Consider the following 99,063-nt stretch of genomic DNA (forward strand, 5'->3'; position numbering starts at 1 on the left):
TGCGCCTCGGCGGCCAGAACGGCGCTCTGCAATGGAACCGGGCGTCCGACGACGCCACGCTGCCGGAACAGAGCCCGGCCGGGGTGGCGCTGTCCGCGCCCCTGCCGACCGGGACCTGGAACTGCGTGGAGTTCAAGGTCGACCAGGGCGACGGGACGATGCAGACCTGGCTCAACGGCACCTCGGTGCCCGGGCTGCTGCAGGACGGCGTGCCGACGCACGACATCGACGGCCAATGGCTGAACCGGACCTGGCGCCCGGCCCTGACGGACCTGCGCCTGGGCTGGGAGAGCTACGGCGAGGGCGCCGACACCCTCTGGTACGACGACGTCGCCGTGGGAACCACCCGCGTCGGCTGCTGAGCCGAGTCACGCGAACCCGGCGGCGGTGCGACAGGCGCGCCGCCGTCGGGACCTCGCCCGTCGTTCCGGCGCGCTGACTTCCCCCCGGTGGGCTCGGCTTCCGTGGTGAGTTCGGCGGGGGGTCGATGGGCCGTGTCACTCTTGGTCGGGAGAGGGGGCCGCTATGTCCTTCGAATACGCGGGCGCCACGGTTGAGATTGTCGACGCCGCCACCATTCTCGCCGCCGCCCGGGTCAATCCCGTTGAGCTGCTGCGCCGCGCCGAGTTCCCGGCTCCGGTGCGCCGCGCCGGGCTGACCGTGACCAGCGGGGACGCCGCGTCGGGGCCGGTGCACGTGTTCGTCGCGGAGATCCGGACCATCGAGGATGACGCGCCCCAGCGGGAACGCATCCGTGCCGTCGTGCTGGGCAACGACCCGGTCGGCACCATGCTCGCCAAGCGGATCGCCGCGGGGGACCCGGTGGCTACCAAGATCGTGGACGGGGTCGGGGCGGCGGCCGTCGCGGCGTACAAGAAGCTTGGTCTTGATCGCCCGGCCGGGCCGGCGGCGGACCGCGAGCCGGGCGCCGCGGTGCTGGCCGACGCGGCCGTGGGGTTGCAGGCGGCGGTGACCTACGACCCGGACGGCAGCGTCGTGCGATTGCGCGCCGAGGTCGCCCGCGACGACGTCCGGCCCGCCCACCTGGAGGCGATGGTCAAGCTGACCCTGCAGGCCGTGGTCGAGCTGCTCGGCCCGGAGGCGGGCGCGCAGCCGCTGGCCGGCCGGCGCTACGTGATCAGCCGCGAGGTCGTCCCGCGGGTCGCTACCACCACCCAGACGGTCACGCTCGACCAGGTCGGCGGCCTGGCCGACCTGGTCGCGGAGATGCGCCAGATCGCGGTGTCGTTCCGGCACCCGGAGGCGATGGCCCGCTGGGGCGCGCGCCGGCCGCAGGGCATTCTCATGTACGGCCCGCCGGGCACCGGCAAGACCATGCTGTCCCGGGCCCTGGCCAACGAGATCGGCGCCGACTTCCGCGAGATCCGCACCCCGGAGATCCTGGACAAGTGGCTGGGCGGGTCCGAGCGCAACATCAAGCAGATCTTCCGCGACGCCCGCCGCTACCGGGTGCCCACGCTGATCCTGTTCGACGAGTTCGACTCGATCATCAGCTACGCGGGCTCGGGCGGCGACGCGGCCAGCCAGGCGATCAACGCGGTGGCCGGCATCTTCAAGCAGGAGATGAACGACCTGATCGAGGCGAACCCGAACGTCATCGTGGTGGCGACGACGAACTTCCCGCACCGGGTCGACGACTCGCTGATCCGCTCGGGCCGCTTCGACGTCAAGATCTCCGTGCCCAAGCCCGACGAGGTGGGCCGCGCCGAGATCTTCCGCAAGATGATCGCCCAGCTGGCGGCGGTGCACGAGGAGCCGGGCTTCACGATGTTCGCCGACGGGATCGACCTGGCCGAGCTGGGCCGGCTCAGCCACGGCCTGACCGGCGCGGACATCAAGGAGATCCTGCGCCGCGTGCAGCTGACCAAGGCGATGCAGGACGCCCGCACCGGCGGCCTGGTCGACCCGATCAGCCAGCAGGATCTGACCGCCAGCATCGCCGACCTGCTGGGGCCGCGCTGACGCGGTCGCATGACGGATCTCGGGCCCCCTATGGGGTGTCACCCCTTTCGGGAACTGTTCGCGAGGGCGGCCACCGCTACGGTTCTCTCCCGGCGCATGCCAGCGCCCACCGTCATGAAGGGGGACCCGCATGAGTGCCGGCACCGAGGCACCTCCGAGCGCTCCGGAGTCGACCACCCAACACCTCGTGCGCCGCACCGGCGTGGTGGCGGACGTGCTCGGCGTGGCCGGCGGAGTCGCCGCTTTCATCAAGGGCGACTTCGATCTGTTCGCGCTGAGCATCGTCGCCGTCATGCTGATCTCCGCCTCCTGGTTCTGGCGGCGCCGGACCAGCACCGCGGTGGGCCTGCTCGTGACCGGCTGCGTGCTGGTCGGCTGCGTCGCCACGCTGGCCGTCAACCGTTGGCTGCACCCGCAGCCGGCCGGCGCGACCGCGGCCGGAGCGCCCCAGCGCGGCCCGGTCACCGCGGGCACGGCCCAGCCGCCGGCCGGGATCGCGACGCAGGCCGCGACCGGCAGCTCCGGGTCAGGCAGCACTGTGGCCGACGGCGACGCGCCGCAGCCGGTCGTGGTGGTGGACCAGACGGTGACGCTGGAACGCGGCGCCGCCGCCGACGTGGACGCGCCGGATAAGCCGCCCGCCCAGAACCGTGCGGACGGCGCCACCGGGGAGTACGACCTGTACCACGATTGGGGTGCGGTCAAGTCGGACACGGTCCAGCCGATCAACGGCCCCAACGCGTACACGTATCCGGGTGGCAACCCGGGCAACGCCTACTCCACCTGCAAAGAGGTGTTGGCGACGGCAACGCCCTACATGTCCACCACGGGGGCTTTCTGCTTCCGCACCTCCGCCGGGCGGATCGGATATGCCGTGACCACCCGCGAACGCAGCGACCACGCTTTCGTGCTCCACGTCGTGGTCTGGAACGATCCGGCATAGCGGGTCTCCGGCGGACACGAGGCTAGGTGGTGGCTGCGACGACCCGAGGCGTGAAGTCTGGATCGGCGACCGGCCTGCCGAAGTGGTATCCCTGGGCCAGCTGGTAGCCGAGCCGGTGCAGCTCGGCGGCCTGTTCCGCGGTCTCCACGCCCTCGGCGACGGCGGTCAGGCCGAGGCCCTCGCTGACCCGGATCAGGGCGGTGGCGATGACGGCGTGCCGGCCGGCCATGGTGATGTTGTCGACGAAGGACTTGTCGACCTTGAGGACGTCCACCGGGACGGTCTGCAGCAGGCCGAGCGACGAGTGCCCGGTGCCGAAGTCGTCGAGGGCGATCCGGACCCCGAGGGCGTGCAGCTCGTTGAGGGTCAGCACGGCCTGGCCGCCGCCGAACACCGCGGTCTCGGTGACCTCCACGGTGAGCCGGCCGACCGGCAGTCCCGTCTCCCGCAGGGTCCGCGCGACCACGGCCGCGAAGCCGGGCCGGGCGAGCTGCCGGGCCGAGACGTTCACGCTGATCCGCTCCGGGGCGTGTGCTCCCCAGTCGGCCAGCCACTCGACGGCCTGGGCGCAGGAGGTGCGCAGGATCCACTCGCCCAGCTCGATGATGAGCCCGTTGTGCTCCGCCGCCGGGATGAACCGGTCGGGGGTGATCACGCCGCGTTCCGGGTGGTCCCAGCGGACCAGCGCCTCCACCGCCCGCAGCCGGCCGTGCGGCAGTTCCACGATCGGCTGGTACACCATCCGGAACTGGCCGGTGTCCAGCGCGGTGCGCAGCTCGGCGCCCAGGCGGGCCTGCTCGTCGGCGGTGTCGTCGAGGTCGGCGGTGTGGCGGCGGTGGGTGTCACCGGAGTTCTTGGCGGCGTACATGGCCACGTCGGCGCGGCGGAGCACCTCGACGGGGTTGTCGGTGCCCGTACCGTCGGCCACCCCGATGCTGACGCCGACCAGCAGGTCGTGCCCGCCGGCGTGCACGGGCTCGCGCAGCGAGCCGGCCAGCCGGAGCACGGTCGCGTCGGCGGCCGCGGCCGTCGCCCCGGTGAGCAGCACCGCGAACTCGTCACCGCCCATCCGGGCCACGAGCGCGTCCGGGCCGGCGGCGCGGAGCAGGCGCTCGGCGACGGCGACGAGCAGCCGGTCGCCGACGGCGTGCCCGAGGGCGTCGTTGACCTGCTTGAAGTCGTCCAGGTCCAGCAGCGCCACCTGCATCGTCCCGGCGGCGAGTCCCTCGGTCAGTCCCTGCTCCAGGCGCCGCCGGTTGGCCAGCCCGGTCAGGTCGTCGGCCATCGCGAGATCCTTGAGCTGATCGGCCTGGTGCTGGACCTGGGACACGAAGCCCGACATGCGCAGCACGACCAGGACGAACAGCACCACGGCCCCGGCGGCGATGGCCAGCCGGTCCAGGGCGTTGTCGCCGATGCCGGGCACGAACAGCAGGGCGGGGGCGAGCAGGGAGCAGAACGCGAGCAGGATCAGCCGGGACCGGCCCACCCGGCCGCTGGGCCGCAGCGCCGTCGTGCCCGTCCAGCGCATGGAGGGATGCAGGGCGGCCGCGGCCCACCCCACGTAGGAGAGTAGCCAGCCGGCGTCCAGCAGGCTGCCGTCGTCGTCGGAATGAAGCGAGACCAGGGAATAGGAGACGTCCGCGACGAGCAGCATCAGGGCGGCGAAACCCAGCAGGCGGCCGCTCACGGTGCGCTGGCCCGCGCTGGTGAAGAACCGGGCCAGCATCGCCAGCAGCAGCGCGTCGCCGGCGGGATAGGCGACCCCGATGAACCGTTCCAGCGTCGAGGCCGTCGAGTCGGCCGCGATCGGGTGCATGACGAACACCCAGAACACCAGCCCGAGACCGGTCGCCACGATGGCGGGGTCGATCAGACCGGCCACGTCACTGCCGCGCCGGCCGCGGGTGAGCATCATCAGGCCGACAACCAGCATCGGGTACGCGCTCAGATAGAAATAGTCCGCTCCCGACGGGTACGGCTCCTCGTGCAGGATGTACTTGTAGTACTCCCAGGCGAGGTCACCCAGGACCCAGGTGGTCTGCCCGGCGGCGAACCAGTACCACATGGCCGGCCGGGACGCCCGGTGCAGGCGTACGGCGAGCGGGATCACCAGGCAGGACAGCAGCCCGATGACGTTGTAGACCACGTTCGACCACAGGCCGTCCTTCGGCAACAGGGCGTGGGCACCGGTGGCGAGCACGCCGAAGACGAGCCACCACCACCAGAGCTGTTTGTGCCGCATGGTCTGCCATCGGTCGTCGGCGTATTCATCTGAGGATTTCCCCGTCCGACCACCCCGCCACCGCCCTGGAACGGACTGACGACTCCCCGGCTTCACGCGACGGCCGTCATTCCGACGGCCGCTGAGAAGTCGGGCTCCGCTACCGGCCGGCCGAAGTGGTAGCCCTGGGCGAGGCGGTAGCCGAGGCGGTGGAGTTCGGTGGCTTGTTCGGCGGTTTCGACGCCTTCGGCGACGGCGGTGAGGCCGAGGCCGTCGGCGACCTGGATCAGGGCGGTGGCGATGACGGCGTGTCGGCCGGCCTTGGTGATGGTGTCGACGAAGGTCTTGTCGACTTTGATGGTGTCGACCGGGACGGTCTGCAGCAGGCCGAGGGAGGAGTGGCCGGTGCCGAAGTCGTCCAGGGCGATGCAGACGCCGAGGTGGCGGAGGTCTTTGACGGTCTGGACGCTTTGGCCGCCGCCGAAGACGGCGGTTTCGGTGACTTCGATGACCAGGTGGTGTGCGGGTAGTCCGGTGGTGGTGAGGGTGTGTGCGACCAGGTCGGTGAAGCCGGGTTCGGCGAGTTGGCGGGCGGAGACGTTGACGCCGATGCGGCCGGGTGCGTGGGTGCCGTGGGTGTGTTGCCAGGTGACGGCCTGGGTGCAGGCGGTGTGCAGGATCCAGGCGCCGAGTTCGACGATGAAGCCGTTCTGTTCGGCGACGGGGATGAAGTCGGTGGGGTTGATGAGGCCGCGTTCGGGGTGGTGCCAGCGGATGAGGGCTTCGACGGCGACGAGGTGGGCGTCGGGCAGGGCGACGATGGGCTGGTAGACGAGCCGGAACTGGCCGGTGTCCAGCGCGGTGCGCATCTCGGCGCCCAACCGCGCCTCCTCGCCCGCCCGTTCGTCCAGGTCGGCGGCGTAGCGGCGGGCCTGGTCGCCGCCCTGGGCCTTGGCGGCGTACATCGCGATGTCGGCGCGGCGCAGCACCTCGTACGGGTCGTCGGTGCCCTCGCTGTCGCCGATGCCGACGCTGGCGCCGACCAGCAGCTCGTGCCCCGCGACCTCGATCGGGCGGCGCAGCGAGGCGGTGAGCCGGTCGACGATGGCCGCCATGTCGGCCGGCGACGTGCCGGGCACCAGGACGGCGAACTCGTCACCGCCCATCCGGGCGGCCACGTCGTCCTCGCGCAGCCGCTCGGCGATGCGCCGGCCCACGATCGCGAGCAGCCGGTCGCCGACGGCGTGACCGAACCGGTCGTTGACGTTCTTGAAGCCGTTGAGGTCGAGCATCGCCACCTGCGTGGGGCCGGCCGCCACCGCGGCGGCGAGCCGTTCCTCGAAGAGCCGGCGGTTGGGCAGGCCGGTCAGGTCGTCCCGCATGGCCAGGTCCTGCAACTGCTGCGACTGCCGTTGCACCTGGGTCACGAAGCCGGACATCCGCAGCAGCACCAGCACGAACAGCACCACGGCGCCGACGCCGATCGGCAGCCAGCTCAGGTGCGGGAAGCCCAGCGAGCCCTGGATGAACAGCAGGACCGGGGCGAGCAGCGTGCTGGCCGCCAGCAGGATGAGCCGGCCCGGGCCGAGCCGGGCCTCCGGGGTACGGGCCGGTGCCGGATTCGCGGCGGACGGGTGCAGGGCCGAGGCGCCCCAGGCGACGTTGCAGAGCAGCCAGCCGACCGCGACCACGCCCTCGAGGTCCGGGTGGGAGGCGATGACGAGCTGGTAGCCGACGTCGGCGGCGAGCAGCGCGCCGGTGCCCGCGATCATCACGACCATGCTCACCGTCAGCCGCCCGGTGCGGGTCAGCATCCGCGCCAGCAGGGCCAGCAGCAGCACGTCGCAGGCCGGATAGGCGGCGCCGAGCAGGCGTTCCACCAGCGGGACCGTGCCGTCGCCGGCGATCGGTCCGATGGTCAGGATCCACCAGAGCAGGCCCAGGCCGGTGGCGATGATCGCGGCGTCGAGCAAGCCGGCGACGTCCCGGCCCCGCCGCCCCCGGGCCAGCAGCAGCGTGCCGGCCGCCAGCAGCGGGTATTCCCCCAGGTAGAAGACGTCGGCCAGGGAGGGGAACGGCGGCTGGTGCAGGACCTGCCGGTAGATCTCGTACGTGACGTCGCCGGCCAGCCGGAACGCGACGGCGGCGGCGAAGACGTACCAGCCGAGGCGATTCGGCGGCCGGTTGCGCCGGATGCCCGCCAGCACCACCAGCAGCGTCAGCAGGACGAACGTGTCGTACATGAACGCCGCGGCCGGGGTGCCGTCCCCCATGAACGGGTATGCGACGCAGACCGGCAGCCCAACCGCCGTCCACGCCGCGACCGCTCGGTCGACCCGATTCATCCGCACGACGAGCCATCGGCACCGCCGGGCGGCACCTGAGTTTTCGGGCGGCGACCGGGCGCCGCTCGCGCCGCTGCGCCGGTGCCCGGCGTCAGGCCGGCAGCGCCCGGTCGACCAGGGCCGCGGTGTCCACGCCCCGGGGCAGCGTGCCGAACGAGTGCCCCCAGTCGCCGCCCAGGCGGCTCGCGCAGAAGGCGTCGGCCACGACCGCCGGGGCGTGCCGGACCAGCAACGCGCCCTGCAACACCAGCGCCATCTGCTCCACGACCCGGCGCGCCTCGGCTTCCAGGTCCTCCCCGTCGCCGAGCCGCTCGGTCAGCCTCGCCGTGGCCGCGTCGAGGCGGGCGTCCCCGCCGGCGGCCGCGCCGACCTCGGCCCGGAACGCCTCCAGGCTCGCCGGGTCGCGGCGCAGCGCCCGCAGCACGTCGAGCGCCTGGACGTTGCCGGAGCCCTCCCAGATCGAGTTCAGCGGGGCGTCGCGGTACAGCCGGGGCAGGCCGGACTCCTCGACGTAGCCGTTGCCGCCGAGGCATTCCAGCGCCTCACCGACCACGGCGGGCTGCCGCTTGCAGACCCAGAACTTGCCGACCGCGATAGCCAGCCGGCCGAACGCGCGTTCGGTGGCGTCGCCGCGCGCCCCGCGATCCACGGCCCCGGCCAGCCGCAGGGCCAGCGCCGTCGCGGCCTCCGACTCCACCGCCAGGTCCGCCAGGACGTTGCGCATGAGCGGCTTGCCGATCAGCGGCCCGCCGAAGGCGGCCCGGTGCCGCGCGTGGTGCACGGCCTGGACCAGCGCGGCGCGCATCCCCGCGGCCGAACCGGTCACGCAGTCCAGCCGGGTCATCGCGACCATCTCGATGATGGTCCGCACGCCCCGGCCCTCCTCGCCGACCAGCCATGCCACTGTGTCGTCGAACTCCGGCTCGCTGCTGGCGTTGCTGCGGTTGCCGAGCTTGTCCTTGAGCCGCTGGATCCGGAACGGGTTGCGCTCGCCGCCGGGCAGCACCCGGGGCACCAGGAAACAGGAGAGCCCGGCCGGGGCCTGGGCCAGCACCAGGAACAGGTCGCACATGGGCGCGCTGGTGAACCACTTGTGGCCGCGCAGCCGGTAGGTGCCGTCGGCGGCCAGGGACGCGGTGGTCGAATTGGCCCGGACGTCCGAGCCGCCCTGCTTCTCGGTCATGCCCATGCCGGCGAGCAGGCCGCGCTTGGCCGCCGGGGTGCGCAGGCCGGGATCATAGACCCGGGCGGTGAGCAGCGGCTCGTAGACGGCGGCCAGCTCGGGGGCGTTGCGCAGGGCCGGGACGACCGCGTACGTCATCGAGATCGGGCAGGTGTGGCCCGCCTCGACCTGGGCCCAGGTGAACAGGCCGGCGGTGCGGGCGACGTGCGCACCGGCCCGGCCGTCCGACCACGCGGCGGCGGCCAGGCCCTCGCCGACCGCCACCTCCATGAGGTGGTGCCAGGCCGGGTGGAACTCGACCTCGTCGACGCGGTTGCCGTACCGGTCGTAGGTGAGCAGGCGCGGCTCGTACCTGTTCGCCTCCTCGGCCCAGCGCTGCGGCTCGGCCTGACCGCCCAGCTTGCCCAGCCGGTGCAGGTCGTCGGCCGCCCAGCCGGCGCCCTGCAGGGCGAGGCCCTCGAGCAGGGCGGCATCGGCGGCGATGTCGTGACCGGCCAGGGGCGGCGGCTGGTTGACGACCTCATGGGTAGACGCGGGCATGTCCCCGAATCTAGGCCCTGACACCCGCCGATGGCGAGGGCGGAGACCAGGTCCGGGCCATGCCGGCGATCCGCGCGGCGACGCCGGCGGGATCGACGATCTGGTGCAGGTGCAGTCCCGGGATCCGCTCCACGGCCCAGCCCCGCGCGGCGGCCTCGTTCGCGACCCGCTCGTACGGCGGGCCGAACAGCAGATAGCCGCACGGCTGCGCGTCCCAGCCCTCCGGCACCGGGATCCGCTGCTCGTAGTAGCTCAGCGGCAGCCGCGGCTGCTCGGCCTCGACGGACGCGCGGGTCGCGGGATCCGGGAACATCGGGGCCACCTCGGCGTCGTCGAACCACGCCGTCCACGGCGGCAGGACGCCGTCGACGGCCTTCTCCCGCAGGAACGCGATGTCCTCGGCGGTGGCGACCGCGGTGGAACCCTGCCGGGCGGGCAGTGCCGCGTCCACGAAGAGGCAGCCGACGACCGGCCGGGCGGCCGCGGTGGCGACGACCGGCACGAACAGCCCGGCGTTGCTGTGCGCGACGAGCACCACGGACCGGTCCGCCGGCAACCCGGCGACGGCCGCGCCCACCAGCTCCACGACCCGGGGCCAGAACGGCGGGTCGGCGGCGCCGACGCCGGCCAGGGACGGCACCACCACGGTGGCGCCTCCCGCGCGCAACTCCTCGGCGACCGGGCGCCACGTCCCCGGGCCGACCGACGGGCTGTGCACCAGTACGAAAGCGGCGTCCATGATGCTCACAGTCCCGGAAACAGGCCTTCGTGACCAGTGCGGCGCGTGAAGCCCTCAGCGAAACCGATCAGCCGGGCGGCTTCGCCAGCCGCTCCATCCGGGTCCAGCGGGCCCAGCCACGCTCGCGCATCAGCTCCAGCACCCGCCCCGTCCGCGGGTCGGACTCGAGGGCGAAGGCGTCCAGCAGGTCGAACATGGCGTCGTCGTCCGCCATGTCGCCGTCGCCGAGCTCGCCGGCGGCTTCTGCCTGCTCGGCCAGGCCGACCATGATGTCGGCGACTTCCACCAGGCGCGAGTCGTCGTCCGCGTCGCTGTCGGAGATCTCCGACAGGACCCGGTAGAGCCGCACGAGTAGCGGGTTCTCGAGCTGTGCGAATTTTCCGGGCATGACCTCGCGGACGCCGTCGGGCCAGCGAGCCGCGAGCAGGACCCACCCGTCCCGCTCGGCCTGCACCATCCGCTCCGACACCCCGATCTCCCGAAGCCGGTCGAGATAGGCGGTCACCTCCGGCGGGAGCGCCAGGCTGTCTCCGGCGGCGAGCTGCGCGATCTGCTTGCGGCTGGTCTCGAGCCGGTCGATCTCGTCGCGGAGGTGGTCGTCGATCCGCTGGACCGCTTCGAGGAAGGTCGGTGGGTCGGCTTCGAGCATCTGATCGAGCTGGGACAGCGGGACGCCGGCGTTGGCGAGGGTGCGGATCTTGATGAGGGTCACGACCGCTGTCGCGCCGTACCGCCGGTAACCCGAAGCGTCCCGTTCCGGCTCGGGCAGCAGCCCGATCTGGTGATAGTGCCGCACCGCCCGCACCGTGACGCCGGCGTAGGCCGCCAGTTGACCGATCGTCAGCATGCTCTGATCCTGCCCCAACTCGCCCGGACCCGGTCGCTGCCGGCTCAGGAGATCCTGCGACGGTAGGCGACGTTGGCGAAGATGTAGGCGACGACGAGGAGGCCGACGCACCAGGCGACGGCGGTCCAGATGCCGGTGCCGACCGGCTGCTGGGTGAACAGGTCGCGGATCGCGTTGACGATGGAGGTCACCGGCTGGTGTTCGGCGAAGGCGCGCACCGGGCCGGGCATGGTGCCGGTGGGCACGAAGGCCGAGCTGATGAACGGCAGGAAGATGAGCGGGTAGGCGAACGCGCTCGCGCCGTCCACGGACTTCGCGGTGAGACCGGGGATGACGGCGAGCCAGGTCAGCGCCAACGTGAACAGCAGGAGGATGCCGGTGACCGCGAGCCAGGCCAGCACTCCCGCGCTCGAGCGGAAGCCCATGATCAGGGCGACGCCGACGACGACCACGAGCGAGATCACGTTGGCGACCATCGAGGTCAGCACGTGCGCCCACAGCACGCTCGACCGGGCGATCGGCATGGAATGGAATCGCTCGAAGATCCCGCCCTGCATGTCGCCGAAGAGCCGGAACGCGGTGTAGGAGATGCCCGACGCGATGGTGATGAGCAGGATGCCGGGAAGCATGTAGTTCACATACGAGACCGACCCGGTGTCGATCGCACCGCCGAACACGTAGACGAACAGCAGCATCATGGCGATCGGTGTGATCGCGGTCGTGATGATGGTGTCCAGGCTGCGGGTGACGTGGCGCATGGTCCGTCCGGTGAGGACGGCGGTGTCTCCGAAGAAGTGCGTGGTCATTGTTGTTCCCTACTTCTTGTGCTCGCCGAGGACGTTCTCGCCGACGACCGCGTTCTTGCCGACGACCGCGAAGAAGACGTCTTCGAGGGAGGGTTGCTTCTCGACGTACTCCACCTTGGCGGGCGGCAGCAGCTGCTTGAGCTCGGCCAGGGTGCCGTTGACGATGATCCGGCCCTGGTGCAGGATCGCGATCCGGTCGGCGAGCTGTTCGGCCTCGTCCAGGTGCTGGGTGGTGAGCAGCACGGTCGTGCCGCCGTTGGCGAGTTCCTTGACGGCCTGCCACACCTCGACGCGCGCCTCCGGGTCCAGCCCGGTGGTCGGCTCGTCGAGGAAGATGACCGGCGGATTCCCGATGAGACTCATCGCGATGTCCAGGCGGCGGCGCATGCCACCGGAATACGTCGCGGTCCGCCGGCCGCCCGCCTCGGTCAGCGAGAAGCGCTTCAGCAGGGCGTCCGCGATCGCGCCCGGGTCCTTGAGGTGCCTCAGCCGGGCGACCAGCACGAGGTTCTCCCGCCCGCTGAGGATCTCGTCGACCGCCGCGAACTGCCCGGTGAGGCTGATGGACTCGCGCACGCGGGCGGCCTGCGTCGCGACGTCGAAGCCGTTGACCCGGGCCGTCCCGGAGTCGGCCTTGAGTAGCGTGGAGAGGATCTTCACGACCGTGGTCTTGCCCGCCCCGTTGGAGCCGAGCAGGGCGAAGATGCTGCCCCGCGCCACGTCGAGGTCCACGCCGCGCAGGACGTGCAGCGCCTTGTACGACTTCTCCAGGCCCTGCACGTGGATCGCAGGCTCCCGGGCCTGATCTGTTGTTGAAGGGATGCTCATGAGAGCCAGCATGGAGGGTTGACGCTGCGTCAGGGGCAAGCCCGGTGCGGGTCGAATACGAACAAGATTTCCGGCTGACCTTCGGACACCCGTACCTGGAAGGGCTGATCGCCTGGTCCGCGCCGACGGCGAAGGCCCAACCCCGAGCCCGGGGTTGGGCCTTCCTCGTCCATCGGTCTTCGTCGTGCGGTCAGCCCGGCTCGGCGGGCCCGGGGTCAGCTCTGCAGGACGTTGCGGTCGGCGAGCAGCTTCGCCTGCTGCGGCCACGTGACCAGGCTGGCCGAGGCACGCATTCCGGCGGCGGCGATCGCTGCCCGCAGCGCCGTCTCCTCCGTCGCGGCCAGCTGCGCGTAGGTGGTGATCCCGGCGGAGACGAGGGCGCCGGCCATCTTCGGGCCGATGCCCTCGATCCGGGTCAGGTCGTCCGGGGCGGCCGTCTCGGCGGAGTCGGGGCTGCGCTGCGCCGGGACCGCCTCGGCGGCCGTGTCGCCGACGGGCTCCGCGACGGGCGCGGTCTCGAACGCCGGGGTGGCGTCGACGCTCGCGGCCGGTTCGAAGAGGGAAGCCGGCTCCTGAGCCGCAGCCGGCTCGGTCTCGGTGGCCGCGGTCGGCTCCGGGGTCGCGGCCGGGATCAGGCTCGGGGCCGGGTCCGCGGTGACGGCTGGGTCGGTGACCGGGTCCGGGCTGAACGCGGCGTCCGGTCCGGTGGCGGGCTCGGTGGGGACGGAGATGGGCTCCACGCCCGGCTCGCGGTCGGCCGCCAGGTCGTCGGCGAGGGCGGTGAAGCCGCGCTGGTCGCCCTCGGCCAGCAGGCGGGCCTGCGCCGGCCAGGTGGCCAGGTTGGGCGAGAGGCGCAGCTTGGCGGCCTTGATCGTGGCCCGCAGCGAGGCGAGGTCGGCGTCAGCCAGCTCGCGGTAGGTCGTGATGCCGGCGGCGGCCAGCGTGGCGGCGATCTTCGGGCCGATGCCCTCGATGCGGGTCAGCTTGTCGGCCGGCGGAGCGATGCCGGTAGCGGCCGGCACCGCAGCGACCGCGACGGGCTCGGCTGCTGCGACGGGCACGGCGATTGGCTCGGCGTCTGCGACGGTGGCCGGCGTGCTGTCCGCGACCGGCTCGGTTTCCGCAACCGGCTCGGTTTCCGCGATGGGCTCGGCCTCTACGGCGGGCTCGGCTTCCGCGACGGGCTCGGCGTCTGCGACGGTGGCYGGCGTGCTGTCCGCAACCGGCTCGGTCTCGGCGACGGGCTCGGTTTCCGCGATGGGCTCGGCCTCTACGGCGGGCTCGGCTTCCGCGACGGGCTCGGTCTTTGCGACGGGCTCGGCGTCTGCGACGGTGGCCGGCGTGCTGTCCGCAACCGGCTCGGCCTCGGCGACGGGCTCGGCTTCCGCGACGGGCTCGACCTCCGCGACGGGCTCGGTGGCGGTGGCCGGCGACGTGTCCGGGACGGAGACTACTTCCGGCTTCGGCTCTTCGTCGGATGCGGTCTCCGCGACCGACACAGTGTCGGTGGTGGGCGTGGCAGCGACAACCGGCTCGGCGACCGGCGCCGGCTCGGTGAAGGACTCGGCGGGCGGCGAATCCACCGAGATCGGCTCGGCCGGGGACGAGGTCGCCGGGATCGGCTCGGCCTCGGCGGCCTGCTCAGCCGGCTTGACCGGCTCTGTTGTAGTGGTCTCGACGGGCACGGCAACGGCGGCCGCCGGGGCGGTTTCCGCTGCTGCGGACCGCCGGGAAACAAGGATCCGGCCCCAGATCAGCCAGCCCGCGAGCAAGCCGACCAAGAGCGCGGCAACGATGGACAGGAGCGATGCCACGGCATGCCTCCGAAGACGAGGGTCGAGATGTAGGCGCGCAGCTTCGCACATCTCGATACCGACTCGGTTGCGGCGTGCCGTTTTCGTGACCCCGGACGGGTGATTTCCCCACGAGCCGGTCAGGTCTTGGTTTCGGTGCGTGACTGTTGGCGTCGACTTCGGGCTTCGTCGATGACGCACTCGAACGGGAACAGCGCCTCGAGAGCCTGGCGGGTTCTGCTCTCTCCCGGAAATTTCGCATGACCGGCTCCAAACCACCTATTTCGCTGCGACCGCGTCTCCTGCCCGGAGTGCCGGGCGAGTGTCCACGAACGACGGCCCCGGATCAGCCGGGCCGGTGCCGCCGGGCGATCGCGTACAGGTCGCGGGCCGGGCCGATGAGCTGGGCCGACGCCGGCCACACCGCGCGCAGCTGGCGCTGCAGCGGCATCGCCGTCGGCACCGTGACCAGGGTGCCCGCGGCCAGTTCGGCGGTGACGGCGAGCGAGCTCAGCACCGTGGGCCCGCTGCCGGCCGCCACCGCGTGCTTGATCGCGGTCGTCGAGGACAGCTCGAGCAGCGGCGCCGCCGCGGTCAGCGGGGCCAGGGCCTCCTCGAACGCGCGCCGGGTGCCCGAGCCGGCCTCGCGGGACACCAGCGGGGTCGCGGCCAGCTCGGCCGGGGTGACGCCGCGCCGCCGCTTGGACCACGGGTGCCCGGGCGCGACGACGACCGCCAGCCGGTCGGTGGCGACGGTCTCGGAGTGCAGGCCGGCCGGCGTGTCGGGGCCCTCCACGAAGCCCAGTTCGACCTGGCCGGTGAGCACCGCGGCCGCCACGTCGGCCGAGTTCGCCGCCCGCAGGGTCACGCTCAGCCCCGGGTGCCCGGTCCGCAGCGCCACCAGCCACTGCGGCAGCAGATATTCGGCGACGGTCTGGCTGGCGGCCACCGCGAGCCGGCTCTCGTGGGTGGCGCGCAGCGCCGCGACGCCGGTGGCGAGCGCGTCGGCCGCCTCCACGGCGGCCCGGGCCCAGTCGGCGACCAGGGCGCCGGTCGTGGTCAGCGTCGAGCCGCGCGGGGAGCGGTGCAGCAGGGTCACGCCGAGGCGGCGTTCCAGCTCGCGCAGCCGGGCGCTGGCGGCCGGCTGGGAGATGTGATGTGCGGTCGCCGCGCGGCCCACGCTGCCCAGCCGGGCGACGCTGAGCAGCAGGTCGAAGCCGGTGAGGTCGGTCACCTGCGGCGGCAGAGGCATAACCGCAGACTATGACCCCCCAGGCGGGCGACCGCTACCGGGGACCCGGCGGGACCCCGACAGTGGAGATCATGACCGTCCTGCTCGACCGCCCGGTACGCCGCGCCCCGATCGTCATCGGCCCCAACTGGTTCGCCACCGTCATGGGCACCGGCATCGTCGCCACCGCCGCGGCCACCCTGCCGCTGCACGTGCCCGGCCTGCGCACCCTGGCGACGGCCGGCTGGGCGCTGGCCTCGATCCTGCTGGTGGTGCTGGCGGCCGCCGCGGTCCGGCACCGGGCGGGCTACCGCGGCGACGTCGTCTCGGAGCAGTTCTGGGGCGCGCCGCCGATGGCGCTGATGACCGTCGGCGCCGGGACGCTGCTGCTGGGGCGGGACTGGATCGGCGAGCCCGCGGCGGTCGCGGTCGCCGTCGTGCTCTGGACCGGCGGCACCCTGCTCGGGCTGGCGGTCGCCGTGGTGATCCCGTACCGGTTGCTGAGCCGGCACCGGCCCGGCCCGGAGACGGCCTTCGGTGGCCGGCTGATGCCGGTCGTGTCGCCGATGGTGTCGGCGGCGACCGGCGCGCTGCTCGTGCCGCACGTGGCGGCGCCCGTCGAACTCCTGGTGGCCTGCTACGCGCTGGCGGGGATCAGCCTCGTCGCGGCGGTGCTGGTGTTCGGGCAGCTCTGGCGGCGCCTTGTCCGGTACGGCCCCGGCGCTGCCCGGATGGTGCCGACCTGGTGGATCGTGCTGGGCCCGATCGGTCAGTCGGTCACCGCCGTGCACCTGCTCGGGCGCGCCGCCGACGGCGTGCTGAGCGAGCCGTACGCTAGCGCCGCGCAGCTCGTGGCCGTGCTCTACGGCGTACCCGCGCTCGGTGTGGCCCTGTGCTGGGCGGGCCTGGCCGCCGCGATCACCGTGCGCACCGCGCGCGCCGGGCTGCCCTTCTCGCTGACCTGGTGGAGCTTCACCTTCCCGGTGGGCACGGTCGTCACCGGCGCCAGTGGCCTGGCCGCCCGCACCGGCTCCGCTCTGCCGGCCGCCCTCGCCGTGGCGCTCTATGCGATGCTGCTCGCCGCCTGGTCGGTTGTCGCTGTCCGCACGCTGAGCGGGGCGCGCCGGGGCGACCTACTCCGGCCGGCACCGCCCGCGTAGCCTCTGACCAGGGCTGCGTCGAATTGAGTGAGGGAGTCGTTGGGCACGGACCTGCTCGCCGAGCTGGCCGCCGCACGCCGGCTGGCCGCCGCCCACGACCGGCCCGATCTCGCCGGGCGGCTGGATCGCGCGGCGGCGCAGGCGCGCGGCGGCGACGTGACCGTCGCGGTGGTGGGCGAGTTCAAGCAGGGTAAGAGCACGCTGATCAACGCCCTGCTGCGCACCGACGTCTGCCCGGTGGACCCCGACGTGGTCACGGCCCTGCCGACAGTGCTGCGGTATGGCAAGGAGCCCTCGGTCACCCTGCGGGTGCCCGCCGACGACGGTTCCGTGGAGGCCGTCGCGGTGCCGTTCGACCAGCTTCGCCGGTATGTCACCGAGGGCGCGCCGGCGGCGGACGGTGCGCGGGCGCCGCGCAGCGTGGAGGTCCGCCTCGACCGGCGGCTGCTCGGCGCCGGGCTGTCCCTCATCGACACCCCGGGCGTCGGCGGCCTCGACTCCGCGCACGGCAACCTGACCCTCGGCGCGCTGTCCGGCGCCGGGGCGGCACTGTTCGTCACCGACGCCTCCCAGGAGCTGACCGCTCCCGAGGTCGACTTCCTGCGCCGCATCCTGCAGCGCTGCCCGGTCGCCTGCTGCGTCGTCACCAAGATCGACCTGTACGAGGAGTGGCGGCGCATCGTCGAGCTGAACGCCGGTCACCTCGCCGCCGCCGGTCTCGACGTGCCGATCGTGGCCGTCTCGTCGTTCCTGCGGCTGCGCGCCCAGGCCCGGGACAGCACCGAGCTCAACGCCGAGTCCGGCTATCCGCGCCTGGTCGAGCTGCTGCGCCGCGACGTGCTCGAGGCGGCCCGGGCGGGTGCCCGGACGGCCGCGCGCGCCGAGCTGGCCTTCGTCGTGGCCCAGCTGCGTGAGCGGGTGGCGGCCGAGCAGGCCGCGGCGAGCTCACCCGCCGCGGCGGTGACGCTGGTCCAGCGGTACGCCGAGAAGGAGCGCCGCAGCCGCACGCTGGGCTCGTGGCAGACGGTGCTCGGCGACGGCATCCAGGACCTCACCGCCGACGTCGATCATGACCTGCGCGAACGCCTGCGGATGATGCTGCGCTCCGGCGAGGAACTGCTGAACGAGTCCGACCCGCGCGACACCTGGCAGGACTTCCAGGCGTGGGCGGCCCGGGAGGCGTCCGCCGCCGCCGTCGACAACCTGTTGCTGCTGACCACCCGCACCGAGCAGCTCGCCCGCGACGTGGCCGCCCGCTTCGACCTCGAATACGAGGGACTCGAGCTCGACCTGCCCTCGCCCGAGCAGGGCCTGGACAAGGTGGGTGACCTGGCGGTCGACTTCCACCGCTCCGGCATGCGGCAGTTCCTCGGCGCGTTCACCGCGGCCCGGATCACCTACGGCGGCTTCTACATGCTCGGCGCCCTCGGCGCGCTGTTCAACGTCGCCATCGCCGCGCCGATCGGCCTGATCGCCGGCCTGACGCTGGGCCGCCGGCTGGTCAAGCAGGAACGGGAACGGCAGATCCAGCAGCGCCGCCAGCAGGCCCGGGCCGAGCTGCGCCGCTACGTCGACGACGTCTCGTTCCACGTGGGCCGCGACTCGCGCGAGGCGGTCCGGCGCACCCAGCGGCTGCTGCGCGACGAGTTCGGTGCCCGGGCCGCCGCGGTGGAACGCTCCACGGCGGCGGCCGCCTCGGCGGTGCGCGAGACGGCGGCGCTGCCCGGCGACCAGCGGCAGGCCCGGGCCCGGCAGCTGGCCGCCCTCCGCGCCGAACTGGACCGGCTGGCATGACCGACCGCACCGAGCGGCGCCCGGCCGCAGTCGACAAGCCTTCAGTCCGGCCTTGGGCGGCGGGCGGGGCGGTCGGATGGGGCCCCGTAGGCGAGGGCCAGGAGGGCATGCCCAAGGTGACTCAGCCATGACCCTGCTGAATGACGTGCGCACCCTGCTGGACCGGGCGCTGGCCGAGACCGGGGACCCGGCGGTGCGGGCGGCGCTGACCGACGCGCGCCGCCGGCTCGGCGAGCCGCTGCGGGTCGCCATCGCCGGCAAGGTCAAGGCGGGCAAGTCCACCCTGCTCAACGCGCTGGTCGGCGAGGGCCTGGCGCCCACCGACGCGGGCGAGTGCACCCGGATCGTCACCTGGTACGCCGACGGCCCGACCTACGCGGTCACCGCCCACCTGACCGACGGCAGCACCCGCACGCTGCCGTTCCACCGGGTCGACGGCGCGGTGCGGATCACCCTGGACCGGCCCGCCGGGCAGTACGACCACCTCGAGGTCCGCGTCCCCAGCTCCCGCCTGCGCCGGCACACCCTGATCGACACCCCCGGCATCGGGTCGCTGTCCACGGAGGTGTCCCTGCGGACGACGGCGTTCCTCGACGCCGAGGCCGACCGTCCCGCGCAGACCGACGCGGTCATCTACCTGCTGCGCCACCTGCACGCCGGTGACGTGCGCTTCCTGGAGTCCTTCCACGGCGACGACCTGGCCAGCGGCACGCCGATCAACACGGTCGGTGTGCTCTCCCGCGCCGACGAGATCGGCGGGGCCCGGCTCGACGCGATGGCGGCCGCGGCCGCCGTCGCCGCCCGGTATGCCGCCGACGACCGGCTGCGCCGGCTCTGCCCGGTGGTCGTCCCGGTCGCGGGGCTGCTCGGCGCGGCCGGCGCGACCCTGCGCGAGGAGGAATACCGCACCCTGGCCGCGGTGGCGACGGCGCCGATGGCCGAGGTGGTCGAGCTGCTGCTCACCGCCGACCGGTTCGCCGGCTCGGCGCCCGAGCGGCGGGAGGCGCTGCGCAGGCTGGGGTTGTTCGGCGTACGGCTGTCGGCGCGGTTGATCCGCGAGCAGAAGGTGCACGACTCCGCCGACCTGGCCGCCGCCCTGACCGCGCACAGCGGCATCGACCGGCTCCGCGAGGTCTTCGCGGCCCAGTTCGTCGGGCGCGGCGAGGTGCTCAAGGCGCGTTCGGCCCTGGTGGTGCTCGACGAGTTCCTGGACCCCGGCTCGGCGCTGGCCGCCGAGGCCGAGCGGATCCGGGCCAGCGCGCACGAGTTCGTCGAGCTGCGGCTGCTGCACCTGCTGCGCTCCGGCCGGCTGCCGGGCACGCCGGCGCAACTGGCCGAGATGGACCTGCTGCTGGGCGGGGCGGGCGGGGCCGCGTACCTGCGGTTGGGGCTGCCCGCCGAGGCGCCGCCGGAGCGGATCGCGGCGGCGGCCCGGGAGGCTCTCACCCGGTGGCAGACGCTGGCCGAGCACCCGTTCTCGGCCCGGGAGCTGCGCCGGGCGGCGCGCGCGGTCGCCCGCAGCTGCGAGGGCATGCTGGCCGTCGCACCCTGATCCTTCGCGGTCAGGCTGCGGGCGGTTGCAGTCAGGCTTCGGGCGGCTGCGGGGCGGCTGCGGGCGGCTGCGGGCAGGCAGCGGTCAGGCTGCGGGCAGTGCAGTGGGCGGCTGCGGGCAGTGCACTGGGCAGGCTGCGGTCGGCCGGCGCGGGCTGACCGACCCGCGTCAGCGGGTCGCCGCGGCCAGGAACATGGGGATGGCCACCATGAGCCGGTCCGCGGCGGCACGGCGGGTCTGCTCGCCGACCCAGGCCTCGGCCTGCTCGTCGCTGATGGCGCCGGTCCGGCGGGCGGCTTCCGCGTGCCCGGTGATCAGCGGCAGCGTGGTGGCGGCGGTGAATATCGCGGTGTGCACCTCGACCTCGACGTCGTGGAAGCCGGCGTCGAGCAGGAGATTTCGGTGCGCCCGGGCGATCCGGGGGTGGGGGATGGTGTCGGCGCGGGCGTGCACGATGCGGCGGGTCAGGTCGGGCTGGTCGGAGTCGATGACCATGGTGTCCCAGTCCTGGCCGACCAGCACGATGCGGCCACCGGGGGCGAGGACCCGGCGGGACTCGGCCAGCGCGGCGGCCGGTTCGGGCAGCATGTGGTAGACCTTGTCGGCCCGGTAGCCGTGGGCCTCCCCGTCGCTCAGCGGCAGGTCGGCGGCGTCGGCGGCGCGCAGGTCGAGGCCGGGGAAGCGGCTGCGGGCGGCGGCCAGCATGGCCGGGTCGAGGTCCACGCCGATGGCGCGGGCTCCGCGCTCGGCGAGTTCGGCGACGGCGCGGCCGGTGCCGCAGCCGACGTCGACCACCGGGGCGCCCGGGGCCGGCCGCAGCAACTCGTAGCTGCGCGCGCGTAGCGCGGCGGCGCCGGGGGTGTTCTCGGCGGTGTGGAGTGCGCGGATCAGAGTGTCGATGTCCGTGTAGGCGGTGTGCGTTTCGGCCATGCGCCCGAGTGTGCGACTTCAGGTAGACATGAAGTCAACGCTTCGGTGCGGGAGGGTCTTCAGTGGAATACTCGATCGGGGAGCTGGCGGACCGTTTCGGGCTCGCCACGCACGTGCTGCGCCATTGGGAGGACGTGGGATTGCTGTCGCCGGCGCGCCGGGTGGGCGGCCGGCGGGTGTACGGCGCGGCGCACGTGACCCGGGTGGCGGAGATCCAGCTGGGTAAGGACGCGGGCTTCAGCCTGGAGCAGTTGCGGGAGCTGTTCGCCGCCCCGGACCATCAGCGGCGGCGCGAGCTGCTCGACGGCCAGTTGGCCCAGGTGCGGGAGCGCATCGCCCGGCTCACGCTGGCGCAGACGCTGCTGGAGCACGGCCTGCGGTGCCGGCACCCGGATTACCAGGCGTGCCCGCGGTTCCAGGAGATGGTGCTCGCGCGGCTCGACGGGGTGGATCTGGCCGTGGCCCTGGACCACTGACCGCGAGCCCGGCGCGTCGACCTACCGCCGCCGGTTGCGGGGGTGGTTCTGCGCCGTCCGCTCGTTGCCGCGTTTGTAGTTGCCGGTGACGCGGGCCATCAGCTCCTGCGGATCGTCGCCGTCCACGTCGATCAGGAACCGGGCCGCGGCGGCGCCGCGCAGCACGGCGGCCGGGCGACCGTGGTGGAGCACCTCCACGTCGCCGTTCTTGCGGATGCGATACGTGAAGCTCTCGGGTGCACCGGACATCGCCGTATCGTCCTCGAGGGCCGACGCGCGCGCGACCAATTTTCGCCCTCGGTGGCGGGCCCCGGTCATGCTGGACTGGTGCGCTTCCTTCTGAACGTCCTGTGGTTCATCTTCGGCAGCGGCTTCGTCCTCGCGCTGGGCTACGGCCTCGCCGCCCTGCTCTGCTTCGTCTTCGTCGTCACCATCCCGTTCGGGGTGGCGTCGTTGCGGCTGGCGTCGTATTCGCTGTGGCCCTTCGGCCGCACGCTGGTCACCCGGCCCACCGCGGGCGTCGCCTCCGGCCTGGCGAACGTGCTGTGGGTGGTGATCGCCGGCTGGTGGCTGGCCCTGGGCCACATCGTGGCGGGCGTCGCCCAGTGCGTGACGATCATCGGCATTCCCTTCGGCATCGCGAACTTCAAGCTGGTGCCGGCGGCGTTCTGGCCGCTGGGCCGCGAGATCGTCGACCTCGGCGAGGCGCACGTCACGGCCGCCGCCTGAGCTCTCCGCGGGGCCTGCTGGGCCCGCGGTGGCCGCCGACCGGCGCTCGACGCGGTCCCCGTTCGGTCGAGGTGCTTGCCGGGCGGGGCCGGGTCGTCGATTATCGCCCGATGGCCGCCGATTTCTCCGTCAAGCCCACTCTCGTCGGCGCCAGGGTCGTGGTACGCCCGTTCGCCGACGGTGACTTCCCCGCGATCCGCGAGGCGCTGCGCGATCCCGAGGTCGTCCGGCTCACCGGCAGCCGGCCGATCGTCTGGGACGAGGCCGCCGAGGCGCGGCTGCGCGAGTGGTACGGCACCCGCGGCGACCAGCCCGACCGGCTCGACCTCGCCGTCGAGGAGCGGGCCACCGGCGCCTGGGTCGGCGAGGTCGTGCTCAACGAGTGGGACCCCCGCAACGAGACCTGCAACTTCCGGACCATGTTCGGGCCGCGGGGCCGCGACCGGGGGCTCGGCACGGAGGCGGTCCGGCTGCTCGTCGGGTACGGCTTCGAGCAGCTCGGCCTGCACCGCATCGGGCTCGAGGTCTACTCGTTCAACCCGCGCGCCCGCCGGGCGTACGAGAAGGCCGGCTTCGTCGCCGAAGGGGTGCTGCGGGACGCCCTGCGCACCCCGGACGGCCGGGCGGACGCCACTGTCATGTCGATCCTGGCCGACGAGTGGAAGGGCGGTCAGGACCAGCAGGGGTGACCCTCGCGGGCGGCGCCCGTGGTGAGCTTCTGCTCGCCGGTGCCGTCCGCCTTCACGATCACGATCTTCTGGTTCTCCAGGGGGCCGCGGGCGAAGGCCAGCCAGCTTCCCTTCGGCGACTCCGGCGACCAGGACGGGTCCATCTCCCGCTCCTTGTTGGTGGTCAGGCGGGTCGGGTTCGTGCCGTCGCTGTCGACTACCCAGATGTCAGACTTGTCATTGGGGAGAAGGTGCGTGTACGCGATCTTCTTGCCGTCCGGTGACCAGTTCGGGTCGACGCCGGGGCCGCTGTCGTCGTCGGTGATCTTCCGGCCGGGCTCCTTGGGCTTGGCCAGGTCCAGCACGAAGATGTGCCGCTTCCCGTCGACGACCTTGTGGTAGGCGAGCTCCTCCCCGAGGGGTGACCAGGCCGGGTCGTCCTTCATGCCGGGCGCGAAGGTCAGCTGGGTCGGCTTCGACTCGCCGACGGTGATGAGGAAGATCTGCGGGCTCTCGTCGACGACGCGCTCGAACGCGAGCCGGGTGCCGTCGGGGGACCAGGACACCCGTCCGCCGGTGACGTCCTCGACGACCTTGACGGGATTGCTGCCGTCCGCGTCCATCGCGTAGATCGCGTTCTTGCGGCCCCGCTCGTACCGGATCACGGCGAACCGCTTGCGGTCGCGGGACCACTCCGGCACCTGGTCGCCGCCGGGATCGGTGACCGTCTCGCGGTCGGCCTTGCCCGGGGTCAGCAGGGAGATCCCGTTCTTGAGTTCGGGCCGCTGGTCACCGCCGGTGTCGACCTGGATCAGCATGGTGTCGGTGGGGTAGGGCGGCACGTTGACCGACGGTGACGCGGGGAGAGACGACGCCGGCGGCAGCGCGTCCTTCTTGCCGTCACCCCTGTTGAGGGCGACCATGGCCGTGGTCCCGGCGATCACCGCGAGGGTGATCGCACCGACCAGGACGAGCAGCCGGCCGCTGCGCCTGGGGCGCTCGTCGTCGTCGCCGGCGGGCACCGGCGGGTAGCTGACCGGGGGACCGGGCGTGATCGGCGGCGCGGTCCGGCCCGCGGCGGCCGAGGCGAAGACCTGGCCGCCGCCGACGGCCGGCGCCGGGCTGGTCGGCTGCGGGAAGGTCCGGGTCCGGGGCACGAAGGGCTCCGTCCGGGGTACGGCGGACTGGATCGCGGGCGCCGTCGACGGCACGGAAGCCGCGCCCCGGGTGTACGCGACCGGAGCCGCAGAGCCGTGTCCCGCCGAGCCGTGTCCCGCCGCGTCGCGCACCGTCGCGTCGCTGGCCGGGCTGTCGGCGTGCGGCCCGGCCCCGTTGCCCGGCATGATCCGCGTCGCCGCACGGGTGTCCCCGGCGACCTCCGGCGTGACCTCGGTGTGTGCGGTGCCGGGCGGCATGACTTCGGTGTGTGCGGTGCCGGGCGGCGTGACTTCGGTGTGTGCGGTGCCGGACGGCATGACCCGGCGGGGCACCCCGTTCGTCGGGCTTGCCGGCGGGGCGGCGGACGCGGCGACCTCCGCCGGAGCGACGGGCGCTGTGCCGGCGGTCCCGGCGGGGGAGACCGGCGCGCCTTGGGCGACGGCGGATCGGGTGGCGGCCGCCGCCGGGGACGGCTCGGCGGTGGGCTGGGCATCGGCGGCCGGGTGCGGCGGGGGAGCGACCGCCTCGGTGAACGGGGACACCCCGCCCGTGATCAGAGCCGTGGCGACCGCCGCGCCCATCGCGATGCTGTGCTCCGGATGCGGGTCGGCCACCACGGGCCGGTCGAACGCCGTCGACAGCAGCTGGCCGATCAGCGGGATCCGGGACGACCCGCCCGCCAGCAGCACCGCCTCGAGGTCACCCGGCGCCACCCCGGCCGCGCGCAGCGCCCGGTGCATCGCCGCCACCGTGTCCGCCAGCGCCGGCGCGATCATCGACTCCAGCTCGGAGCGGTTGAGCCGGACCCGGGTGTGCACGCCGGGCAGCGCCACCGGGATCATCACCTCGGTGTCGAAGGAGAGCGCCTCCTTGGCCTCCACGCAGTCGCGGCGCAGCCGGGCCAGGGCGGTGACCACGTCCGGCTCGTCCGGGTCCAGGCCCTCGACGCGGCTGCCGAGCACCCCCAACACGTGGCCGAAGACCGCCTCGTCGAAGTCGGCCCCGCCCAGCTGTTCGATGCCCTCCGGCTCGCCGAGCAGCTGGAACCCCTCGCCGTCGCGGCGCAGCACGGCCGCGTCGAAGGTGCCGCCGCCCAGGTCGTAGACCGCGACCGTCTCGCCCGGGGCGATCCGGCGGGCGGTCGCGTGCTGCAGCGCCGCCGCCTCGGGCTCGGTGCGCAGCAGCACCGGCCCGGTGTCGGCCAGCCGCAGCGCCTGATCGAGCTGCTCGCGCTTGTACGGGCCCCAGTTCGCCGGGTGGGTGACCGCCAGCACGGCGGGCGGCCCGTCCTGCAGCCCGATGACCGCGTCCAGGACGTGCCGCAGCAGCTTGGCGGTCAGTGCGTGCGCCGAGAACGGCACGCCGCCGGCCAGGATCGGCACCGGGTCGCCGATGCGGCGCTTGAACTCGCGGGCCAGCCTGCCGGGCTCGGCCTGGCCCCGGCGCTCGGCCGCCTCACCGATCAGCAGCCCGCCGTCGGGGCGCACGAAGACCAGCGACGGGATCTCGGCCCGGCGCCCGCCCAGCCGGACGATCTCGACGCGCCCGTCGACGCGGACCGCCGCCGCTGTCTGGGTGGTGCCGAGATCTATCCCCAAGCCGTACTGCATCGCCACAGCTGCGACCTTAAGGGCAACGCGCCAGGCCCGGCACCGCCGGACGGGCGGTGTCGCGGGTGGTTTTGTCCAGCTCACCCCACATCCGTACGGTGGCCGCCAGGCTGATGCTCCTCAGCCCTTCCGGTCCGTTCCGTCATCCGGAAGGGTGACGGCCCGGCGTTCCATGATGTGGCCGGTGGCGGTGAAGCGCTCGTTGCCCGCCAGCGGGCCCGTTCTGGTCTCCAGGACGACGAAGCCCTCGCTGCGGTAGAGGGCCAGCGCGTTCGGGTTGCCGTCGAGGACCGTGACCCGCGCGCGGTCGCCGGCGTGGGCGACCGCGTGCCGCAGCAGGGCCCGGCCGATGCCCCGGCGGTAGTGCGCCGGGTCGACGTAGAGCCAGGTGACCTCGTCGCCGTCGAGGGCCACGAAGCCGGTGACCGTACCCCTGGTCTCGGCGACCCAGAGCTGCCCGTCGAAGAGGCCCTCGCCCTCGGCGGTCTCCTCCAGGGACAGGAAGGCCTCCGGGCCGGCGGAGTCGCGCAGCTCGTCGAGGCGGGCGGCGTCGTGGATGCGGGCGATGGTGGCCCAGTCGGCCTCGGCGTACGGGCGGATCCACGGCTGCCCGCCGGCCGCCCACTCCTCGGCGAGGATCGCGAAGAGCAGCTCGTCGTGCCATTCGCCGGCAAAGGACACGCACTGGCGCAGATGTCCTTCCTGGCGCATGCCGAGCCGGCGCAGCACCCTCGCGGAAGCCTCGTTGCGGGCGTTGGTCGCGGCGGTGACCCGGTGCAGTTCCAGCCGGTCGAAGGCGAGGTCCAGCAGGGCGGTCGCCGCCTCGGTCGCGTAACCGAGGCGCTGGGCGTCCGGATGCAGGACCACGCCGATCTCGCCGTGCCGGTGCTCGGCGCTGGTCCAGGTCAGGTCCGCCTCGCCGATCATCCGGCCGGTGTCCCGCAACTCCGCCGCGAGCACCAGGGCGTCACCCTGCTGGGCCAGGGTGGTCATGGTGAGCCGCCGCCGGACGATCTCCTCGGTGCGCTCCGGGGTCGGCGGTGGCCAGTAGAGATACCGCAGCACGTCGGGCTGGGTGCGCAGGTCGTGCAGGGCGGGCACGTCCTCGCTCCGGAAGGGACGCAGCAGCAGCCGGGGGGTGATCAGCGGAGCATCGATGCTCATCATCCTGTCCATGGTGCCGCGCCGGGCTCGGGCCGGCAGCCCGGGTCACGGAACGTTCCAGGCGTGTTGACAGCTCGTGACGAAGGGATCAACATATCTGCACTGACTGATGGAAGCGCTCCCAAGGAGACCTTCGTGATCCGAAACCTCGGCGCCGCCGTCCTCCTCGTGGCCGGCCTGACCGCCGTGCCGGCCACCCCGGCCATCGCCGCCGACGAGGTCGAACAGGTCGTCAACGGCGGTTTCACCACGAGTGCCGACCCGTGGTGGTCCACCGCCGGCATGCCGATCACCCTGCGTGACGGCAAGGCCTGTGTGGACGTACCCGCCGGCACCGTCAACCGATGGGACGCCGCCGTCGGTCAGAACGACATCGATCTCGTCGCGGGCGAGACCTACCGGTACTCGTTCACAGCCAGCGGCGATCCCGATGGTCATGTCGCCCGGGCGATCGTCGGGTTGTCCGTCTCGCCGTACGACACGTACTTCGAGGCGTCGCCGGCCCTGACCGTCTCGGGCGACACGTACTCGTACACCTTCACCTCGGCCGTGACCACCGCGCAGGCGCAGGTCGCGCTCCAGGTCGGCGGCAGCGCCGACGCCTGGGGCCTGTGCCTGGACGACGTCTCGCTGGTCGGCGGCGTGCCGCCGGAGGTCTACGAGCCCGACACCGGGCCGCGGGTCCGGGTCAACCAGGTCGCCTACCTGCCGCGCGGGCCGAAGAAGGCCACGCTGGTCACCGCGGCCACGACCCGGCTGCCCTGGCAGCTGAGGAACGCGGCGGGCGCCACCGTCGCGCGCGGCTACTCGGTGCCGCGCGGGGTCGACGTGTCGTCCGGGCAGAACGTGCAGACGATCGACTTCGGCGGCTACCGCAAGCGCGGCACCGGCTACACGCTCGTCGCGGACGGCGAGACCAGCCGGCCGTTCGACATCGACGCGGCCGCCTACGAGCAGCTGCGCGCCGACGCGCTGAAGTTCTACTACACCCAGCGCAGCGGCACCGAGATCCGTGCGGATCTGCGACCCGGGTACGCCCGCCCGGCCGGCCACGTCGACGTCGCGCCCAACCTCGGCGACGGCTCGGTGCCCTGCCAGAGCGGCGTCTGCGACTACCGGCTGGACGTCACCGGCGGCTGGTACGACGCCGGCGACCACGGCAAGTACGTCGTCAACGGCGGCATCTCCACCTGGGAACTGCTCAACCAGTACGAGCGCACCGCCGAGCCGGCCAAGCTCGGTGACGGCACGCTGCGGATCCCGGAGAGCGGCAACAAGGTCCCGGACATCCTCGACGAGGCCCGCTGGCAGCTGGACTTCATGCTCAAGATGCAGGTGCCGGCCGGGCGGCCGCTCGCCGGCATGGTGCACCACAAGATCCACGACGCGAACTGGACCGGGCTGCCGCTGATGCCGCACCTCGACCCCCAGCAGCGCGAACTGCACCCGGTCTCGACCGCGGCGACGCTGAACCTGGCCGCCACCGCCGCGCAGGCCGCCCGCATCTACCGCCGCTACGACAAGGCGTTCGCCGCCAGGGCCCTGGCCGCGGCCCGGACCGCCTACACCGCGGCGCTGGCGAACCCGGCCCGCTACGCCCTGGACTCCGACGGCACCGGCGGCGGCGCCTACGGCGACAGCAAGGTCGACGACGACTTCTACTGGGCCGCCGCCGAGCTCTACCTGAGCACGGGCGAGAAGAAGTACGCCACCGACATCCTGGCCTCGCCGGTGCACACCGCCGACATCTTCGGCGCCGGCGCCTTCGACTGGGGGAACACGGCCGCGGCCGGCCGGCTGGACCTGGCCCTGGTGCCGAACAAACTGCCCGGGCGCAACCAGGTCCGCGCGTCGATCGTCGCCGGCGCGGAGAAATACCTGAAGATCCAGGCCGCCCACCCGTACGGCGTCGCGTACGCCCCGGCGAACAACATGTGGGACTGGGGCTCGAACAGCCTGATCCTGAACAACCTGGTGGTGGTGGCGTCCGCGTACGACCTCACCGGCCGGGACAAGTTCCGCACCGCGGTGTACGAGGGCATGGACTACCTGCTCGGCCGCAACGCCCTCAACCAGTCGTACGTGACCGGCTACGGCGAGGTGAGCTCGCAGAACCAGCACAGCCGCTGGTACGCGCGCCAACTCGACGCGAACCTGCCGAACCCACCGAAGGGCTCGCTGGCCGGCGGCGCCAACTCCTCCATCCAGGACCCGTACGCGCAGAGCAAACTGACCGGCTGCGTGGGCCAGTTCTGCTACATCGACGACATTCAGTCCTGGTCGACGAACGAGCTCACGATCAACTGGAACTCGGCGCTGGCCTGGGTCGCGTCCTTCGTCGCCGACCAGAACTAGACTCGATGGCGTGACCGACGTCGAGAAGCCAGTCTGGCTTCTCGACGTCGACGGCGTCGTCAACACGACCAGGCCCGGCTGGGGCGGCGCGCCCCGCAAGGCGCTGGTGTGGTCGGGCGCCGACAACACGTCGTACGTGCTGCGCTGGTCGCCGCTGCTGGTGGACCGGATCCGCTCGCTGCACACCCGCGGCAAGGTCGAGGTCCGCTGGTGCACGACGTGGTGCCCGGAGGCGCACCGCCTCGAAAGGCTGTGGCGGCTGCCCGAGCTGGCCCGCGCCCTGGCGGCCGACCCGATGCCACGCGGTGCCGAATGCTGGCCGCTCAAGCTGGCGGCGGCCTGGTCCGTGCTCGCCGAGGGCCGCCGGCTGATCTGGACCGACGACGAGGCCCTGCCGCCGCCGGGCCCGGAACGCGACGAGCTGACCGCGGCCGGCCGCGCCCTGCTGATCGCCCCGCGCGCGGCCCGCGGCCTGCAGGCGGCGGACCTGGACCTGATCGAGAAGTTCGCCGCGGGCCGCCGCCTGCCGACCCACCGCGTGACCGGCCGGCACCGCCTGCCCTGACGCGATGACAGCGGCCCGGGCGTCGATGGTGTTTCAATGATGGCCATGCCGCTCGACGAGTTGCGCGACCTGCTCGCCCGTCACGCTCGGCCCGATCTGGGCTCGCCCATCGATGACATTCGCATCTTCCGGGCGGACCGGCCCAACCCGCCGACGCCGACCACCTACGGCAAGGTGCTGGCGCTGGTCGCCCAGGGCACCAAACGCTTCGCGCTGAACGACCAGCTGTACGAATATCGCGCCGGGCAGTATGTCATCGCCTCGGTCGACCTGCCCGTGACCGCCTACTTCGCTCGGGCCAGCCCGGAGGAACCCGCCCTCGGCTTCGGCCTGACCCTGCGACCGGCCCTCGTCGCGGAGGTGCTCCTGCAGGCCGATCCGGCCGAACTGCCGGAGGCCTCCCCCGGCACACCCCCCGGTCTGGCCGTCAGCACCGCTCCCGCCGAGTTGATCGACGCTGTCGTCCGCCTGCTGCGCCTGCTCGACCAGCCACGGGACATCCCCATGATCGCGCCGCTGATCAAGCGGGAGATCATCTGGCGGCTGCTCACCGGTGAACAGAGCAGCATGCTGCGCCAGTTCGGCCTGCCCGACAGCAGCCTCAGTCACATCGCGCGCGCGGTGCAGTGGATCCGCGACAACTACGCGCAGAGCTTCCGGGTCGAGCAGGTGGCGCAGCGGGCCGGCATGAGCATCTCGGCGTTCCACCGCAACTTCCAGGTCGTCACCTCGATGAGCCCGATCCAATACCAGAAACAGATCCGGCTGCAACACGCCAGGCTGCTGCTCGCCGCCAACCCGGGCGACATCGCCGGGATCAGCCGCCGCGTCGGCTACGACAGCCCGGCACAGTTCAGCCGCGAGTATCGCCGGCTGTTCGGTGGTCCGCCGCGCCAGGACGCCGCCCGCTTCACCGCCCCTGCTCGAACCGAGCAGGATCGGGCAAGAACTCGCGAGCATTGATCTAGAACTCGCGCCCGCCCAACTGATTGCATAAGTGCTCTGTTCAGCTATTCCGAATGCCATTTTCCGCTTTCGGTCCGGCTGGTGAGAGGACGACGATGATCGATCATGCAAGCAGTGAGATATCGCTGCGCGTCAACGGGGTGACGCACCGGCTGCCGGTGGACAACCGCCGGACCCTGCTCGACACGTTGCGCGAAGACCTGCGCATCACCGGCCCGAAGAAGGGCTGCGACCGCGGACAGTGCGGCGCCTGCACGGTGCTGAGTGACGGCCGGCGAGTCGTCTCCTGTCTGACCCTCGCGGCCGCCGCCGACGGTGCCGCGATCACCACCGTCGAGGGACTGGCCGACGAGAACGAACTGCGGCCGATCCAGGAGGCATTCCTGCGGTTGGACGGTTTTCAATGCGGATTCTGCACGCCCGGGCAGCTCTGCTCGGCGGTCGGGATGCTCGCCGAGCACGCGGCCGGCTGGCCCAGCGCCGTCACCGCCGGCGACTCCCCGGACCGGGCGCCGGACCTGGACGAGGCCGAGGTGCGCGAGCGGATGAGCGGCAACCTGTGCCGCTGCGGGGCGTACCCGTCGATCGTGCGCGCCGTGCTCGAGACGGCCGTTCGCGAAGGTGTGGCGGGGTGAGAGAGTTTGCCTACCAGCGTGCGACTCAGGTCCACGATGCGCTGACCGCGGTCGCGGAGAATGCCGGCGCCCGGTATCTGGGCGGGGGCACGAACCTCGTCGATCTGATGAAGAGCGGGGTCGAGGAGCCGACCCGGCTGGTGGACGTCCGGCAGCTTCCGCTCGACGGCGTCCGCGACGCGCCGGACGGCGGGCTGGTGATCGGTGCGACCACGACGAACAGCGACGCCGCCGCGCATCCCGAGGTGCGGCGCCGGTTTCCGGCGCTGGCCCAGGCCGTCCTGGCGGGCGCGTCCGGCCAGTTGCGGAACATGGCCACCGTGGGAGGCAACCTGCTGCAACGCACGCGCTGTGGCTACTTCGCCGACCCCGCCCAGCCCTGCAACAAACGGGTTCCCGGCAGCGGATGCGCCGCGATCGCGGGGGTCCATCACAACCACGCCGTCCTCGGTCACTCCCCGCATTGTGTGGCCACCCACCCCTCCGACATGGCGGTGGCGCTGGCCGCGTTCGACGCGGTCGTGCACTACCAGACGCTCGCCGGCGCCGGCGAGATCCCCCTGTCGCGGTTCTACCTGCCGACCGGTGACCGCCCGGACCGGGAAACGGCGTTGCCACCCGGTGCGCTGATCACCGCCGTCGCACTGCCGGGGGCCGCGGCCGGTCCTCGGTCGCGATACCGCAAAGTGCGCGAGCGCGCGTCGTACGCCTTCGCGACGGTCTCCATCGCCGCCGCCCTCGACGTCCGCGACGGCGTGGTGCGCGACGTACGCATCGCCCTCGGCGGCGTAGCGTCGCGGCCCTGGCGGGCCCGCTCCGCCGAGGCCGTCCTCCGCGGCGCCCGGCCCACGGCGGACCGGTTCCGGAGCGCCGCCGAGGCGGAGCTGGATGCCGCGGTGCCGTTGCGCGACAACGGATACAAGGTGACGTTGGCCCGGAACCTCGTCGTCGCCGTGCTCGGTGAACTCGCTGGAACGGAGCAGGACCGATGAGCACAGACCGCATTCCCGGCGCCGTCGGTGCCCCCCGCATCCGGATCGAGGGCGGGCTCAAGGTCACCGGTGCCGCGCGCTACGCCTCGGACGTGCCGATGCCGGATCTGGCCCACGGCTGGATGGTGACGGCCACCGTCTCCCGGGGCCGCATCCGCGACATCGACGCCTCCACCGCCCTCGGCATGCCGGGCGTGCTGGGGGTGCTCGACCACCGCAACGCGCCCCGGCTCAATGCCCTGGCCGGCAACTACTTCGGCCCGGACGGGAGCCTCCAGCTGCTGCAGGACGACGTGATCCCGTACGCGGGCCGGCCGATCGCGCTGGTGGTGGCGGAAACCCCCGAGCGGGCCAGGGCGGCGGCGGCCGCGCTCCGGGTGGCCTATGACATCGAGCCGCACGACGTCGATCTGCGGCTGGAGCATCCGGCCGCCCGTCCGGCGTCGACCGCCTTCGGCCCGGAGGCGGACACCGGCGACGTGGACGCGGAACTGGCGGCCTCCGCAGTCGTGGTCGACGAGCGCTACCGCACCCCCGAGGAGAGCCACAGCGCCCTGGAACCCCATGCCGCGACCGTGTGGTGGGAGAACGGGCACGTGTACGCCGTGGACGCCAACCAGGGAGCCTTCAGCGTGTCCGAGGTGCTGGCCGCGTTGTGGTCCGTCGACCGCGAACGGGTGCACATCCGCGCCGAGCATGTCGGCGGCGGCTTCGGCGGCAAGAGCGCCTGCGGCCCGCAGCTGATCCTCGCGTCGATGGCAGCCGAGCGGTTCGGGCGTCCGGTGCGGATCGCCATGACCCGGGAGCAGGTCTTCGAGGCGACCGCGTCGCGGCCCCCGACCGACCAACGGATCCGCATCGGCGCCGGCGCCGACGGCCACCTGCGCGCCATCCACCACCGGGCGGCCTACGCCCTCTCGCCGCTCGCCGAGTACATCGAGTGGTGCACCGAACAGGCCAAGATCCTGTACGCGGCCCCGGCGATCCGCACCCAGCTCACCGCCGTACCCCTCGACGTCCTGCCGCCGGCCTCGATGCGCGGACCCGGCGCGACGCCCGGCTCGTTCGCCCTCGAGTCGGCGATCGACGAGGTGGCCGAGCGGCTGGAGATGGACCCGCTGGAGCTGCGCCTGCGTAACCAGCCCACGGCCGGGCCCGTGTCGGGACTGCCGTTCAGCAGCCGCCGCCTGGTCCCCTGCCTACGGGAGGGCGCCCGCCGATTCGGCTGGGCCACCCGCGACCGTCGTCCCCGCTCGCGGCGCGAAGGCCCGCTGCTGATCGGCAGCGGCATGGCCACCACCTCGTTCAGCGCCGGGGTGTTCCCGTCGTCGGCGTCGATCACCGCGGAGCGGGACGGGGCGTTCACGGTGTCGATCGGCGCGAGCGACATCGGCACGGGCGCCCGCACCGCGCTGACCGCGGTCGCCGCCGACGCGCTCGGGGTCGGCACGGAAGAGATCCGGATCCGGATCGGCGACAGCGACCTCGGCATGGCGTGGGGCGCGGGCGGCTCCCGCGGAACGACGTCCTGGTCCTTCGCCATCCTCGAGGCCGCCAGGAAACTCCGGGAGCACCTGGCCGACCCGGTACGGCCGGTGACCGCGACGGTGGACACCACCGCGATGATCAATTTCCAGCCGGACCGGGAGCGGCAGACCTTCAGCGCCGTCTTCGCCGAGGTCGCCGTCGACCCGGCGACCGGCGAGGTGCGGGTGCGCCGGCTGCTCGGCATGTTCGCCGTGGGCCGGGTGATCAACCCGCTGCTGGCCCGCAGCCAGGTGATCGGCGGAATGATCATGGGGCTGTCCATGGCCCTGCACGAGGAGAGCGTGCGGGACCCGCGCACCGGCAGGCAGGCCAACGGCGACTTCGCCGGCTACCACTTCGCCGCGCACGCCGACGTGCCCGACGTCGAGGCCGACTTCGTGCCGGACTACGAGCCCCAGGACCCGGCGGGGTTCAACGGCCTGGGCGAGATCGGCACCGCCGGCACGGCGGCGGCGATCGCCAATGCCGTGTGGCATGCCACGGGCACCCGGCAGCGGATCCTTCCGATCCGTCTCGACCGCGTGCTGGAGCCGGTGACCGCGGTCGACGTCGCGGACGAACTCCGCGTCGCGTGAGGCCAGGACGGGGCGAGATCGACGGCGCCGTTCGCGCGGGCGCGCGGTCAGCTCGGTTGAGCTCCGTGATGTCGTCGGACCTCGGCTCCGCCCCCGCGGCATCTGTTGATCATCGTGGGAGCTGGAAGGGGCGTAGGGTCATGCTGTACGGATTCCGCCCACCGTCATGCGGGCGTCCTCAACCGCACACCCGCCGCGATCAGGCGAGCACGACGCCGCACGTTCACCGACCTGTTCAGGGAGGTTCGATCATGTCCAAGGACTCGACGACCAAGGCGAACGTCAAGAAAAAGGGCAAGACGATCAAGGAGAAGCAGACGGCGAAGCGCCTGAAGCGCGACGAGCAGAACGGCCACTCCTCGAAAATCCCGTCCACGGGGCACTGAGCACCTGCCGAGGCCCGGCGAGGCGGCCCGCATCGGCGTGAGAGCCGGCGGACCGCTTCGCGGGTGAGCCGTCAGGAGCCGATCGCGAAGCTCGGGTGCGGCGGCTGGTTGTAGGCGGTGTTCTGCCACGCGATCGCGGTCCGGTACTGCAGGTCGTGCATCAGGGTCGGCACCCGCAGCGTGGTCGGTACCGGCGTGCTGTAGATCCGCAGGGCGGTGTCGTCGGCGGTCGGCCAGATGATCTCCTCGCGCCAGTCGCCGAGGATGTCGCCCGACAGCGACGGGGTGGCCTTCGTGCCGTTGTTCGCGTGCACGCCGCTGGCGGTCAGCAGCCGGGTCTCGCCCGCCGTGCCGTACTTGTCGACCCGGGTGCGGTCCACCAGCTCGCGCTGTGGGTCCGCGTCCCACCAGGCCAGGAAGTTCGTCGAGCTGGGCTTGCGGCCGATGCTCGTGCCCTTGGTGTTGAGCAGCCCGTCCACCGCGGCCGACCAGGATTCCGCGCCGGGGCTGCCGGCGTAGATGTCGTCGGAGACGCCGCGGCCGTTGTCGCCGTTGGCCGCCGTCTGCCAGATGATTTTTCCGGTCCTCGCCTCGGCCAGCCACGAGCTCGGCTTGCTGGCGTCCTCGTCGACCTTGAAGACCTCCAGGCCGGCCCGGGCCGGGTCCAGGTCGCCGACGTGCATGGCGTCGCCGTGGCCGTTGCGCGTGGTCCACAGCGGGGCGCCGGTGTCGTCCACGGCCATCGAGCCGTACACGATCTCCTGCCGGCCGTCGGCGTCCACGTCGGCCACCGCCAGGTTGTGGTTGCCCTGTCCGGCGTAGCCGGAGTGCTGGTCGGAGTCGAAGGTCCAGCGCTTGGTCAGCTTGCCGTCGCGGAAGTCCCAGGCGGCGATGACGGTCCGGGTGTAGTAGCCGCGCGCCATGATCAGCGAGGGGCGCGAGCCGTCCAGGTACGCCGTGGCGGCCAGGAACCGGTCCACCCGGTTGCCGTACTTGTCGCCCCACGCCGAGACCTTGCCGCGCGGCGGGTCGTAGTTCACGGTGGACCGCGCCACCCCGGTGCGGCCGTCGAACATCGTCAGGAACTCCGGCCCGGCCAGCACGTAGCCGGCGCTGTTGCGGTGGTTCGCGTCCGCCGTGCCGATCGCTGTGCCGGCGCCGTCGCGGGTGCCGTCGGCGGTCTTCATCGCCACCTCGGCGCGGCCGTCGCCGTCGTAGTCGAACACCTGGAACTGGGTGTAGTGCGCGCCCGCCCGGATGTTGCGGCCCAGGTCGACGCGCCACAGCCGGGTGCCGTCGAGCCGGTACGCGTCCACGAACACGTTGCTAGTGACACCGGACTGCGAGTTGTCCTTGCTGTCGGCCGGGTCCCACTTGAGGACGATCTCGTAGCGCCCGTCGCCGTCGAGGTCGCCGACCGAGGCGTCGTTGGCGGTGTAGTTCGCCGCCGGCCTGCTGATCGGCACGTCCCGGTAGCCGGTGGCGAAGGCCAGCGAGGCGGGCGAGGCCGCCTGCTCCTTGCCGCCGACGACCGCGCGGACCGTGTACGACGCGCTCGCGGCGGCGCCGGCGTCCAGGTAGTTCGTCGAGTCGGTGACCGGCGCCGCGGTCAGCCGGGTGGCGCCCCGGTAGACATGGAAGCCGGTCGTCGCGGCCTCGGTGCCCAGCAGCCGCCAGGACACCAGGTTGCCGGTGCCGGAGCGGACGGAGACCAGCCCGCGGTCGAGGGCTTCGCGCTGGACGGTGGCCGCGGTGGGGGCGACGGCCGCGCCGGCGTCGAGGGCGACGACCGCGGCGCTGGCCAGAGCGGCGGCCACGGCGGTGCAGGCGAGCAACTTCGTACGGGCAGGCACGATCTCTCCTGGGGAAAGGGCCGGGCCGGCGCGGGGAGGCGCCGGCCCGGCTGAATCGGGGTGGGGGAGGGGCTTACTTGTAGGTGATGTCCGCGGCGCTGAACAGGCAGTTCTTGCCGTCCGCGCCGGAGCCGGTCTTGGGCGGCTCCTTGCCGGTGTTGTTACCGGTGAAGCGGTCGCAGATGCTGATCTTCTTCTTGCTGTCGCCGATGATGGTGATGCCGGAGAACTTCGCGGTGTCACCGAAGTTGGTGTTGATGCCGACCAGCACCTTGCCGGGCGAGGTGGCGGTGATGTTCTGCAGCACCACGGCGCGCTTGAACTGCGTCTTGCAGTTGCCGCACGAGCGGTAGAGCTTGCCGAAGTCGCTGACCTGGAAGTTCTTGACGGTCAACGTGCCGCCGCCGTTGTGCTGGAACACCTTGTCGGAGGCCGAGCGCGCGCCCCCGCCGTCGACGGTGTACCGCGCCGTCGCGCTGCCCTTGAAGGTGGCGGCGTCCTCGCCGACGTCCTCCCACCAGACGTTGATCAGCGTGCAGGAGCCGCTGCAGTGCACGCCGTCGCCGGCCGGGGCGCCGATGATGACGTTCTTGAGCGTGGCGCCGTTGGCGAGCTTGAACATCGGGTCCTGGCTCTCGCCCTGGCCGCCGTCGCCGATGCCGAAGAACCGCTTGAGCCCACCGTCGAAGGTGCCGGAGACATTCGTCGTCGCGCTGACCTTGACGAGTCCCTTGGCCGACGGCCACGCCGTGGCGGCCGAGGCGTTCTGCGTGAAGGTGACCGCGGCGACGCCGAGACCGCAGGCCACGACGGTGGCGATGGCGCCGGCGCGCCAGCGGCGGAACCGGCCGGGGGGATTCTCTGTAACCGTGGGGGAGGACAATTCCATGCCTTTCCAATGGGCGGCAATCGATTGGTAGGTTGCCGCCCCGGCGGAAAAGGTTGCCCCGGTTCGAGATCTTTCTCCGCGGATCAGGACGCGCCGGAGAGCTCCTCGAGCGTCGCCCGCGCGCCCTTGAGGTGCAGCGCGGACAGCACCGAGCGGTACGTCGAGACGAATCGCTCGTTGTCGATCAGGTCGCCGAACAGGTCCCGGTTCGCGATGAAGGCGAGCGGGTCCTCGTGCTGGCGCCGCGCCGACGCGGTCAGGGTCTCCCCGAGGCGGTCCACCACCTCGATCGGCTTGCCCCGCTCGTCGACGCCCTCGGCGTACCGGGCCCAGCTCGCCACCACGGCGGTCGACCGCAGGATCTCGCCACCGGTCTCGAGGTTGTGCCGGATCACCGGCAGCAGCCACTTCGGGATGCGGTCCGAGCTCTCCGCGCAGAGCCGCGCCACGGTGTCGCGCACCTGGTCGTTGGAGAAGCGGTCGATGAGCTGGTGCTTGTACTCGTCCAGGTCGATGCCGGGCACCGGCTCCAGCGTCGGGGTGGCCTCGCGGTCCATGTAGGCCAGCAGGAAGTCCGCGAACAGCGGATCCTGGGCGACGTCGTGCACGAGCCGGTAGCCGGCCAGGTAGCCGAAGTAGCAGAGCGCCTGGTGGCTGGCGTTGAGCAGGCGCAGCTTCATCAGCTCGTACGGCTCTACGTCGGCGACCACCTGCACGCCCGCGTCGGCGAGCGGCGGCCGGCCCAGCGGGAACGCGTCCTCCAGCGCCCACTGGGTGAACGGCTCGCAGACCACCGGCCAGGCGTCGTCCACGCCGAACCGCTTGCGGACCTCGGCGCGGTCGTCGTCGGTGGTCACCGGGGTGATCCGGTCGACCATGCTGTTCGGGAAGGCGACGTGCTGCTGGACCCAGTCGCCGAGCTCGGGGTCGAGCAGCGTGGCGTAGGCGACGAAGCTGCGCCGCGCGGCGTGCCCGTTGCCCTGGATGTTGTCGCAACTCATGATCGTGAACGGCGGCGTCCCGCGCTCGCGCCGCCGGGCCAGCGCCGCGGTGATCAGCCCGAAGGTCGTCCGCGGCGCGTTGCCGGGCTGCAGGTCGTGCCGCACGTCCGGGTTGTCCGCGACGAAGTCGCCGGTGACCGCGTTGAAGTTGTAGCCGCCCTCGGTGACGGTCAGCGAGACGATCCGCACCCCGGGATCGGCCATCTTCTCGATCACGGCCCCGGGATCGTCCGGCGCGAAGAGGTATTCCTTGATCGAGCCGATCACGCGCGCCTCGAGCGTGCCGTCGGGCGCCTTGACGACCAGCGTGTAGAGGCCGTCCTGCGCGTGCATCACCTCGGCCATGCGCCGGTCGGCCGGCATCACGCCCACCCCGCAGATCGCCCACTCCAGCGCCTCGCCCGCGGTCATCAGCCGGTCGAGGTACATCGCCTCGTGTGCCCGGTGGAAACCGCCGACGCCGAAGTGCACGATGCCGGTCCGCAGCGCGTCGCGGTCGTAGCCCGGCACGGGCAGATCGGCCGGCAACGACGGCAGGTTCTGGGAATTGAGCGGCAGCATCGGCATGTCCTCCCAGCGCTGCTGACGGGCCTGAGAACCCCAGCATCGCATCCCGGAAGGCCCCGCGCCGGGCCCGGCGCGGCGGGAGCTTTCTCACCGTCCGTCAACACGGGCACACGCGCCGCGCAAACGGGCGCGGCCCGGCGGCGTGTCGCCACCGGGCCGTCCCGTTGCTCCCGGTCAGACCGGCAGAGCCGCCGCCGGCGCGAGTTTGCCGCCGGTCATGTGCCGCAGGTACGCGGGCAGAGTGAGAAACTCCGGGCAGGTCCGCTCGGTGAGCAGCACCGTCAGCAGCGTCCGGGCCTGGCCGAAGCGCCGGGCCGCGTCCTCGTCCAGGGCGCCGGTCTCGGCGAGCACGTCCAGTTCCTCGCGCAGCATCCGGGTCACCAGGCCCGCGGTCACCGGCACGCCGTAGTCGGTCGGGGTCCCGGTCGAGATCCACTGCCAGAGCTGGGTCCGGCAGATCTCCGCGGTCGCCGCGTCCTCCATCAGCCCGCCGAGCGACACCGCGCCGCGCCCGCCCAGCCACGCCGCGACGTACCGCAGCGCCACGCTGACGTTGGTGCGCAGCGCCACCTCGCTGACGGTGACCGCGGTGGACCGCACGTCCAGCAACTCCTTGGCGGTGACCCGCACGTCGTCGCGCTTGCGCACGATCTGGTGCGGCTCGAAGCCGAGCCACTGGTCGAAGACGTCCTTGCAGGTCTCGACCAGGCCCGGGTGGGCCACCCAGGAGCCGTCGAAGCCGTCGCCGACCTCGCGCCGCTTGTCCTGGCGGACCTGATTGAGCGCCCGCTTCGCGGCCACCGGGTCGCGGCTGGGCACGACGGCGGCCATGCCGCCGATCGCGTGGGCGCCGCGCCGGTGACAGGTCTTGACCAGCAGTTCCGTGTACGCCCGCATGAACGGTGCCGTCATCGTGACCTGCGAGCGCTCCGGCAGCACCACGTCCGGCCGGTTCTTGATCATGCTGAACAGGTAGTCCCAGCGGCCCGCGTTGAGTCCCGCCGAGTGCTCGCGCAGCTCGTACAGGATCTCCTCCATCTCGAAGGCCGCCGTGATCGTCTCGATCAGCACCGTCGCGCGGATCGTGCCGCGGGGGATACCAAGCCGGTTCTGCGCGAAGACGAAGACGTCGTTCCACAGCCGGGCCTCGAGGTGGCTCTCCAGCTTCGGCAGGTAGAAGTACGGACCGCTGCCGCGCTCGATCTGCTTCTTGCCACAGTGGAACAGGTACAGGCCGAAGTCGAACAGCGACGCCGAGACCGCCCGGCCGCCGATCCGCACGTGGCATTCCGGCAGGTGCCAGCCGCGCGGCCGGACCATGATCGTCGGCAGGTCTCCGCCGATCTGGTACTCCCGGCCGTCCGGGGCGGTGAAACCGAGCGTGCCGTCCAGCGCCTCCCGCAGGTTGCGCTGGCCGGAGACGACGTTCTCCCAGGTGGGAGCGGTGGCGTCCTCGAAGTCCGCCATCCAGACCTTCGCGCCGGAGTTGAGCGCGTTGATCGTCATCTTGCGCTCCGGCGGGCCGGTGATCTCCACCCGCCGGTCGGTCAGGTCCTCAGCCGGGGGCGCCACGGTCCAGGTGTCGTCGACGCGGATCTGCTTGGTCGACTCCAGGAAGTCCAGCTCGGTGGTGCGGGTGGCGCGGCGCCGCCGGCGCCGGTCCAGGAGCTGGACCCGCCGCGCGCCGAACTCGCGGTCCAGCGCCACGACGAAGTCGATCGCCTCGGGGGTCAGGATGTCGGGGTAGTCGGACTCAGCGACGGTGACCGGTTCCATCAGAACTGCTCCGCTTCGGTCGATCCGGACAGTGCGGTGGTGGAGCTCTCGGGGTTCAGCGCGGTGGAGACGGCGTCGAAGTAGCCGGTGCCGACCTCGGCCTGGTGCTTGGTCGCCGTGTAGCCGTTCGCCTCGGCCGCGAACTCGGCCTCCTGCAGCCGGACGTACGCGCTCATGCCCTCGGCGGCGTAGCCGCTGGACAGCTCGAACATCGAGTGGTTCAGCGCGTGGAAGCCGGCCAGCGTGACGAACTGGAACTTGTAGCCCATCGCGCCGAGCTCCTTCTGGAACCGGGCGATGGTGGAGTCGTCGAGGTTGCGCTTCCAGTTGAACGACGGCGAGCAGTTGTACGCCAGCATCTTGTCCGGGTGCACCTTGTGCACGGCCTCGGCGAACGACCGGGCGAACTCCAGGTCCGGCTTGCCGGTCTCGCACCAGATCAGGTCCGCGTAGTCGGCGTAGGCGACGCCCCGGGCGATCGCGGCCTCCGGGCCGCTGCGCACCCGGAAGAAACCCTCGGCCGTACGCTCGCCGGTGAGGAACGGCTTGTCGCGCTCATCCACGTCGGTGGTGAGCAGGTCGGCCGCCAGCGCGTCGGTGCGGGCGATGATCAGGCTCGGCACCCCGGCGACGTCCGCGGCGAGCCGGGCCGCGTTCAGCGTCCGGATGTGCTGGGCGGTCGGGATGAGCACCTTGCCGCCCAGGTGGCCGCACTTCTTCTCCGAGGCGAGCTGGTCCTCCCAGTGCACGCCGGCCGCGCCCGCGGCGATCATGGCCTTCATCAGCTCGAACGCGTTCAGCGGCCCGCCGAAGCCGGCCTCCGCGTCGGCGACGATCGGCGCCAGCCAGTCCCGGTCGTGCCGGCCGGCCGCGGTGTCGATCTGGTCGGCGCGCAGCAGCGCGTTGTTGATCCGGCGCACCACCGCCGGCACCGAGTTGGCCGGGTAGAGGCTCTGGTCCGGGTAGGTGTGCCCGGACAGGTTGGCGTCCGCCGCCACCTGCCAGCCGGACAGGTAGATCGCCTTGAGGCCGGCCCGGACCTGCTGCACGGCCTGGCCACCGGTCATGGCACCGAGGGCGTTGATGTACTCCTCGTCGTGCAGCAGGTCCCACAGCCGGCGGGCGCCCCGCTCGGCGAGCGTGTGCTGCTCCTGGACGCTGCCGCGCAGCTTGACGACGTCCTGCGCCGTGTAGCTGCGGGTGACACCCAGCCAACGGGGATCGCCGGCCCATGCCCGAGTGAGGTCCGATGCGGTACCGCCACGAACTTCGGTCAGCTGATCAGTCATCTGTCTCTGCCTTTCCGCGCTGCTGTTCCGTCGTGCTCCGGTGGAAGAACTTCACTGTCACGCAGCACACAACCCGTTCTGAAGGTGAATGTGAGCAGAAGAAACGCGAAAATTCTGCTAGCGTCAAAACCCATGACGGCTTCACCCCCGGAAGCGACCGTGGACCTCGTGACGCTCGGCCAGCGGCTGCGGCACCAACGCCGGGCCAGGGGCATGACGCTCGACCAGCTCAGCGCGGCGGTGGGCCGGGCGCCCTCGCAGCTCTCGCTGATCGAGAACGGCAAGCGGGAGCCGAAACTCAGCATGCTGCAGGCCATCGCCGGCGCTCTGGGCGTACCGATGCAGGATCTGCTGCGACCGGAGGCGCCGAGCCGGCGCGCCGGGCTGGAGATCGAGCTGGCCCACTTCCAGCGGGAGCCGGCATATGCGGCGCTCGGCCTGCCGGCGGTCCGCGGCGGACGGCGGCTGCCGGCCGACGCGCTGGAGTCGCTGATCGGCCTGCACCGCGAGCTGACCCGGCTGCTGACCGAGCAGAGCGCCACCCCGGAGGTGGCCCGGCGGGCCAACCAGCAGCTGCGTGTCGAGATGCGCGAGCGGGACAACTATTTCGACTACATCGAGCAGGCGGCCGCGAAGGTGCTGGAGTCGGTGCGGCACACCACCGGCCCGCTGTCGCAGCGCGGCATCCTCGACATCGCCGCCCAGCTCGGCTTCTCGCTGCACTACGTGAACGACCTGCCCGGCTCCGCGCGCTCGGTGACCGATCTGCGCAACCGCAAGATCTTCCTGCCGCAGGTGGCCAGCGGCAAGGGCCACGACCCGCGCGCGGTGGTGCTGCAGACGCTCGGGCACTTCGTGCTCGGTCACAACGACCCGACCGACTACGCGGACTTCCTGCGCCAGCGGGTCGAGGTCAACTACTTCGCCGCGGCGCTGCTGATGCCGGAGAAGTTCGCGACCGACTTCCTGCGCGCCGCGCACGCCGACCGGGCGCTGGCGATCGACGACTTCCGCGACGCGTTCGGGGTGTCCTACGAGACGGCGGCGCACCGCTTCACCAACCTGGTGACCCACCACTTCGGCATCCCGGTGCACTTCGCCCGGGTGCACGAGAGCGGCACGATCTACAAGGCGTACGAGAACGACGACGTCCGCTTCCCGAGCGACGTGACGGGCGCGATCGAGGGCCAGCTGGTGTGCCGCAAGTGGGCGTCACGCACGGTGTTCGCCGCCGAGGACCCGTACTCGTCGTTCTACCAGTTCACGGACACCGGCAAGGGCACGTACTGGTGCACCGTGCACGTGGAGTCGACCCGGTCGGGCGAGTTCTCGGTCACGGTGGGCACGCCGTACCAGCACGCCCGCTGGTTCCGCGGCGGCGACACCACCCGCCGTACGGTGTCGAGCTGCCCGGACCCGACCTGTTGCCGGCGCCCGCCGGCGGAGCTGGTCGACCGCTGGGCCGGGCAGGCCTGGCCCAGCGCCCGGGTGCACTCCCACCTGCTGGCGGCGCTGCCCCCGGGCACCTTCCCGGGCGTCGACGCCCAGGACGTCTACGAGTTCCTGCAGCGCCGGGCCTAGTCAGGAGCCGGGCTGGGCGACCCGGGGCCCGGGCACCCGGGCCGTCCCGCGCGCCAGGGCCGGATCGTCGGCCGGGTCGGTGATCTCGTGCACCGGCACGCCGCTGCCGAGCTTGATCACGAGCGGGGCGTCGACGAGGTCGCTGTGCCGCACCAGGGCCTGGCCCGCCCAGGAGAGGCTGACGTCGGCCGAGCACCGTCCGATCCGCACGTGGACCAGCCGGCCGGCCCGGACGGTGGCCGCCAGCCCCTGCACGGTGAAGGTCACGGTCAGCGCCAACCGCAGCTCGTACGCCTGCTGCCGGTCGACCAGCACCTCGACCACCGGCTCGGAGGTGACCCGGACGAGGTGGTGGTCCAGCGTGACCAGGTTGGTCATGTCCTGCTCGGCCGCGGTCTGCCGCGCGGCGTCGACCAGGCCGTGGTAGCCCAGCAGCCCGGAGAGCAGGATCGAGTCCAGGTCCTCTTCCAGCAGGCCGCCCGTCGCCGCGGTGAGCTCGGCGACCAGCGCGTCCCGGGCCGGCTCGGAGAGGCGGGTGCGGATCGCGTCGAGCACGGCCTGGACGGTCCCGGCCGCGGTGAGCCGCCGGGCCAGGGTGGCGTCGTCCGCGCCGAGGAAGGCGCGCAGGTGGCGCGCCATCAGGGGATCTCCTCCACCGTCGCCCGGGCGGCCTCCGGGTGGCGGCGCACGGAGATGGTGACCTGCGGGGCTGTGGTGCGTGGCGTCACGACGACAGTGTGCCGCCCGGCCTCCGCGGCGACCACCCTGACGTGCCGCCGCAGCCACCACCGGCCCCTGGACAGGCGAGCCAACCCCATAGCGACCATCTCCTCCCGGCCACTATGCGCACCGGGCCGGGGGATCTCGCGCGTTGAGTCGTTGATCCGTTCGTGGTCAGGCCGGGATGTAATCCTCCAGGAGGGCCGGCGTCAGTCCCGCCTTGTGGATCGCGCGCAGCGCCGCCAGGAAATCCTTGACGAAGGCCGGCCGGAAGTGCATCAGGATGATGTCGCCCGGCAGCACCTTCTTGCCCTCCTGATAACGGACCTTGCCCTTGTGGACCGTCTCCTTCCACATGAACGCGGCCTTGATCCCGCAGTCGCGCGCCGCCCGCAGCGTGGTGGCGTCCTTGGTGCCGAACGGCGGCCGGAACAGCACCGGCCGGCGCTGGTAGAGCTGGCCGAGGCGGTCCGCGGAGCCGCAGATCTCGCGGCGCTGGAAGGCGTACGACTTGCCACGCAGCTCGGTGTGGGTGATCGTGTGCGCCTCGATCACCGCGCCCTGCTGCTGCAGGCGGGCGAAGTACGGCTCGTCGTCCTTGATCGCGTCGGTGGTCAGGAACAGGGTGACCGGGACGCGGGCCGCCGCCATCAGCTTGGCCGCCTCCGGCAGCTTCAGGTTGCCGTCGTCGATGGTGATGAACGCGACCGGCTGCTGCGTCGGGATTCGCGACAGGTACGGCACGGCGCCCGTCGCGGGCAGGGTGATCGGCTGGGGCGGGGGCTTCGGCGGAAAGACCGGTATGTCGCTGAGCGTCCAGCCCTTGCCCTGGGGCGGCGGGGTGAGCGAGGCGGCCGGCGCTGACGGGGTGGCCAGGTGTTCGGTCGGCGAGGAGGCCGAGGCGCTGGGCGGCGCGGCCGGATCCGCCGCGGGGGTGCCCGCCGAGCAGGCGGCCAGGGGCAGCCCGAGGAGGGCGGCGACGGCAGCGGTCAGGGCTCGGCGGGGCATCGGCAAGATCACCTAGGGAACGCTAGAAAACGCTCGCAACCGCGTACAGCACCCGAAAGGGTGCACACCGTGACTTCACCCCCGGTATCGAAAAACTTCGTTAGTTCTCTTTACTGTTAACAAGCTTTAACTTAGGTTGGGGTCAGCTTCCATCCATCGGGCGATGTCGATCCGTACCGGGCGTCCCGGTGCGGCCGTTGGCCTGGCCCGCGGCAGGCCGGGTTCCCCCAGATCCGGCCTGCCGCCCCCATGAAGAGGAGCGCTTCATGAGAAGAAGAGTCACCCTGCCGCTGCTGACCGTCGCCACGGTCGGCGCCTCACTGTTCATCGCCGTCGCACCGGCTGCGGCGCACGGCTACATCTCCTCGCCGCCCAGCCGGCAGGCCAACTGCGCCCGCGGCGCGGTGGCCAACTGCGGCGACATCATCTACGAGCCGCAGAGCGTCGAGGCGCCCAAGGGCTCGACGCAGTGCAACGGCGGCGGCAGCCGCTTCGCCGTCCTCAACGACAACAGCCGCAACTGGCCGGCCGCGAGCGTCGGCTCGTCGGTGACGTTCAACTGGGTGCTGACCGCCCGGCACTCCACCAGCACCTGGGAGTACTTCATCGGCGGCACCCGGCTGGCCTCCTTCAACGACGGCGGCGCGCAGCCCGGCGCCACCAAATCGCACACGGTCGGCATGGGCGGCTTCACCGGACGGCAGACCGTGCTGGCCCGGTGGAACATCGCGGACACGATCAACGCCTTCTACTCCTGCGTGGACGTGAACATCGGCGGTGGCCCGACTCCGCCGCCCACGACTCCGCCGACCACCCCGCCGACCACCCCGCCCACGACGCCGCCGACCCAGCCGCCGGCCGGTGGCACCTGGCAGGCCGGCACCGCGTACGGGGTCGGCAGCGTCGTCACCTACGGCGGCGCCTCGTACAGCTGCCGGCAGGCGCACACCGCGCTGACCGGCTGGGAGCCGCCGAACGTCCCGGCCCTCTGGGCCCGGATCTGAATCACCCGTTCGGGTGGGTCCGCGGCCGCCGGCGCGGACCCACCCGCCTCACCACCGGAGGGCCCCCGTGCGCCGTCTCGCCACCGCGCTGCTGATGCTGCTCGCGCTGGCCGGTTGCGCGGCCGATCCGGCGCCACCGCCGCCCGCGTTCAACGGCACCGACGTGATGTTTCTGCGGATGAGCCTCGACTACATCGGCCAGGGTGAGCGGGTCGTCGAGCTCGCCGGGCGGCGCACGGCGGATCCCCGGGTGCGCGCGCTGATCATCGAGCTGGGCGGCCAGTGGCGGAGCGAGGCCGGCACCATGCGGCGCTGGCTGGCCGGCTGGCAGCCGCCGTCGGCGGCGGCGGCGGACCCGTCCGCCCACGCCGGCCACGGCGACCCGCACTCCCTGCGGGACGCCGACATCGCCGAGCTCGCGGCCGCCCGCGGCGCCGACTTCGACCGTACGGCGGTGAGCCTGCTCCTGGGACACCTGCACAACTGCGTCGAGGTGTACCGGATGGAGGTGGCCGGCGGACGGTATCCGCCCGCCAAGGCGCTCGCCGAGACCATGACCACGCACCGGCAGGCCCAGATCCAAGGGCTGCTGACCCTGGCTGCCTAGGAAGCCTTGTTGTACTTGTCGACGCTCTCCCGGAACGCCTGCCGCTGGCATTCCTGCTCGTCGTCGTAGGCCTTGTTGGCGCTCGCGGTGTCGCCGTACCGGATGGCCACCGGGTCGCCGCCGACGGTGACGTCGTGGCCCTTGGCCTTGAGGCAACTCGCCGCCTCCCGCAACAAGTCGGCGTACTCGGGATTGGTCCGCTGCTCCCGCTCCAGCCAGTTCTCCGGATAGAGGTGCCAGCACTCGGCCGCGGCGGCCTTGCTCGCGGCGTCCGTGCCGATCCGCGGCTTCGCGCCCGTGTCCGTGGTGGCGCCCTTGTCGACGAGACACTTGGTGTAGACCGCGACGTACCGGTCGAATACCTCCGGGCCGTCGTCGGGGCGGCGCAGCGGGCGCTCCCGGGCCGCCGCGGACGGTGCCGCTGCCGGGCTCGCGGTCTGCAGGGTCGCGACGCCCGAACGGTCGGTCGCGGCCGGCTCGCCGCAGCCGGCGAGCACGTGCAGGAGAAGGATCGATCCGGCCAGCGCGTGGAGCTTCCTGATTGGCATGCGGCCACTGTCGGGCAGAACCTTCAGAAACGTGTTAGGACGGGCAACCCCATCCGATCGGGGCTCTCGTTGAAGCTTCAAATCAGCAGTACCATGGTGGCCGTGACCGTCGAATCCCCTCGCTGGCTCAGCACCGACGAGCTGCGGGCCTGGCTGCCCCTGGGTGGCCTGCTGCTGAGACTCCCCGCCGCCCTGGACGCCCAGATGCAGCGCGACTCGGGCCTGAGCCACTTCGAATACCTGGTGCTCGCCAGCCTCTCCGAGGCGCCGGAGCGCACCCGCCGGATGAGCGCCCTGGCCGGGCTGGCCAACGGCTCGCTGTCCCGGCTCTCGCACGTCGTCAAGCGCCTGGAGGCCCGCGGCTGGATCGAGCGCAAGGCCTGCCCGTCGGACGGCCGTTACACCAACGCGGTGCTCACCGACGCCGGCTGGGACAAGGTCGTGACCAGCGCGCCCGGGCACGTCGAGGCCGTCCGGACGCTGGTCCTGGACGCCCTGTCCACCGAGGAGCTGGACCAGCTCGGCGCGGTGGCCCGGCGCATCCTGGAGCGCCTGGAGCCGGGCGACGCCCGAAATGCCTTTCCCGGCTGACCGCCCGGCTCGGTACTGTCGCGGCCATGGCCGACCTCATCGCCCCCACCGCCCGGCTGCACGAATCCTGGCTGCGCTCGCGCGACGAGTGGGGCCGCGGCGTGCACCAGGACGGCGGGGGCCTGCGCCCGGGCGACGACGTGGACAGCCCTGACGGTTTCGCCGCCTGGGTGCGCCGGCTGCTGAGTGAGTCCGACCCTGCGGTGCCGGTGCCGGAGGGACTGGTCCACTGCACCTACTGGTGGATCGTCGAGGACGGCGAGATGCTCGGCGCGATCGCGCTGCGCCACGAGCTCAACGACTTCCTGCTGCGGGCCGGCGGGCACATCGGCTACGGGGTGCGGCCGTCGGCCCGCCGCCGCGGGCTGGCGTCGTTCGCGCTGGGCGAGGTCCTGCCGCACGCGGCCAAGCTGGGCCTGGCCCGCGTGCTGATCACCTGCGCCGTGGCCAACGAGGGCTCGCGCCGGGTGATCGAGGGCAACGGCGGCGAGCTGGAGGACATCCGCGACACCGAGATCGGCCGACTGCGCCGGTATTGGATCAGTTTGTCCGGCAGCTGAGTTCGTGGAGACCCTCGTGCGGCAGGCATAGCTCAGCCGACCACGCGGCGTTCCCAGGCCCAGGCCGCGATCTCCACCCGGTTGCGGGCGCCGAGCTTGGTCTGCACGCTGCCCAGGTGGGTCTTGACGGTGCCGACGGAGATGAACAGCTGCGTCGCGATCTCCGCGTTGGTCAGGCCCCGGGCCGCGAGCTTGACCACGTCCAGCTCGCGCGGGGACAGGCCGCCGTCGTCGCCGGTCGGCGCCGGCGGGGAGAGGTGCTCCAGCAGCCGTACGGTGATCGACGGGCTGATCAGCGCGTCCCCGGAGACCGCCGCGCGCACCGCCTCCACCAGCAGCGCCGGCCCCGAGTCCTTCAGCAGGAAGCCCGCCGCGCCGTTGCGCAGCGCCTGGTGCACGTACTCGTCGAGGTCGAAGGTCGTGACGACGACCACCTTGATCGGGTCCGCGACGCCCGGGCCGGCCAGCAGCCGCAGGGCCTCCAGGCCGTCCATCCGGGGCATCCGGATGTCGAAGAGCGCGACGTCCGGCTTCAGCCGGCGGGCCATCGCCACCGCCTCGACGCCGTCCGCGGCCTCACCGATCAGCTCCATGTCGGGCTGCGCCCCGATGATCATGCCGAAGCCGGTCCGAACCATCGCCTGGTCGTCGGCGATCATCACGCGGATCACCGCGTCACCTCCTGGTCGAGCGGCAGGGCCGCGTCGACGACCCAGCCGCCGTCGATGCCCGGCCCGGCGGTGATGCGCCCGCCTACCGCGCGGACCCGTTCCGTCAGGCCCACGAGACCGTACCCTGGCGCCTCCCGCGGCATGGCCGCGCGCGGCGGCGCGCCGTCGTTCGCCACCCGGACCAGGAGCCAATCGGGGGTACGGCGCACCCACACGTCCGCGACCCGGGCGTCCTTGGCGTGCCGCCGGATGTTGGTCAGCGCCTCCATCACCACCCGGTATGCCGACGTGGAGACCTCCACCGCGATCCCCGCCGTGTGGCCGTCCACGTGCAACCGCGCGAGCACCTCGCCCGCCGCGCTGAACTGTTCCAGCAGCGGGCCCAGCTCGTCGACCCCGGCCAGCGGCGCCAGCGGCGCGTCCGGGCGGGCGTTCGGATCCCGCAGCACCCCCACCATGCGGCGCATCGACGCCATGGTCTCCGCGCCGGCCGCCTCGATCTGCTCCAGCGCCAGCAGCACCCGCTTCGGGTCCTGCTCGGCGATGAACCGCGCCCCCTGCGCCTGCACGACGATGCCGGTCACGTGGTGGGCGATGAAGTCGTGCAGGTCCCGGGCGAACTCGGCGCGCTGCTCGGAGCGGACCGAGTCCATCGCCCGCAGCCGGGTCGACTCGATCATGCGCAGGTAGACCGCCAGCGCGATGACCGCGGTCGCGACCAGCCCCAGGGCCAGGCCGACGATGATGTAGTCGGCGTCGACGCCGGCGCGCAACGGCATGAACCCGATCGCCATGCCGAGCAGCAGCACGGCGCCGACGGTCCACCGGCTTTCGCCCCGGCGGCAGACCACGTACATGACCGCGAGCAGGCCGACCGTTTCGGCCAGGCCGAAGCTGGCCCCGATGCCGCCGGAGGTGGCGCCCGCCCCGATGGTCAGCAGCAGGGAGAACCCGGCCAGCAGCATGGCGGCCTTCGGCAGCCGGGTCGAATTCTGCCGGTGCGGGGGCAGCCAGACCGCGGCGGTCGCCAGCGCGCCGATCAGCAGGACGAAGGCGAGCGACAGCCCGCCGGCGGACACGGCGGAGGCCAGGTCGATGAGCCCGAGTATCGCCATCACGAAGAGGGTGGCGAGCTGCCCGGCACGGCGGATCAGATGGGGTCGCGTCAACATCGTGACCCAGCGTAACCGCTGCTCAACTCGCCTCCATCGGCCGAAAGACAGACCCGCCGCGGCCGCCGATCCCCGCTGCGGGCCGATGTGCGGGGTGCCTGCCGGCCATCAGGATTCTCCCAGTTTCACGACCTGAGTTCGCTACTTGGAGGCACCCTGATGAGAACGCAGTCCCCGGCCGCCGCGCCGACGACGATGCCGGCCGGCCCGGACGACGGCATGACCGCCGTCGCCGCCGTGGACCTGGTGAAGGTGTACGGCAGCGGGGAGACCGCCGTCCGGGCCCTCGACGGTGTGACCGTCGGCTTCGCCCGCGCCCAGTTCACCGCCATCATGGGCCCGTCCGGCTCCGGCAAGTCCACGTTGATGCACTGCCTGGCCGGGCTGGACACAGCCACTTCGGGCCGGGCCCTGCTGGGCGGCACCGACCTGACCGTGCTCAGCGACAAGGTCCTCACCCGGGTCCGCCGCGAGCGGATCGGCTTCGTCTTCCAGTCGTTCAACCTGCTCCCGCAGCTCACCGCCGCGCAGAACATCACCCTGCCGCTGGACCTGGCCGGCAAGCGCGCCGAACGCGGCCTGTTCGCCCACCTCGCCGACGTGCTGGGCCTCAACGGGCGGCTCACCCACCGGCCCAGCGAGCTCTCCGGCGGCCAGCAGCAGCGGGTCGCGCTGGCCCGGGCGCTGGTCGCGCGCCCCGAGGTCGTCTTCGCCGACGAACCGACCGGCAACCTGGACTCCCGCTCCGGCGCCGAGGTGCTGTCGTTCCTGCGCGCCTCGGTCCGGGAGCTGGGCCAGACGATCGTCATGGTCACCCACGATCCGGCCGCCGCCGCGTACGCCGACCGGGTCGTGCTGCTCGCCGACGGCAGGGTGGCCGGCGAGCTGGACCGCCCCGACCGCGCGTCGATCGCCGACGCCCTGCAGAACCTGGGAACCTACCGATGAACGTGCTCCGTACCCAGCTGGCCGGCGTCTCCCGGCGCCCGGCCCGGCTGCTGCTGACCGGGCTGGCCATGCTGGTGGCCTCGTTCGTGGTCTACGCGACCGTGCTCACCCAGCAGATCACCGAACGCACCCTGATCGGAAGTCTGAGCCGCACCGCCGCGGCTGTCGACATCGTCGTCGGCGGGGAGTCGCCGTCCGGCGGGCTGCCCCGCCTCACCCTCGCCGAGCTGGCGAAGCTGCAGGCCGTGCCGGGGATCGCGGAGGCGGCCGGCCGGGCCGAGTTCTCCGGCGAGACCGGCGGCCAGTACCTGAACATCGCGGCCGACCCGGGCACCGGCCAGCTCGCCCTCGCCCACACCACCCAGGGCCGCTACCCGTCCGCGCCGGGCGAGATCGCGGTGACCCCGCGCACGGCGGACCGGATGGGCCTGCCGATGGGCAGCACCATCTCCCTGATCACCAACTGGAACGACGAGGGCAAGGCCACCAAGACCGCCCGGTTCACGATCACCGGTCTGGTCGAGGCCCGCGACGACTACGGCTCTTCGGCGTACGCCCCGCTGACCACGGTAGCCGCGCTGGGCACCGGCGACACCGCCGCTGTCGTCTCGCGGATGGACCTGCGCCTGGCGCCCGGCGCCGACGCCACCGCCGTCCGGTCCGCGGTGGACGGGATCGTGCGGGGCATGCCGGCGCCGCGGGAGGGCGAAGAACGCGCGCTCGTCCGTTCCGGCGCCGACGTCCGCACCGAGGAGGCCAACCAGGTCTCGTCCGACCTGAACGAGCTGTTCGCCGTCGTGGGGATGTTCGTGGCCATCGCCGTGGTCGCCGGCGGGCTGGTCGCCACCTCCACGTTCCGGATCGTCTTCGCCCAGCGGATGCGCCAGCTCGCCCTGCTGCGGGCCGTCGGCGCCGGGCGCGGCTCGATCAGCCGGGCCCTGGCCGTCGAGGGCGCGCTCACCGGCCTCGTCGCCGGCCTGGCCGGCGTGCTGGGCGCGCTGGCGGTCGGCCATCTCCTGCCGCCGCTGCTGCGCGGCTTCGACCTCGCGGTGTCCTCGCCGGGGGTTCCCGTGCTGCCGGCGGCCGGGGTGGTCCTGCTGGCGGTGCTGATCACCGTCATCGCCGTCCTCGCCCCGGCGTTCTCGGCCGCGAAGGTCGCCCCGCTCGAGGCGCTGCGCTCGGCGAGCGTCACCGCGGGCCGGCGCGACATCGGCAAGCTGCGCGGGGCGTTCGGCCTGCTGCTCGCCCTCACCGCGGCGGCCGCCGCCGCGTTCGTGATCATCAACCTGCCGGGCCGCGACGCGAAGGACTACTCGGCGGCACCGATGCTGTTCACCGTGGTCCTCTCCGGCGGGCTCGCCTTCTTCGCCCTGATGGCGCTGGGCCCGGTCCTGGTCCGCCCGGTGCTCGCCACGGTGGGCTGGCCGCTGCGCCGGCTGGGCGCGATCGGCCGGCTCGCGGTGGGCGGGGTGGGCGGCGCACCCCGCCGGGCCGCCGCGGTCTCGGTCGTGGTGGCGCTCGGTGTCACGCTGATCGCCGGCGTCGTGGTGACCGGAGCCTCGGTCCGGGTGCTCGCCGACCGCGAAATGGCGTCCGCCCTGCCCGCCGACTACGAGCTCGCCGCCAACGGCGAGGTGCGGGTGCCGGCCGCGCTGGCCGACCAGGCCAAGGCCAGCCCGGACCTGCGGAACGTGACCGCCTACCGACGCCTCGACAACATCAAGCTCGGCAGCGACATCACCGAACTGCAGGCCTCGGACCTGGACATGGACGCGCTGCCCGCGCTGGACAAGATCGACGTGTCGGCCGGCGCGCTGAGCGGTATCAGGCCCGGTGCCATCGCGATCTCGGGCTTCGCCCAGGACCTGACCAACCTCGCGGTCGGCGACACCATGACCCTGACCAGCGGAAAGAAGCAGATCCAGGTCACGGTGGCGGCCACGCTGCCGGACGGCGCGCCGCTACAGTCGGACCTGCTGCTGGACCCGGCCGACCTCACCAAGCTGGGTCGCCCCCGCGACCTACTCCGGGCTGCTGGCCGACGCGGCGAAGCCGGGCGAGGACGGCCGCACCGCCGGTCAGAAGGTCCTGAAGCAGCTCGCCCAGGGCCACCCGGGCCTGGGCGTCCAGGTGCTGGCCGACGAGCGCGACGAGTTCAACCTGGTCATGGACGGCATACTCGCGGTGGCGATCGGCCTGGTCGGGCTGACGGTCCTGATCGCCGTGGTCGGCGTGGGCACGACGACGGCCCTGTCGGTCGTCGAACGGGTCCGCGAATCCGGCCTGCTGCGCGCGGTCGGCCTGTCCCGCGGCGGCCTGCGCGCGATGCTCACCGCGGAATCCAGCCTGTACGGCGTGATCGGCGCGACCCTCGGCCTGCTCCTCGGCGTCCCGTACGCATGGCTGACGATCAAGGCACTCGGCGCGAACGCGCCGCTCGCGCTGCCGGTATGGCAGCTGGCCGCGGTGTTCGTGACACTGGTCGCGTTCACGGCGCTGGCCGGGGTGCTACCGGCCCGGCGTGCGTCGCGGGTGAGCCCGGTCGCGGCGCTGGCCACCGACGGCTGAGCCCGTTTCGGCACGACGTCACCCCCGGCGACCTGGTCGCCGGGGGTGGGCGCTTCACCGGACGTCTCAGGTCACGGTGTAGTGGGTGACGGTTTCCTCGCGGCCGACCAGGAAGTCGTCATCCTCGGGATAGAAGACCGCCCGGGTGATGTCCGTCCCCGCGAAGCCCCTGATCACCTCCAGCGACTCCCACCAGCTCAGCGTCACCACCTCGGTGCGGCCGTCGCCCAGGTCGCGCGTCCACATCTGAGCGTCGACGTTGCCCGGCGTCCGCCGATAGGCGGCCATGCCGGTTTCCTCGATGTAGGCGACGTATTCGGCGGCCCGGTCGGTCGCGACCCAGCCCCGCCACATGCGTGCGATCATCCGCTCGACGCTAGGCCGTGCACCATGTACAGGACCAGCCTGGCAGCGCGCCGGCGGCCGCAGCACTGGGCGCTCAGCGTGCCGGAAGCGGCACGTCCACTCGATGACGAAGGCCAGTGCCTCGAGCGGGTTCGCCTCTTGTGATGCTGGCGGGCCTGGCGGGCCTGGCGGGCCTGGCGGGCCTGGCGGGCCTGGCGGGCCTGGCGGGCCTGGCGGGCCTGGCGGGTCGCAGTGGTGTGCTTGACGCCATGTATAGAGACTCACTACACACGGCGTATGACCAACGGAACGCTGATCGACTTCGGCGGGCAGCCGGGCACGGGCAAGTCGACACTGGCGAGTCATCTCGCCGAGCGCACCGGTGCGGTGTGGTTGCGCTGCATCGACGAGGTAGCGGGCGCGATGCGGCGCAACGCCGGACTCGTCGCGTGAACGATTTGCCGCTCACCGGGCTGAACGACTGGCCGCCCACGGGGCTGAACGACTGGCCGCTCGCCGGGCTCCGCCTGAGCTGCCGCGAGGTCTCGCTGCGGCCGATCCGGGAGGCGGACCTGGCCGACCTCGCCGCGATCCTGCCCGCCGACTTCGAGCAGGACCCTCGGCTTGAGCTGTTCCCCGGCCTGAGCGACGAGCAGAACCGGCGCCGCCTGTTCTTCCAGGGTTATTGGAGGGCGCTCGGCACGTGGTCGCCGTCGTCGTGGGTGCTGCACCTCGCCGTCGCCTACGAGGGGGCGCTGGTCGGGGTCCAGACGCTGGAAGGGGAGAGCTTCCCGGTGCTGCGGACCGTCGACACGGCGTCCTGGCTGGTGCCGGGGGCGCGCGGGCGAGGGCTCGGGGTGGCCATGCGGACGGCCGTGCTGGGGCTGGCCTTCGACCGGCTCGGCGCGGTCGCGGCCGTGTCGTCCGCGGTGGCCGGCAACGCGGCGTCCCTGGGGGTGTCCCGGCGCATCGGGTATGCCGAGAACGGAGTCGGCCGGCTCGTTGTCCCGGGTGGTGCGGTGGCCGAGCTGCAGAACTTCCGGCTGACCGCGCAGACGTGGCGGGCCGCCGGACACGGCCGGGCGGTGGCGGTCGAAGGGCTCCCACCGTGCCTGCCGTGGTTCGGGCTGCCGGAGTCATCGGTGGGCCGGGGGTAGCGTGAACCAGAAGGTCGCGCCCCGCCCGTCCTCGCCCTCGGCGTGGATCTCGCCGCCGTGGCGTTCCACGGCCCGGTGCACGGTGGTCAGCCCGATGCCGGTGCCGGGAAACTCGGCGGCGTTGTGCAGCCGGGCGAACGGTCGGAACAGCTCGACCGACTTCCCGGAAGGGAATCCCGCACCGTTGTCCCGGATGTGGTATCTCGGGTTGTCGCCCGGCCCGCTCCAGCCCACCTCGATCGAGGGATCCGCCACCCGGCTGGTGAACTTGCACGCGTTGTTGATCAGATTTTCCAGGATGACCCGGACCAGACCCTCGTCCCCGTCGATGGTCATCGCCTCCGCCACCGTGAACCGGATCATCCGCCCCGGCTCGCGCGCCTCGACCTCGGCGATCACCTGCCAGACCGTGGTGGTCAGGTCGAACCGGTGCCGGCGCAACTCGCCGCGGCTGGCCCGGGCCAGGATCAGCAGCGACTCCACCAGGTCAGCCATCCGTCCGGCGGCGGCGTGGATGCGCTCCACCCGGTGCCGGGCCTGGGTGCTCAGCGGCTCCTCGTCCTCGTCGAGCATCGTCTCCGCAAAGCTGCTGATGACCTGCAGTGGCCCGCGCAGGTCGTGCGAGACAGAACCGCTGAACGCCTCCAGCTCGCGGTTTCGCCACTCCAGCTCCTCGACCAGCGCCGCCCTGGTCTCGGCGAGCTGTCGCGCCGCCCGTTCGCCAGCCGCGTCGAGCTCGCGGCGCATCAGCTCCTCCCGGATGCGACGGCTCTCGTCGAGCGACTGCTTGCGCCGGATCTGCCCCCGTACGTGGGCCCGCAGGGTCTCGGCGTCGTCGGTGAAACGCACGTAGTCGTCGGCCCCGGCGGCCAGGCAGTCCAGCAGGACGTCGTCGTGATCGCCGGTCATGATGACGGGGGTGTCGCCGATCTGCGGCACCTCCTTGATCCGGCGGCAGATCTCCTGGGCGGCGCCGCCGGAGCCGCCCACGCTCAGCACGATGCAGTCGACCGGCTGCGCCGCGAGCAGATCCAGTGCGTCGTCTCCGGTGGCGGCGGCCACCACGTCGTACCCGTCGTCGCGCAGCGCGTCGCCGAGCGCGCCCAGCCGCTGCCGGTCCGGCGTCACGGTGAGCACCTTGCCGGGCCCGTGCAGGCTGCCGGTCGCCTCGATGGGGAGTTGCCCGGCGCTGGTCCGCAGCACGGCGGCGAGCTTGGCCAGCACGACGGCCAGATCCTGCTGCTTGCGGACGAACGCGTCGGCGCCCGCCTCCAGCATCTGCACCTCGGTCGCGTAGTCGTCGGACGCCGTCATGAGCAGGCAGGGAATGTCGCGCAGGGCGGGATCGAGCCGCAGCCGCCGGATCACCGTGGCCCCGTCGATACCCGGCATGACGCCGTCCACGATGACCGCCTGTGGCCGGCGGTCGGCCGCCGTCCGCAGCCCCTCCTCGCCGGAGTTGGCCGTGATGACGGCGTACCCCTCGGGCTCCAGCAGCTCCCGAAGCTTCTCCCGGAAGGTCAAGCTGTCGTCGATGACCAGCACGGTGGTGCGATCGTCGACGCGGTACGGGTCCTCGCCGAGCAGTTGCCGCGCCCGCGCGACGACATACCCGGCGTCGTAGGGCTTGCCGACGTACTCGTCCGCCCCGGTCCGCAGCCCGTGCAGCCGGTCGGCGACCTCGGCCTCGCTGGAGAGCAGCACGGTGATGGTGAGCTCCCGCCCGGGACGAGCCCGCAACTCCCGCAGGAGTTCGACCCCGTCGGCGTCGGGCAACAGCACATCGAGCACCGCGACGTCGAAATGCGCACCGGTGAACGCCGCCCGCGCCTCCGCCCCGTTGGCGCAGAGGATCGAGCGGAAACCGTCAGCCTCGAAGGCTTCGTGCAGATCCATCCGAACGGTCAGGCTGTCGTCGACGATGAGCACGGTGTGCCCGTCCGCAGTCGTCCCCGGGCCGGCCTCGTCCGCGCCGTACCGGTCGGTGTAGCGGCTGGCCCGGGGGACACGGCCGGCCTCGGCCGGCGCTGTCACCTCGGGCTGGGCGAGCCGCCCGACGGCCTTGTGGGTCGGACGGCTCATCGCCGCGCCCCCACGCCGGACGATATCTCGGCGAGCCGCGCGGCGATCCGAGACGGCGGCATGATGAACGCGGCGGCGCCGAGCAGCGCCGCCTCCCGCGGCATGCCGTACACGACGCAGCTCGCCTCGTCCTGGGCGTAGGTGTGTCCGCCCCGCGCCCGCATCTGCAGCAGGCCGACGGCACCGTCGCGCCCCATCCCGGTCAGCAGGCACCCCGCGGCGCTCGGGCCGTACTCGGTGGCCACGGACTCGAACAACACATCGACCGACGGCCGGCAGGAGTGCCGGGGCAGGGCGTCACTGAGCCGCAGCGCCCCGTCACGGACGAGCAGGTGGCGGTCCGGTGGCGCGAGCAGGATCCGGCCGGTGAGCGCGCTGACCGGCGTGCCCTCCCGGGCGTAGCTGACGTTGCGCCCGGTCTGCCCGGCGAGCCAGTCGGAGAAGGCCACGGCGAACGGCTCGCTGGCGGCGATGTGCTGCACGCACAGCACCGGCGTCACGAAACCGACGGGCAGGGCCCGGAGCAGATCGGTCAGCGCGCCGGGCCCACCGGTCGAGGCGCCCAGGGCCACCACCTTGAACGGCGGTTCGCCGCCGACCGGCGGCGGCCACGGCGGCGGAGCGGTCGGCGGGACCACCTGCTCTGCCGGCTCGGGAGCGCCGCGGCTGCGGCCGTCCAGGCGGGCCCGCGGGTGGGTGATGACGCGGATCCGAGAAACCAGCCGGATGGTGGAGCACAGCCGCCGGGCCCACCCGGCGTCGGAGTCGTCGCCGCGCGGCTTCTCCAGCACGTCGACCGCCCCGGCGGCGAGTGCGTTGTAGGTGCTGAACAGCTCCTGCCGGTCGGCGGAGGAGACGACCAGGATCGGCGTGGGAAATTCGGCCATGATGTGCTCGGTGGCGACGAGTCCGCTCATCGTCGGCAGCATCATGTCCATGGTGATCACGTCGGGCCGCAACTGATCGACCATCTCGACGGCCTGCCCGCCGTCGAGCGCCTCGCCGACCACCTGGAGATCGGGGTCGGCGGCGAGGGCCTCGCGCAGGGCATGGCGCATGGTCGCCGAATCCTCGACCACCAGAACGCGGATCACGCGCGATTCCCTTCTCGCATCGTCAATACGCGGACGCAGGTATGACTGGTGGCACTGCGGCGTCCACCTACTCCGATGCCGGCGCTGTAGCGGGTGGCCTCGTTCATGCCGGCACCAGGCTGCGGATCTGGGCGAGCAGCTCTTCCTGGTTGAACTCGCCCTTGACCACGTAGGCGCTGGCCCCGACGGCGGCGCCGCGCTGCCGGTCCTCGGCACTGGCCCGGGAACTCACCAGGATGGCGGGCACCCCGGCCAGCTCCGGATCGGCCCGGGTCTCGGCGACGAAGGTGAACCCGTCGATGCCCGGCATGTCGATGTCCGTGAGGTAGAGGCCGTAGCGACGGGACCGGGCCCGCTCCAGGCCCTCCTCACCGGAGGCGGCGAGATCCACCTCGTACCCGGCGGACTCGAGGATGCTGCGCTCCAGCATCCGGGTGGTCAGCGAGTCGTCGACGACGAGAATGGGCAACCGGCGCACGGGCTCATCCGGCGCGGCGCCACCCCCGCCGAGTCGCAACGTCTCCGCCACGAGCCCCTGGGGGTCCAGCACGAGCCGCGGATTGCCGTCGAGGTCCATCGACACGCCGCCGATGACCGGCGCGCTGGGCGCGAGATCGGGAAGCGGCCGAACGACCAGCGTGGACGTCCCCGCGAGCCGGTCGACACCGACGGCCACGGCCTCACCGTCGAGACCGACGACGACGGCGACCGTCGGCCCACCGCCTTCCGGCACAGTCGTGCCGGCGTACAGGGCCCGGGCCAGCGGCAGGAAAGGTATGGCCTCGCCGTCGTGCGCCATCTTCCCGGTGACGGCCGCGGCCGTGGCCTGCTCGGGCAGCAACCGTACGCAAGTGAGCACGGCGTCGAGCGGCACAGTGGCCACGGTGCCGGCCGCCTCGACGATCAGCCCGTGCAACGACATCAGCGCCAAGGGCAGCACCAGCTCGATGACTGCCCCGCGACCTGACACCGTACGCACGGACACGTCACCGCCGAGCTGGTCGGCCACGTCCCGGGCGACGTCAAGCCCGATGCCCCGGCCCGCCACCTCGGTCACCGTGGGCGAGGTGCTGATGCCGCCGCGCAGAACCAGCTCCACGAGCGTCTGCTCATCGGGCGGCGTCCCACCCGGCATCAGCAGACCCCGGGCCTCGGCGGTGCGCCGGACCGCGGCAAGGTCGAAGCCCTGGCCGTCATCCGTACAGCGGAACGCCACGAAACGCCCACGCCGCTCAACCTCCACGACGACTTTGCCCTCGACGTGTTTGCCGGCCGCGAGCCGATCCGCATTCGCCTCGATGCCGTGCGCGACGGCGTTGCGGACGACGTGCAGCAGGGCGTTGTTGGCCAAGGCCAGCACCTGCGGATCCAGCCGCAGGTCACCACCGCGACCCTCGAAACGCACCCGCTTGCCCTGGGCGTCGGCGGCGTCCCGCACGGCACGGTGCAATCCGGTGAAGATGCTCGACGCCGACACCAGCCGCAGCCGCTCGGCCCGGCCACGCACCTCGTCGAGCTCCCGCTCGACCTGCTCGACGGTGTCGGTGATCCGCCGCCCGAGCGCACCGAGATCGGAGGCGAGACGGGCGGCAACGCCCCGAGCCGCATCCGTGTGGGCGGCGGTCCGCCCCACTCGCAACTGATCGGCCAGCGCCTCGGCGGCGCGGGTCAGCCGGTCAAGAGCATGCCCACCGCTGCGCAGCGGCGCGAACCGGGCGTGCGCCTCACCGACGGCGTCGAGAAGCTCATCGACATCCACCGTCGCACCCCGGGCGGCAGGCGCCGATTCGGTGTGCGAAGCCGCCTTTGTGGTATCGCCACTCGTCGCCGCCTGGCCACCGCCGTAGCCCGCCGGCGCGATGCTCGGGTGACCGTGGCTGCGGTTCCGCCGGCTGTCGCCGACCTGTCCCCGGCGCAGGCTCGCCTCCGTGCCGCCGGCCCGCCCGCTGTCGCCGGCCCGCCCGCTGTCGTCGCCGTCGCCGTCGCCGTCGCGCTCGCCGGTGTCCGGAAGGTTGGCCGGTGCCGGACCGCTCTCGGACAACGCTGCCGTGCTGCTCGCCAGCCCGTTGCCGGCCCCGGGTGCACGGGTAGCCGTCTTCCCGTCGCGGGGCTGCGGCCCGCCGTCGCCTGTTTGCCCACTGAGCGCTTCCGGCTCTCCGGCGGAGGTCGGCTCTCTCGTGGAACTCGACTCTCTGGTGGATCCGGGTCCTTCGGCGGAGATCGACTCTCCGGTAGACGCTGGCTTTCCGGTTGACTCTGCCTCTCCGGTTGGCTCCTGCTCTCTGTCGGTGCCGGGCCGGTGAACTACCTCTGCTGTGCTCCCGTCCGCGGCCGTGGGCTCCACTGCCCGGTTCGATTCAGCCTCCGGGTCACCGGATGCCGATTGGCCTGCGGACCTTTCACCAACGGCAGCCGCACCCTGGCTGCTGGGTTCTGCCGCCGCGCTGCCCTGCCCAGTCGGCCCCGGTTCGGTGACCGGCCCACCCACGTCGTTCAGCCTCTGGCCCTCGGCGGATGCCCCGGCCGGGCCGTGGCCGAGTTCGGCGCTCGCGGGCTCACCGACCTCATCGCCAGGAATCCCAGGCGCGTCTGTCTGCGTCCCGGTGTCGGGACCGCTGGGTGCGTAGTGCGGTGGGCTGCCGCCGGGTATCCCGGTGCCGCCGCCTGTCCTCGGATGATCAGGCATGGCCCCTGGCCCCGCGCGACCGCTGGCCGGCCTCGGCCGGGGCGAAGGACTCGGCCCGCCGGGGGTCATTCCCGCGGGGAACCGCAACGGCGCGTTCGGCTTCGGGCTCTGCGGCTCGAGGGCGGCGACCCGCGCCTCGATCTCGTCGTTGAGGCGCAGCAACTCCCGCATCTGATCCGCCGACAGCGGGTCGCCGGCGGTGCGGTGCGGCACCAGAACTTCCTCGAAGGCGTGCGCCCGGTCGGCGATCTCCTGCTGCCGTACCACCCGGGCGGCGCCCTTCAGGGTGTGCGCGAAGCGCAGCAGTCGCGCGACCAGGTCGGGCCCGGGCTGCTGATCCAGGTCGAGGACGCCCGCGCTGATCTGGTCGACCAGTTCGCGGGCCTCGACCCTGAAGTATCGCAGCGGATCCTGGCTCATCAGCGCCGACCGGTGCCGACCAGGTCGAGCAGGTCGCCGGAGAGACTGGACAGGTGCGCGGCGGTCTGCTTCGTCTGCACGGCGCTCGCCTCGGTCTCCCTCGTCACGCGGGCGGTGTCGGAAGCAGCCACATTGACCTGCTCGACGGCCGTGGTCTGCTGCTTGGTCGACAGCTCGATCTCCCGGGTCGCGTCGTTGGTGGTGGCGACCATTTGGGCGATGCGCCGGAACGAGCTGGTGGCGTCGTCGAACTGCCGTGATCCGGCATCCACGCTCTTCGCTCCGATCTCCGTCGCCATGACCGTCGTATTGACTGCTCCGCGAACATCGTCGATGAGAGTGCGGATCTCTTTGGCCGAGCCCGCGGTGCGGTCGGCGAGCTTGCGGATCTCCTCAGCCACGACGGCGAATCGCCGTCCCCACTCGCCGGCGCCGCTGGCCTCGATGGTCGCGTTGATGGCGAGGATGTTGGTCTGCTCGGCCAGTTCGGACACCAGATCCACGACGCCGCCGATCTGCTGCGACTTCTCACCCAGCGCCAGCATGTGCTGCACGATCTGATCCACCTGCGACCGGATGGCCGCGATGGAGGCCTTGGTCTGGTCGATCGTGGTGTCGCCGGTCTGTGCGGCGTCCGCGGTGTCCTCCGCGATCTTCGACACCCGCTGCGCGCTGTCCGCGATCTGCCGCGACGTGATCAGCAGCTCGCTGATCGTCGTGGTGATCTCGCTCATCGCGCTGGCCTGGTCCCGGCCGCCGGAAGCCTGCTGGGCCGCGGCGGCCTCGAGCTGCGCGGAGGAGCTCTGGATGTGCCCGACGGCGGCGCCGACCTCGCGGCGCAGGTCACGATTGAGCCGCCAGGCGATGTAACTGCCGCAGGCCATCGCGGCCAGGCCGAGAACGATGATCAGGACGATGGCCTGGGTCGCCCGCGCCGAGGAGTCCCGCCGGGCGGCCTCCACATCGGCGCGGACCTTGGCCGTCAGGGCGGCGATCGCGTCCTGCATCGCCTTCCGGAGCGGTCCGACCACCCCGCCGGAATTGAGCTGGCTGGTGTTCCGCAGGTCCGTGATCGTCTTGCGCTTCTCGATGACCGGCCCCAGCGCCGCCGCGTGCTTGGCCTCGGCGGCCGCGACGGCCTCCAGCAGGGCGAGGGCACCCGGATCGGTGAGGGTGCCACGCAACTGCACGATCAGCGCGAGGAACTGCTCACGGTCGTTGTTGGTCAGATCGAGGTATTCCTGGCTGCCGTTGAGTATGAAGGCGCGGTAGTCGCTGATCCGGCTCTCCGCCTTGGTGGTCAGGTGTTCGGCGCTGACCAGATCCTCGACGGCCTCCCTGATCGTGTCGTCCTTCGCGTCCACGACGACCGACAGCGCGACCACCGAGGCGGTGCCCATGATGAGGGTCAGGGCCACCGTCAGCCCGAATCCGAGCCAGAGCTTGCTGCCGAATGTGCGTTTGGCCATGCCCGTCACCGCTCCTCGGTGTTGTACGTGATGTGTCCGGTCAGCTGATGCACGACCGCCCGGGCCGACGGCAGGTCCACGATCGGCCGGGTTCCGCCCGGCAGCGGCACCATGCCGCGCAGTACGTCGCGACCGCTGTTTCCATCGGTCTCGCCGATGATGATCGAGGTCGGGACCCGGACGTGACCGTCGAGATCGTGGAAAGCCAGCGCCAGGGGCGGAGTGCCCGTGGCGAGCACGAGCCAGCGGGGACGATCCGGCACGGGATGCCCGAGCAGCGCGGCCAGGTCGTAGACGGGCACGATGGAACCGCTGAACCCGGCGACGCCGAGCAGCGCGGCCTGCGGCCCGGGCAGCGGCGTGACCGGCCGGTCGGAGTGCACTCCGGAGGCCTGCGACAGGCGTAGCGCATACCGGCGCCCGCCGGCCCGGATCGCCAGCAGCTCGGCGTACTCGGCATCGTGCTGGCGTGCCGGCTCCGCGAAGGAGCGATCGAAGTCGGCGCGCAGGGCGCCGAGGCGGTCCGTCACTTCGGCGGGATTCATCGGTACGCCCCGCAGGCGTCGAGCTCGGCGCGGCAGAGCGTGGTCAGCGCGATTTTTCCGAAACCGCCGCCGAACAGCGCGATCCGTTCGTCGCGTTCCTGGCGCAGCAGAGTCAGTGCCCGGTCGAGCTCCGGCCCGGCGACGCGGTTCTCGCCGCGGCGGCGGGTGAGCAGGCCGAGCCGGAGCCGGGGCATCGCGAAGTCCGGATCGAGGTAGGCGGCGAGCCGGTAGTGCCCGATCGCCACGTCGACAGCCGCACCGCCCTCCAGGCAGACCGCGAGCTGATGATGCGCATCGGCGGAGAGCCCGTCGATGTCGAGCAGGCGCCGGCACAGCATCTCGGCGTCGTCGAGGCGGCCGGCGTGGGCCAGCAGCACCCCGTGCAGCAGCAGGTCGCGTGGCGCGGGCCGGTCGGCGGGCACGGCCTCGATGAGCCGCAGGGCCTCGGTGAAACGCTCCTCGAGCAGCAACCGCATCGCCCGTTCATGGACATCGGACGCCGTCGGCGTCGCAGGCAAGGGCCCCGGATCCGGGCTCGGCAGGGTCACCGGCGGCGCCGCGGACGTGGGCGACGTCATGGGCTGCTGCCGGCGGTAGTAGAACGTGTGGTGTGTGTGCTGCGGCTGGAGTCCTTCGGGACGGCTGCCCAGCGAGTCGGTGTGGCCGAGGAACAGGTAGCCGCCCGGTGCCAGTGCCCTGGTCATCCTTCGCACCAGGGACTCCCGCACCTCCGGTGTCAGGTACATCAGCAGGTTCCGGCAGAACACGACGTCATACTTATCCGGAAGCCACAGCTCTTCGTCGTCGTTCGCCACGTTGTAGTGCCGGAACCGCACGGCCGACCGGATCGCGGCGTCCAGCTCGAAGTCGCCTTCGCACGGATGGAAGTACCGCCGCCGGATGGTGTCCGGCGTCTGGCGCAACGACCAGGCCGAATACCGGGCTCTCGTCGCCCGGCGCAGCATGTCCGGGTTCGCGTCCAGGCCTTGCACGGAGGTGATCCAGCCCTCGTCGGGCTGCACCTCGCGCGCCATGATCGCGAGCGTGTACGCCTCCTCGCCCGAGGAGCAGCCCACCGACAGCATGCGCAGCACCCGCTGGCCCGAGCGCGCCCGGATCCGTTCGGGCAGCGCGACCTCGGCGAGGGCCGCGAACTGCTCGCTGTGCCGATAGAAGTAGGTCTCGTTCACGCTCAACACCTCGGCGAGCGTGGTCAGCTCGGACTCCCACTCGGCCGTGGCGAGCCGGCCCAGGTATCGAGGCCGGCTGAGCCCGTGTGTGTCGGCTCGCCGGCCAAGCACGTCGGCGAGCTGGGCTGTGTCGTTGTCGTCGAACGTCCAGCCGAGCCTGGCGGCGAGCAGCGCCCGGAATCTCGTGACCTCCGCGGCGGCGTTCATGCCGGCACCGCCAGGGCGGCTGCGGCGGCCCACACCTCGTCCGGCACGAGTCGCATGCTCTGCAACAGCAGCACCGGAACCGCGTCGATCGTGCCCACGGCGGCGATGAGACGGGCGGGGGCGTCCCCGAGCAGCGCCTCATGGCGTCCGGCGGTGCCCGTACGGACCGACCGCACCCCGTGGATGTCCCCGGTCGCGAAGGCCACCGGGCCGCGCTCGGTCCGGACCGCGACGAAGCGCGAGACCTCGGCCTCGGCACCGCCGAGGAGCCGGGCGACGTCGATCACCAACGTGGGGATTCCGCGCATGATGCAGATGCCGGTCACGAAGGTGGGAGTGCCGGCGAGGGGATGGGTGGCCAGCGGCCTCATGGTCTCGATGACCTCGTCGAGGTGCAGGGCGCAGAGCAGCGGCCCGGCTCGGAAGACGAGCGAGCTGTCCCCCGCAGGCTCCCCTGCAGGTGGCACCATTTGTCCGGGCTGCCCCATTCGCTCAGGCTAGCGGTCATTTCGGCCCCATTAGCGAGAATGTTTCAGTCTGTTGCGTCCCGTGCGGCACGAAGGTCACGTCGGGGTAGCGCCGCGAGGGGCCGTCGAGCAGGGGACCGTGCCGACGGCGCAGATGGAGATCGAAGAAGGCTCGTACGTAGGCGCGGGTGACCTTCACCGCCCGCCGGGCGTCGATCACCCCGTACGCCTCCGCGACCAGCGCCGGCGTGGCCCCGGTGATCCGGGGCAATGCCGGAGCCAGCAGCACGGTGTCGTGGAAGGCGAGGTGCCGGGCCCTGGCCACCTGGATCTCCCGCCGCCACCCGCGCAGCCCGTCCGCGAAGGCGGCCCACGCCGGATCCGACTCGTGGGTGGTGCTCTCGGCTGCGACCAGCATGAAGGGCTTGCCGAGCGCCGCCGACCCGTATGGCGTGCCGTCGATGTTGATCCCGGCCACCGCTCTGGGGTCGTCGTGCACGACCCGGGCGGCGGTCGCGCCACCCAGCGAATGGCCGAAGACCCCCGCGCGGGCGATGCCGAGCTCGTCCAGCACGAACCGCAGGTCGGCGGCGCGAACCTCCGTCATCCGGGTGGCCAGGGCGGTGACCTCGCCGGGATCCTCGATGCCCTCCAGGATCGGGATCAGCGTGTTCGGTTCGATCCGGCCGCCCGGGAACTCCACGGCGGTCGCGTCGTGCGTGTGATCGACGGTGACGACCAGATAGCCATGACTGGCCAGGTCGGTGACCACGGCGGAGCTGGAGTTGCGCTGGGCGCCGAAGCCGGGGGAGAACACCACGACGGGTAACTCGGCTCGCCTGCCGGCCATCGGCGCGTTGTGCCGCCCGGAGGTGACCACGCGATCGAGGCCGGGAATGATGTTGGGCTCCGCGCCGACCGTCTGCGCGAGGTCCACGCCGACGGGTGCGGCCTCCGAGGCCGTGAGCCAGGGCCAGGCCCGGCCGTGTGCGTGCCGCGCCGGATACCAGAGCTGGACCATCAGCTCCCGCGGCGCGGTGCGGTCGATCCACGGGTCTGTGCGGGCGCGGTCGATCAGGTGCAGGGCCACGGTCCCCACGGCGTGCGGCCCGGTCGGCGCCGGCAGCGTGAATGCCGCGGGCACGTCGACCTGCGGAAGTGAGACCTGAGGAAGACGGCCGAGGACCAGCCCGCCGGCGGCGGACCCGAGTAACTGGCGACGAGAAATCACCCGCTCAGCTTCGGCTGGTCCGCGCCGGGTGTCGTCGTACCGGCCGACGAACACGCTGTGGACTTCAGGAGGGCTCGAGCACCTCGTGTCCTCCTTGAGGAGTACGCCGACACCGTTCCTGCCGACGACGCGGGCCGCCCTTGTTCCTCCATAGATTCGCCTCCGACCACAGAAACAGGAGGCCGAGATGACCACCACGCACGCGGTGCGGGCGGACGAGCTGGTAAAGGTGTACGGCGAGGGCGAAACGACGGTGACCGCCGTCGACAAGGTGAACGTCACGTTCCCTACGGGGGAGTTCACCGCGATCGTCGGTCCGTCCGGCTCCGGCAAGTCCACCCTGATGCACCTGCTGGCCGGCCTCGACACGGCCACGTCCGGCTCGATTCAGGTCGGCGGCGTCGAGCTGACCGGCCTGAGCGACCGCGACCTGACGGTGCTGCGTCGCGACCGCATCGGCTTCGTCTTCCAAGCGTTCAACCTGCTGCCCACCCTCACTGCCGAGCAGAACATCCTGCTGCCCGGCGAGCTCGCGGGCCGGCGCCCGGACCGGCATAGGCTGGCGCAGGTCGCCGCCGACCTGGGCCTGGCCGACCGGCTGCACCACCGCCCGGCCCAGCTCTCCGGCGGCCAGCAGCAGCGGGTCGCCTGCGCCAGGGCGCTGATGAGCCGGCCGGAGGTGGTCTTCGCCGACGAGCCGACCGGCAGCCTGGACACCCGGACCGGTGCTGACGTGCTGCGCTTGCTGCGCCGCAGTGTCCGCGAGTGGGGCCAGACCGTCGTCATGGTGACCCACGACCCGGTGGCTGCCGGGTATGCCGACCGCGTCGTCGTACTGGCGGACGGCCGCATCGTCGATGAGTTGTGGGCGCCCACCCCGGACGGCGTCGCCGACCGGCTTCAGCGGCTGGGGGCCTGAGATGCTCCGGACCGGATTGCGTCCCCGCCGCCTGGTGCCGACGGGCCTGGCGATCGTGCTCGCCGTCGCGTTCGTCGCCGGGACCATGATCTTCAGCGACAGCGCCGAAAGCGCCGTCGTCGACCAGTACGCCCGAGCGGCACGCAACGTCGATGTGGCGCTCACGGCCACGCCGGGTGCCACGCTCACCCCGGCAGACCTGGACGCCGTGCGTCGTACGGACGGCGTCGCATCGGCTGCCGGCCGCATGCGGGAGCGGCTGCCGCTGCTCGACCGCAGGGGGCGCCTGGTCGCCTCGTTCGGCAGCCCCGGCTACGGCATCGATGTCGGAAACGAACCAGCGCTGCGCTCATACGACGTTGCAGAGGGGTCGCTGCCGGCCGCCGACGGTGAGGCGGCGATCGACAGCCGGACAGCGGCCACCACGGGCTACCGAGTCGGCGACTCCGTCACCGCGGTGGACTCTTCCGAGCGGCGACACGCCCTGCGCATCGTCGGCATCGTCGCGGTCAGCGGAAGCGTCTCCACGACCGTGCTGACCCGCGCCGCGCTGACCCGGCTCACGGGCGCGACCGGCTATCACGACGTGGTGGCGGCGGTGACCCCGGGAACCGAGCCGGCCACCGTCCGCGATCGGCTGCCCGTGCCGGCCGCCGCGTCGGCCCGGACCGGCGACCAATTTCGTCACGATCTCGCGAAACAGGCCTTCGCCCAGCTTGACGGGCTCACGATCGGCCTCGCTCTGTTCGCGGCGGTGGCCCTGCTCGTCGCCGGGTTCGTCATCGCCAACACCTTCAGCATCCTGGTCGCGCAACGGCAGAAGGAGACCGCCCTGCTGCGCTGTGTCGGCGCGCGGCGGGGGCAGATCCTGCGCTCGCTGCTCGCCGAATCGGCGCTGGTGGGCATCGCGGGAGCGGTGCTGGGCACCCTGCTCGGCTACGCGGTGGCCTGGGGGCTGCTGAAAGGCTCGGCGATGCTGGGGACAGAGCTGCCGCCGGGCGGCGTGGTTCTCACGGCCTACCCGTTGGTGGTCTCGCTCGTCGTCGGACCGCTGGTGACCGTCGTCTCCGCTGTGGTTCCCGCCTTCCGGGCGACACGCATCCCCCCGGTCGCGGCCCTGCGCATGGCGGTGCCCGCCATCGGCCGGTCGAGGCGGTCCCTGATCGTGGCAGCCGCGCTGATGGCGACCGCCGGCACGCTCACGACGGTGGCGGGGCTCCGGCTGGGCCAGCCCGAGCCGGCGATGGCCCTGGTCGTGGCCGGCGGCGTCGGCAACTTTCTCGCCTTGTTGCTGATCTCGCCACTCGTCATCGGCGGGCTCGTCGCGGCGCTCGGGTGGCTGCCCGGTCGCCTGTTCGGCGTTCCCGCACGGCTCGCGACCGCCAACGCCCGGCGCAATCCCGGCCGGACGGCCGCCACCACGGCCGCCCTGCTCGTCGGAGTGGCGTTGATGGCCGGTGGCAGCACCATCGCCGCGACGGTGAACCGGACCGCCGAGGCCCAACTCGACGAGGCCTACCCCGTCGACTACCTGCTCACCCCGGCCGGCGGTCAGCGGAGCATCGCCCCGGCGGTCGGTGCGGGTCTTGCCAGGGATCCGGCGTTCGACCTGGTCGCCGCGGTACGGCAGGCTGCGGGCCGGGTGCCCGGCGGTGAGGTGACGGTCGCCGGGATTCCCGGCGCGGCGATCGGCACGGCGTACCGGCCGGTGGTCACCGGCGGACGGCTGGCGGACTTCGGGCCGGGTTCCGCGCTCGTGGCGGCCGGTCGGGGTGCGGTCGGTGACCGCCTGCCGATCACCGCCGGCGGCCGGAAGTCGACGGTTCGGATCGCCGCGCTCGTGCGGGCCTCGAGCCTGGTCGGCGAGGTGGTGCTGTGGCCGAGCGACTTCGCGGCGCTCTATCCCTCAGACCGGGGTGACAGCGTGATCCTCCTCCGGGCGGCGCCCGGGGTGGGCGCCTCGGCATCCCGGCAACGAATCGACGCCGCACTGACCGCGCATCCCCTGGTGCAGGTCGATGATCTCGCATCCGTCCGTGCCGAGCGCGGCGGCGCGATCCGTCAGATCGTCGGCATCATCGCGGTCCTGCTGGGCTTCGCGCTGGTCATCGCTCTGGTCGGCATCACCAACACACTGTCCCTGTCCGTCCTGGAACGCACCCGGGAGTCGGCATTGATCCGGGCGCTCGGGCTGACCCGAGGCCAGCTGCGCGCGACCCTTCTGATCGAGGCCCTGCTGATGGCCGCGGCGGGTGCGATCGCCGGAGTGGCGTTCGGCGTGCTCTACGGCTGGCTGGCGGCAGAGGCGGCATTCGGCGCTGCCGGGGCGTTGCTGGCGGTGCCGGGCGGGCAACTGGCGAGTTTCGTGGGCATCGCGGCGCTGGCCGGGGCGGTGGCGGCGGTGTTGCCCTCGCACCGGGCGGCACGTGCCTCGATCATCGGCGCGATGGCGGACACATGAGCGAGCTCGCGAGCGAATCATCAACTCCGCGCCCGAGAAACGTCATCACCGGGACGCCAGCGGAGGTGATCGCATGAGCCCTTCTATCGTGGTGGTCGTGTGGCGCAGCGCCGCTTGGATCCGACCCTGGCTGTTCGACGGAGCAGTGACGGCGTTCGTCGCTGTCTTGGCTACCTTCGAGCACCGCCTGCCGTGGTCGATCAAGATCTGCGGTCTGCTGATGGCGCTCGCCCTGATCTGGCGGCGGCACCTCCCGATGACCGTGCTGACGGTGGTGTATCTGCTGGCGCCGGTGCACCTGTTCGTCGACAGCTCCGTCCGGCTCTTCGACGCCGGCGTCCTCATCGCCATGTATTCCGCGGTGCTGTACGGGCGCCGGTTGCGCTGGGGAGTTGTCGCGGGTGCGGGGGCAGGCGTGGGGGTGCTGGTCGCGGCGACCGTGTCGCACCACCGCTCCGGCAACTTCTGGGTCGTGCTCTGGGTGACCGGGGCCGTCACGGTGGCCACCTGGGTCACTGCGTACGGCGTCCGCACCCGGCGGCTGTACGTGCAGACGCTCGAAGAGCGCACCGCCACTCTCGAACGCGAGCGTGACCACCTCGCCCTGCTCGCGGTCGCGGAGGAACGGGCAGCCATCGCCCGCGAGATCCACGACGTGGTGGCGCACAGCCTGAGCGTGATGGTCGTCCAGGCCGACGCGGCCGGTTACACGCTCGACGGCGCCCAGAAGCCGGCCCGCGACGCCCTGGCGACGATCGCCTCCACCGGCCGCGAAGCCCTCGAGGACATGGGCCGGGTGGTCCAACTGCTCCGTGGCACCCTGCCGCGAGCGCTCGGCCCCGCGCAGGGAACGGAAGCTGACGGCGCCGTGCCCGCCCAGGCCCCACTCGATGGCGCGGTCGCGGGCTCCGGGCAGCGCGAACCCCTGTCGCGGGAGCTGGGAGCAGGCAAGGCCGCCGGGCGGAGTGAGGCTCTGTCGCGGGAGCCGGGAGCAGGCAAGGCCGCCGGGCGGAGTGAGGCTCTGTCGCGCGAGCTGGGAGCAGGGAAGGCCGCCGGGCAGGCGCCAGACCGGACGGTGAGGCCCGGCCGCGCCGCGCTCGACGGAGTGCTCGCCGAGCGGACGCGAGGAGGCGGTGACGGGACAGGCCGCCGGAGGGTCGGGCTCAAAGAGATCGACGGTCTGGTGGCGCGGTCCGGTCTGCGGGTGGTCCGGGAGACGGTCGGCACGCCGGGCCGGCTCAGCGCGGCTCAGGAGATCACCGCGTACCGGATCATCCAGGAATCGCTGACCAATACGCTGCGGCATGCCGGCGCCGACGCCGCGGTGACGCTGCGGCTTGTCTTCACGTCGCGAGACGTGCGCGTCGAGGTGAGCGACGACGGCGGCGGCGGAGGACCGGCGGCGAAGGCGGTCACGGCACGGCCCGGCCACGGCCTGGCCGGAATGCGCGAACGGGTCGCGATACACGGCGGCGACCTGGTGGCCGGGCCGCGGGCGGCGGGCGGCTGGCAGATCGTGGCGACCATCCCCAGGACATCAGGCGGCACGGCATGAGTGGAGGCGACAAAGTGTTGACGGTTCGGAGTGGTGGCGGGTGATCAAAGTTGTCGTCGTGGATGACCAGGAGCTGGTGCGGGCCGGGTTCAGGGTCATCCTCTCCGCGCAGGCCGACATGGTGGTCGTCGGTGAGGCCGGTGACGGGGCCGAGGCCTTGCGGGTGCTGCGCGACGTCGAGGCCGATGTCGTCGTGATGGACATCCGGATGCCCATCATGGACGGTGTCGACGCCACCAGGGAGTTGGTGGCGGCCGGGAGCACCGTCCGAGTGCTGGCACTCACCACTTTCGACACTGACGAGGATGCCTTCGCCGCGTTGCAGGCCGGGGCCGGTGGCTTTCTCCTCAAGAACGCCCCGCCCGCCGACCTGCTCGCGGCGATCCGCGCCGTGGCCTGTGGCAACGCCGTGGTGGCGCCACGCGTCACCCGGCGGTTGCTCGACCGCTTCGCCGGGCAACTCGTGCCCGCCGTGCCGGTGGTGCACAGCGCCGCCGAGCGGCTGGCGACGCTCACCGATCGCGAACGCGAGGTGCTGCTGTTGGTCGCGCAGGGCTGGTCGAACGTCGAGATAGGGGAGCGGTTGCACGTCGCCGAGACCACGGTGAAGACGCACGTCGGACGGATCCTGGCGAAGCTCGAGCTGCGTGACCGGGTGCAGGCGGTAGTGCTCGCCTACGAGAGCGGCCTGGTCCGGCCCAATGCGTAGCCGAATCCCGCCGGCGCCGGTGACTCACTTCGGCTCGCCGTGCTCCCCGCCGAACCAGGGACCGGCCGCCGCACGGTCATCAGGATCGTGCGGCGGCTCCGGCGACCCGAACGGCTCAGTGGGTCTGACGGCATGCCGCGCAGCCTCTGCGTGATCGTCCCGGTCGCCGCCGAATCCGGCCCGGGCGTCAGGCAACCCGAACAACACCTCAGCCTCAGGAAACGGCGCCACATGATCCCGCCGTCGCGACGTGAAACCGCCGTTGTCACCTACCACGATCGGCGCCACACCAGCACGTGCCCAGGGCGCCTCCTGCGCCGCCCCTCCCGGGCCAGTGTCCTGAGAGGGCGAGAAGGCGACAGCAGCCGGATCGGGCGCTTCCCTGGAGCCCTCGAAGGAACCAGAAGAAGCGAAACCCGAGGACCCCGTTCCCCGAGAGCCGAACGAACCACCCCCGAACCCGGGATCACCCCCGCGCCCGGGCGGATCCGACTCGTTGTCCGTGCCGACGACACTCAAGTCACCGGTGGGCCGCGAGGCCAGATCCCCGTAGCCCGCACCCTCAGTCGTCCTGCTGGCGTTCACCGGGTCGGCCTCAGGCCTCAAGCCGCCGGTGGGCCGCGAGGCCGGATCCCCGTAGTCCAGACCCTCAGCCGTCCTACCTGCACTCACCGGGCCTGCAGGCATACCCGCACTCACCGGGCCTGCAGGCCCGGCCGGGACCACCGGCGAAGGTTCGGCCTCGGGCCGCCGGCCGGCCGAGCGGGTCGGCCACAGCGCAGGCCTCCGCCGGGCTGCCAAGTCCTCCGCCCAGCCGAAGGCCAGCACCGCGGCCAGTGTCAGAACCAGCGAAGCGATCAGATCAGTCGGCCCGTCCAGGTCGCCCAGGTCGTCCAGCGTCAGCACCGTCAGCACCGGCCAGATCGCCGCGATCGCGATGTTGTGCCACAGATAGACCGTCACCGCGCGGTTGTTCAGCAGGGTCACCGCGCCGTCCAGCCGGGGGCTGCGTCGCAGCCAGGACATGTCCGGCTGCCAGCGCAGCGCCAGCAGGACGAATGCCAGCGACCACAGCGCCTGCGATTCCGACACCTCGTTGAGGTCCCAGCCGGAGCCGGACGGGTGGCCGCGCAGCCAGTACAGCGCCGCCAGGCCCATCACCGCGGAGGCCGCCACCACCCGGCCCGGGCGGATCCTGGCCAGGCGGCCGTCGTGATGCGCGAAGCCCGCGATCCAGCAGGCGCCGTAGGTCGCGAAGTCCCACATCGCCGCGTCGGCCCGGCCGAACGGCAGCGCGAATCCGGTCTTGTCCAGGACCGCGATCAGCACGACGGGTGCGGCCACCGCGCCCCACCCGATCTTCTTGTACGCCAGGTACAGCAGCGGCGACAGCACCACGAACCACAGGTACGCCCGGACGTACCAGAGGGGTTCCCAGACGTCGATGCCCTTCTCGCTGCCCGGCGGGTCGCCGATCGGCAGCAGCCACAGGCCCAGCTTCCAGCTCAGCGGCTCGTCCCCGCCGTCCTCCTCGGCCCAGCCCAGGAACAGCATCGCGGGCACCGCGATCACCGCGAGCAGCCACAGGGGCGGCAACAGCCTGCGCAGCCGCGAGGTGATCACCTGGCTCGCCGAGCGCTTGTCCAGCGAGGCCGCGGTCAACGATCCGGCGAGGGCGAACATGATGCCCATCGCGGGCAGCAGGATCGACAGCCACGGCCAGCCGAACAGGTGATACACGATCACCCGGACGATGGCGGCGGCGCGGAGCAGGTCCAGATAGCGGTTGCGCACCGGAGCACGCTAGCGATGGCCGCCCCCGCCTCAGCACCTCCGGAGCGGTCACAAGTACGCCCGGGCGGGTTACCCCGAAGGGGTGAAGTGTCCGGTTTGTCAGTGCGTTTGTGCGTCGGTGGTTGTCCGTCGCGCGCCAGGAAAGCGCAGCTCAGAGCCCAGTGTTGCCGAGTTGTGGGGGAGAAGTGGCCGAAACCCGCGGTAGTCACCGTTGGGTGGTCCTGACGTTGGTCCACGTCGAGGGCGTCGTGCACCGGCGCGGCGCAGCGAGGCAGAGGGGAGACATCGGGATGCGCAAGCCTGCTGTCGTAGTGACCGCCGCGGTTTCGGCGGTGCTGGTCGGCGGGATCATGGTCGCCACCACCGCGGGTGCGGAGGAGGCTCCGGCCAAACCGGCGGCGCCGTCGATGGTTCTGCCCGACATGCCGGTCATCCCGCAACTTCCGGCCGATGTCGGCGTACCTCCGATCACCGGGCTGCCCGCCGTACCGGGACATCCGGCCGCCGGAGCCGCTCAGGGTGCGCACACCGCCGGGGCTGTCGTGCCCGCCCGGCCCGGGGATGTCGCCGATCCGGCGAAGCCGGCGGCGGATCAGCCTGCCGTGCCCGGCGTCGTGCCGCCCGCCGCCCGGCCCGTCGGCGCCGCGGCCCGTCCGGCTCCGGCCTCCGTGGCCGCCGCCGAGCCCGGCCCGGTGCGGGAGGACCAGGCCGATGAGGAGCCGGCGGCCGACAAACCCGCCCGCGGCGGCGGATCGAACACCTTCTCCGCGGCGCAGCGCGACGTGACCGTCGCCCAGGCGATGTCCACCGATCCGCGCGGCTCCGTGCAGACGCAGGCACTGAACCTGGTCAACGAGAACAGGCGGCGCGGCGGCTGTGACAACCTCACCGTCGACCGGCGGCTGATCGTGGCGGCGAACCGGCACGCTGCCGAGATGGCCCGGCGCGGCTACTTCGCGCACGAGGACACCCGTGGCGAGCGGGCCGGTGACCGGGTGCAGGACGCCGGTTACCGATGGTCACGGTACGGCGAGAACATCGCCCGCGGTCAGGACAGCGTCTTCGAGGTCGTCAACGGCTGGATGAGGAGCCCCGAACACCGCGAGAACATCATGGACTGTGGTCTGCGCGAGGTCGGTGTCGGCTTGGCCTTCGCCGCCGACCGTACGCCGTACTGGGTCCAGGACTTCGCTACCCCACAGTGATCTTGAACGGACGCTGAGCGACAACCCCAGCGTGCGGCCTACCGGATTGATGCCACAGTCATCCGGCGGACCCTCCCCGGTGCACAGGTGTGTTTCGATGTGCGGACACATCTCCTGGGGAGGACGATTTTGGGAGTGCAGCGGGTTTCCGCACGCCTCGCCATCGCCGTGCTGGCGGTGGCGGTCGGCGGTGGGCTCGGCGCTGTGGTGCTGTCCCCGGGCGCGGCAAGCGCCGCGGCCCGGACGGTCAGCGCGACGCCGATGACCGCCACCGTCGTCACGAAGGCCGCCGCGGCTTCGTGTTCGAAGGGCAAGTATCAGAAGCAGGTCGAGGGCTACCTCAAGAAGATCGGCGGCTACGGCACGGTCTCGGTCGACGGCAAGCAGTCGGCCGCCGATTGTGCCGCGATCAAGAAGTTCCAGAGCCGCTTCGGCATCAAGCCGGCTGCGGGGCTGGCCGGCCCCACGACGTACGGCGTGGCCAAGCGGATCGCCGACACGAAGACGTCGAAGTGCAAGGCGAAGAAGTCGGGCTACACGTTCTGCGTCGACCTGACGCACCAGACGACCTGGGTGATGAAGAACGGCAAGGTCTACGACAAGCCGACGGTCACCCGGACCGGCATGAAGGGATACCGCACACCGGCGGGCACCTTCAAGATCAATAAGCGCACCAAGAAGGAATGGTCCGACCCGTACGAGGTGTGGTTGCCGTACTGGCAGCGCTTCGTCGGCGGCCGGGGCTTCCACCAGACCACCACATACATCCACGACATGTGGCGGGGCTCCCACGGCTGCGTCAACCTGCTGCCGGCGGACGCCAAGAAGTACTACAAGATCGGCAAGATCGGCATGACGGTCAAGGTCATCGGCCGTCGGCCGGGCACCTGATCGGCTGGCAAGACCGGGGACGGCCCGTCGGCGTGAGCCGGCGGGCCGTCCTTTTTCCGGGTACGGGCGTGGTCAGGCCGCCAGGTCCCGGTGGGCCAGCAGGGCGTGCGTGGTCAGGACCTCGTGGCCGGGAAACGCCTTCTCGTCGCCGGTCGCGGTCAGCAGCCGCAACCCGTCCCGGCCCAGCGTGTACGTGACATCGGTGAAGTGGCTCACCGTGTCGTCGTGGTGCACGATCGTCAGTTCGTCGGCGCGCAGCATGGTCCCGTCCTTCAACGTACGCGGAAGTGGCGCGTGACCTGGATTACGGTCGCAGGAGGTCACCCGGTTCAATCCGTCGGCCGATTGTGCCTTGCGGTCGGCCCGCCGATCTGGGCCATCATTGAGCCTCGCATTCGAACGTGAGCTGCACAGTCACCCACAAGTCGGCCGCCGGGCGGATTACCGACAGGCCACGTGTATCAAAACACCTACGACCGATATAGATCAGCTGCCCGATCGGCCCGGATTTTTCGTCGGTACCCCGGCATAGAGTGGCGCTCGTGTCCCCCCGCCGCATCCGCGCCCTGCTGATCGCGTTCGTCCTGCTGCCGCCCCTGACCGCGGCCTCCTGCGGCGACGAGCCGTCCGGCGTCACCGTCGGTGCGGCCGCCGTGGGCACCGTCGCCGAGATCGTCGAGGCCTCCGGCTCGGTGACCGCCCGCGCTGCCGCCACGGTCAGCTCGCCCGCCGAGGGCACCCTCGCCGAGCTGCGCTTCGACGCCGGCGACCGGGTCCGCAAGGGCCAGGTGGTCGCGGTGATCGACTCACCCGCCGCGGAGCGCCGCCTCGACCAGGCGGCCGATGCCCTCGACGCGGCGAGGTCGGGCGGTGTGCCGTCCGGCAGCGGCACAGCGGGGTTCTCCGCCGCCCGGCACCGCACCGACAAACGCGCCGGCAAGGCGTTCGACGCCGCCCGGGACGCCGCGGCGAAGATCACCGACGCCGACCTCAAGGCCGCCCTGCTGGCCCAGGTCGAGGCCGCCCAGCAGCAATACGAAGCCGCCTCCGAGGCCGCCGCCGCAGCCGTGCGCTCGGTGCAGCGCGGTGTCGCGAGCCTGAGCCAGGCGGTCAACGCGCTGGGCACCGCGCAGCGGCTGCAGGCCCAACAGGCGTACGACCTGGCCGAGGCCGCCGTCGACGCGCTCACCCTGCGTGCCCCCGTCTCCGGCATCGTCCAGCTCGGCGGCGCGACGTCGCCCGGCACCCCGGCCCTGACCGAGCTGCTCTCCGATCCGGCCGCGGCCAGTGCCGCCGGCGCGCCGGCCCAGGCACCCCTCGCCGGGGTGGACTCCGCGGTTGCGCAGGGCGCCGTGGTCGGCGCGGGCACCCCGATCCTCACCATCGTCGACACCGGCAGGCTGGGGCTGGCCGCCGAGGTCGACGAGACCGACGTGCTGCTGGTCCAGGCCGGCGGCAAGGCGACCGCCGAGCTCGACGCCGCCATCGGCGCGACCTACGAGGCCAGCGTGCGCGCCGTGGACCTGCTGCCGACCACCTCCGCGCGCGGCGGCGTCTCATACACGGTGCGGCTCACCCTCGGCAAGGGCGAATATCCGGACGGCCGGGTCGCCCCGACGCCGCGGCCGGGCATGAGCGCGATCGTCCGGCTGCGGGTGCGCCAGGCCGCCGACGCGGTGACCGTGCCGGCGTCCGCGGTGGTCTCCGCCGACGGCCGCGACACTGTCTGGGCCGTCCGCGGCGGCAAGGCCGAGCGGGTGCCGGTCACCCTCGGCGTGCAGGGCGAGGACGTCGTGCAGGTCGTCTCCGGCGTCGGGGCCGGCCAGCGGATCATCGTGGGCGGTGCGGACCAGGTCAGCCCCGGGCAGACCGTGCCGTGAACGACACCCCGGCCATCGTGGCCACGGACGTCTCGCGCACGTACGAGCTGGACGGCGTCTCCGTGCCCGCCCTGCGCGGCGTGTCGCTGACCGTGGCGGTCGGTGACTATCTGGCCATCGTCGGCGCCTCCGGATCCGGCAAATCCACCCTGATGCACCTGCTCGGCGGCCTCGACCGGCCCACCGGCGGCACCCTGGTGATCGGCGGCCGCGACGTCGCCACGCTCTCGCCACCCGAGATGGCCCGGCTGCGCAACGAGACCATCGGCTTCGTCTTCCAGTCGTTCCACCTGCTCACCCGCACGACGGCCCGGGACAACGTGGCGCTGCCGCTGGTCTACCGCGGCATCGGCCGCCGCGAGCGCCGGGCCCGGGCCGGCGAGATGCTCGACCGCGTCGGCCTGGCCCACCGCATGGACCACCGGCCCAATCAGATGTCCGGCGGTGAGCAGCAGCGGGTCGCCATCGCCCGCGCGCTGGTCACCGGCCCCTCGGTGCTGCTGGCCGACGAGCCGACCGGCAACCTCGACACCGCCACCGGCCAGTCCGTGCTGGCCCTGCTCGAGTCGCTGAACGCCGACGGCGTGGCCGTCGTCCTGGTCACCCACGACCGGGAGGTCGCCCAGCGCGCCCACCGCCAGATCGTGATGCGCGACGGACTGATCGTCGCGCCAGCCGCTTCGCCCGCTGCTTCGCCCGCTGCTTCGCCCGCTGCTTCGCCCGCTGCTTCGCCCGCTGCTTCGCCCGCCGCTCCGCCAGCCGGTGACACAGGGGACCCGAGGGACGCCGGAGACAGCAGAGACACCGAGGACGCCGCGTGAGACTGGCCGAGGCATGGCGGGTCGCCCTGGACGCGCTGCGCGCCAACCGGCTGCGCAGCGTGCTCACGATGCTCGGCGTGGTCATCGGGGTCGCCGCCGTGGTCGCGCTCGTGGCCATCGGCACCGGCACCAAGCAGCAGATCGAGCGGCAGGTCGAGGGCCTCGGCTCCAACCTGCTCATCGTCGTGCCGGGCCGGCTGGAGGCCGGCTCGGCGCCCTCGGTGTCGACCCTGTCGCTGGACGACGTCGACGCGGTCACCCGGATCGTCGGCGATCGCAGCCGGGTCGCCGTCACGGTCGCCTCGGGCGAGACCGTCCGGGCCGGCAGCAACACCTCGTTCGCCAGCATCCAGGGCGTCCTCGAGACCACCCCCAGCGTCTTCGTCCGGCGGCTGAACCGCGGCAGCTACCTCACCCGCTCGGACGTCAACACCGCCCGCCGCGTCGCGGTGCTGGGCGCGGGCATCGCCGGCCAGCTCTTCGGCGACCGCGACCCGATCGGCCGCCAGATCACCATCGGCGGTGTGCGGTTCCGGGTGATCGGCACCTTCGAACGGCTCGGCCAGAGCCTCGGCGTCGACCGCGACAGCGAGGTGCACATCCCGGTCACCGCGGCCCAGCGGCTGCTCGGCACCGACCGCATCGACGCGCTCGCGATCCGCGCGCCCGACCGCGAACGCATCAACACGCTCGGCGCGGACATCGTCGCGGCGCTCGGCGAACGCCACCCGGAGAGCGACTTCAGCGCGGTCACCCAGGAGCAGATCCTCGGCGTGCTGGGCGACATCCTCGGCGTGCTCACCGGTGTGCTGGCCGCCATCGCCGGGATCAGCCTGCTCGTCGGCGGCGTCGGCGTCTCCAACATCATGCTGGTGTCGGTCCGGGAACGCACCAGGGAGATCGGCCTGCGCAAGGCGGTCGGCGCCCGGCCCCGCGACATCAGCCTGCAGTTCCTGCTCGAAGCCGTCCTGCTCACCACGATCGGCGGCATCATCGGGATGGCGCTCGGGATCTCCGCCGCCCTGCTCGTCGACCGCCTGTCGCCGGTGCCGGCGGCCGTCACCTGGTGGTCGCTGGCCCTGGCCTTCGGCGTGTCCGCCCTGGTCGGCATCGCCTTCGGCGTCGTGCCCGCGCAGCGCGCCGGGCGGCTCGATCCCGTCGTCGCGCTCCGCACCGAATAGCCCGGGCAGCACGTCCCAGGCGTGAGCCCGCGACGCGCCGATGCCACGCGAGCGCAGCCGTGGCCACTCTGCCCCGGCGCGACCCGGCGTCCCCTCCGGCCCCAGTGCGCTGAGCCGTGCCACGAAAGCCTCATGTCCGCCCCCGGGAGGCCGAACAAAGTACGTGTCGCTCAGGGGGGACGGACCCACATTCGAGCTTCGCGATCTGCATGGAGCTTCGCGTGCGGTCGCGTACCTCGCCCTGGCCGGGGCCCCGTACGTCGCCGTGACCTCGTACATCGACCCGACCGTCGACCTGGCCACCATGGTCGGCGCCACCATCGTCAGCATCGTCCTGGCCTTCACCGGTGTCATCTGCTGGCGCCGGCCCGCCGCCGTACCCGAAATGTTCTGGTTTCTGGCCCCGATCGTGGCCACCATGGTCGTGGCCGGCCTGAACTTCGCCACCCACGACGCCTCCACCGGCTCCCAGCTCTTCTATCTCTGGCCCATCCTGTACGCGGCCAACTTCCTCAGCCGCCGGGTCATCTACCTCAACCTGGCGCTGGTGTTCGCGGGCGACGCGGCCACGGTGTTCGTGGTGCTCGGGCCCAAGCGGGGCGCGTCCGACTGGGTCGCCATGGTGCTGGCCATGACGATGGCCGCGACGGTGGTGGAAAGTCTGCGCGCCCGCGCCGACCGACTGCGCGACGTCCTGGAGCAGCAGGCGAACGCGGACCCCCTCACCGGCCTGGCCAACCGCCGCTACTTCGACGAGGCGCTGGTCAGCGCGGGTGCCTGGGCGCGACGCACCGACGGCTCGCTGGCCCTGCTCACCATCGACCTGGACTACTTCAAGACGATCAACGACACCTTCGGTCATGCCGAGGGTGACCGGGTGCTGCGGGCCGTGGCCGACGCCATGCGCGGGGTCGTCGGCGACACCGGCGTCGCTGCCCGGCTCGGCGGCGACGAGTTCGCGATGCTGCTGCGGGTGGGCCACCGTGCCGCCGCGGATGCCGCCGACGCGCTGCGGGCCGCGATCGCGCACCAAGGCGGCCTGCTGGGCGGCCCACCCGGCGTGAGCATCGGCATCGCGGTGCTCCCCGACGACGCCGGCACGGTGCAGGAGCTCATCGCCGCCTCGGACGCGGCACTCTACGAGGCGAAGACCTCAGGCCGCGGCCGGGTGTCGGTCGCCGGCGTCCGGCACAACGTCGACGAGGTGCCTACCTACGTTCCGGACCCGCGGCCCTGACCAGGCCGAGGATCTCCCGGCGCAACCGCGGGTACGGGCCCCAGCCGTCGCGCAGCACGTGAATGTAGATCGCCTCGAGCGCCACGTCGATCCGCTGCCCGAGTTCCTGATCATCGGGCAGGCCCAGCCGCACGGCCCGGCCGAAGTGATCGAGGGCCTCCATGTGCCGCCCCTGGTCGAAGGCGCTGCGCCCGGCGTTCTCGTGCACCACGCTGCGCAGCAGCTCCGGCGCCTCGGAGCTCGCGGCCTTCTCGAACAGCCGGTCGGCCTCGGCGTGGTCGCCGCGCAACCGCAGCACGTGCGCCAACTCGGCCTGGGCGATGACGGTGGCCTGCACGTCACCGGCCGACTCGGCGTGGGCGAGCGCCAGCCGGCTCGCGGCCGCGGCCATGCCGAGCTCGTCCAGCAGGCGGTAGACCTCGGCCCGTACGCTCAGCAGCCCGGCCCGGGCGACGTTGTCCTGCTCCTCGGCCAGCGGGCCGTCCAGCCGCTCGCCGAGCTCGCGCAGCGCTTCGCGGTCGTCCACGACCTCGCGCAGGGTGGCGCCGTCCAGCCGCCACCGGATCGCGGCCAGATCCTCCGGGCCCAGCGGCCTCGGCCCGGCGGGCTCGGTCTCGGTGGGATCCGGCCCGGGTACGAGCAGCGCCTCGGCGCCGTGCTCGCCGACCGGCCGTTCGTCCGTCGCTTCCGCGCTGTCCGGCGTCTCGCCGGCCCGGCGCTGCCCGGGGGACAGGGCGTACGCTTCCGCGCTGCCCGGCGTCTCGCCGGCCCGGCGCTGGCCGGGGGACAGGGCGAGATCAGCGGCCTGATGCTGGCCCGGCGACTGAGCGAGATCGACGGCCTGGTGCTGACCGGACGACGGGAAGTCGTCAGTCCGGTCGAGGGTGGCGGTGGGGCGGTTGGCCGGGAGGTCGTCAGTCCGGTCAAGGGCGGCGGGGCGGTTGGTCGGGAGGTCGTCAGTCCGGTCGAGGGCGGCGGCGTGGTTGGCCTGGAGGTCGTCAGTCCGGTCGAGGGCGGCGGCGGGGCGGTTGGCCGGGGAGATGTCGGCGGCCGGTTGATCCCGGCGCTGCTGCCGGCCGGCCGGCTGCGCGTCGACGTGGTCGGGCTGCGCGGGCCCGCCCAGCTCGGCGGAAGACTGGTCCGGCCTGACCGTAGCGGCGTCGACCAGGCCGTTCATCAGTCCGGTGATGTCGAGGCTCAGCACGACCCCGTCGGCGGCAGCCGGGTCCGGAGCCCCGGCGTCGTGCGCGGCGGCTGCCGGCGAACTGTCCGGCGAATCATCGCGGTGACGGGGGCGCGCGCCGTTCGGCTCCGCCGCGGCGTCATCCGGGCGTGAGTCGTTCTGCTGCGTCGGTTCGTCCGGGCCCGCCGCACCCGGCGTCGCCGGGCCGGTGCTCGCGGCGGCATCCGGCTTGGCGCCGAACCAGGTGGGCCCGAGTTCCGAGTCGGCGTACTTGCGCGGCTCCGACGGCCCGGAGGTGATCAGGCGGCCGATCGGCTCGGCGTTCGCGGCCGGGTTCGGGCCCGGCCGGGCGGCTGCGGGCACCGCGGAGATCGGCTGAGCGCTGCCCCCGGAGCGGGCCGGTCCGGTCCTGGGTGCGGTGGCAGCCTGCGGCGGGGACTTCTGCGGGACGCCACCGGTCCGGAACGCCGTCTCGGCGAGCTTGGCAGCCTGGGCCTGCCGGGCCAGTTCGGCGGCCCGGCGCGACTCTTCCGCCTGGCGTGCCGCTGCTGCCTGGCGTGCGGCTTCCTCCGCCCGGCGTGCCGCTGCGGCGTGCCGGTCGGCCTCGGCCTGACGGGCCGCGATGGCCGCCTGGCGTGCCGACTCGGCTCGGCGGTCCGCCTCCTCGGCCTCGCGGGCATCCGCGGCGCGGCGGGCGGCATCGGCCTGCCGGGCTACTTCGGCCTGCCTGGCCGCCTCTGCCTGCCGGGCTACTTCGGCCTGGCGGGCTGCCTCCGCCTGCCGCGCGGCGACTTCGGCCTGGCGGGCCGCGATCTCGGCCTGGCGTGCCGCTTCGGCCTGGCGGGCTGATTCGGCTTGCCGGGCGGCTTGCGCTTGGCGGGCTTCCTCGGCTTGCCGGGCGGCCTGCGCTTGGCGCGCTGCTTCGGCTTGCCSGGCGGCCTGCGCTTGGCGGGCTTCCTCGGCTTGCCGGGCGGCTTGCGCCTGGCGGGCTTCCTCGGCCTGGCGAGCAGCCAGCTGTGCCTGACGTGCGGCCTCGGCCTGGCGTGTGGCTTCAGCCTGCCAGGCTGCGTCGGCCTGGCGGGCCTCCGCATTCCGGGCGGCCTCGGCCTGACGCGAGGCCTCGGCCTGGCGTGCGGCCTCGGCGGCCTGCTCCGGGGCGCCGGCGCGGTCCGCGTCGGGCGGCCGCTGAGCGGGGACCTGAACAGAGCGGTTGACCGGCGGCTGCTGGGGGTCGCGGTACTGCCCCGGTACGTCGGCGTAGGGCTGGCCGCCGACCGGAGCGGGCGATCCGGGCCGGGCCGCGGTGGCCTCGTCCGTCCGATCGCCGTACGGGGTGGAGGAGCCGGGCCGGTCGCCGTAGGGGGCGGGCGAGCCCGGCCGGACCAGGCCGACCGTGGGCATCTGCGACTGCGCCGCCGGAGACGTCGGGCTGAGGTACGACGGTTCGTCGGTCGTCGAGCCGGGGATGACCTGTTCGCCGTCGATCGGCTTCCCGGTCTGGTGACGAGCGGGTAGCACCTCGCCCTCGATCGCCGCGCCGGGCGAGACCGGCATCCCGGTGACGGGCCGGAGCTGCGCGGGAATGCTGCTGGCCGGCCGGTCGTACGCCGTGACGGGTGGCTGCGGAGCACCCACGGTCGGTGCGGTCCGGGACGGCGGCCGCTGCGACGGCGGCACGGCGGTCGGCGTACCGGTGGAAAGGATCATCGCGGTGCGCGGCCCGCCGACGATCGGCGTCTCGGCGGTCGACCCGTCGTCGAACGACGACCGGCCCTGCGGCGCGTTCGCGGCGGGAGGAACGGCCGGACCGGGCCGCCGTCCGCGCGGTGGCGCGATCCGCGAGTCGGGGGCGGGCACGCCGCGGGGGTCGGTCTCGTGCAGCGCGCGGGGATCCTGCGCCGGGGCGAACCGGGGGTCGCGCACGGGCACGCCACGCGGGTCGGTGCCGGCGGTGCCCGGCGGGGGGAACGCCCGGGGGGCCTGTGGCTGGGCGAACCGCGGGTCTTGCGTGGGCAGCACGCGCTGGTCGGGGTCCTGCGGCGGAGAGAACCGGGGATCGTGCACCGGCACGCCGCGCGGGTCGGTGCCGGCGGGGAACGGGCGCTGCGGCGCGAGCCCGGGACCGCGCTGCTGCGCGCCGGGCTGGTCGCCCTCGGGCCACGGGTTGAAGGCCCGCCGGGGGACAGCGGGGCGGCCGGGCTCTGCGGCGATTCCCCCGATCGCGGGCCGCCGGATGGGCGTCGGCGCGGACGGCGGAACCGGCGGCGGCGCGGACGCGGGCATGACGGGCGGCCGGGTGCGCGGCGCGGCGGGACTGACCGGCGGCGCACCGGCGGCGCGGCGGTCGGGCGGCGGCGCGGCACCGGGCCGCGGACGCGCGGGGTCCTGACCGGGAACCAGCCCGGCCGGGCTGACCGGTGCGCGCCCCGCGACACCCGGGCGCCGCTGGTCGAACGCGGCCGGAGCCTCCGGCGCCTCGTCGGTGACCCCGGACGGCGAGACGAAACCGACACGCCGCTTGCGCGCGGATCCACCGGCCGGCGGCGCCTGGTCGTAGGACCCGGGCTTGGCACGGTCCGCCGGACGCCCGTTCCCGCGCTCCCCGCCCTGGTCCTGCCCGGGCATCCCCCGACCCTGATCGAAAGCGGCCGGCTCGGCCCGGCCCCGACCCTGGTCGAACGCGGCCGGACCCTGATCGAAAGCGGCCGGTTCGGCCCGACCCCGACCCTGATCGAACGCGGCTGGAGCCTGATCGAAAGCGGTCGAGGAGGGGTCGAAGGCGGCCGGAGCGGGCTGGACCCGGCCGCGCTCGAAGGCGGCCGGCATCGCGCCGAGCTGGTCCGTCCTCGGTTTCGCCGGCGCCGGTGTCGGCCGGGTCACCTCGGCGGGCGCCGAGGCGGCCGGCGTCTTCGGCACGTTCGGCAGCGCCGGGGTCACGACCCGCGGCGTCGCGGTCTGCGGCGCGGCCTTGACCACCCGCGGCGTCGCCGGCGGTTCGGCCTTCTTGATCACCCGCGGCGTCGCCGGCGGCTTCGCCTTGCTCAGCACGCGCGGCGCCACCGGGGCCGGCGCCTTGCTCAGCACCCGGGGAGTGTCGCCGTCCTCCGGCGTCTCCGGTTCGGCCTCCGCGGCGGCGGCAGCCGGCCGCTGCGCCTCGGCGGCGGGCCGCTCGGACCACGGCTCGGCCCGGGCGATCCGCGACTCCTGATCCGGTACGGACGCAGCAGGATCGGCCCACCCGCTCCGTGACGGCCGACGGTCCCGCCCCGGATACGGGAGCAGGTCCTCCTCGCGCAGGTCGTCGTTCAGCGGGTCGAAGCCCTGCTTGCGGCGCGGCGCGTAGAGATCGGTCACGACCTCTTCCACGCGCTCGGCCGGCGCCGGCGGCGAGACCCGGGCGCGCCCGCTGACCGGCTGGGCCACGTCCCGGCGATCGCGCCGTACCTGCGGGTCGGGGGTCTCGTCCCGGGTCCCGGCGAGGCGGGAGCGGCGGGAAGCGGTGTAGCGCCGCTGCTCCTCCCAGTCCCGCTCGTCGAAGTCGCGGTCGTCGTACTCGAGCTCGTCGAAGTCGAGGCTGCGGCGCTGCCAGCCCTCGGTGCCGGGCGGTGAGACCGGGGCGGCATTGAGGTCGGCCGGGGCGAAGGCGGGGTCGTCGAGCCAGCCGGGACGCTCGCCGTCGAAGGCCGACTTGATGTGCTTGTCGCGGTTTGGTGACCGTTGGTAGCCGTCCTGCCGGCGCTGGCGGCGCCGCTCGGCTAGTTCGTCAATGCCCGGATCGAACGTGACGGCGGGCGCGGGCGCCTCTTCCGGCGCTTTGTCGAAATCGTCCTCTTCGACATATCGGGCACGGTTCGGGGGACGGCGGGTATCGGCGCCCCAGCGGGCGGCCACGGCGTCCGCGTACGGATCCCGGGCGGTCGCGGCGGTGTCCCCGTACGACCGTTTCGGCTTGTCGTCGTACTCGGATTCCCAGTATTCGTCGTCTTCGAAACTCATCGGGTCACCCCGGAACGACCCGCGGCGGGACACGACAGTGGCTGCGCTGAGCCGGCCGGCTGCCGCATGAGTTCCCCCGTCCTCGCTACCGCGTACGCACCCCACGCGCCCGGTAGCACCTACCACCCCGTACGAGTTGGAAGGTTAACCACGGATTTGCGTAGCGCGCTACCGCCCGCGGAGGAGCTTCACCCGGCTCGCGAGCGCCCTGACGCCCGGAACCGTCCCGGCGCCGCGGCCCGCCGGGTGTACTCGGTCGACAGACAGTACGGACGCGGACGCTCAGCGGTTCACCAAAGTTGCCCTGGCGTACGGAAGGTTGGCGGGAATCGACGGAAAGTGACGACGGTGGCCGAGACCGTCGCCCTTTCATGAAGCGCTTTCATTGTTTCCTGAGTGTGGCGAGCCGCGGAATTTAAGCCATTCTTAATGCTCACCTCAGGAAGGCGACAAAGAATGGCGTGACGTTTATCGATTTCTACCTCACCCGGTGTGACGGTGGCGAGGGACACGTCGCGCGCCCGCGGATCATGGACGGTCCGGATGTCACTGTGGGAGACGCGGGTCGGCCCGGCGCTGTGCCGGCCCGCCGCACGCCGCCCATCCGGCGGCAAGACCGAGAAGTGACAGAAACACGACACCGGACGAAAGGCAGCGGACCATGCCGCGTCTCGACCTCGGCGCCGTGCGCGCCACCTGCCGGGCGGCCCTGCGCCGTCTGGATTACTGGACTCTGTCCACGCTGAACTCCCCGGCCGGCGGCCGACGCCCCCGTTTGTAGGCCGCCATCCGCCGGGGCCCCAGGAACGGCGGCGGGGTGCACCCGCCGCCGTTTCCCCTTCCCCCGCGCGGCTTGTTCTGGTTGCCTGGCCCGCTCGGCTGTTCTGGTTGCTTGGCTGCGCTGGTTGTCTGTCCCGCGCGGCTTGTTCTGGTTGCTTGTGCGCTGGTCGCCTGGCGCGCGCGGCTGCCCGGTGCGCGCGGCTGCCCGGGTGGCTCGGCTGCGCTGGTTGCCCCGGTTTGCCCGACCGGCCCTGATTGCGTGGCTGCTCGGCCGCCGGCCGCGAGCAGAGTCGGCGGGCGGTGGCCAGGGGGTGTCTGATCCCGGTTGATCACTATTTGCAGGGTGCGATCCCTCGGCAGCAACCTCGGATTGCAACGACAAAGAACCGAACGAGGGCAGCGTTGAGATCTTGGTAACCAGTGGCACCCTCGACTTCGCACTTTCGGTGTCAGGTCGAGGTCGTGCAGGCCGCTCCGGTCACCGCTCGGCAGGGCAAGCTCCATAGCGGTGCGGAGCTCACCGGATCGCTGCAAGATCCCCGTCGGCTGGCCGCCGACCCTCACTCGACATAGATGCGTGCCGGCGCGGAGGGCGCCGCAGGTCTTCAAGATCTGTGAACCGGCTTCCCGAATTCAGGTGCAGCTGGCAGCGGCACCGGGCACCATATCGCCAGGAAATATGCACTAATTCCCGAATGTGGTACCTCGGCATCACTTTCGTCGGCCCTGCACGGGCGACGTGACGCACAGCCTTCAACGCTCGTGAACAAGCCTCCGGGCGGGCCGCTGGCTGCCAAGATCTCGGCAGTAGTCGTCGGTTGGTTCCGTGCGGCCGCAGACCCGAACAATCCACCGAAATGACGAAAAGTCGGGTGGCCCTAGGGGGCCAAAAACTACCAAGGTCTATCAAAGCGGCCGGGCGGTTTCGGATAAAGGTGATTTAACCGGATCAGCGGGTCTCAGAGTCGACCGCTCTTGGTGAACGGGGCGACCGGAGCCGGCAGCGCCAGCCCGGCCTGAGCCAGGGCATGCAGCAGCTGCCGCAACTCCGCCCGGGTGAGCATCTCGAACTGCTCGGGCCTGCGGTGCGGCACGTCGAGCGCCCGCGCCGCCTCCACGGCCCGCGCCCCGATCGCCGCCTCGACGGCCCAGAGCCGGTGGGCCAGCATCGCGACGTGCGCCGAACGGGTCAGTTCCTCGTGCAGGCGCAGCAGCCGGCGCAGGTCGGCGGCGAGCTGCTCGATCGGCGGCCCGAGTGGTCGCGGCTCCTCGGCGATCCGGCCGGCCCAGGCCTGGGACAGGGCAGCCCACCAGCGGGGCGTGTAGACGACGGCGGCGCCGATCAGGGTCGGCGTGACGGTGATGAGGGCGAGTTTCCCCACGTCGAGCAGGCTCACGGTGACTCCTTCAGCCCGCGTGCATGTTCACCTCCTTGACGATCCGCCCGCCCGCGACCACCGTCAAGCCGAGAATGTGCGACTGCCCGAAAAGGATCTTCGCAGCCCAGCGGCCGTGGGCCGGCGAGTCAGTGGGCGTGGCGGTGGGCCGGTAGGTCAGTGGGCGCGGCGGCGGGCCGGCAAGGCAGCGGGCGCGGCGGCGGGCGGGTAGGTCAGTGGGCGCGGCCGTGGGCTGGGAGGCCGGCGTATGTAGGCCGGCGTATGTAGGCCGGTAAGCGGGTGTGGCCGGCGAGGTCGGTGGGTGCGGCCGTGCGGAGGCGAGTCAGCGGGTGCGGCCACGGGCGACCAGCCGGGTGATAGGCATCGGCGGGGCCGGGATGTCCGGGCCGTCATAGCCAAGGACCGTGCCGAACGGCCCGCCGCCCGCGCGGTTCTCCCATGCCTGCCGGGCCGCCGCGATCTCGTCGTGGTCGCGGCCCACGAAGTTCCACCACATCACAATCTGCTCCGCGAACGGCTCGCCGCCCAGCAGCATGAGCCGGGTGTCCGGCCCGGCTTCCAGCCTCAGCTCGGAGCGGCCCTCGCCGAGGTAGAGCAGCGGTCCCGGCTGGACGGGGATGTCCGCCACGGTGGCCGCGCCGTCGATGACCAGCACCGCGTACTCGAAGTCGGGCCGCAGTGGCAGCGCGGCCCGGCTGCCGGCCGCCAGGGTGACCTCCGCTCCCAGCAGCGGGGTGTGGCAGCGGGCGGGGGAGAGCGCCCCGGCCAGCTCGCCCATGAGGATGGTCGCGGTGAGGCCGCCTTCGGTGACCACCGGCAGCCGCGCGTGCTGGGTGAAGCTCGGTGGCACGTTGCGGTCCGCGTCCGGCAGAGCCACCCAGAGCTGGATGCCCTGCAGCACGTCGCTGTGCGTCGCCGGGGTCTCCTCCGAATGGGAGATGCCGGCTCCGGCCGTCATCAGGTTGAGCTGCCCGGGCCGGATCTCCTGCAGGCTGCCCAGGCTGTCCCGGTGCAGGATCTCCCCGGCGACCAGCCAGCTCACGGTCTGCAGGCCGATGTGCGGGTGCGGGCCGACGCGCATCCCGGGCGAGCCGTCGAGCCGGTGCGGCCCGTACGCGTCGAGGAAGCACCACGCACCGACCATCCGCCGGTGCTTGCTGGGCAGGGTGCGGGTCACCTCGAGCCCGCGCGGGCCGCCCAGCGCCACCGGGGCACCCTCGATGATCTCCACCCCGGCCGGGGACACCGCCGCGTCAGGATTGTTCACCCCCTGAAAACTACCCGCGTCCGGCGCACAGCGGAGCCGCTGAAACCTACCCGCGCCCCTCGCTGAGCGGAGCCGCCCGCAGCAGGCCGGCGCCCAGCACCAGCAGGGCCAGCGCGAGCGGCGCACTGACCGGCACGATCAGCAGCATGGCCGTGCGTCCCTCGAGCAGCCCGCCGAAGCCCACCGACGAGATCCCGAGCACGCCCAGCGTGCACATCGCCGCCCCGGCCGCGGCCCGCGTCGCCGATCCCGGGGCGATCGTGGTGGGCCGCTGCGTGTCGAACCGGCGGAACGTCAGCACCAGGGCCGCCGTGACCAGGGCCGCCGCGCCCAGCCACAGTGGCCGGGTCGCCCACCAGCCGGCCGAGCCCGGCGCCGCGACCGGGCCGGCCGCCGAACGCCGCGAGTACGACGAAGGCCGCGCTCAGGTGCCACAGGAATGCCGTCATGGCCAGGCCGTTCGCCGCCACCACGGCCCGCCACACCCGGGCCCGGCTCAGCAGCCGGGTGGCCGGTGCCCGCAGCAGCAGGACCAGGCCGATCAGCCACACCGCGTGCGCCGCCAGCGCCACCGTCGGCGGGGACATGTTGGACACCGTCTCGCCGGGCACGCCGACCATCGATACCGGGTACGGCCCCACCGTGGTGAGCAGCAGCATCGCGCCCAGCCCGCCGCCGGCCAGCAGCAGGGCGAGCCGCCGGCCACCTCGCTGGAGCGTCCCGTCGGCGTAGAGGAAGCCGAGCTGGTGCACGCCGGCCCAGACGACCAGCAGGTTCAGCACGGCGACGCGTGGCTGCCCGGCGAAGCGCAGCACGTCCACGCCGGCCGCCACGGCGAGCAGGGCCACCGGCACCCGCGCGCCGAAGCGCTCGTGCAGCCGCCACATCACCGGGGCCAGTGCGACCAGTCCCAGGTAGACGCCGAGGAACCACAGTGGCTGCACCGCCGTACGCAAAGCCACCCGGACCAGGCCGTGGTCCTGGCCGGCCAGTGCCGCGCCCAGGGCCAGCGCCAGCCACACCGCGAGGAACACCGCCGCCGGTCGCAGCAGCCGGGCGGTGCGGGAGCGGGCGAAGTCCGCGTATCCGCCGCCGCGGCGCCGGATCGAGGCCAGTGCGGTCGCGTGCGCGAACCCGCCGACCAGGAAGAATACCGGCATCACCTGGAGCAGCCAGGTCGCCGGGCGCAGCTCGGGCACCAGGGCCAGCACGTTGGTGACGCGGGTGCCGCCGTCGGCGCCGGGCACCGGTACGGCCATCAGCCAGTGCCCGGCGATCACCGCGCCGAGCGAGGCGACCCGCAGCAGGTCGACGTAGCGGTCCCGGCCGGGCGGGGTCGCGGCCGCCAGCGCGGCGGCGGAGGTACCGGGCAGGGTGGTTGAGGTCATGCGGAAACCCTGCCGGGCCGGCGGCTGCCACGGATGGGTGCGCGTACTCAACCGGCGCCGGTGTCGATGCCTACGAGCTCGCCTCGGGCCGGCCGTCGGCGGGGCGACGCCGGATCACCCCAGATTCACGATCACCGAGAAATATCGACGGCGCCCAGGCAGGCCGAGCCGAGCACCCGGGCGATCGTCACCTCGATGACCACCCGCTGCGGGTTCGGGCGCGGCCGGCGGTAGCGCTCGGCGTACCGGCGTTCGGCCTCGGCGACCGACTCCGGGTCGTCGCGGACCACGGCCCGGCCCTCGATCGTGCACCAGCGCGCGCCGTCGACCTGGCAGATCGCCACCCGGTCGCCGCCCGCGCGGACCTGCCGGACCTTCGCGGAGCCGCCGGACGCGATCACCCGCAGCAGGCCCGCCGCCGGGTCGACGGTGGCGCCCACCGGCACGACGTGCGGGGAGCCGTCGGCGCGCAGCGTGGTCAGCGTGCAGAGGTGGCGTTCCGTCCAGAAACCGAGGACGGCCGGCGCGGACAGAGACAGTGCGCCGCTCATGCGTGCTCAGCCCGGAGATCAAGGACGGACTGTGCGCCGCTCATTGCGTGCTCAACCTGGAAATCAAGGACGGACAGTGCGCCGCTCATGCGGTCTCCGCTGGCAGGTGACCCTGGCGCACCGCGGTGACCAGGCGTTGGTGGTCGCTCTCGACCTGGTCCGCGTAGGCGCGGGCGAAGGTGCTGAGCATGTCGTCGAGCTTGTCGCTGCCGCCTATGTAGCCGGCGATCATGGACGCGCCGCTGGTCCGGGCGTGGCTCTTGGCGAGCAGGAAGCCGCAGATGCCCGCGTAGTCGGCCAGCGCGCCCGCGTTGATGTCCTCGATCAGGATCGCGCCCTTCATGTCGCGGAACTGGCGCACGTAGAACTGCTGGTCGCCGACCGTGGCCCAGCCGAGCAGGGGATCGCTGACGGTCTGCAGGGCCTGCTGGTATTCGACCACGCGCTGGCCCTGGTGCCGGTGCCAGGCTACCGAGCCGTGCTGGTGTTTCGCGATCACCGACCGGCGGGCCTGTTTGAGCTGCAGGAACACCACGTCGTCCGGGCTGCTGCCCTCGCACAGCGCGACGTACGCCCGCAGCCCGACCGAGCCGACCCCGACCACCTTGTGCGCGATGTCGACGATCCGGTAGCCGGCCAGGATGCGCGCCCAGTGCGGCGGCAGCGTGTTGAGATAGCCGTCCAGGGCGGCGGACAGGTAGCCGATCTCGCGCTCGCTGGGCCGGGTGATCAGCGGCGGCTCCTGCACCAGCCGTACGGTGCCGTCGCGCTGCTCGGTGAAGCGGGGGAGCGCGCGGTCGCTGGTGCGCCGGCGGGCCCGCCGGGCGGCCCGTTCGATCTCGTCGCGGAGCCCCTCCTTGGTGGCCGCCTTGCGCAGGTCCTCCACGTCGAGGGCGGCGAAGGAGCGGGCCAGCAGCGGCATCTCGGCGAGGTGCCCGATCTGCTCGCGGTATTCCTCGACGCAGTGCCGCACCGCGTCGGCGCAGGCGTGCTCGCGGAAGCCGTTCTGCCGCCCGGCCACCCAGACGCTGGTCACCAGCCGGCGCAGGTCCCACTCCCAGGCGCCCGGGTGGGCCTCGTCGAAGTCGTTGAGGTCGAAGACCAGTTCCCGTTCGGGGGAGGCGTAGAAGCCGAAGTTGCCGAGGTGGGCGTCGCCGCAGATCACCGGCGTGATGCCGGTTTGCGGCAGGGACGCGAAGTCGTCGGCCATGATGTTGGCCGAGCCGCGCAGGAACGCGTACGGCGAGGCGATCATCCGGCCGACGCGGACCGGGACGAGCCAGGGCAGCCGGCCCTCGTGCGCCTCGACGATCTGCTGGACGGGATCGGCGCGGTCCGGTGCCGGGCTCCAGTGCGCGAGATCGGAACGCGGTGAACGCTCGCGCAGCGAGCGGCCGAGCCCGTAACGTGCGGCGCGGGGCGGGGCGGGTGTGCGCAGCGAGGCGAAGCCGTTGTCGCGGCGGGGGGCGGGCACGTCAAGGCCGCCGGGCGGCGGGGAAACCGGTGCTGCTTCCATCACCGCCGAGCGTACGGGGCCCGGCACGATCGGACGCACGGGCCGGTTGACGAGGGTCTTGTTATCGCTAACAATGACGGTCGGGCCCACACTCCGGGACAACCGTCATCCTCGTCGATTTCGGTGACCGTTTCGGGGCGTCCAGGCCGGCCGGCCAGGGGGCCCGCCGGATGGTGGTCCGCTACGGGACGAGGTGCGGCGATGGACGTGCACGCGGCGCGCAGCCCCGCCATGACCGACGTCGCCCGGCTGGCCGGAGTCTCGCACCAGACCGTCTCGCGGGTGCTCAACGACCACCCCAATGTACGCGAGCAGACCCGGCTGCGGGTCCGCGCCGCCATCGCCGAGCTGGGTTACCGGCCCAACCGCGCGGCCCGGGCGCTGGTCACCGGCCGCTCCCAGCTGATCGGGATCGTCGCGCAGAACAGCACGCTCTACGGCCCGGCCTCGCTGCTGGCCGCGTTCGAGCAGGCCGCGGCCGAGGCGGGCTTCGCGGTCAGCGTGGGCAGCGTGGGCCGGCTGGACCGGGAGTCGATCGCCGGCGCCGTCGAGCGGCACCTGGATCAGCGGGTCGCCGGGCTGGTGGTGATCGCGCCGGTGAAGTCCGCCGACGACGCCCTGGAGGGCATGCCCGCCGGGGTGCCGCTGGTGACCATCGACGGCGATCCGCAGCGCTCGCACACGCTGGTGACCGTGGACCAGGCGGCCGGTGCGCGCGCCGCCACCCGGCACCTGCTCGCCGCCGGGCACCGTACGGTCTGGCACATCTCCGGCCCCCCGGAGTGGTACGACGCGGCCTGGCGCATCGAGGGCTGGCGCGCCGCCCTGGAGGAGGCCGGCGCCGAGGTGCCACCGCTGGTGAACGCCGACTGGTCGGCCGCCTCGGGTTACGACGCCGGCCGGATGCTGGCCCGGATGCCCGAGGTCACCGCGGTCTTCGCCGCCAACGACCACCAGGCGCTCGGCCTGCTGCGCGCGTTCAGTGAGCACGGCCGCCGGGTGCCGCACGACGTGAGCGTGATCGGTTTCGACGACGTGCCGGAGGCCGCTTACTTCATCCCGCCGCTGACCACGGTGCGGCCGTCCTTCCACGCGGTCGCCCAGGCGGGCCTGGACCTGCTGCTGGCCCAGATCACCGACCCCGAGACGCCGCCCAACCGGGTGGTCATCGCGCCGCGGCTGGTCGAGCGCGCCAGCGTGGCTCCGCCTGCGTAAACCGGTTTCAGGTAGGTTGCGGCGTTGTATCCGCTCACCCGTTGACATCGGAAATGTTAGCGCTCACACTCGATTCCACGCCGCAGGCGTGTGCGCTGTGCCACGTCGGTGGAAACGCCGGCTCACCCTTCCCGGAGGTATTCACTCATGCCCGTCGCTCCGCCCGAGACCTATGTGATCGGCGTCGACTTCGGCACCCTCTCCGGCAGGGCCGTCGTCGTGCGGGTGTCCGACGGCGCCGAGCTCGGCTCGGCCGTCCACGCATACCCGCACGCCGTGCTCACCGAGGCTCTGCCCGACGGCACCCCGCTCGGTCACGACTGGGCGCTGCAGGTGCCCGGTGACTACGTCGAGGTGCTCCAGCGGGCCGTGCCCGCCGCGGTGCGCGCCGCCGGCGTCGACGCCGCGCAGGTCATCGGCATCGGTACCGACTTCACCGCCTGCACGATGGTGCCGACACTGGCCGACGGCACGCCGCTGAGCGAGATCGAGGGCCTCGCGGGCCGGCCGCACGCGTACGTCAAGCTCTGGCGCCATCACGCCGCCCAGCCGCACGCCGACCGGATCAACCAGCTCGCCGCCAAGCGCAGCGAGGCCTGGCTGCCCCGCTACGGCGGCCTGATCTCCTCGGAGTGGGAGTTCGCCAAGGGGCTGCAGCTGCTGGAGGAGGACCCCGAGCTGTACCACCGGATGGACCGCTGGGTCGAGGCCGCCGACTGGATCATCTGGCAGCTCACCGGCTCGTACGTCCGCAACGCCTGCACCGCCGGTTACAAGGGGATCCGCCAGGACGGGCAGTACCCGACGCCGGAGTTCCTGGCCGAGCTCAACCCCGCCTTCGCCGATTTCGTCGCCGAGAAGCTGGACCAGCCGATCGGTCAGCTCGGCGCGGCCGCCGGCACGCTCAGCGCCGAGGCCGCCGGCTGGACCGGGCTGCGCGAGGGCATCGCGGTCGCCGTCGGCAACGTCGACGCGCACGTCACCTCCGCCGCCGCCCAGGCGCTCGACCCCGGCCAGCTGGTCGCGATCATGGGCACCTCGACCTGCCACGTGATGAACGGCGCCGAGATCGCCGAGGTGCCCGGGATGTGCGGCGTGGTCGACGGCGGCATCGTCGCCGGCCTGTGGGGTTACGAGGCCGGGCAGAGCGGGGTCGGCGACATCTTCGCCTCCTACCTGCGCCATCTCGCCCCCGAGTTCACCCACGAGCACCTCACCGAGCTGGCCCGCCGCCAGCAGCCGGGCGAGCACGGCCTGATCGCCCTCGACTGGCACAGCGGCAACCGCTCGGTGCTGGTCGATCACGAGCTGTCCGGCCTGCTGGTCGGCGAGACGCTGGCGACGCGGCCCGAGGACGTCTACCGCGCGCTGATCGAGGCGACCGCCTTCGGCACCCGGACGATCGTCGAGACCTTCAACGCCGCGGGCGTGCCGGTTCGCGAGTTCATCGTCGCCGGCGGCCTGATGAAGAACTCGCTGCTCATGCAGATCTACTCCGACGTGCTGCGGATGCCGCTGTCGGTGATCGGCTCCGAGCAGGGCCCGGCGCTGGGCTCGGCCATCCACGCGGCTACCGCCGCGGGCGCGTATCCCGATGTGCGGGCCGCCGCCGCCGCGATGGGCGCCAAGCAGACCGCGGTGTACGAGCCCGACCCGGACGCGGCGGCGGTCTACGACGAGCTCTTCGCCGAGTACACCAAGCTGCACGACTACTTCGGCCGGGGCGCCAACAAGGTCATGCGCAACCTGCGGGCCATCCAGCGCCGGGCGGCGCAGTGATCCGCACCGGGCCCCGCCACCACCGCTACCAGCACGCCTACGGACAGGAGTCCATCCGATGAAGCCCCAGATCTGGTTCCTCACCGGCAGCCAGCACCTCTACGGGCCCGAGACCCTGGACCAGGTCGCCTCCCAGTCGCAGCAGATCCAGCAGCTGCTGACCTCGTCCGGGGGGATCTCCGCCGAGATCATCAGCAAGCCGGTGCTCACCGACAGCTCGGCGATCCGCACGGTCATGCTCGAGGCCAACGCCGACCCGGCGTGTCTCGGCGTGATCGCCTGGATGCACACGTTCTCGCCGGCCAAGATGTGGATCACCGGGCTGGACGCGCTGCGCAAGCCGCTGCTGCACCTGCACACGCAGCTGAACCAGGCGCTGCCCTGGGGGTCCATCGACATGGACTTCATGAACCTCAACCAGGCCGCGCACGGCGACCGGGAGTTCGGCTACATCCAGACCCGGATCGGCGTGGCCCGCAAGACCATCGCCGGGCACGCCTCCGAGAAGTCGGTGGTGTCCCGGATCGACGGCTGGGTCCGGGCCGCGGCGGGCGTGCAGCGCCTGCGCACCCTGCGGCTCGCCCGTTTCGGCGACAACATGCGCGACGTGGCCGTCACCGAGGGCGACAAGGTCGAGGCCGAGCTGCGCTTCGGCGTCTCGGTCAACACGTACGGCGTGAACGACCTGGTCGCGGTCGTCGACGCGGTGCCGGACGGCGAGGTCGACGCGCTGGCGGCGGAGTACGCGGACGCCTACACGCTGGACCCGGAGCTGGCCCGCGGGGGCGGCCGGCACGAGTCGTTGCGGTACGCGGCGCGGATCGAGGCCGGACTACGGCAGTTCCTCACCGAGGGCGGCTTCGGCGCGTTCACCACCAACTTCGAGGACCTGGGCGGCCTGCGCCAGCTCCCCGGCCTGGCCGTGCAGCGGCTGATGGCCGACGGCTACGGCTTCGGCGGCGAGGGCGACTGGAAGACGTCCGCGCTGCTCGCGGCGGTCAAGGCGATGGGCACGGGCACCGGGCGTGGCACCTCGTTCATGGAGGACTACACCTACCACTTCGGGCCCGGCGAGCAGAAGATCCTCGGCGCGCACATGCTCGAGGTCTGCCCGAGCATCGCCGCCGACCGGCCGTCCTGCGAGATCCACCCGCTGGGCATCGGCGGCCGCGAGGACCCCGTACGCCTGGTCTTCGACGCCGCCCCCGGCCCGGGCGTGGTGATCGGCATGGCCGACCTCGGCGACCGGTTCCGGCTCGTCGCCAACGCCGTCGAGGTGACCGCGCCGGACGAGCCGCTGCCCAAGCTGCCCGTGGCGCGTGCCGTGTGGAAGCCGGCCCCGACGCTGGCGACCTCGGCCGAGTCCTGGCTGACCGCCGGCGGACCGCACCACACCGTGCTCACTCAGGCAGTCGGTGCCGAACCACTGCGTGACTTCGCCACGATGTTGCACACAGAGCTGCTCATGATCGACGAGAATACGACTGTGCACGATTTCGCCGACCGGGTCCGCTGGAACCAGGCTTATTACCGTCAGTACGCAAGGTAAGGCTGTCCTGGCGGGCCTTTGTAACGCACCGCTAACAACCGTGTTCAGGATTGTTTACTTCTGAGCGGACGTGCGAGAAAGTTTCCCACGTCGTGCGCGTGATCTGACGACCCACATCGCAAGGAGAGAACGATGAAGTTGACCCGACTCGCGTCAGTGGCCACGGCCATGACGCTGATGGCGGCCATGGCCGCCTGCGGTTCCAGTGAGAAGACGGTCGACACCCAGGCATCCGGTGCTGCGGACAGCAGCGGAGCGCTGATCGGCGTGACCATGCCGACGCGTTCCTCCGAGCGGTGGATCAGCGACGGTGACAACCTCAAGAAGCAGCTCGAGGCCAAGGGCTACAAGGTCGACCTGCAGTACGCCGAGGACCAGATCCCGACCCAGGTCAGCCAGCTCGAGAACCAGATCACCCGCGGCGCCAAGCTGCTGATCATCGCCTCCATCGACGGCACCGCGCTGACCTCGCAGCTGCAGACCGCCAAGGACAACAAGATCCCGGTGCTCGCCTACGACCGGCTCATCCGCAACAGCCCGAACGTGGACTACTACGCCACCTTCGACAACTTCAAGGTCGGTGTCCAGCAGGCGACCTCGCTGCTGGTCGGCCTGAAGCTGCTCAAGGAGGACGGCTCGCCCGGCGACGCCAAGGGTCCGTTCAACATCGAGCTGTTCGCCGGTTCGCCGGACGACAACAACGCCACCTTCTTCTTCAACGGCGCGATGTCGATCCTGCAGCCGTACATCGACAAGAAGACCCTCGTGGTCAAGAGCGGTCAGACCGAGTTCAAGACGGTCGCCATCCTGCAGTGGAA

The 99,063-nt window shown here is 72.5% G+C and carries 80 protein-coding genes and 2 pseudogenes (1 of these 82 cut by a window edge); 40 read left to right on the top strand and 42 right to left on the bottom strand.

Features of this window, described 5'->3' with window-relative positions; translation table 11 throughout:
• The 3 genes from DMB66_RS35620 to DMB66_RS35630 all read left to right on the top strand — a co-directional run.
• On the top strand, window positions 1-362 hold the end of the coding sequence (locus DMB66_RS35620) for a cellulose-binding domain-containing protein (RefSeq protein ID WP_125808525.1). 784 nt of this gene lie to the left of the window's left edge; the window shows 362 of its 1,146 coding nt (coding positions 785-1,146); its start codon lies off the left edge, out of view; the stop codon is at window positions 360-362.
• Window positions 363-525: 163 nt separating this feature from the next.
• Window positions 526-1,983 (top strand): 26S protease regulatory subunit, encoded by a 1,458-nt coding sequence (locus DMB66_RS35625; protein WP_125808526.1) that lies wholly within the window; start codon window positions 526-528, stop codon window positions 1,981-1,983.
• A 130-nt stretch (window positions 1,984-2,113) separates the two neighbouring features.
• Window positions 2,114-2,926: a hypothetical protein gene (locus DMB66_RS35630; RefSeq protein ID WP_125808527.1), complete on the top strand. Its 813-nt coding sequence runs from the start codon at window positions 2,114-2,116 to the stop codon at window positions 2,924-2,926.
• Between the two features lie 22 nt (window positions 2,927-2,948).
• Here the strand turns inward: DMB66_RS35630 and DMB66_RS35635 are convergent, their stop codons facing one another.
• The 9 genes from DMB66_RS35635 to DMB66_RS35675 all read right to left on the bottom strand — a co-directional run bounded on the left by DMB66_RS35635 (window position 2,949) and on the right by DMB66_RS35675 (window position 15,483).
• Window positions 2,949-5,171 carry a bifunctional diguanylate cyclase/phosphodiesterase gene (locus DMB66_RS35635; RefSeq protein ID WP_125808528.1) on the bottom strand — a complete coding sequence of 741 codons (2,223 nt, stop codon included), beginning with the start codon at window positions 5,169-5,171 and terminating at the stop codon, window positions 2,949-2,951.
• A gap of 92 nt (window positions 5,172-5,263) precedes the next feature.
• Complete coding sequence (locus DMB66_RS35640) at window positions 5,264-7,495, bottom strand: bifunctional diguanylate cyclase/phosphodiesterase (RefSeq protein ID WP_125808529.1); 2,232 nt, start codon at window positions 7,493-7,495, stop codon at window positions 5,264-5,266.
• A 91-nt stretch (window positions 7,496-7,586) separates the two neighbouring features.
• Window positions 7,587-9,218: an acyl-CoA dehydrogenase family protein gene (locus DMB66_RS35645; RefSeq protein ID WP_125808530.1), complete on the bottom strand. Its 1,632-nt coding sequence runs from the start codon at window positions 9,216-9,218 to the stop codon at window positions 7,587-7,589.
• Window positions 9,219-9,228: 10 nt separating this feature from the next.
• A complete protein-coding gene (locus DMB66_RS35650; protein ID WP_125808531.1) occupies window positions 9,229-9,957 on the bottom strand; it encodes an alpha/beta hydrolase in 729 nt (242 codons plus the stop codon).
• Between the two features lie 67 nt (window positions 9,958-10,024).
• Window positions 10,025-10,804 carry a MerR family transcriptional regulator gene (locus tag DMB66_RS35655; protein ID WP_125808532.1) on the bottom strand — a complete coding sequence of 260 codons (780 nt, stop codon included), beginning with the start codon at window positions 10,802-10,804 and terminating at the stop codon, window positions 10,025-10,027.
• 44 nt (window positions 10,805-10,848) lie between these two features.
• On the bottom strand, window positions 10,849-11,610 hold the full coding sequence (locus DMB66_RS35660; protein ID WP_125808533.1) for an ABC transporter permease: 762 nt from the start codon (window positions 11,608-11,610) through the stop codon (window positions 10,849-10,851).
• A 9-nt stretch (window positions 11,611-11,619) separates the two neighbouring features.
• A complete protein-coding gene (locus tag DMB66_RS35665; RefSeq protein WP_233625068.1) occupies window positions 11,620-12,438 on the bottom strand; it encodes an ABC transporter ATP-binding protein in 819 nt (272 codons plus the stop codon).
• Window positions 12,439-12,653: 215 nt separating this feature from the next.
• On the bottom strand, window positions 12,654-14,252 hold the full coding sequence (locus DMB66_RS35670; protein WP_125808535.1) for a helix-hairpin-helix domain-containing protein: 1,599 nt from the start codon (window positions 14,250-14,252) through the stop codon (window positions 12,654-12,656).
• 325 nt (window positions 14,253-14,577) lie between these two features.
• On the bottom strand, window positions 14,578-15,483 hold the full coding sequence (locus DMB66_RS35675) for a LysR family transcriptional regulator (RefSeq protein WP_199752813.1): 906 nt from the start codon (window positions 15,481-15,483) through the stop codon (window positions 14,578-14,580).
• 11 nt (window positions 15,484-15,494) lie between these two features.
• Between DMB66_RS35675 and DMB66_RS35680 the strand changes: the two genes are divergently transcribed.
• The 3 genes from DMB66_RS35680 to DMB66_RS35690 all read left to right on the top strand — a co-directional run bounded on the left by DMB66_RS35680 (window position 15,495) and on the right by DMB66_RS35690 (window position 19,968).
• Window positions 15,495-16,622 (top strand): TDT family transporter, encoded by a 1,128-nt coding sequence (locus DMB66_RS35680; RefSeq protein WP_199752814.1) that lies wholly within the window; start codon window positions 15,495-15,497, stop codon window positions 16,620-16,622.
• A 27-nt stretch (window positions 16,623-16,649) separates the two neighbouring features.
• Window positions 16,650-18,416, top strand: a complete 1,767-nt coding sequence (locus DMB66_RS35685) for a dynamin family protein (protein WP_125808536.1) — start codon at window positions 16,650-16,652, stop codon at window positions 18,414-18,416.
• Window positions 18,417-18,543: 127 nt separating this feature from the next.
• Complete coding sequence (locus DMB66_RS35690) at window positions 18,544-19,968, top strand: dynamin family protein (RefSeq protein ID WP_125808537.1); 1,425 nt, start codon at window positions 18,544-18,546, stop codon at window positions 19,966-19,968.
• 168 nt (window positions 19,969-20,136) lie between these two features.
• Here the strand turns inward: DMB66_RS35690 and DMB66_RS35695 are convergent, their stop codons facing one another.
• The gene (locus DMB66_RS35695) at window positions 20,137-20,898 is read right to left on the bottom strand and encodes a methyltransferase domain-containing protein (RefSeq protein ID WP_125808538.1); all 762 of its coding nucleotides are present in this window, start codon (window positions 20,896-20,898) and stop codon (window positions 20,137-20,139) included.
• A 62-nt stretch (window positions 20,899-20,960) separates the two neighbouring features.
• Between DMB66_RS35695 and DMB66_RS35700 the strand changes: the two genes are divergently transcribed.
• Window positions 20,961-21,374: a MerR family transcriptional regulator gene (locus DMB66_RS35700; protein WP_125808539.1), complete on the top strand. Its 414-nt coding sequence runs from the start codon at window positions 20,961-20,963 to the stop codon at window positions 21,372-21,374.
• 21 nt (window positions 21,375-21,395) lie between these two features.
• Here the strand turns inward: DMB66_RS35700 and DMB66_RS35705 are convergent, their stop codons facing one another.
• Window positions 21,396-21,623: a hypothetical protein gene (locus tag DMB66_RS35705; protein ID WP_125808540.1), complete on the bottom strand. Its 228-nt coding sequence runs from the start codon at window positions 21,621-21,623 to the stop codon at window positions 21,396-21,398.
• 75 nt (window positions 21,624-21,698) lie between these two features.
• On the opposite strand from DMB66_RS35705, the gene DMB66_RS35710 reads away from it, so the two are divergent.
• Together DMB66_RS35710 and DMB66_RS35715 are read left to right on the top strand one after the other, a co-directional pair.
• Window positions 21,699-22,103 carry a YccF domain-containing protein gene (locus DMB66_RS35710; RefSeq protein WP_125808594.1) on the top strand — a complete coding sequence of 135 codons (405 nt, stop codon included), beginning with the start codon at window positions 21,699-21,701 and terminating at the stop codon, window positions 22,101-22,103.
• 110 nt (window positions 22,104-22,213) lie between these two features.
• On the top strand, window positions 22,214-22,792 hold the full coding sequence (locus tag DMB66_RS35715; RefSeq protein ID WP_125808541.1) for a GNAT family N-acetyltransferase: 579 nt from the start codon (window positions 22,214-22,216) through the stop codon (window positions 22,790-22,792).
• Here DMB66_RS35715 and DMB66_RS35720 read toward each other — a convergent pair.
• The 3 genes and pseudogenes from DMB66_RS35720 to DMB66_RS64320 form a co-directional block, all read right to left on the bottom strand.
• Window positions 22,774-25,539 carry an Hsp70 family protein gene (locus DMB66_RS35720; protein WP_148112787.1) on the bottom strand — a complete coding sequence of 922 codons (2,766 nt, stop codon included), beginning with the start codon at window positions 25,537-25,539 and terminating at the stop codon, window positions 22,774-22,776. The two genes, DMB66_RS35715 and DMB66_RS35720, sit on opposite strands and share 19 nt — an antisense overlap.
• 120 nt (window positions 25,540-25,659) lie before the next feature.
• Window positions 25,660-26,139, bottom strand: coding sequence for a GNAT family N-acetyltransferase (locus DMB66_RS35725; RefSeq protein ID WP_233625080.1), 480 nt, complete (start codon window positions 26,137-26,139; stop codon window positions 25,660-25,662).
• Window positions 26,140-26,199: 60 nt separating this feature from the next.
• A pseudogene (locus DMB66_RS64320) lies at window positions 26,200-26,715 on the bottom strand (GNAT family N-acetyltransferase); the annotation flags it as partial.
• Window positions 26,716-26,838: 123 nt separating this feature from the next.
• On the opposite strand from DMB66_RS64320, the gene DMB66_RS35730 reads away from it, so the two are divergent.
• The 7 genes from DMB66_RS35730 to DMB66_RS65325 all read left to right on the top strand — a co-directional run bounded on the left by DMB66_RS35730 (window position 26,839) and on the right by DMB66_RS65325 (window position 34,725).
• On the top strand, window positions 26,839-29,058 hold the full coding sequence (locus tag DMB66_RS35730; protein ID WP_125808543.1) for a glycoside hydrolase family 9 protein: 2,220 nt from the start codon (window positions 26,839-26,841) through the stop codon (window positions 29,056-29,058).
• Window positions 29,059-29,068: 10 nt separating this feature from the next.
• The gene (locus tag DMB66_RS35735; protein WP_125808544.1) at window positions 29,069-29,623 is read left to right on the top strand and encodes a hypothetical protein; all 555 of its coding nucleotides are present in this window, start codon (window positions 29,069-29,071) and stop codon (window positions 29,621-29,623) included.
• A 36-nt stretch (window positions 29,624-29,659) separates the two neighbouring features.
• On the top strand, window positions 29,660-30,586 hold the full coding sequence (locus DMB66_RS35740; protein ID WP_233625069.1) for an AraC family transcriptional regulator: 927 nt from the start codon (window positions 29,660-29,662) through the stop codon (window positions 30,584-30,586).
• 98 nt (window positions 30,587-30,684) lie between these two features.
• On the top strand, window positions 30,685-31,224 hold the full coding sequence (locus tag DMB66_RS35745; protein ID WP_125808545.1) for a (2Fe-2S)-binding protein: 540 nt from the start codon (window positions 30,685-30,687) through the stop codon (window positions 31,222-31,224).
• The gene (locus DMB66_RS35750; RefSeq protein WP_125808546.1) at window positions 31,221-32,216 is read left to right on the top strand and encodes a xanthine dehydrogenase family protein subunit M; all 996 of its coding nucleotides are present in this window, start codon (window positions 31,221-31,223) and stop codon (window positions 32,214-32,216) included. Before DMB66_RS35745 ends, DMB66_RS35750 begins: the two co-directional genes overlap by 4 nt.
• A complete protein-coding gene (locus DMB66_RS35755) occupies window positions 32,213-34,339 on the top strand; it encodes a xanthine dehydrogenase family protein molybdopterin-binding subunit (protein ID WP_125808547.1) in 2,127 nt (708 codons plus the stop codon). The genes DMB66_RS35750 and DMB66_RS35755 overlap by 4 nt, the downstream gene beginning before the upstream one ends.
• Window positions 34,340-34,590: 251 nt before the next feature.
• Window positions 34,591-34,725 (top strand): hypothetical protein, encoded by a 135-nt coding sequence (locus tag DMB66_RS65325; RefSeq protein ID WP_255441151.1) that lies wholly within the window; start codon window positions 34,591-34,593, stop codon window positions 34,723-34,725.
• Window positions 34,726-34,796: 71 nt separating this feature from the next.
• On the opposite strand, the gene DMB66_RS35760 is transcribed toward DMB66_RS65325, so the two are convergent.
• The 5 genes from DMB66_RS35760 to aceA all read right to left on the bottom strand — a co-directional run bounded on the left by DMB66_RS35760 (window position 34,797) and on the right by aceA (window position 42,100).
• Window positions 34,797-36,578 carry a rhamnogalacturonan lyase gene (locus tag DMB66_RS35760; RefSeq protein WP_305026161.1) on the bottom strand — a complete coding sequence of 594 codons (1,782 nt, stop codon included), beginning with the start codon at window positions 36,576-36,578 and terminating at the stop codon, window positions 34,797-34,799.
• Window positions 36,579-36,651: 73 nt separating this feature from the next.
• Complete coding sequence (locus DMB66_RS64325; protein WP_125808548.1) at window positions 36,652-37,467, bottom strand: pectate lyase; 816 nt, start codon at window positions 37,465-37,467, stop codon at window positions 36,652-36,654.
• An 83-nt stretch (window positions 37,468-37,550) separates the two neighbouring features.
• Entirely contained in the window at window positions 37,551-39,029 is a 1,479-nt protein-coding gene (locus DMB66_RS35770) for a mannitol dehydrogenase family protein (RefSeq protein ID WP_125808549.1), read from the bottom strand.
• 180 nt (window positions 39,030-39,209) lie between these two features.
• A complete protein-coding gene (gene aceB / locus DMB66_RS35775) occupies window positions 39,210-40,811 on the bottom strand; it encodes a malate synthase A (RefSeq protein ID WP_125808550.1) in 1,602 nt (533 codons plus the stop codon).
• Window positions 40,811-42,100: an isocitrate lyase gene (gene aceA, locus DMB66_RS35780; protein WP_125808551.1), complete on the bottom strand. Its 1,290-nt coding sequence runs from the start codon at window positions 42,098-42,100 to the stop codon at window positions 40,811-40,813. The genes aceB and aceA overlap by 1 nt, the downstream gene beginning before the upstream one ends.
• Window positions 42,101-42,232: 132 nt before the next feature.
• Here aceA and DMB66_RS35785 point away from each other — a divergent pair, with 132 nt between their 5' ends.
• Entirely contained in the window at window positions 42,233-43,681 is a 1,449-nt protein-coding gene (locus DMB66_RS35785) for an XRE family transcriptional regulator (RefSeq protein ID WP_125808552.1), read from the top strand.
• Here DMB66_RS35785 and DMB66_RS35790 read toward each other — a convergent pair whose 3' ends face one another.
• From DMB66_RS35790 to DMB66_RS35800, 3 genes are all read right to left on the bottom strand, one after another.
• A complete protein-coding gene (locus DMB66_RS35790) occupies window positions 43,682-44,320 on the bottom strand; it encodes a hypothetical protein (protein WP_125808553.1) in 639 nt (212 codons plus the stop codon).
• Window positions 44,320-44,499, bottom strand: a complete 180-nt coding sequence (locus tag DMB66_RS35795; protein ID WP_125808554.1) for a hypothetical protein — start codon at window positions 44,497-44,499, stop codon at window positions 44,320-44,322. The genes DMB66_RS35790 and DMB66_RS35795 overlap by 1 nt, the downstream gene beginning before the upstream one ends.
• Before the next feature lie 76 nt (window positions 44,500-44,575).
• Window positions 44,576-45,421, bottom strand: a complete 846-nt coding sequence (locus tag DMB66_RS35800; protein ID WP_233625070.1) for a polysaccharide deacetylase family protein — start codon at window positions 45,419-45,421, stop codon at window positions 44,576-44,578.
• Window positions 45,422-45,675: 254 nt separating this feature from the next.
• Between DMB66_RS35800 and DMB66_RS35805 the strand changes: the two genes are divergently transcribed.
• Together DMB66_RS35805 and DMB66_RS35810 are read left to right on the top strand one after the other, a co-directional pair.
• Window positions 45,676-46,413: a lytic polysaccharide monooxygenase gene (locus DMB66_RS35805; protein WP_125808555.1), complete on the top strand. Its 738-nt coding sequence runs from the start codon at window positions 45,676-45,678 to the stop codon at window positions 46,411-46,413.
• Window positions 46,414-46,480: 67 nt separating this feature from the next.
• Window positions 46,481-47,020: a DUF305 domain-containing protein gene (locus tag DMB66_RS35810; protein WP_233625071.1), complete on the top strand. Its 540-nt coding sequence runs from the start codon at window positions 46,481-46,483 to the stop codon at window positions 47,018-47,020.
• On the opposite strand, the gene DMB66_RS35815 is transcribed toward DMB66_RS35810, so the two are convergent.
• Entirely contained in the window at window positions 47,017-47,568 is a 552-nt protein-coding gene (locus tag DMB66_RS35815) for a hypothetical protein (RefSeq protein WP_125808556.1), read from the bottom strand. The genes DMB66_RS35810 and DMB66_RS35815 overlap by 4 nt on opposite strands.
• Window positions 47,569-47,670: 102 nt before the next feature.
• Here DMB66_RS35815 and DMB66_RS35820 point away from each other — a divergent pair, with 102 nt between their 5' ends.
• Complete coding sequence (locus DMB66_RS35820; protein ID WP_370319837.1) at window positions 47,671-48,159, top strand: MarR family winged helix-turn-helix transcriptional regulator; 489 nt, start codon at window positions 47,671-47,673, stop codon at window positions 48,157-48,159.
• Window positions 48,160-48,185: 26 nt separating this feature from the next.
• Complete coding sequence (locus tag DMB66_RS35825; protein WP_125808558.1) at window positions 48,186-48,719, top strand: GNAT family N-acetyltransferase; 534 nt, start codon at window positions 48,186-48,188, stop codon at window positions 48,717-48,719.
• A 32-nt stretch (window positions 48,720-48,751) separates the two neighbouring features.
• Here the strand turns inward: DMB66_RS35825 and DMB66_RS35830 are convergent, their stop codons facing one another.
• On the bottom strand, window positions 48,752-49,390 hold the full coding sequence (locus tag DMB66_RS35830) for a response regulator transcription factor (protein WP_125808559.1): 639 nt from the start codon (window positions 49,388-49,390) through the stop codon (window positions 48,752-48,754).
• A complete protein-coding gene (locus DMB66_RS35835; protein ID WP_125808560.1) occupies window positions 49,387-50,562 on the bottom strand; it encodes a sensor histidine kinase in 1,176 nt (391 codons plus the stop codon). Before DMB66_RS35835 ends, DMB66_RS35830 begins: the two co-directional genes overlap by 4 nt.
• A 159-nt stretch (window positions 50,563-50,721) precedes the next feature.
• On the opposite strand from DMB66_RS35835, the gene DMB66_RS35840 reads away from it, so the two are divergent.
• The 3 genes and pseudogenes from DMB66_RS35840 to DMB66_RS66135 all read left to right on the top strand — a co-directional run bounded on the left by DMB66_RS35840 (window position 50,722) and on the right by DMB66_RS66135 (window position 54,078).
• Entirely contained in the window at window positions 50,722-51,510 is a 789-nt protein-coding gene (locus DMB66_RS35840; protein ID WP_125808561.1) for an ABC transporter ATP-binding protein, read from the top strand.
• Window positions 51,511-52,313: 803 nt separating this feature from the next.
• Window positions 52,314-52,607 (top strand): annotated as a pseudogene (locus DMB66_RS66130) (FtsX-like permease family protein); the annotation flags it as partial.
• A gap of 1,069 nt (window positions 52,608-53,676) precedes the next feature.
• A complete protein-coding gene (locus DMB66_RS66135; RefSeq protein ID WP_370319852.1) occupies window positions 53,677-54,078 on the top strand; it encodes an ABC transporter permease in 402 nt (133 codons plus the stop codon).
• A gap of 66 nt (window positions 54,079-54,144) precedes the next feature.
• On the opposite strand, the gene DMB66_RS35850 is transcribed toward DMB66_RS66135, so the two are convergent.
• A complete protein-coding gene (locus DMB66_RS35850) occupies window positions 54,145-54,444 on the bottom strand; it encodes an antibiotic biosynthesis monooxygenase (protein ID WP_125808562.1) in 300 nt (99 codons plus the stop codon).
• Between the two features lie 276 nt (window positions 54,445-54,720).
• Here DMB66_RS35850 and DMB66_RS61605 point away from each other — a divergent pair, with 276 nt between their 5' ends.
• Together DMB66_RS61605 and DMB66_RS35855 are read left to right on the top strand one after the other, a co-directional pair.
• Window positions 54,721-54,876 carry a hypothetical protein gene (locus tag DMB66_RS61605; protein ID WP_158647482.1) on the top strand — a complete coding sequence of 52 codons (156 nt, stop codon included), beginning with the start codon at window positions 54,721-54,723 and terminating at the stop codon, window positions 54,874-54,876.
• On the top strand, window positions 54,873-55,580 hold the full coding sequence (locus DMB66_RS35855) for a GNAT family N-acetyltransferase (protein ID WP_199752816.1): 708 nt from the start codon (window positions 54,873-54,875) through the stop codon (window positions 55,578-55,580). Before DMB66_RS61605 ends, DMB66_RS35855 begins: the two co-directional genes overlap by 4 nt.
• Here the strand turns inward: DMB66_RS35855 and DMB66_RS35860 are convergent.
• From DMB66_RS35860 to DMB66_RS35900, 8 genes are all read right to left on the bottom strand, one after another.
• Complete coding sequence (locus DMB66_RS35860; RefSeq protein ID WP_199752817.1) at window positions 55,560-57,662, bottom strand: response regulator; 2,103 nt, start codon at window positions 57,660-57,662, stop codon at window positions 55,560-55,562. The two genes, DMB66_RS35855 and DMB66_RS35860, sit on opposite strands and share 21 nt — an antisense overlap.
• On the bottom strand, window positions 57,659-58,756 hold the full coding sequence (cheB, locus tag DMB66_RS35865; protein ID WP_125808563.1) for a chemotaxis-specific protein-glutamate methyltransferase CheB: 1,098 nt from the start codon (window positions 58,754-58,756) through the stop codon (window positions 57,659-57,661). The genes DMB66_RS35860 and cheB overlap by 4 nt, the downstream gene beginning before the upstream one ends.
• Window positions 58,757-58,859: 103 nt before the next feature.
• Window positions 58,860-61,862, bottom strand: a complete 3,003-nt coding sequence (locus DMB66_RS64335; protein WP_233625072.1) for a response regulator — start codon at window positions 61,860-61,862, stop codon at window positions 58,860-58,862.
• Window positions 61,862-63,331, bottom strand: a complete 1,470-nt coding sequence (locus DMB66_RS35880; protein WP_125808564.1) for a methyl-accepting chemotaxis protein — start codon at window positions 63,329-63,331, stop codon at window positions 61,862-61,864. Before DMB66_RS35880 ends, DMB66_RS64335 begins: the two co-directional genes overlap by 1 nt.
• Window positions 63,332-63,336: 5 nt before the next feature.
• Window positions 63,337-63,876, bottom strand: coding sequence for a chemotaxis protein CheW (locus DMB66_RS35885; RefSeq protein ID WP_125808565.1), 540 nt, complete (start codon window positions 63,874-63,876; stop codon window positions 63,337-63,339).
• Window positions 63,873-65,273 carry a protein-glutamate O-methyltransferase CheR gene (locus DMB66_RS35890; protein ID WP_125808566.1) on the bottom strand — a complete coding sequence of 467 codons (1,401 nt, stop codon included), beginning with the start codon at window positions 65,271-65,273 and terminating at the stop codon, window positions 63,873-63,875. Before DMB66_RS35890 ends, DMB66_RS35885 begins: the two co-directional genes overlap by 4 nt.
• Window positions 65,270-65,743: a chemotaxis protein CheW gene (locus DMB66_RS35895; protein WP_233625073.1), complete on the bottom strand. Its 474-nt coding sequence runs from the start codon at window positions 65,741-65,743 to the stop codon at window positions 65,270-65,272. The genes DMB66_RS35890 and DMB66_RS35895 overlap by 4 nt, the downstream gene beginning before the upstream one ends.
• A 34-nt stretch (window positions 65,744-65,777) precedes the next feature.
• A complete protein-coding gene (locus DMB66_RS35900) occupies window positions 65,778-66,971 on the bottom strand; it encodes an alpha/beta fold hydrolase (RefSeq protein WP_158647483.1) in 1,194 nt (397 codons plus the stop codon).
• Between the two features lie 187 nt (window positions 66,972-67,158).
• Here DMB66_RS35900 and DMB66_RS35905 point away from each other — a divergent pair, with 187 nt between their 5' ends.
• The 4 genes from DMB66_RS35905 to DMB66_RS35920 all read left to right on the top strand — a co-directional run bounded on the left by DMB66_RS35905 (window position 67,159) and on the right by DMB66_RS35920 (window position 72,615).
• Entirely contained in the window at window positions 67,159-67,890 is a 732-nt protein-coding gene (locus DMB66_RS35905) for an ABC transporter ATP-binding protein (RefSeq protein WP_125808569.1), read from the top strand.
• Window position 67,891: 1 nt separating this feature from the next.
• Window positions 67,892-70,351, top strand: a complete 2,460-nt coding sequence (locus DMB66_RS35910) for an ABC transporter permease (RefSeq protein WP_158647484.1) — start codon at window positions 67,892-67,894, stop codon at window positions 70,349-70,351.
• 73 nt (window positions 70,352-70,424) lie between these two features.
• A complete protein-coding gene (locus tag DMB66_RS35915) occupies window positions 70,425-71,906 on the top strand; it encodes a sensor histidine kinase (RefSeq protein WP_125808571.1) in 1,482 nt (493 codons plus the stop codon).
• 40 nt (window positions 71,907-71,946) lie between these two features.
• Window positions 71,947-72,615 (top strand): response regulator transcription factor, encoded by a 669-nt coding sequence (locus DMB66_RS35920; RefSeq protein ID WP_125808572.1) that lies wholly within the window; start codon window positions 71,947-71,949, stop codon window positions 72,613-72,615.
• Window positions 72,616-72,639: 24 nt separating this feature from the next.
• On the opposite strand, the gene DMB66_RS35925 is transcribed toward DMB66_RS35920, so the two are convergent.
• The gene (locus tag DMB66_RS35925) at window positions 72,640-74,409 is read right to left on the bottom strand and encodes an acyltransferase family protein (protein ID WP_125808573.1); all 1,770 of its coding nucleotides are present in this window, start codon (window positions 74,407-74,409) and stop codon (window positions 72,640-72,642) included.
• 290 nt (window positions 74,410-74,699) lie between these two features.
• Here DMB66_RS35925 and DMB66_RS35930 point away from each other — a divergent pair, with 290 nt between their 5' ends.
• Window positions 74,700-75,614, top strand: a complete 915-nt coding sequence (locus DMB66_RS35930) for a CAP domain-containing protein (RefSeq protein ID WP_125808574.1) — start codon at window positions 74,700-74,702, stop codon at window positions 75,612-75,614.
• Window positions 75,615-75,749: 135 nt separating this feature from the next.
• The gene (locus DMB66_RS35935) at window positions 75,750-76,505 is read left to right on the top strand and encodes a L,D-transpeptidase (RefSeq protein ID WP_233625075.1); all 756 of its coding nucleotides are present in this window, start codon (window positions 75,750-75,752) and stop codon (window positions 76,503-76,505) included.
• 72 nt (window positions 76,506-76,577) lie between these two features.
• Here the strand turns inward: DMB66_RS35935 and DMB66_RS35940 are convergent, their stop codons facing one another.
• A complete protein-coding gene (locus tag DMB66_RS35940; protein WP_125808575.1) occupies window positions 76,578-76,766 on the bottom strand; it encodes a hypothetical protein in 189 nt (62 codons plus the stop codon).
• A 281-nt stretch (window positions 76,767-77,047) separates the two neighbouring features.
• On the opposite strand from DMB66_RS35940, the gene DMB66_RS35945 reads away from it, so the two are divergent.
• The 4 genes from DMB66_RS35945 (at window position 77,048) to DMB66_RS35960 (ending at window position 81,624) form a co-directional block, all read left to right on the top strand.
• Entirely contained in the window at window positions 77,048-78,385 is a 1,338-nt protein-coding gene (locus DMB66_RS35945) for an efflux RND transporter periplasmic adaptor subunit (RefSeq protein ID WP_233625076.1), read from the top strand.
• Complete coding sequence (locus tag DMB66_RS35950; RefSeq protein ID WP_125808577.1) at window positions 78,382-79,206, top strand: ABC transporter ATP-binding protein; 825 nt, start codon at window positions 78,382-78,384, stop codon at window positions 79,204-79,206. The genes DMB66_RS35945 and DMB66_RS35950 overlap by 4 nt, the downstream gene beginning before the upstream one ends.
• Entirely contained in the window at window positions 79,203-80,387 is a 1,185-nt protein-coding gene (locus DMB66_RS35955; RefSeq protein WP_125808578.1) for an ABC transporter permease, read from the top strand. The genes DMB66_RS35950 and DMB66_RS35955 overlap by 4 nt, the downstream gene beginning before the upstream one ends.
• Window positions 80,388-80,652: 265 nt before the next feature.
• Window positions 80,653-81,624, top strand: a complete 972-nt coding sequence (locus tag DMB66_RS35960) for a GGDEF domain-containing protein (RefSeq protein WP_125808579.1) — start codon at window positions 80,653-80,655, stop codon at window positions 81,622-81,624.
• On the opposite strand, the gene DMB66_RS35965 is transcribed toward DMB66_RS35960, so the two are convergent.
• The 6 genes from DMB66_RS35965 to DMB66_RS35990 form a co-directional block, all read right to left on the bottom strand.
• Window positions 81,596-86,803 carry a hypothetical protein gene (locus DMB66_RS35965; RefSeq protein ID WP_125808580.1) on the bottom strand — a complete coding sequence of 1,736 codons (5,208 nt, stop codon included), beginning with the start codon at window positions 86,801-86,803 and terminating at the stop codon, window positions 81,596-81,598. The genes DMB66_RS35960 and DMB66_RS35965 overlap by 29 nt on opposite strands.
• 1,739 nt (window positions 86,804-88,542) lie before the next feature.
• Window positions 88,543-88,980 (bottom strand): hypothetical protein, encoded by a 438-nt coding sequence (locus DMB66_RS35970; protein ID WP_125808581.1) that lies wholly within the window; start codon window positions 88,978-88,980, stop codon window positions 88,543-88,545.
• A 322-nt stretch (window positions 88,981-89,302) separates the two neighbouring features.
• Window positions 89,303-90,247 (bottom strand): pirin family protein, encoded by a 945-nt coding sequence (locus tag DMB66_RS35975; RefSeq protein ID WP_233625077.1) that lies wholly within the window; start codon window positions 90,245-90,247, stop codon window positions 89,303-89,305.
• The gene (locus DMB66_RS35980; RefSeq protein WP_199752818.1) at window positions 90,244-91,635 is read right to left on the bottom strand and encodes an acyltransferase; all 1,392 of its coding nucleotides are present in this window, start codon (window positions 91,633-91,635) and stop codon (window positions 90,244-90,246) included. The genes DMB66_RS35975 and DMB66_RS35980 overlap by 4 nt, the downstream gene beginning before the upstream one ends.
• Window positions 91,636-91,766: 131 nt before the next feature.
• Entirely contained in the window at window positions 91,767-92,186 is a 420-nt protein-coding gene (locus DMB66_RS35985; RefSeq protein WP_125808582.1) for a pyridoxamine 5'-phosphate oxidase family protein, read from the bottom strand.
• 85 nt (window positions 92,187-92,271) lie between these two features.
• Complete coding sequence (locus DMB66_RS35990; protein WP_125808583.1) at window positions 92,272-93,702, bottom strand: DUF2252 domain-containing protein; 1,431 nt, start codon at window positions 93,700-93,702, stop codon at window positions 92,272-92,274.
• 201 nt (window positions 93,703-93,903) lie between these two features.
• Between DMB66_RS35990 and DMB66_RS35995 the strand changes: the two genes are divergently transcribed.
• From DMB66_RS35995 to DMB66_RS36010, 4 genes are all read left to right on the top strand, one after another.
• A complete protein-coding gene (locus DMB66_RS35995; protein WP_125808584.1) occupies window positions 93,904-94,917 on the top strand; it encodes a LacI family DNA-binding transcriptional regulator in 1,014 nt (337 codons plus the stop codon).
• Between the two features lie 147 nt (window positions 94,918-95,064).
• Window positions 95,065-96,696, top strand: coding sequence for a ribulokinase (gene araB, locus DMB66_RS36000; protein ID WP_125808585.1), 1,632 nt, complete (start codon window positions 95,065-95,067; stop codon window positions 96,694-96,696).
• A gap of 58 nt (window positions 96,697-96,754) precedes the next feature.
• Window positions 96,755-98,245 carry an L-arabinose isomerase gene (araA, locus tag DMB66_RS36005; RefSeq protein ID WP_125808586.1) on the top strand — a complete coding sequence of 497 codons (1,491 nt, stop codon included), beginning with the start codon at window positions 96,755-96,757 and terminating at the stop codon, window positions 98,243-98,245.
• Between the two features lie 132 nt (window positions 98,246-98,377).
• Window positions 98,378-99,063 (top strand): sugar-binding protein (locus DMB66_RS36010; protein WP_148112788.1); only part of this gene is annotated, 686 nt, incomplete at its 3' end.

Source organism: Actinoplanes sp. ATCC 53533 (genome assembly GCF_003947245.1).

Coding starts and splice junctions, on each gene's coding strand:
- DMB66_RS35905 (WP_125808569.1), top strand. CDS start 67,159: ATGACCACCACGCACGCGGTGCGGGCGGACGAGCTGGTAAAGGTGTAC.
- aceA (WP_125808551.1), bottom strand. CDS start 42,100: ATGACTGATCAGCTGACCGAAGTTCGTGGCGGTACCGCATCGGACCTC.
- DMB66_RS35720 (WP_148112787.1), bottom strand. CDS start 25,539: ATGCAGTACGGCTTGGGGATAGATCTCGGCACCACCCAGACAGCGGCG.
- DMB66_RS35860 (WP_199752817.1), bottom strand. CDS start 57,662: ATGAGCCGTCCGACCCACAAGGCCGTCGGGCGGCTCGCCCAGCCCGAG.
- DMB66_RS35705 (WP_125808540.1), bottom strand. CDS start 21,623: ATGTCCGGTGCACCCGAGAGCTTCACGTATCGCATCCGCAAGAACGGC.
- DMB66_RS35740 (WP_233625069.1), top strand. CDS start 29,660: ATGATGGCCATGCCGCTCGACGAGTTGCGCGACCTGCTCGCCCGTCAC.
- DMB66_RS35770 (WP_125808549.1), bottom strand. CDS start 39,029: ATGCTGCCGCTCAATTCCCAGAACCTGCCGTCGTTGCCGGCCGATCTG.
- DMB66_RS35790 (WP_125808553.1), bottom strand. CDS start 44,320: ATGGCGCGCCACCTGCGCGCCTTCCTCGGCGCGGACGACGCCACCCTG.
- DMB66_RS35880 (WP_125808564.1), bottom strand. CDS start 63,331: ATGGCCAAACGCACATTCGGCAGCAAGCTCTGGCTCGGATTCGGGCTG.
- DMB66_RS35715 (WP_125808541.1), top strand. CDS start 22,214: ATGGCCGCCGATTTCTCCGTCAAGCCCACTCTCGTCGGCGCCAGGGTC.
- DMB66_RS35755 (WP_125808547.1), top strand. CDS start 32,213: ATGAGCACAGACCGCATTCCCGGCGCCGTCGGTGCCCCCCGCATCCGG.
- DMB66_RS35625 (WP_125808526.1), top strand. CDS start 526: ATGTCCTTCGAATACGCGGGCGCCACGGTTGAGATTGTCGACGCCGCC.
- DMB66_RS35675 (WP_199752813.1), bottom strand. CDS start 15,483: ATGCCTCTGCCGCCGCAGGTGACCGACCTCACCGGCTTCGACCTGCTG.
- aceB (WP_125808550.1), bottom strand. CDS start 40,811: ATGGAACCGGTCACCGTCGCTGAGTCCGACTACCCCGACATCCTGACC.
- DMB66_RS35995 (WP_125808584.1), top strand. CDS start 93,904: ATGGACGTGCACGCGGCGCGCAGCCCCGCCATGACCGACGTCGCCCGG.
- DMB66_RS66135 (WP_370319852.1), top strand. CDS start 53,677: ATGGACGGCATACTCGCGGTGGCGATCGGCCTGGTCGGGCTGACGGTC.
- DMB66_RS35785 (WP_125808552.1), top strand. CDS start 42,233: ATGACGGCTTCACCCCCGGAAGCGACCGTGGACCTCGTGACGCTCGGC.
- DMB66_RS35840 (WP_125808561.1), top strand. CDS start 50,722: ATGAGAACGCAGTCCCCGGCCGCCGCGCCGACGACGATGCCGGCCGGC.
- DMB66_RS35825 (WP_125808558.1), top strand. CDS start 48,186: ATGGCCGACCTCATCGCCCCCACCGCCCGGCTGCACGAATCCTGGCTG.
- DMB66_RS35930 (WP_125808574.1), top strand. CDS start 74,700: ATGCGCAAGCCTGCTGTCGTAGTGACCGCCGCGGTTTCGGCGGTGCTG.
- DMB66_RS35980 (WP_199752818.1), bottom strand. CDS start 91,635: ATGACCTCAACCACCCTGCCCGGTACCTCCGCCGCCGCGCTGGCGGCC.
- DMB66_RS65325 (WP_255441151.1), top strand. CDS start 34,591: ATGTCCAAGGACTCGACGACCAAGGCGAACGTCAAGAAAAAGGGCAAG.
- DMB66_RS35940 (WP_125808575.1), bottom strand. CDS start 76,766: ATGCTGCGCGCCGACGAACTGACGATCGTGCACCACGACGACACGGTG.
- DMB66_RS35910 (WP_158647484.1), top strand. CDS start 67,892: ATGCTCCGGACCGGATTGCGTCCCCGCCGCCTGGTGCCGACGGGCCTG.
- DMB66_RS35640 (WP_125808529.1), bottom strand. CDS start 7,495: ATGAATCGGGTCGACCGAGCGGTCGCGGCGTGGACGGCGGTTGGGCTG.
- DMB66_RS35690 (WP_125808537.1), top strand. CDS start 18,544: ATGACCCTGCTGAATGACGTGCGCACCCTGCTGGACCGGGCGCTGGCC.
- DMB66_RS35630 (WP_125808527.1), top strand. CDS start 2,114: ATGAGTGCCGGCACCGAGGCACCTCCGAGCGCTCCGGAGTCGACCACC.
- DMB66_RS64325 (WP_125808548.1), bottom strand. CDS start 37,467: ATGGAATTGTCCTCCCCCACGGTTACAGAGAATCCCCCCGGCCGGTTC.
- DMB66_RS35745 (WP_125808545.1), top strand. CDS start 30,685: ATGATCGATCATGCAAGCAGTGAGATATCGCTGCGCGTCAACGGGGTG.
- DMB66_RS35990 (WP_125808583.1), bottom strand. CDS start 93,702: ATGGAAGCAGCACCGGTTTCCCCGCCGCCCGGCGGCCTTGACGTGCCC.
- DMB66_RS35680 (WP_199752814.1), top strand. CDS start 15,495: ATGACCCCCCAGGCGGGCGACCGCTACCGGGGACCCGGCGGGACCCCG.
- DMB66_RS35985 (WP_125808582.1), bottom strand. CDS start 92,186: ATGAGCGGCGCACTGTCTCTGTCCGCGCCGGCCGTCCTCGGTTTCTGG.
- DMB66_RS35885 (WP_125808565.1), bottom strand. CDS start 63,876: ATGAATCCCGCCGAAGTGACGGACCGCCTCGGCGCCCTGCGCGCCGAC.
- DMB66_RS35650 (WP_125808531.1), bottom strand. CDS start 9,957: ATGGACGCCGCTTTCGTACTGGTGCACAGCCCGTCGGTCGGCCCGGGG.
- DMB66_RS35915 (WP_125808571.1), top strand. CDS start 70,425: ATGAGCCCTTCTATCGTGGTGGTCGTGTGGCGCAGCGCCGCTTGGATC.
- DMB66_RS35795 (WP_125808554.1), bottom strand. CDS start 44,499: ATGGGGTTGGCTCGCCTGTCCAGGGGCCGGTGGTGGCTGCGGCGGCAC.
- DMB66_RS61605 (WP_158647482.1), top strand. CDS start 54,721: ATGACCAACGGAACGCTGATCGACTTCGGCGGGCAGCCGGGCACGGGC.
- DMB66_RS35835 (WP_125808560.1), bottom strand. CDS start 50,562: ATGTTGACGCGACCCCATCTGATCCGCCGTGCCGGGCAGCTCGCCACC.
- DMB66_RS35850 (WP_125808562.1), bottom strand. CDS start 54,444: ATGATCGCACGCATGTGGCGGGGCTGGGTCGCGACCGACCGGGCCGCC.
- DMB66_RS64335 (WP_233625072.1), bottom strand. CDS start 61,862: ATGAGCCAGGATCCGCTGCGATACTTCAGGGTCGAGGCCCGCGAACTG.
- DMB66_RS35655 (WP_125808532.1), bottom strand. CDS start 10,804: ATGCTGACGATCGGTCAACTGGCGGCCTACGCCGGCGTCACGGTGCGG.
- DMB66_RS35815 (WP_125808556.1), bottom strand. CDS start 47,568: ATGCCAATCAGGAAGCTCCACGCGCTGGCCGGATCGATCCTTCTCCTG.
- DMB66_RS35665 (WP_233625068.1), bottom strand. CDS start 12,438: ATGAGCATCCCTTCAACAACAGATCAGGCCCGGGAGCCTGCGATCCAC.
- DMB66_RS35695 (WP_125808538.1), bottom strand. CDS start 20,898: ATGGCCGAAACGCACACCGCCTACACGGACATCGACACTCTGATCCGC.
- DMB66_RS35645 (WP_125808530.1), bottom strand. CDS start 9,218: ATGCCCGCGTCTACCCATGAGGTCGTCAACCAGCCGCCGCCCCTGGCC.
- DMB66_RS35890 (WP_125808566.1), bottom strand. CDS start 65,273: ATGAACGCCGCCGCGGAGGTCACGAGATTCCGGGCGCTGCTCGCCGCC.
- DMB66_RS35895 (WP_233625073.1), bottom strand. CDS start 65,743: ATGGTGCCACCTGCAGGGGAGCCTGCGGGGGACAGCTCGCTCGTCTTC.
- araB (WP_125808585.1), top strand. CDS start 95,065: ATGCCCGTCGCTCCGCCCGAGACCTATGTGATCGGCGTCGACTTCGGC.
- DMB66_RS35805 (WP_125808555.1), top strand. CDS start 45,676: ATGAGAAGAAGAGTCACCCTGCCGCTGCTGACCGTCGCCACGGTCGGC.
- DMB66_RS35660 (WP_125808533.1), bottom strand. CDS start 11,610: ATGACCACGCACTTCTTCGGAGACACCGCCGTCCTCACCGGACGGACC.
- DMB66_RS35635 (WP_125808528.1), bottom strand. CDS start 5,171: ATGCGGCACAAACAGCTCTGGTGGTGGTGGCTCGTCTTCGGCGTGCTC.
- araA (WP_125808586.1), top strand. CDS start 96,755: ATGAAGCCCCAGATCTGGTTCCTCACCGGCAGCCAGCACCTCTACGGG.